This window comes from Sinorhizobium terangae, assembly GCF_029714365.1.
GTDB lineage: Bacteria > Pseudomonadota > Alphaproteobacteria > Rhizobiales > Rhizobiaceae > Sinorhizobium > Sinorhizobium terangae.
This window is the reverse complement of sequence record NZ_CP121660.1, coordinates 115344-230686: the sequence shown is the minus strand read 5'-3', so window position 1 is coordinate 230686 and position 115343 is coordinate 115344. Positions and strand designations below refer to the sequence as shown.

At 62.3% G+C, this 115343-nt stretch carries 102 protein-coding genes, 1 tRNA gene, 5 pseudogenes and 1 riboswitch (1 of these 109 only partly in view); of the genes and pseudogenes, 42 read left to right on the top strand and 66 right to left on the bottom strand.

Going from position 1 to position 115343, the window contains the following annotated elements; all coding sequences use genetic code 11:
• From QA637_RS19800 to pobA, 7 genes are all read right to left on the bottom strand, one after another.
• Nucleotides 1–104, bottom strand: partial view of a LacI family DNA-binding transcriptional regulator gene (locus QA637_RS19800; protein WP_283066411.1) — the start only. It extends 919 nt beyond the left edge of the window; the window shows 104 of its 1023 coding nt (coding positions 1–104); it begins with the start codon at nt 102–104; its stop codon lies beyond the left edge, outside the window.
• 179 nt (nt 105–283) lie between these two features.
• Nucleotides 284–1000 carry an ABC transporter ATP-binding protein gene (locus QA637_RS19795; protein WP_283066409.1) on the bottom strand — a complete coding sequence of 239 codons (717 nt, stop codon included), beginning with the start codon at nt 998–1000 and terminating at the stop codon, nt 284–286.
• Nucleotides 981–1745 carry an ABC transporter ATP-binding protein gene (locus tag QA637_RS19790; protein ID WP_283066407.1) on the bottom strand — a complete coding sequence of 255 codons (765 nt, stop codon included), beginning with the start codon at nt 1743–1745 and terminating at the stop codon, nt 981–983. Before QA637_RS19790 ends, QA637_RS19795 begins: the two co-directional genes overlap by 20 nt.
• Complete coding sequence (locus tag QA637_RS19785) at nt 1742–2743, bottom strand: branched-chain amino acid ABC transporter permease (RefSeq protein ID WP_283067274.1); 1002 nt, start codon at nt 2741–2743, stop codon at nt 1742–1744. Before QA637_RS19785 ends, QA637_RS19790 begins: the two co-directional genes overlap by 4 nt.
• Nucleotides 2744–2745: 2 nt before the next feature.
• A complete protein-coding gene (locus QA637_RS19780) occupies nt 2746–3612 on the bottom strand; it encodes a branched-chain amino acid ABC transporter permease (protein WP_283066406.1) in 867 nt (288 codons plus the stop codon).
• Nucleotides 3613–3679: 67 nt separating this feature from the next.
• Nucleotides 3680–4852 carry an ABC transporter substrate-binding protein gene (locus QA637_RS19775; RefSeq protein ID WP_283066404.1) on the bottom strand — a complete coding sequence of 391 codons (1173 nt, stop codon included), beginning with the start codon at nt 4850–4852 and terminating at the stop codon, nt 3680–3682.
• Between the two features lie 273 nt (nt 4853–5125).
• The gene (pobA, locus tag QA637_RS19770; protein ID WP_153441748.1) at nt 5126–6298 is read right to left on the bottom strand and encodes a 4-hydroxybenzoate 3-monooxygenase; all 1173 of its coding nucleotides are present in this window, start codon (nt 6296–6298) and stop codon (nt 5126–5128) included.
• 188 nt (nt 6299–6486) lie between these two features.
• Here pobA and QA637_RS19765 point away from each other — a divergent pair, with 188 nt between their 5' ends.
• Entirely contained in the window at nt 6487–7374 is an 888-nt protein-coding gene (locus QA637_RS19765; protein WP_283066402.1) for a helix-turn-helix domain-containing protein, read from the top strand.
• 40 nt (nt 7375–7414) lie between these two features.
• On the opposite strand, the gene QA637_RS19760 is transcribed toward QA637_RS19765, so the two are convergent.
• Nucleotides 7415–7798, bottom strand: coding sequence for a DUF427 domain-containing protein (locus tag QA637_RS19760; protein ID WP_153441746.1), 384 nt, complete (start codon nt 7796–7798; stop codon nt 7415–7417).
• Nucleotides 7799–7940: 142 nt separating this feature from the next.
• Nucleotides 7941–8052: riboswitch (TPP riboswitch) on the top strand.
• Nucleotides 8053–8150: 98 nt separating this feature from the next.
• Here QA637_RS19760 and thiC point away from each other — a divergent pair.
• The 5 genes from thiC to QA637_RS19735 are packed head-to-tail and all read left to right on the top strand — an operon-like array spanning nt 8151 to nt 12538.
• Nucleotides 8151–9992, top strand: coding sequence for a phosphomethylpyrimidine synthase ThiC (gene thiC, locus QA637_RS19755; protein WP_283066401.1), 1842 nt, complete (start codon nt 8151–8153; stop codon nt 9990–9992).
• Between the two features lie 2 nt (nt 9993–9994).
• Nucleotides 9995–10966, top strand: a complete 972-nt coding sequence (gene thiO / locus QA637_RS19750; RefSeq protein ID WP_283067391.1) for a glycine oxidase ThiO — start codon at nt 9995–9997, stop codon at nt 10964–10966.
• A complete protein-coding gene (thiS, locus tag QA637_RS19745; RefSeq protein ID WP_283066399.1) occupies nt 10963–11160 on the top strand; it encodes a sulfur carrier protein ThiS in 198 nt (65 codons plus the stop codon). Before thiO ends, thiS begins: the two co-directional genes overlap by 4 nt.
• A 2-nt stretch (nt 11161–11162) precedes the next feature.
• A complete protein-coding gene (locus QA637_RS19740; RefSeq protein WP_283066397.1) occupies nt 11163–11936 on the top strand; it encodes a thiazole synthase in 774 nt (257 codons plus the stop codon).
• The gene (locus QA637_RS19735; protein WP_283066396.1) at nt 11933–12538 is read left to right on the top strand and encodes a thiamine phosphate synthase; all 606 of its coding nucleotides are present in this window, start codon (nt 11933–11935) and stop codon (nt 12536–12538) included. The genes QA637_RS19740 and QA637_RS19735 overlap by 4 nt, the downstream gene beginning before the upstream one ends.
• 39 nt (nt 12539–12577) lie before the next feature.
• Here the strand turns inward: QA637_RS19735 and QA637_RS19730 are convergent, their stop codons facing one another.
• The 8 genes from QA637_RS19730 to melA (QA637_RS19695) form a co-directional block, all read right to left on the bottom strand.
• Entirely contained in the window at nt 12578–12886 is a 309-nt protein-coding gene (locus QA637_RS19730; protein ID WP_283066395.1) for a hypothetical protein, read from the bottom strand.
• A 373-nt stretch (nt 12887–13259) separates the two neighbouring features.
• A complete protein-coding gene (locus tag QA637_RS19725; protein ID WP_283066393.1) occupies nt 13260–14516 on the bottom strand; it encodes an adenylate/guanylate cyclase domain-containing protein in 1257 nt (418 codons plus the stop codon).
• Nucleotides 14517–14753: 237 nt separating this feature from the next.
• Entirely contained in the window at nt 14754–16127 is a 1374-nt protein-coding gene (melA, locus tag QA637_RS19720; RefSeq protein WP_283066390.1) for an alpha-glucosidase/alpha-galactosidase, read from the bottom strand.
• A gap of 20 nt (nt 16128–16147) precedes the next feature.
• On the bottom strand, nt 16148–17818 hold the full coding sequence (locus tag QA637_RS19715) for an ABC transporter ATP-binding protein (protein ID WP_283066389.1): 1671 nt from the start codon (nt 17816–17818) through the stop codon (nt 16148–16150).
• An 11-nt stretch (nt 17819–17829) separates the two neighbouring features.
• Complete coding sequence (locus tag QA637_RS19710; protein ID WP_283066388.1) at nt 17830–18969, bottom strand: ABC transporter permease; 1140 nt, start codon at nt 18967–18969, stop codon at nt 17830–17832.
• Nucleotides 18966–19979: an ABC transporter permease gene (locus QA637_RS19705; protein ID WP_283066387.1), complete on the bottom strand. Its 1014-nt coding sequence runs from the start codon at nt 19977–19979 to the stop codon at nt 18966–18968. The genes QA637_RS19710 and QA637_RS19705 overlap by 4 nt, the downstream gene beginning before the upstream one ends.
• Nucleotides 19980–20097: 118 nt before the next feature.
• Complete coding sequence (locus tag QA637_RS19700; protein ID WP_283066386.1) at nt 20098–22179, bottom strand: ABC transporter substrate-binding protein; 2082 nt, start codon at nt 22177–22179, stop codon at nt 20098–20100.
• 330 nt (nt 22180–22509) lie between these two features.
• Nucleotides 22510–23982 (bottom strand): alpha-glucosidase/alpha-galactosidase, encoded by a 1473-nt coding sequence (gene melA / locus QA637_RS19695; RefSeq protein WP_283066384.1) that lies wholly within the window; start codon nt 23980–23982, stop codon nt 22510–22512.
• A gap of 193 nt (nt 23983–24175) precedes the next feature.
• On the opposite strand from melA (QA637_RS19695), the gene QA637_RS19690 reads away from it, so the two are divergent.
• From QA637_RS19690 to QA637_RS19645, 10 genes are all read left to right on the top strand, one after another.
• On the top strand, nt 24176–25111 hold the full coding sequence (locus tag QA637_RS19690; protein WP_153441735.1) for an AraC family transcriptional regulator: 936 nt from the start codon (nt 24176–24178) through the stop codon (nt 25109–25111).
• A 148-nt stretch (nt 25112–25259) separates the two neighbouring features.
• Nucleotides 25260–26759 (top strand): FAD-dependent oxidoreductase, encoded by a 1500-nt coding sequence (locus QA637_RS19685; protein WP_283066382.1) that lies wholly within the window; start codon nt 25260–25262, stop codon nt 26757–26759.
• Nucleotides 26760–26973: 214 nt separating this feature from the next.
• The gene (locus tag QA637_RS19680) at nt 26974–28017 is read left to right on the top strand and encodes a LacI family DNA-binding transcriptional regulator (protein ID WP_283066381.1); all 1044 of its coding nucleotides are present in this window, start codon (nt 26974–26976) and stop codon (nt 28015–28017) included.
• 122 nt (nt 28018–28139) lie between these two features.
• Nucleotides 28140–28385: a type II toxin-antitoxin system VapB family antitoxin gene (locus QA637_RS19675; RefSeq protein ID WP_153441732.1), complete on the top strand. Its 246-nt coding sequence runs from the start codon at nt 28140–28142 to the stop codon at nt 28383–28385.
• A complete protein-coding gene (locus QA637_RS19670) occupies nt 28385–28822 on the top strand; it encodes a type II toxin-antitoxin system VapC family toxin (RefSeq protein WP_153441731.1) in 438 nt (145 codons plus the stop codon). The genes QA637_RS19675 and QA637_RS19670 overlap by 1 nt, the downstream gene beginning before the upstream one ends.
• A gap of 132 nt (nt 28823–28954) precedes the next feature.
• Nucleotides 28955–30226, top strand: coding sequence for an ABC transporter substrate-binding protein (locus QA637_RS19665; protein WP_153441730.1), 1272 nt, complete (start codon nt 28955–28957; stop codon nt 30224–30226).
• 93 nt (nt 30227–30319) lie between these two features.
• On the top strand, nt 30320–31219 hold the full coding sequence (locus QA637_RS19660) for a carbohydrate ABC transporter permease (RefSeq protein WP_153441729.1): 900 nt from the start codon (nt 30320–30322) through the stop codon (nt 31217–31219).
• The gene (locus QA637_RS19655; RefSeq protein WP_283066378.1) at nt 31216–32037 is read left to right on the top strand and encodes a carbohydrate ABC transporter permease; all 822 of its coding nucleotides are present in this window, start codon (nt 31216–31218) and stop codon (nt 32035–32037) included. The genes QA637_RS19660 and QA637_RS19655 overlap by 4 nt, the downstream gene beginning before the upstream one ends.
• Nucleotides 32038–32045: 8 nt before the next feature.
• Nucleotides 32046–34304, top strand: a complete 2259-nt coding sequence (locus QA637_RS19650) for a glycoside hydrolase family 2 protein (protein ID WP_283066376.1) — start codon at nt 32046–32048, stop codon at nt 34302–34304.
• Entirely contained in the window at nt 34301–35377 is a 1077-nt protein-coding gene (locus QA637_RS19645; RefSeq protein ID WP_153441726.1) for an ABC transporter ATP-binding protein, read from the top strand. Before QA637_RS19650 ends, QA637_RS19645 begins: the two co-directional genes overlap by 4 nt.
• A gap of 43 nt (nt 35378–35420) precedes the next feature.
• Here QA637_RS19645 and QA637_RS19640 read toward each other — a convergent pair whose 3' ends face one another.
• From QA637_RS19640 to QA637_RS19615, 6 genes are all read right to left on the bottom strand, one after another.
• On the bottom strand, nt 35421–36062 hold the full coding sequence (locus tag QA637_RS19640) for a dihydroxyacetone kinase family protein (protein ID WP_153441725.1): 642 nt from the start codon (nt 36060–36062) through the stop codon (nt 35421–35423).
• 14 nt (nt 36063–36076) lie between these two features.
• Nucleotides 36077–37072 (bottom strand): dihydroxyacetone kinase subunit DhaK, encoded by a 996-nt coding sequence (locus tag QA637_RS19635; RefSeq protein WP_153441724.1) that lies wholly within the window; start codon nt 37070–37072, stop codon nt 36077–36079.
• Between the two features lie 22 nt (nt 37073–37094).
• On the bottom strand, nt 37095–38129 hold the full coding sequence (locus QA637_RS19630; RefSeq protein WP_283066373.1) for an ABC transporter permease: 1035 nt from the start codon (nt 38127–38129) through the stop codon (nt 37095–37097).
• Nucleotides 38126–39679: a sugar ABC transporter ATP-binding protein gene (locus QA637_RS19625; protein ID WP_184108607.1), complete on the bottom strand. Its 1554-nt coding sequence runs from the start codon at nt 39677–39679 to the stop codon at nt 38126–38128. The genes QA637_RS19630 and QA637_RS19625 overlap by 4 nt, the downstream gene beginning before the upstream one ends.
• Nucleotides 39680–39774: 95 nt before the next feature.
• Nucleotides 39775–40785, bottom strand: a complete 1011-nt coding sequence (locus QA637_RS19620) for a substrate-binding domain-containing protein (RefSeq protein ID WP_283066371.1) — start codon at nt 40783–40785, stop codon at nt 39775–39777.
• 24 nt (nt 40786–40809) lie between these two features.
• Nucleotides 40810–41841 (bottom strand): ABC transporter permease, encoded by a 1032-nt coding sequence (locus tag QA637_RS19615; protein ID WP_283066369.1) that lies wholly within the window; start codon nt 41839–41841, stop codon nt 40810–40812.
• A gap of 202 nt (nt 41842–42043) precedes the next feature.
• Here QA637_RS19615 and QA637_RS19610 point away from each other — a divergent pair, with 202 nt between their 5' ends.
• Genes QA637_RS19610 through QA637_RS19600 form a run of 3 tightly spaced genes read left to right on the top strand, consistent with a single transcriptional unit; the run spans nt 42044 to nt 44946 of the window.
• Nucleotides 42044–43135 carry a LacI family DNA-binding transcriptional regulator gene (locus tag QA637_RS19610; protein WP_153441720.1) on the top strand — a complete coding sequence of 364 codons (1092 nt, stop codon included), beginning with the start codon at nt 42044–42046 and terminating at the stop codon, nt 43133–43135.
• A 43-nt stretch (nt 43136–43178) separates the two neighbouring features.
• On the top strand, nt 43179–43838 hold the full coding sequence (locus QA637_RS19605) for an aspartate/glutamate racemase family protein (RefSeq protein ID WP_283066366.1): 660 nt from the start codon (nt 43179–43181) through the stop codon (nt 43836–43838).
• 46 nt (nt 43839–43884) lie between these two features.
• The gene (locus QA637_RS19600; RefSeq protein WP_283066364.1) at nt 43885–44946 is read left to right on the top strand and encodes an aldo/keto reductase; all 1062 of its coding nucleotides are present in this window, start codon (nt 43885–43887) and stop codon (nt 44944–44946) included.
• Between the two features lie 32 nt (nt 44947–44978).
• On the opposite strand, the pseudogene QA637_RS19595 reads toward QA637_RS19600, so the two are convergent.
• Nucleotides 44979–45617 (bottom strand): annotated as a pseudogene (locus tag QA637_RS19595) (aldehyde dehydrogenase family protein); the annotation flags it as partial.
• On the opposite strand from QA637_RS19595, the pseudogene QA637_RS19590 reads away from it, so the two are divergent.
• Both QA637_RS19590 and QA637_RS19585 read left to right on the top strand, forming a co-directional pair.
• A pseudogene (locus QA637_RS19590) lies at nt 45618–45865 on the top strand (aldehyde dehydrogenase family protein); the annotation flags it as partial.
• A gap of 58 nt (nt 45866–45923) precedes the next feature.
• Nucleotides 45924–46100, top strand: a complete 177-nt coding sequence (locus QA637_RS19585) for an Ldh family oxidoreductase (protein WP_234887041.1) — start codon at nt 45924–45926, stop codon at nt 46098–46100.
• Nucleotides 46101–46105: 5 nt separating this feature from the next.
• Here the strand turns inward: QA637_RS19585 and QA637_RS19580 are convergent, their stop codons facing one another.
• The gene (locus tag QA637_RS19580; protein ID WP_153441761.1) at nt 46106–46399 is read right to left on the bottom strand and encodes a hypothetical protein; all 294 of its coding nucleotides are present in this window, start codon (nt 46397–46399) and stop codon (nt 46106–46108) included.
• A gap of 238 nt (nt 46400–46637) precedes the next feature.
• Between QA637_RS19580 and QA637_RS19575 the strand changes: the two genes are divergently transcribed.
• Entirely contained in the window at nt 46638–47783 is a 1146-nt protein-coding gene (locus tag QA637_RS19575) for a CBS domain-containing protein (protein WP_153441717.1), read from the top strand.
• Between the two features lie 147 nt (nt 47784–47930).
• Here QA637_RS19575 and QA637_RS19570 read toward each other — a convergent pair whose 3' ends face one another.
• The gene (locus QA637_RS19570; protein ID WP_283066362.1) at nt 47931–49655 is read right to left on the bottom strand and encodes an NADPH-dependent assimilatory sulfite reductase hemoprotein subunit; all 1725 of its coding nucleotides are present in this window, start codon (nt 49653–49655) and stop codon (nt 47931–47933) included.
• A gap of 6 nt (nt 49656–49661) precedes the next feature.
• On the bottom strand, nt 49662–51500 hold the full coding sequence (locus QA637_RS19565) for an assimilatory sulfite reductase (NADPH) flavoprotein subunit (protein ID WP_153441715.1): 1839 nt from the start codon (nt 51498–51500) through the stop codon (nt 49662–49664).
• 407 nt (nt 51501–51907) lie between these two features.
• Between QA637_RS19565 and QA637_RS19560 the strand changes: the two genes are divergently transcribed.
• Nucleotides 51908–52204, top strand: a complete 297-nt coding sequence (locus QA637_RS19560; protein WP_283066360.1) for a hypothetical protein — start codon at nt 51908–51910, stop codon at nt 52202–52204.
• A 31-nt stretch (nt 52205–52235) separates the two neighbouring features.
• Here QA637_RS19560 and QA637_RS19555 read toward each other — a convergent pair whose 3' ends face one another.
• Entirely contained in the window at nt 52236–53087 is an 852-nt protein-coding gene (locus tag QA637_RS19555) for a LysR family transcriptional regulator (RefSeq protein WP_153441713.1), read from the bottom strand.
• Nucleotides 53088–53248: 161 nt separating this feature from the next.
• Here QA637_RS19555 and QA637_RS19550 point away from each other — a divergent pair, with 161 nt between their 5' ends.
• From QA637_RS19550 to QA637_RS19530, 5 genes are all read left to right on the top strand, one after another.
• Entirely contained in the window at nt 53249–53884 is a 636-nt protein-coding gene (locus QA637_RS19550; protein ID WP_283066359.1) for a peroxiredoxin, read from the top strand.
• Between the two features lie 47 nt (nt 53885–53931).
• Nucleotides 53932–55098: a cystathionine gamma-synthase gene (metB, locus tag QA637_RS19545; RefSeq protein WP_283066357.1), complete on the top strand. Its 1167-nt coding sequence runs from the start codon at nt 53932–53934 to the stop codon at nt 55096–55098.
• Nucleotides 55099–55119: 21 nt separating this feature from the next.
• A complete protein-coding gene (locus QA637_RS19540) occupies nt 55120–55800 on the top strand; it encodes a 5-formyltetrahydrofolate cyclo-ligase (RefSeq protein ID WP_153441710.1) in 681 nt (226 codons plus the stop codon).
• A gap of 322 nt (nt 55801–56122) precedes the next feature.
• Nucleotides 56123–56377, top strand: coding sequence for a type II toxin-antitoxin system VapB family antitoxin (locus tag QA637_RS19535; protein ID WP_153441709.1), 255 nt, complete (start codon nt 56123–56125; stop codon nt 56375–56377).
• Complete coding sequence (locus QA637_RS19530; protein ID WP_153441708.1) at nt 56377–56763, top strand: type II toxin-antitoxin system VapC family toxin; 387 nt, start codon at nt 56377–56379, stop codon at nt 56761–56763. Before QA637_RS19535 ends, QA637_RS19530 begins: the two co-directional genes overlap by 1 nt.
• Nucleotides 56764–56929: 166 nt before the next feature.
• On the opposite strand, the gene QA637_RS19525 is transcribed toward QA637_RS19530, so the two are convergent.
• The gene (locus QA637_RS19525) at nt 56930–57220 is read right to left on the bottom strand and encodes a DUF2934 domain-containing protein (protein WP_153441707.1); all 291 of its coding nucleotides are present in this window, start codon (nt 57218–57220) and stop codon (nt 56930–56932) included.
• 393 nt (nt 57221–57613) lie between these two features.
• Here QA637_RS19525 and QA637_RS19520 point away from each other — a divergent pair, with 393 nt between their 5' ends.
• Nucleotides 57614–58081 carry a VOC family protein gene (locus QA637_RS19520; protein ID WP_283066354.1) on the top strand — a complete coding sequence of 156 codons (468 nt, stop codon included), beginning with the start codon at nt 57614–57616 and terminating at the stop codon, nt 58079–58081.
• A 108-nt stretch (nt 58082–58189) separates the two neighbouring features.
• Nucleotides 58190–58585 carry a GFA family protein gene (locus QA637_RS19515; RefSeq protein WP_283066352.1) on the top strand — a complete coding sequence of 132 codons (396 nt, stop codon included), beginning with the start codon at nt 58190–58192 and terminating at the stop codon, nt 58583–58585.
• A gap of 197 nt (nt 58586–58782) precedes the next feature.
• On the opposite strand, the gene QA637_RS19510 is transcribed toward QA637_RS19515, so the two are convergent.
• Nucleotides 58783–60300 (bottom strand): winged helix-turn-helix domain-containing tetratricopeptide repeat protein, encoded by a 1518-nt coding sequence (locus QA637_RS19510; protein WP_184108608.1) that lies wholly within the window; start codon nt 60298–60300, stop codon nt 58783–58785.
• 177 nt (nt 60301–60477) lie between these two features.
• Between QA637_RS19510 and QA637_RS19505 the strand changes: the two genes are divergently transcribed.
• The gene (locus QA637_RS19505) at nt 60478–60660 is read left to right on the top strand and encodes a DUF1127 domain-containing protein (RefSeq protein ID WP_428843182.1); all 183 of its coding nucleotides are present in this window, start codon (nt 60478–60480) and stop codon (nt 60658–60660) included.
• A 32-nt stretch (nt 60661–60692) separates the two neighbouring features.
• Here QA637_RS19505 and QA637_RS19500 read toward each other — a convergent pair whose 3' ends face one another.
• The 15 genes from QA637_RS19500 to uxaC form a co-directional block, all read right to left on the bottom strand.
• Entirely contained in the window at nt 60693–61304 is a 612-nt protein-coding gene (locus tag QA637_RS19500) for a hypothetical protein (protein ID WP_184108609.1), read from the bottom strand.
• Between the two features lie 157 nt (nt 61305–61461).
• Nucleotides 61462–62229, bottom strand: a complete 768-nt coding sequence (locus QA637_RS19495) for a 3-hydroxyacyl-CoA dehydrogenase (protein WP_283066348.1) — start codon at nt 62227–62229, stop codon at nt 61462–61464.
• 147 nt (nt 62230–62376) lie between these two features.
• On the bottom strand, nt 62377–63621 hold the full coding sequence (locus QA637_RS19490) for a Gfo/Idh/MocA family protein (RefSeq protein ID WP_283066347.1): 1245 nt from the start codon (nt 63619–63621) through the stop codon (nt 62377–62379).
• A 57-nt stretch (nt 63622–63678) separates the two neighbouring features.
• Entirely contained in the window at nt 63679–64683 is a 1005-nt protein-coding gene (locus QA637_RS19485; RefSeq protein WP_283066345.1) for a LacI family DNA-binding transcriptional regulator, read from the bottom strand.
• Nucleotides 64680–65636: an ABC transporter permease gene (locus QA637_RS19480; protein WP_153441699.1), complete on the bottom strand. Its 957-nt coding sequence runs from the start codon at nt 65634–65636 to the stop codon at nt 64680–64682. Before QA637_RS19480 ends, QA637_RS19485 begins: the two co-directional genes overlap by 4 nt.
• Nucleotides 65633–66622, bottom strand: coding sequence for an ABC transporter permease (locus tag QA637_RS19475; RefSeq protein WP_153441698.1), 990 nt, complete (start codon nt 66620–66622; stop codon nt 65633–65635). The genes QA637_RS19480 and QA637_RS19475 overlap by 4 nt, the downstream gene beginning before the upstream one ends.
• Nucleotides 66622–68127: a sugar ABC transporter ATP-binding protein gene (locus tag QA637_RS19470; protein ID WP_283066343.1), complete on the bottom strand. Its 1506-nt coding sequence runs from the start codon at nt 68125–68127 to the stop codon at nt 66622–66624. Before QA637_RS19470 ends, QA637_RS19475 begins: the two co-directional genes overlap by 1 nt.
• A gap of 70 nt (nt 68128–68197) precedes the next feature.
• On the bottom strand, nt 68198–69223 hold the full coding sequence (locus QA637_RS19465) for an ABC transporter substrate-binding protein (RefSeq protein ID WP_153441696.1): 1026 nt from the start codon (nt 69221–69223) through the stop codon (nt 68198–68200).
• Nucleotides 69224–69351: 128 nt separating this feature from the next.
• Entirely contained in the window at nt 69352–70599 is a 1248-nt protein-coding gene (locus QA637_RS19460) for a glycosyltransferase family 2 protein (protein ID WP_283066341.1), read from the bottom strand.
• Between the two features lie 397 nt (nt 70600–70996).
• Entirely contained in the window at nt 70997–72457 is a 1461-nt protein-coding gene (locus QA637_RS19455) for a mannitol dehydrogenase family protein (protein WP_283067390.1), read from the bottom strand.
• Nucleotides 72457–73299 carry an ABC transporter permease gene (locus tag QA637_RS19450; RefSeq protein ID WP_153442985.1) on the bottom strand — a complete coding sequence of 281 codons (843 nt, stop codon included), beginning with the start codon at nt 73297–73299 and terminating at the stop codon, nt 72457–72459. Before QA637_RS19450 ends, QA637_RS19455 begins: the two co-directional genes overlap by 1 nt.
• Nucleotides 73300–73356: 57 nt before the next feature.
• Complete coding sequence (locus QA637_RS19445) at nt 73357–74235, bottom strand: ABC transporter permease (RefSeq protein WP_283066339.1); 879 nt, start codon at nt 74233–74235, stop codon at nt 73357–73359.
• A complete protein-coding gene (locus QA637_RS19440; RefSeq protein ID WP_283067388.1) occupies nt 74232–75275 on the bottom strand; it encodes an ABC transporter ATP-binding protein in 1044 nt (347 codons plus the stop codon). The genes QA637_RS19445 and QA637_RS19440 overlap by 4 nt, the downstream gene beginning before the upstream one ends.
• Before the next feature lie 243 nt (nt 75276–75518).
• Nucleotides 75519–76694, bottom strand: coding sequence for an extracellular solute-binding protein (locus QA637_RS19435; RefSeq protein ID WP_283066337.1), 1176 nt, complete (start codon nt 76692–76694; stop codon nt 75519–75521).
• A 106-nt stretch (nt 76695–76800) separates the two neighbouring features.
• Nucleotides 76801–78201 (bottom strand): glucuronate isomerase, encoded by a 1401-nt coding sequence (uxaC, locus tag QA637_RS19430; protein WP_283066335.1) that lies wholly within the window; start codon nt 78199–78201, stop codon nt 76801–76803.
• A gap of 92 nt (nt 78202–78293) precedes the next feature.
• Here uxaC and QA637_RS19425 point away from each other — a divergent pair, with 92 nt between their 5' ends.
• Nucleotides 78294–79016: a GntR family transcriptional regulator gene (locus QA637_RS19425; protein ID WP_184108611.1), complete on the top strand. Its 723-nt coding sequence runs from the start codon at nt 78294–78296 to the stop codon at nt 79014–79016.
• A gap of 59 nt (nt 79017–79075) precedes the next feature.
• On the top strand, nt 79076–80263 hold the full coding sequence (uxuA, locus tag QA637_RS19420) for a mannonate dehydratase (RefSeq protein ID WP_283066333.1): 1188 nt from the start codon (nt 79076–79078) through the stop codon (nt 80261–80263).
• A gap of 104 nt (nt 80264–80367) precedes the next feature.
• On the opposite strand, the gene QA637_RS19415 is transcribed toward uxuA, so the two are convergent.
• The 8 genes and pseudogenes from QA637_RS19415 to fdnG all read right to left on the bottom strand — a co-directional run bounded on the left by QA637_RS19415 (nt 80368) and on the right by fdnG (nt 90439).
• Nucleotides 80368–80463, bottom strand: a tRNA-Sec gene (locus tag QA637_RS19415).
• 123 nt (nt 80464–80586) lie between these two features.
• Nucleotides 80587–82422: pseudogene (gene selB, locus QA637_RS19410) on the bottom strand (selenocysteine-specific translation elongation factor); the annotation flags it as partial.
• Nucleotides 82419–83183 (bottom strand): tetratricopeptide repeat protein, encoded by a 765-nt coding sequence (locus QA637_RS19405; RefSeq protein ID WP_283067387.1) that lies wholly within the window; start codon nt 83181–83183, stop codon nt 82419–82421. The gene QA637_RS19405 and the pseudogene selB, both read right to left, overlap by 4 nt.
• Nucleotides 83184–83242: 59 nt before the next feature.
• The gene (gene selA / locus QA637_RS19400; protein WP_283066331.1) at nt 83243–84655 is read right to left on the bottom strand and encodes an L-seryl-tRNA(Sec) selenium transferase; all 1413 of its coding nucleotides are present in this window, start codon (nt 84653–84655) and stop codon (nt 83243–83245) included.
• A gap of 20 nt (nt 84656–84675) precedes the next feature.
• Nucleotides 84676–85590, bottom strand: a complete 915-nt coding sequence (fdhE, locus tag QA637_RS19395) for a formate dehydrogenase accessory protein FdhE (RefSeq protein ID WP_283066330.1) — start codon at nt 85588–85590, stop codon at nt 84676–84678.
• Nucleotides 85591–85693: 103 nt separating this feature from the next.
• The gene (locus QA637_RS19390) at nt 85694–86401 is read right to left on the bottom strand and encodes a formate dehydrogenase subunit gamma (protein WP_283066329.1); all 708 of its coding nucleotides are present in this window, start codon (nt 86399–86401) and stop codon (nt 85694–85696) included.
• Nucleotides 86398–87339, bottom strand: a complete 942-nt coding sequence (gene fdxH, locus QA637_RS19385) for a formate dehydrogenase subunit beta (RefSeq protein ID WP_283066327.1) — start codon at nt 87337–87339, stop codon at nt 86398–86400. Before fdxH ends, QA637_RS19390 begins: the two co-directional genes overlap by 4 nt.
• A gap of 13 nt (nt 87340–87352) precedes the next feature.
• Nucleotides 87353–90439 carry a formate dehydrogenase-N subunit alpha gene (gene fdnG / locus QA637_RS19380; RefSeq protein ID WP_283066326.1) on the bottom strand — a complete coding sequence of 1029 codons (3087 nt, stop codon included), beginning with the start codon at nt 90437–90439 and terminating at the stop codon, nt 87353–87355.
• Nucleotides 90440–91051: 612 nt separating this feature from the next.
• On the opposite strand from fdnG, the gene selD reads away from it, so the two are divergent.
• On the top strand, nt 91052–92104 hold the full coding sequence (gene selD, locus QA637_RS19375; RefSeq protein WP_283066325.1) for a selenide, water dikinase SelD: 1053 nt from the start codon (nt 91052–91054) through the stop codon (nt 92102–92104).
• Nucleotides 92105–92144: 40 nt separating this feature from the next.
• Here the strand turns inward: selD and QA637_RS19370 are convergent, their stop codons facing one another.
• Together QA637_RS19370 and QA637_RS19365 are read right to left on the bottom strand one after the other, a co-directional pair.
• Nucleotides 92145–93092 carry a pyridoxamine 5'-phosphate oxidase family protein gene (locus QA637_RS19370; protein ID WP_283066323.1) on the bottom strand — a complete coding sequence of 316 codons (948 nt, stop codon included), beginning with the start codon at nt 93090–93092 and terminating at the stop codon, nt 92145–92147.
• 13 nt (nt 93093–93105) lie between these two features.
• Complete coding sequence (locus QA637_RS19365; RefSeq protein ID WP_153443006.1) at nt 93106–93720, bottom strand: glutathione S-transferase family protein; 615 nt, start codon at nt 93718–93720, stop codon at nt 93106–93108.
• A gap of 120 nt (nt 93721–93840) precedes the next feature.
• On the opposite strand from QA637_RS19365, the gene QA637_RS19360 reads away from it, so the two are divergent.
• On the top strand, nt 93841–94746 hold the full coding sequence (locus QA637_RS19360; protein ID WP_283066321.1) for a LysR family transcriptional regulator: 906 nt from the start codon (nt 93841–93843) through the stop codon (nt 94744–94746).
• Between the two features lie 29 nt (nt 94747–94775).
• On the opposite strand, the gene QA637_RS19355 is transcribed toward QA637_RS19360, so the two are convergent.
• The 5 genes from QA637_RS19355 to QA637_RS19335 all read right to left on the bottom strand — a co-directional run bounded on the left by QA637_RS19355 (nt 94776) and on the right by QA637_RS19335 (nt 101315).
• A complete protein-coding gene (locus QA637_RS19355) occupies nt 94776–98390 on the bottom strand; it encodes a hydantoinase B/oxoprolinase family protein (RefSeq protein WP_283066319.1) in 3615 nt (1204 codons plus the stop codon).
• A 461-nt stretch (nt 98391–98851) separates the two neighbouring features.
• Complete coding sequence (locus QA637_RS19350; RefSeq protein ID WP_153443012.1) at nt 98852–99259, bottom strand: hypothetical protein; 408 nt, start codon at nt 99257–99259, stop codon at nt 98852–98854.
• Between the two features lie 312 nt (nt 99260–99571).
• Nucleotides 99572–100234, bottom strand: a complete 663-nt coding sequence (locus QA637_RS19345) for an adenylate/guanylate cyclase domain-containing protein (RefSeq protein ID WP_153443014.1) — start codon at nt 100232–100234, stop codon at nt 99572–99574.
• Between the two features lie 197 nt (nt 100235–100431).
• Nucleotides 100432–100746, bottom strand: a complete 315-nt coding sequence (locus QA637_RS19340) for a tetratricopeptide repeat protein (protein WP_283066316.1) — start codon at nt 100744–100746, stop codon at nt 100432–100434.
• Nucleotides 100743–101315, bottom strand: a complete 573-nt coding sequence (locus QA637_RS19335) for a tetratricopeptide repeat protein (RefSeq protein ID WP_283066315.1) — start codon at nt 101313–101315, stop codon at nt 100743–100745. Before QA637_RS19335 ends, QA637_RS19340 begins: the two co-directional genes overlap by 4 nt.
• A gap of 480 nt (nt 101316–101795) precedes the next feature.
• Here QA637_RS19335 and QA637_RS19330 point away from each other — a divergent pair, with 480 nt between their 5' ends.
• Nucleotides 101796–102401, top strand: a complete 606-nt coding sequence (locus QA637_RS19330) for a hypothetical protein (RefSeq protein ID WP_283066313.1) — start codon at nt 101796–101798, stop codon at nt 102399–102401.
• Nucleotides 102402–102561: 160 nt separating this feature from the next.
• Here QA637_RS19330 and QA637_RS19325 read toward each other — a convergent pair whose 3' ends face one another.
• From QA637_RS19325 to QA637_RS19305, 5 genes are all read right to left on the bottom strand, one after another.
• Nucleotides 102562–102891: a type II toxin-antitoxin system RelE/ParE family toxin gene (locus tag QA637_RS19325; protein ID WP_283066312.1), complete on the bottom strand. Its 330-nt coding sequence runs from the start codon at nt 102889–102891 to the stop codon at nt 102562–102564.
• Nucleotides 102888–103163, bottom strand: coding sequence for a type II toxin-antitoxin system ParD family antitoxin (locus QA637_RS19320; RefSeq protein ID WP_283067385.1), 276 nt, complete (start codon nt 103161–103163; stop codon nt 102888–102890). The genes QA637_RS19325 and QA637_RS19320 overlap by 4 nt, the downstream gene beginning before the upstream one ends.
• A gap of 395 nt (nt 103164–103558) precedes the next feature.
• Nucleotides 103559–104041, bottom strand: a complete 483-nt coding sequence (locus QA637_RS19315) for a hypothetical protein (protein ID WP_283066310.1) — start codon at nt 104039–104041, stop codon at nt 103559–103561.
• 129 nt (nt 104042–104170) lie between these two features.
• Nucleotides 104171–105328 (bottom strand): adenylate/guanylate cyclase domain-containing protein, encoded by a 1158-nt coding sequence (locus QA637_RS19310; protein ID WP_283066309.1) that lies wholly within the window; start codon nt 105326–105328, stop codon nt 104171–104173.
• Between the two features lie 197 nt (nt 105329–105525).
• Nucleotides 105526–105681 (bottom strand): hypothetical protein, encoded by a 156-nt coding sequence (locus tag QA637_RS19305; protein ID WP_283066308.1) that lies wholly within the window; start codon nt 105679–105681, stop codon nt 105526–105528.
• 187 nt (nt 105682–105868) lie between these two features.
• On the opposite strand from QA637_RS19305, the gene QA637_RS19300 reads away from it, so the two are divergent.
• Complete coding sequence (locus QA637_RS19300) at nt 105869–106021, top strand: hypothetical protein (RefSeq protein WP_283066306.1); 153 nt, start codon at nt 105869–105871, stop codon at nt 106019–106021.
• A 244-nt stretch (nt 106022–106265) separates the two neighbouring features.
• Here QA637_RS19300 and QA637_RS19295 read toward each other — a convergent pair whose 3' ends face one another.
• Nucleotides 106266–107384 (bottom strand): IS110 family RNA-guided transposase, encoded by a 1119-nt coding sequence (locus QA637_RS19295; protein ID WP_283066304.1) that lies wholly within the window; start codon nt 107382–107384, stop codon nt 106266–106268.
• Between the two features lie 107 nt (nt 107385–107491).
• Between QA637_RS19295 and QA637_RS19290 the strand changes: the two are divergent.
• The 5 genes and pseudogenes from QA637_RS19290 to QA637_RS19270 all read left to right on the top strand — a co-directional run.
• Nucleotides 107492–108574, top strand: a pseudogene (locus QA637_RS19290) (IS110 family RNA-guided transposase); the annotation flags it as partial.
• A gap of 88 nt (nt 108575–108662) precedes the next feature.
• Nucleotides 108663–109049 (top strand): transposase, encoded by a 387-nt coding sequence (locus QA637_RS19285; protein ID WP_283066302.1) that lies wholly within the window; start codon nt 108663–108665, stop codon nt 109047–109049.
• Nucleotides 109046–109342 carry an IS66 family insertion sequence element accessory protein TnpB gene (tnpB, locus tag QA637_RS19280; RefSeq protein ID WP_283066300.1) on the top strand — a complete coding sequence of 99 codons (297 nt, stop codon included), beginning with the start codon at nt 109046–109048 and terminating at the stop codon, nt 109340–109342. The genes QA637_RS19285 and tnpB overlap by 4 nt, the downstream gene beginning before the upstream one ends.
• Before the next feature lie 120 nt (nt 109343–109462).
• A pseudogene (gene tnpC, locus QA637_RS19275) lies at nt 109463–111080 on the top strand (IS66 family transposase).
• 573 nt (nt 111081–111653) lie between these two features.
• The gene (locus QA637_RS19270; protein WP_283066299.1) at nt 111654–113288 is read left to right on the top strand and encodes an ATP-binding protein; all 1635 of its coding nucleotides are present in this window, start codon (nt 111654–111656) and stop codon (nt 113286–113288) included.
• Between the two features lie 546 nt (nt 113289–113834).
• Here QA637_RS19270 and QA637_RS19265 read toward each other — a convergent pair.
• The gene (locus QA637_RS19265; protein WP_283066298.1) at nt 113835–114872 is read right to left on the bottom strand and encodes an IS110 family RNA-guided transposase; all 1038 of its coding nucleotides are present in this window, start codon (nt 114870–114872) and stop codon (nt 113835–113837) included.
• Nucleotides 114873–115343: the final 471 nt, after the last annotated feature.

Sequence of the window (115343 nt, the reverse complement as noted above, 5' to 3'; positions counted from 1 at the left end):
GGGCTCTTGCGAAGAACTAGGGACGCGGTCGCGCGGGAGACGTTTGCATGTCGCGCGACATCGAGAAGCGTAACGCGGCTCTTTTTTCGTTCGTCAAAGGACATTGAATACCAACGGGAAAAGAATGGTGGTGGGGGAACTATAGTCAACAACGAGTGTCGGGCAAACGCTGCCGAGTCTCTGGCGCCGTCACCCGAAGGCCTCGTTCTGTTAGAGCATCCCGCTTAAACTTCTTAGAATCGATCACGTTCATGATCTTGGGCCGACCCAGAATCACCGTGATCTAATGCAGACTACCCACACCCAGCAGCCGTTCGACGGTCACATGATCCTGCGAAAGCTCCACCGGCGTCCCGGTCCAGGCGATCCGTCCCCGCTCCAGCACGATGACATGGTCGGCGAAATCCAGCGCACTCTGTATGCGCTGTTCGACGAGCACTATCGTCATGTCGCCGGTTCTGGCAAGCTCGGCAAAGACCTTCATGAGCTCTTCGCAGATGACCGGTGCCAGGCCTTCGAGCGGCTCATCCAGCAGCAACACTGATGGCCGTCCGAGGATCGAGCGCGCGGTCGACAGCATCTGTTGCTCTCCGCCGGAGAGTTGCGAGCCGAGATTCCTGCGCCGCTCATGGAGGCGCGGAAACATGTCATAGGCTTCCTGGAGTGCACTCTTCGGTCGGCCCTTGAGCCCAACGAAGAGGTTTTCCTCGACGGTCAGGGTTGGAAAGACGCAGCGCGCCTGCGGCACGAAGCCGAGACCACTCAGAGCCCGCGACGCGCTCGGCAGCGCCGTGACATCGGTTTCGCCGATGCGGATGCGCCCTTCGTAGCGCCGCGTCTGGCCGGCGAGCGTCGCAAGCAGCGTCGTCTTCCCCATGCCGTTGCGCCCGAGTACGGCGAGACGCGCGCCGGCCGGCACCAAAAAAGAAATGCCTTCAAGCACCCGCGTCGGTCCGTAGCCCGCGGAAAGGTTCTCGACCTCAAGCGGCGTGGCCGGCATTGGCATAACTCCCGAGATAGGCTTCGCGTACCCGCGGATCCTTGGTCACGCCCGACGGCGAACCGTCGAAGATGATCGTGCCGTTGGCCAGCACGATCACCCGCTTGGCGAAGCGGAAAACAAGGTCCATGTCATGCTCGATCATCAGTACGGCAAGGTCGGCCGGAAGGTCGGCCAGCGCCTGTTCGATACGGCCCGTGTCGCTTTGCGGCACGCCGGCGGCCGGTTCGTCGAGGAGCAGCACCCGCGGTCTTAGCGCCAGTGCCACGGCGATCTCCAAAAGCCGCTGCTGGCCATAGGCGATCTCGCTGACATGCCGGTGCATCTGGTCGCGCAGCCCGAGCTTGCCGATAAGATCGTCGACTTCCGTCATGACCTCGGGCATTGCGAGGTAATTCCCGAAAAAACGCCCTGCCCGGCCGTCGCGCTGCAGGACTGCAAGCGCCACGTGTTCCGCCGGAGTCATGTCCTGGAAGAGACGCGTGACCTGGAACGATCGCACGAGACCCCTCCGAACGCGTCCGATGGCATCCACTCGGGTGATATCTTCGCCGCCGATCCGGACCTCGCCGGAATCGGGCTTCAGGTTCCCGGTGACCAGGTTGACGAAGGTCGTCTTTCCCGCGCCGTTCGGGCCGATCAATGCCACACGATCGCCCGGCGCCATGGCAAGGCTGACATCGTTGGTGACGGCGAGGCCGCCGAACGATCGCTTCAGATTCCGAACCTCGAAGATGGCACTCATCGGCGCGCCTCCCTCCAACGGATCGCCACGGCGGCGATCGTGCCGTAGAGACCTTTGGGCGCAAAGAGCACGACGGCGATCAGCAGAGCACCGACCATCGTCAGCCAATGGAAGGGATTGGCCGCCGAAACGATATCCTCGAAGAACATGAACACGATCGTGCCGGTAAGTGCGCCAAAGAGCGAACCCGTGCCGCCGAGCACCAGCATGACCAGGCTCTCGGCTGAGAGCGTGAAGGAGAGGCTGTCGAGGCCGACCACCTGCGTCGAGATGGCGTTGAGCGCACCGCCGGCCCCGGCCACCGCACCGGAAATCATGTACATCTTGACCAAGGTGACCTTCGGCGAAGCGCCCATCGCACGAACGCGGACTTGATCCTCCTTGATGCCGCGGCAGAGCATGCCGAAGGGCGAGCGCACGACAAGGCGCAAGAGCGTGAACACGACCGCAAGCAGGACGATGCCGAAGACGTAAGCCGTGCGGCCCCAAAGGTCGAACGCGAAAAGCCCGAGCAGCGGATCGGGCGCGATGCCAGCGAGCCCATCGCTGCCGCCCGTCCAGGCCGAGGCCTTGTTGGCGAACTCGTGAAACAGATGGATGAGCGCGATCGACAATACGAGCTGCGGGAGACCGTGGGCCCTCAGGATCACCACGCCGCAAAGAAGCCCCGCAACAATGCCGCCGAGAATGCCGCAGGCGAGCATGAGCAGCGGATCCGTGATGCCGAAATGGACGGCGGCGATGCCGGCCGCATAGGCGCCGGTTCCGAACAGGGCCGCATGGCCGAGCGTCGCCACCCCGCAATAGCCCGTCACGAGGTCGAGGGATAGCACCAGGAGCGCGATCGCCGTCATGCGCGTCAGCAGCGCCAGATTGTTTGGAAACAAAAGGTAGCCGACGATGGCGAGTGCGAGGATCACGGCAAGGCCGGCGAGGTCGCGGCCGAGTTTTCGCCGGTTGCCGCGTGCAGCTGCCAGTGCGTCGTCCATCGTCGCCATGGTCACGATCTCGCCCTCCCGGCAAGGCCGCGCGGGAAGACGCAGACAATTGCGATGACGGCGAGATAGAAGAAGAACTCGCCGAATTCCGGCACGAGGTAGCGGCCCGCCGTATCGATGCCGCCCAGCAGAAGGCATGCAACAAGGGCGCCCGGTATCGAGCCCGCGCCGCCGACGGAAACGACGACCAGGAAGGTCACCATGTAGCGCAGCGCGTAGTAGGGTTCGACGGGGAGCAGTTCGGCGCCCACCACACCGCCCAGGGCAGCGAGACCGACGGCAACAGCAAAGCTCACCGCGTAGACGATTTTGGTACGCACCCCGAGGGCTGCCGCCATCGCCGCGTTGTCGACGGCCGCCCTGAGCTTCACGCCGAAAGCGGTTTTTTCGATCGCGTACCAGAGGGCGGCTGCGACGGCGAGCCCGCAAAGGATCGCGAACAGGCGGTGGGTGGCGATCGAGCGGAAGCCGAGATCGACGGACCCCCGGAGCTCCGTCGGCAAGGGGATCGTCTTCAGCGTCGGGCCAAAGACATAGTTGGCGATGCCGATGATGCAGAAGGTGATCCCGATCGTCATCAAGACCTGCGTCAATTCCGGTGCCCCGTAGATACGGCGATAAAGCAGCCGCTCGATCGGGATGGCGATGAGGATCGTGCCAAAGACCGCGATCATCAGGGCGATCCCATAGCCGAGCCCCATGTCGCGTGCCACATAGGAGGCGATGTAGCCGCCGATCATTGCGAAGGCGCCATGAGCGAGATTGACCACCCGCATGAGCCCCATAGTGACGGAAAGACCGATCGAGATCACGAACAGCACCATGCCGTAAGCGAGCGCGTCGACCGCTATGCTGAAGACGGTTTGCATGTGCCCATCCCGTTTCCCGATGATGCGGGGTCGAGCCGCCGCCCCGCATCCAAGTCGCTGGCCGTTGCTATTTCAGCGCCGCAAGGCCGGGATCGGCCTGCTTCTCGAAAGTCTGGATCTCCTTGTTGTAGTAGGATCCGTCCTCGGCCTTGGCGACCTCGCGCAGATAGATGTTCTGGGTGATGTGGCGCGATTCCGGGTCGATCGAAACAGGCCCGCGTGGGCTCGTCCACGAAAGCCCCTTGACCGCATCGACCGCCTTTTGCGCGTCCTGCTCGCCGCCGGTCGCCTCGATCATCTTGTAAATGACATGCATGCCGTCGTAGGCGCCTACGGCAGGGAAGGAAAGTTCAGCGGGATTGCCGATCGCCTTGCCGGCGGCCTCGACGAACGCCTTGTTTTCGGGAGAGTCGTGCGAGACGGCATAGTGGAACGTCGTCTGAAGTCCGAGCGCAGCTTCACCCAGCGCCGGAAGGTCGGACTCCTGCGTCAGGTCGCCCGGCGCAAAGAGCTTGATGCCCGCATCCTTGAGCCCGTTTTCGTTATAGGCCTTGACGAAGCCGAGCGTCGTCGGGCCGGACGGCAGGAAGGCGAAGACGCCCTGGGCGCCCGAATCCTTGACGCGCTGCATGATCGGCGAGAAATCGTTGGTGGCGAGCGGCATGCGGATCGCCTCGACGATCTCGCCGCCCGCCGCTTCGTACGCCTTCTTGAAGGCGTTCTCGGCATCGACGCCCGGGCCGTAATCGCTGACGACCGATATCACCTTCGAGACACCTGCATCCTTCGCGACCTTGGCGATCGGCGTCGAGGTCTGCCAGAGCGTGAACGAGGTGCGCACGACCAGCGGGCTCTTGGTGACGATCGCCGAGGTCGCGGCATTCATGATCACCAGCGGCACATTCCCCTGCTCGAGTAACGGCGTCACCGCCATCGCGTCGGGGGTGAAATAGAAGCCGGCGAGATACTGTACGCCCTCCTTGACGACGAGCTCCTGCGCCAACGCCTTGGACTGGGCCGGATCCGCCTGCGGCACGTCCCGGTAGATGACCTCGACGTCGTCGTCGCCGACCTTGCTGCCGTTCAGCGCCATATAGGCGTCGATGCCCGCCTTGAAATTCTTGCCCTGCAGCGCAAACGGGCCTGAAAAAGGTCCAATTACGCCAATCTTGATCGTGTCCGCTTCGGCTGCCCCGCTCATTGCCAATGCCGCCAGCGCGGCGAGAATGATCCGTTTCATTTTTCCTCCCTGCGACAGCCGGCTCACTCCGTCCGGCATCGTCTATTTATTAGTGTTCAGCCCCATCTTATTTGTGTTCAGCCCCATCCCGTCAGTCTGTCATGTCCAACCGCGATAAATAATGAAATGTCCGCGCTCGTTCCATAACTGCTGGGTTATGTTACCGCGACGAATGTTGAGCCTAGGTTCTCCCTGCCAAGATAACGCGTCGACGCTCAAAACACATGCTCCGCCACTGTCGAGGGCGGCGACGTGGCCATGTCGTAGTCGTCATCAAAACGGCAGGCCCACATAATTTTCCGCGAGCGCGGTGGCAGCCGCCCGCGAATGGGTGAGATAGTCGAGCTCGGCCTCCTGGATCTTCTGGTCGAAGTCGCTGGTGTCCGGGAAACGGTGCATCATCGTCGTCATCCACCAGGAAAAACGGACCGCCTTCCAGACGCGCGAAAGCGCTCGCGCCGAATAGGCATCCAGGCCGGCATTGGAGCGATCCTCGTAATGCTCAAGCAGGCCCTCGTAGAGATAATGCACGTCGCTTGCGGCGAGGTTCAGCCCCTTGGCGCCGGTCGGCGGCACGATATGGGCTGCATCTCCGACAAGAAACAACCGGTGAAAGCGCATCGGCTCAGCGACGAAGGATCGAAGCGGTGCGATCGATTTCTCGAAGGACGGTCCAGTCACCACCCGTTCGGCATGGTGAGCCGGCAGGCGGCGGCGCAGCTCGTCCCAGAAGCGCTGGTCGTCCCACTCCTCGAGCTTTTCGTCGCGCGAGCACTGGATGTAGTAGCGGCTGCGACTCATCGATCGCATCGAACAGAGGGCGAAACCGCGCGGATGGTTGGCGTAGACCAGTTCGGGGCTGACCGGCGGCACGTCGGCGAGGATGCCGAGCCAGCCGAACGGGTAGACCTTCTCGAAGGTGCGGATCGCCTTTTCCGGCACTGCCCTGCGGCTCACCCCGTGCGACCCGTCGCAGCCGGCAATGAAATCGCACTCAATGCGGTGCGTGCTGCCACCCTTCTCGTAGGTGACATAGGGCGCATCGCCGTCGAAATCATGCGGCGTAACGTTCACCGCCTCGTAAACCGTCGATGCACCGGTTGTTTCCCGACAGCCCATCAGATCGCGGGTGAGTTCCGTCTGACCGTAGATCAGCACGCGCTTGCCGTCGGTCAAGCCGAAAAGATCGATGCGATGATCGCGGCCGTCGAAGGCGAGCGAGACCCCATCATGCGGGAGCCCTTCGGCATACATACGCGCGCCGGACCGGGCCTCGTCCATGAGCCGCACGGTACCCTCCTCCAGCACCCCGGCGCGAACCCGGCCAAGGATATGATCCTTGCTGGCGCGGTCGAGGATAACGTTATCGATCCCGGCATGAGTCAGCAACTGCCCGAGCAGGAGACCGGACGGTCCCGAACCGATAATGACGACCTGCGTTCGCATGGACCTCCTCCCGTTGAGCACGTCGTTCGCGCGTTCGAACTTTTGGCCGCCCGCGAACCGGCTGCCCGACGTTGGCCCCGCACAAGAATTGTCTTTTGTCAGGAAGTTTGCGCGCCGCCCCGGCCTGTCTCAATGGACATTTCAGCCAAGAAATTGCACTTATCGAACATTGGCATTGGGTGAAAAAGATGAAGCGGGCGATCCCGACATATGAACTTTACGGTGAGGAGTCTGGAGAACGTCCGGATTTCTGGCTGCATTGCGAGACGATCCCTTCACGCAGCAGCCTGCACCATTGGGAAATCGGCCTTCACCGCCATGAGAGCTTTTTTCAGATCCTGTACATCGCCGGAGGGTCGGGCGACGCCGTATTCGGCCAGACGTCGCAGGCGATCTCTCCGCCGGCCGTGATCACCATTCCGCCCACGGTCAGCCATGGCTTCCGCTTTTCCCGTGACATCGACGGTTTCGTCTTCACGATCCTCGCATCGCACCTGCCGGCCGTCCCGGGCGGCCGCAGCAGACTGGGTACATGGCTGGCAAAACCTTGCCTGACGCCGCTCGGCGAAAGCGAGGACGGCCGCTACGTCGCCGAGACCTTGCAGCGCCTGGCGGAGGAATGGCAGGCGCGGCGCAGCCACCGCACGGGCCTGCTGGACGCCTATCTCTCGACGGTGCTGACGCTGACGGCGCGGCTCGCAGAAGCACCGCGCCAGGACGCAACTGTCGCGGAAAGCGAGAACGAGCGCCGGATGGAGCGCTTCGACGCGCTGCTTCGCCAGCACGTTCTTTCGCATCGACCGGCCGCGTTCTACGCGCGAGAACTCGGCCTGTCGCAGACGCATTTGAACCGCGTGGTCCGGTCGATGACGGGGCAGAGCGTGCACGAGGTCATCGCCGAAAGGCTCTTGAACGCGGCGCGGCGCGAGCTCGTCTTCACGCGTGCGAGCGTCCAGGAAATAAGCTTCCGCCTCGGCTTTTCAGACGCGGCCTATTTCTCACGCTTCTTCGTCCGTCACGTCGGGACCACACCGCGGGCCTGGCGCATGGCCGAGCGGCAAAAGCTTGGCGTGTGACGGTGCGCGCTGTCTCGTCGGGGGCGGTTGAACAGGCCGCCTAAGAAGCCTGCATTTCCTCGATGGAATCCACCCGATCCGGATAGAAGGCCATGTGGTCCTTGATTTCGCGCACCGCCGCATGCGGGTCTTCATAGGTCCAGATGGCGTTCTTCGAGCGGTCGCCGCCTGGTGTGATGCTGTAATAGGAAGCATCGCCCTTGTAGGGGCAATGTGTCGAGTGCTCGGTGCGTGCAAGCAGCGACATGTCGACGTCCTCGCGGGGAATATACTGCACTGGCGGATAGGACGCCTCGCGCAGGGTCAGTGCATCGCGCGTATCGGCAACAACGCGGCCGTCGAGCTTGACGACAACGCGCGCCGGATTGTGGTCGATGGTGATCGGATGATCGGGCCCGGGAATTTTGATCGGCTTGTCTAACATCAGCGAACGCCTCCGGATTTGATCCTTCTTACATAGGGTCAGGCCTCCCGCTTCCCAAGGGCGGCAACTCCGATCGGGCTGCACGCGACCGGACGTCGAAAAAACAGGGTTGACGCAGCGGCGATATCGGTGACTATTTGCATCCATTCACCAGGGGGGTCCCGGCAAGGGGCTGAGATACTGCTAAAGCGCGCAGTGACCCGTTGAACCTGATCCAGTTCATACTGGCGTAGGGACGGTGCGGACGTGCGAAGGCCAGGATTCCGTGTTCCCGTGATCCATCGGCGCAGCGTCTTTTCATCCTTCCGGCTTCAGAACTGGGTCTCCAACGCGAAAACTTTGGAGCCTCAAGATGAATGTTTTCAAGCCTCTCGCAGCGCCCTCGGTCACGCAGGGCCCTCTTCCGGCCTCGCAGAAAGTCTACAAGCCCGGCGAGATCCATCCCGATATCCGCGTGCCGATGCGCGAGATCGCCCTGCATCCGACCTCTGGCGAGCCGCCGGTCACCGTCTATGATTCCTCCGGCCCCTATACGGCCGAGGGCGCGGACATTCGCATCGAGGCCGGCCTGCCGCCACTTCGCCGCGACTGGATCCTTGGGCGCGCTGACGTCGAGGCCTATCAGGGCCGCAGCGTCAAGGCGGAGGACAACGGCTTTGCGACCGGCGAAAAACTGACGCCCGAATTTCCCGTTCGCCACCAACCGCTGCGTGCCAAGGGCGGGCAGGCCGTCACCCAGCTCGCCTATGCCCGTGCCGGCATTATCACGCCGGAAATGGAATTCATCGCCATCCGCGAAAATCTCGGCCGCAAGGCGGCAAAGGAGGCGCTTCAGCGCGATGGCGAAAGCTTCGGCGCATCGGTTCCCGATTTCGTCACCCCGGAATTCGTCCGCCGGGAAGTCGCCGCCGGCCGGGCGATCATTCCGGCCAACATCAACCATCCGGAATCGGAACCGATGATCATCGGCCGCAATTTCCTGGTCAAGATCAACGCCAATATCGGCAATTCCGCCGTCACCTCGTCGATGGCCGAAGAAGCCGAGAAGATGGTCTGGGCGACGCGCTGGGGCGCCGACACGGTCATGGACCTTTCGACCGGCCGCAACATCCACAACATCCGCGAATGGATCATCCGCAATTCGCCAGTGCCGATCGGCACGGTGCCGCTCTATCAGGCGCTGGAGAAGGTGAACGGCATCGCCGAGGACCTCACCTGGGAGGTCTATCGCGACACGCTGATCGAGCAGGCCGAGCAGGGTGTCGACTATTTCACCATTCATGCGGGCGTGCGGCTGCACTACATCCCGCTGACCGTCAACCGCGTTACCGGCATCGTCTCGCGCGGCGGTTCGATCATGGCGAAATGGTGCCTGCATCATCATCGCGAGAGCTTCCTCTATGAGCACTTCGAGGAGATCTGCGACATCTGCCGCGCCTATGACGTCTCCTTCTCGCTCGGCGACGGCCTCAGACCCGGCTCGATCGCCGACGCCAACGACGCCGCGCAGTTTGCGGAACTGGAAACTCTCGGGGAACTCACGAAAATCGCCTGGGCGAAAGATTGCCAAGTGATGATCGAAGGCCCCGGCCACGTGCCGATGCACAAGATCAAGGAGAACATGGACAAGCAGCTTGAAGTCTGCGGCGAAGCACCCTTCTACACGCTCGGGCCGCTGACGACCGATATCGCTCCCGGCTACGACCACATCACCTCAGGCATCGGCGCGGCGATGATCGGCTGGTTCGGCACGGCCATGCTCTGCTACGTGACGCCGAAGGAGCATCTGGGGCTGCCCGACCGCGATGACGTCAAGACGGGCGTCATCACCTACAAGATCGCGGCCCACGCCGCCGATCTCGCCAAGGGACATCCGGCCGCCCGCATCCGCGACGACGCGCTGTCGCGCGCCCGCTTCGAGTTCCGCTGGGAGGACCAGTTCAACCTCTCGCTCGATCCGGAAACCGCCCGCAATTTCCACGACGAGACGTTGCCGAAGGAAGCGCACAAGGTCGCCCATTTCTGCTCCATGTGCGGCCCGAAATTCTGTTCGATGCGGATCTCCCACGACATCCGTGCCGAAGCACAGAAGGAGGGGCTCGCGGCCATGGCCGAGAAGTATCGCGAGGGCGGCGACCTCTACATGCCGGTCGATGAGGCGGAGCGGCTGGCCAAGCGGACACCGGCCGAATGACCATGCGGGTCCTCGTCAAGGGAGCGGGCGTTGCCGGCCTCGCCGTCGCGCGCGAACTCGTCGCGCGTGGCGCTGACATCACGGTCGCGGAGCCAGAGCCGGGCTTCGCGGCCGCCGCATCCTGGTACGCCGGCGGCATGCTTGCGCCCTGGTGCGAGCGGGAAAGCGCCGACAAAACCGTGCTCACGCGCGGCCGCGGCGCCGCCGACTGGTGGGACCGCGCGCTTCCCGGAGAAGTCCGGCGCAACGGAACCCTGGTCGTCGCGCTACCGCGTGATGCCGGCGAACTAAAGCGCTTCGCGTCCAGGACCTCTGGTTACGAGTGGCTCGATGCCGACGGCATTGGCGCGCTGGAGCCGGCGCTCGCCGGGCGGTTCCGGCAGGCGCTGTTCTTCCCCGGGGAAGCGCATCTCGACCCGCGCCGGGCGCTTTCGTTACTCAGCAAAAAGCTGGCGGCGCGGGGCGTCGCTTTCGTTCGCGACGAAGACGACGGCCGCTTCGACCTCCTCGTCGATTGCACCGGTGCGTCGAAGATCGGCAGCCTCGAAGGCTTGCGCGGTGTTCGCGGCGAAATGCTCTATCTCGAGACTGAAGAGCTCGAACTGTCGCGGCCGGTGCGCCTGCTGCATCCGCGCATTCCGCTCTACATCGTGCCACGCGGCGATGGGCTCTTCATGTGCGGGGCGACGATGATCGAGCGCGACGATGCCGGCCCGATCACCGCCCGGTCGCTCATGGAGTTCCTGAACGCAGCCTACGCTCTCCATCCGGCCTTCGGCGAGGCGCGCGTCCTCGAGAGCGGAACCGGCGTGCGCCCCGCCTTTCCCGACAACCTGCCGCGCGTCCTCCGTGCGGGAAAAACCATCATCGTCAACGGCCTTTACCGCCACGGTTTCCTCCTTTCGCCGGCCCTGGCGAGCGAAGCGGCCGGACTGGTCCTTGGCGAGCAAGACCGAAGGGAGATTTCTCGATGAGACTGATCGTCAATGGCGAAGAACAGGACGTCTCCGCCGCCACGCTTTCCGAGCTTCTGACGCAGCTCGATTTCGAAGGGGACTGGCTCGCAACCGCCGTCAATGGCGAATTGGTTCACCGAACCGATCGGGCAAACCGCCGGCTCAATGATCGCGACCGGATCGAAATTCTCTCGCCGATGAAGGGAGGCTGAAGATGCTGACATTATACGGACAGGAGCTCAGCTCGCGCATGCTGCTTGGAACGGCGCGATACCCCTCCCCCGCCATCCTCGCCGATGCCGTTCGGCAGGCGGGCACCGAGGTCGTCACGGTATCGCTCCGCCGTGAAACGGCCGGCGGCCGACAGGGCGGCGCCTTCTTAGAACTCATCCGCGAACTCGGCGTGCGCGTCCTGCCGAACACCGCCGGCTGCCACACAGTGTCGGAAGCGGTGCTGACGGCGAAGATGGCGCGCGAGGTCTTTTCGACGAACTGGATCAAGCTCGAGGTCATCGGCCATCACGATACGCTTCAGCCGGACGTGTTCGGGCTCGTCGAGGCGGCGCGCATCCTTGCCGGCGAAGGGTTCGACGTCTTCCCCTATACAACCGATGATCTCGTGGTTGCCGAACGGCTGGTCGAGGCGGGCTGCAAGGTGCTGATGCCCTGGTGCGCGCCGATCGGCAGCGCCATGGGACCGCAGAACATCGCGGCGCTTCGAACCATGCGCGCGCATTTTCCCGATATGCCGCTGATCGTCGACGCGGGCATCGGCCGGCCCTCGCACGCGACGACCGTGATGGAGCTCGGCTATGACGCGGTGCTGCTCAACACCGCCGTTGCCGGTGCCGGCAATCCGGCGCTGATGGCCGCAGCCTTTGCCAAGGCGATCGACGCAGGGCGTGCCGCTTTCGAAGCGGGCATGCTCGAACCGCGCGACATGGCCGTCCCCTCGACCCCCGTCATCGGAAAGGCAGTCTTCTCGTGAAGCTCGACCCGTTCTATCTCATCGTCGACAGCGCCGACTGGATCGAGCGCCTTGTGCCGCTCGGCGTGAAACTGGTGCAGCTTCGGATCAAGGACCGGAGCGATGAAGACATCCGGGGCCAAATCCGGGACGCGAAGGCGGTCTGTGCCCTCCATGGCTGCCAATTGATCGTCAACGACTACTGGCAGATCGCAATCGAGGAAGGCTGCGACTTCGTCCACCTCGGCCAGGAGGACCTTGCCGAGGCCGACGTCGCGGCGATCCGCTCCGCTGGACTGAAGCTCGGCCTTAGCACCCATGACGGAACGGAGCTCGAAACGGCACTCGCCGCCAAGCCGGACTACGTGGCGCTTGGACCGATCTACCCGACGATCCTCAAGAAGATGAAATGGGAGCCGCAGGGGCTTGCCCGCATTTCCGCCTGGCGCGAGCGCGTGCGACCGCTGCCGCTGGTCGCGATCGGCGGATTGAACACCGACCGGCTCGAAGGCGTCTTCACCCACGGCGCAGACAGTGCGGCCGTGGTCACCGACATTACGCTGAATGCCGATCCGGAAGGGCGGACGCGGGAATGGATCGAAAGGACCGCGCGCTGGCGCTGAACCACACGCTTGCGAAGATGCGCGGCTGGATGACGGACGTCACGCCGCGCGATCTGCGCGCCGGTTGGAGGCGAGCGTCGGATCCTGGGCGTATACGAGCCCGGGCCGGACGATCCATTCCCCGGCCCGGAGCGACTGGACATCGAACCGGCCGCTCTCGTCGCGCGGCGCGACACCGACGAACCGATACTGAAGGCCGTTGTCGTCGATGACGATCTCGCGGATCGGACGACCGGCGAGATGTCCGATTACGCTTCCTTCGAATTGCACGTTCGCCAGGATGAAATACTCAACTGGCAGGTTCCGGCTGGTCTTCCAGGTAATCCTGAAGCCGTTCTTGATCTTCATCGTCTCTTACTCACTGCAAGCGGCGGTCACGCCGCCGATACTGATCTCCAGGCCGGGCCCGCTTGACGCGACAACTGTGGAATTCTGAAGGCATCGCCCGCCAAAAACGTTTCCCGTTCGGCGCCACCGTGACCCGAAGTCGCATGGCAAATCGATACCTCACTCACCTCAAAGACATGAGGAACGCATAAGTTCCGGCAGGCCGGCACGTTGCCTTCGCTTGCGTCTTCGGTAAGGCGACCGTCAGCCTGCAGCTTCGGTCCGCGACTCGTCGGTCGCGGTCACGGCAAAGCTTCTTGTCACGGGAATCCAGCCAGCCCAAGTCCTTGGGCTGAAGAACCTCTTCCGGGCCGCAGACGCAGCGCTGCCGAATTTAAGATCTTGCAGCCGACTCCGCCGACGCGGAATTGCCGGAGAAAGCAAAGACGTCGATCGGTTCGTCGAGCCCCCTTACCGGATAGGAGCCGAGATTTGCCAACTCGCCCTGGCATTTCGCCATCTCGACGAAGGCCCTGGAGAGCAGAATGGGCCGCTTGATCACCTTTGTCAGGCTTTCGAGGCGGGACGCGATGTTCACGGCCGGCCCGATCACCGTGAAGTCGAGGCGTTTGCTTGAGCCGATGTTGCCGTACATCACGTCGCCGACATGGACGCCGATGCCGTAGCCGAGCGGTTCATGGCCCTTTTTCAGGTTCTCTTCGTTCAACCTGGCAAGCGCCGCCTGCGCTTCGCTGATCGCGCTGAGAAGATTGCTGCAGGCCATCGGATCGCTCAGCGGGAAAATCGCCAGCAGGCCATCGCCCATGAACTTGAGTATCTCGCCGCCATGCCGCTCGATCGGCTCGCACATCGCATCGAAATAGCCGTTCAGCAGCTCGATCACGTCGTCGCGCGGCCAAAGATCGGACAGTTTCGTGAAGTCGCGAAGATCGCAGATCAGGATCGCGGCGCCGACTGTCACGCCGCTGCCGCGCGTCGTCGCGCCGGCCAGGATCTGTTCGCTCGCATGCGGTCCGACATAGGTTTCCAGCAGCGTCCGGGCAAAGCGGTTCTTCAACCTGATCTCGCTGACAAGCGCCAGCACTGGCAGGAGATCGGCGAAGACCGCCATGTCGTCGTCGCTGAAGCCGCCCGGCCTGTCGCTAGCGAAGGTCACCGCATGCCGCTTGCCGAGCGTATGCTCGAGCGGCCAGATGAAATAGTCGGTGAGACCGCTGGCGCGCAGCTCATCGTAAAGGGGGTATTGCGGGCCGCCGGCCGCGGGGTCATCAAGGTGCGCCCGCACCTCCGACGCGCCGTTATTGAACTCGTGCAACGGACTGTTCAGATATTGCTCCGTGTCCTCGATGCCGTATTCATAGGTCTGGAGCTCCGCCTCCGACAGCCCCTTTCGCCAGAGGATGCGCGCGCCGATCCATTGCGGATGGTGGATCCTGAAATGAAGCGTCGCCCGCGCGACCGGGACGCCGGCCGTCACCAGCCGCTCGCACATTTCCACGAAGATGTTATCGATGAAACGCTCGCCGCGCGTCTCGTTGATCAACCAGTCGACGATTTTCCGCCCTTGGATCGGCCGGTTTCCGTCGTCCTGGCGCGCCTCGGCAAGATCCGGATTCAATAGCGACTGCATTGCGACACTCCGTCATCGCCGACAGCACCGTTGTATCTTCTCGGATCCAAACAGGTCGCTGCGGCACTTCGAATCGCTGCACGTTCCTACTGCAACCGACACTGATTCGAGCAGACATGCAGGATATATACATTGGGGTAATGTGGCGCACCGCGGCGTGATTTTTAAGGGGTCGGTTGTGGAAAAGCCCCGGAACGACTGTCCCGGGGCTTTCTTGCCGTCTGACCGGGAGAAAAGTCAGGCGGCCTGAACCTTCTTGGAAACGCGTGCCCATTCGGGGATCCAGTCGCGATGCGCCGCAAGCAGATCGTCCACGAGCGACCAGATCTGGTCGAGGTCAAGCTCGGCCGCCGTATGCGGGTCCATCATCGCCGCGTGATAGAGGTGCTCACGGTTCTCGGTGACGAGCGCCTGAACCGTCAGTTCCTGGACGTTGATGTTGGTGCGGATCAGCGCGGTGAGCTGCGGCGGCAGCGCACCGATATAGGTCGGCTGGATGCCGGACGCATCGACCAGGCACGGCACTTCCGCAGCGCAGTTCTCCGGCAGCGAGGTGATGCAGCCCTTGTTCCTGAGGTTGCCGTAGATGACCGAAGGCTCGCCCGTCCAGACCGAGTTCATGATCGATGAGGCATATTCGTGGCTCTCCGCGACCTCGATCGTCTCTGCCTCCTTGTAGGCCGCCGCCTGACCCTTCCAGCGCTCGATCTGCTCGATGCAGCGCTTCGGATATTCGTCGAGCGGGATACCGAATTTCTCAATGAGGTCCGGGCGGCCGTCCTTGATGAAATAGGGCGTGTACTCGGCGAAATGCTCCGAACTCTCGGTAACGAAATAGCCAAGCCGCGTCAGCATCTCGTAGCGCACCTTGTTCGGGCAGCGCGGGTTCCAGTGGCTGGGCTTCGGGAACCGCCCTTCGCGATAGCCGCGGATCAAATCCGGGTAGAGATCGCGATAGCTGCCGTCCTTCTGGCGGTGCTCGAACTTCAAATAAAAGGCCATGTGGTTGATACCCGCCGCGCGATAACGGATTTCCTCGACCGGAATGTCGAGATCGCGGGCAAGCTCGAAGGCCGTGCCCTGCACCGAATGGCAGAGGCCCACCTGCCGGATCGTCGGGTATTTCTCAGCAATCGCCCAGGTGTTGATCGCCATCGGGTTTACATATTGCAGCAGGATCGCCTCGGGGCAGACCTCAAGCATATCCTCGCAGATCTTCCAGAGATGCGGCACGGTGCGTAGGCCCCGCATGATGCCGCCGACGCCGAGCGTGTCGGCGATTGTCTGGCGCAGACCGTATTTCTTCGGCACTTCGAAATCCGTTACGGTGCAGGGCTCGTAACCGCCGATCTGGAAGGCGACGACAACGAAATCGGCCCCTTCGAGCGCCTTCAGCTGGTTCGAATGGGTCTCGATCTTTGCCTTCACGCCGAGCGTGCGCACGAGCTTGCCGGCGACGATCTCGCTTTCGGCGAGACGTTCGGGGTTGACGTCCATCAGCGCGATGGTAGCGGCGCAAAGCGACGGGCGCTGCAAGACGTCGCCGATGATGTTCTTCATGAAGACGGTGGAGCCGGCGCCGATGAAGGTGATCTTGGGTTGCCTGGTCATTTGATACCTCTGTTTGAAGGTCATGCGGCTACATCGAAGGCGGCCCTGACGAGCCGTTCGGTGTAGGCGGTCTTGGGATTGGAAAGAATTTCGCTCACCGGTCCCTCTTCGACGATCTTGCCGTGCTGCATCACCACCACGCGGTGGCAGAGCGCACGCACGACCTTGAGGTCGTGGGAGATGAAAAGATAACTCAGGCCCCGCTCGTCCTGCAGCTTGCGCAACAAATCGATGATCTGGGCCTGTACCGAAAGGTCGAGCGCCGAGGTCGGCTCGTCGAGCAGGATGAACTCCGGCTCCAGCGCGATCGCCCGCGCAATGGCGATGCGCTGGCGCTGGCCGCCGGAAAACTCGTGCGGGAAGCGCGACAGGATGTTGGCCGGCATGCCGGCGCTGACGAGTGCGTCCTGGACACGCGCCAGCCGGTCCTGGCGATTCTCTCCGATGCCGTTGACGATCAGGCCTTCCTCGATGATCTGCCCGACCGACATGCGCGGATTGAGCGAAGCGAACGGATCTTGGAAGACGATCTGGATCCGCGAGCGCAATGGCCGCATCGCCTTGCGGTCCTTGCCGTGGATCGGCTGCCCGTCGAAGTAGATCTCGCCGCTGTCGGTGTTGATAAGCCGGATCAGCGCCTGGCCGAAAGTAGTCTTGCCCGAGCCGGACTCTCCGACGAGACCGAGTGTTTCGTGCCGTCGCAGGTGAAGGTTCAGACTGTCGACCGCGACGAGCTCCTTCAGCTCCGGCTTGAAGAAACCGCCCTTCTTCAGCATGAAGGAAACCCTGACATCCCGGCCGTCGAGCATGATCGGCGCATTGTCCGGCAGCGGATTGGCCGCGCCCGAGGGTTCGGACGCGAGCAGCCGGCGGGTGTAGGCGTGAAGCGGGTTGGCAAAGAGGGCGGCGGTGGTGTTGTGCTCCTTCACCTCGCCGTACTGCATCACATAGACATAGTCCGAGAACTGCCGGACGACGGTCAGGTCATGGGTGATCAGGATCACGGCCATGCCGAGTTCCTTCTGCAGCTTGCGGATCAGATTCAAAATCTGCGCCTGCACGGTAACGTCGAGCGCGGTCGTCGGCTCGTCGGCGATCAGCACGTCCGGGTCGTTGGCGAGCGCCATGGCGATCATCACCCGCTGGCGCTGGCCGCCGGAAAGCTGATGCGGATATTGGTTCAGCCGCGCCTCCGGGTCCGGGATCTGCACATGGCGCAGAAGCTCCAGTGCCCGCTCGCTCGCCGCGCGGCGGCTGACGCGACGGTGGGCGCGGATCGCCTCGATAATCTGGCTCCCGATCGTGTAGACGGGATTGAGCGAGCTCATCGGCTCCTGGAAGATCATCGAGATCCGATCACCGCGCAGCGCCCGGCGCTGCTTCTTCGAAAACTTCAGGACGTCGCGGCCGTCATATTCTATGCGCGCCTGCGGAGCGATCGTCGCACGCTTGGACAAAAGCCCCATGACAGTCCGTGCCGTCACCGACTTTCCGGAGCCGGACTCGCCGACAATCGCCACCGTCTCGCCGCGATAGAGCTGGAAGGAGACATCCTTCACCGCCTCGACGGTGCCATGCTCGACCTTGAAAGTGACCGCCACCTTGCGGGCGTCGATGACCGGTCGCGTATCCTTGGTGTGGCGGTCGCGCCTTTCTTCAGGAGCCGGGACAATGGTTTCTGTCGTCGCCATCGGCGTGCTCCTCAGTAGGGGTCGATTGCGTCGCGCAGGCCGTCACCAAGCGCGTTGAAGGCGAAGACGGTGACGAGCACGAAGGCGACGGGCGAGAGAATCCAGGGATAGGAACCGATCGCCGAGTAATTTGCCGTGTCCTGCAGCATCAGCCCCCAGGAAATGAGCGGCGGTTTCACCGCAAATCCGAGGAAGCCGAGGAAGGATTCGAGCAGCACCACCTGCGGGATCGACAGCGTCACCGCGACGATGACGTGGCTCATCACATTCGGGAAGATGTGCTGGAAGATGATGCGCCGGTCCGTCGCGCCGATCGCGATCGCCGCGCGGACGTAGTCGATCCGCGCGAGCGCCAGCGTCTTCCCACGGACCTCCCGCGACATCTGCGCCCAGCCGAGCGCCGACATCACGATGATGACGAAGGCGAGGAACACGCTTGTCGGCGCCGTCACCGGAATCAGCGAGGCGAGTGCCAGATAGAGAGGCAGTTGCGGAAAAGCGAGCACGAGTTCGACGAAACGCTGCACCCAGGCATCGAAGCGTCCGCCGAAATAGCCGGATACCATGCCGACGGTCGTGCCGACCACTGTGACGATGAAGACGACGACGAGTGCGATCATCAGCGAGATGCGCGAGCCGTGGAGAATGCGCGAGAGCACGTCACGGCCGAACTTGTCGGTGCCGAGGAAATGGACTGCCGTCCCGTCAACCGCGCCGAAGAGATGGCGCTCCGCCGGAATGAGGCCCAGAAGCCGGTAGGATGCTCCCTTGACGAAGAAGCCGAGGATCTGCGGGTTGTCGTAGTCCGGGCCAACCACCGGCTGGAAGGTGATCGGGTCGAGCTCCTCCGTCTCGCGCACCGGATAGCTGCGCGGAGGGAAGACGAAATTGCCGTCCTTGTCGTGGATGCTGATTGCCTGCGGCGGCGCAAAGCCGACGCCGGTTGCCTTCGGATCGACAGGCGACAGGAAATCGGCAAAGAGCGCCATGAGGATCAAAAGGCTGACGAGGATCAGGCCGAGGACGCCGGTCCAGGACCGCTTGAGTCGCCGCCAGACGAGAGCCGAATAGCTTTCGTTGTGGTGCTTTTCCTCCGGTTGCTCCTTCGGCTGCGTGGCAACCGGGATGGTGCTGTGTGTTTCGACGCTCATGCGTAGGCCCCTCCCCCCATACGAACCCGCGGATCGAGGGCAGCAAGCAGCAGGTCGGCGATGATGTTGCCGACGATCAGGGTTGCCGACAGAACGAGCATGAAGGTCGCGGTCACATAGACGTCGCCCACCCACATCGAACCGACGATCGCCGGACCGACGGTCGGAAGCGCGAAGATGATCGCCGTTTCGATCTCGCCGGTCAGCATGTAGGGAAGCACCACGCCCTGATACATGATCAGCGGATGCAGCGCGTTCGGAACGGCATGCCGCATGACGACGGCGCCTTCGCTGAGCCCCTTGGCGCGAGCGGTCTCGACATATTGCGCGTTCAAGGTGTCGAGCAGGTTGCCGCGCATGACCCGCATATTGTAGGCTAGGCCGCCGAAGGTCGCGATCGCGACGACCGGCCAGACATGCTTTACCAGATCGACGAACTTGTCCCACGACCAGGGCGCGCCGCCGTAACGGGCGGAATGGAAACTGTTGATCTCGCTGACATTGAAATGGAAGACGAGGACATAGACGATGATCAGCGCCATCAGGAAGCGCGGCACCGTCATGCCGAGAAACGAGACGGTCGAAAGCAGGCTGTCGACCCAGGAATATTGCCGTGTCGCTGCGATGATGCCGAAGGATATGCCGAGAAGCGACGCCAGAATGTGGCACACCAGCGCGAGTGCAAGCGTGCGCGGCAGGCGCTCGCCGACGACGTCGGCAACCGGCTTGTTGTAATAGAGGCTGTGGCCGAAATCTCCGCGCGTGAGAATCCCGGTCATCCAGTTGACGTATTGGATCGGCAGCGGTTGATCGAGGCCGTGCTCCTTGCGATAGGCCTGCGCCTGGGCGTCGGCTTCCTCGAAGGAGGCCCCGCCCTGATTGATGAGCTGCGAGCGGATGTAGTCGCTGTAGTCGCCGGGCGGCGCCTGGATGATGGCAAAGGTCGCCACGCTCAGGACAAGCAATACCGGAATGGCAGAGGCGAGGCGGACAAGCAGAAACCTGAACATGCCGTTTCCTTCTGTCGTTCGTCGCGCGGGACCCCGGTCTTTCCGGCCTCCCGGGCGCATTGAAAGGGCGCCCATCCTTCCGGCTCCACCACGGGAAGCCGGAAGGATGGTTCAAGGCTTAGTTGATCGGCCCGCTTTCACCCGGCTTGCCGGGAAGCTGCTGCGGATAGAGCTCGTAGTCGCCCTGCTTGTCGGCCGCGACGAAGACCCGCTCGCGGATGATCGTATCTTCGGCCCAGTTGAACATGAAAATCGGAGCACCGGTCGGAATGTTCGAGAAGCGCTTGTTGATGATCAGCGCGCCCGGATATTCCGTCAGGCCGACCGTATCGACATTGGTCGTCGAGATTTTCTGGAACTGCTTCATCAGCTCCGCCCGCTCGTCATTGTCGTTGCTGGCGATGAACTTGTTGACGAGATCGACGAGTTCCTGCTCGTAGGGCATCAGGTCGACGGTGCCGCTTTCAGGGGCACGGTGGTGCCAGCTGGTGCGGGGACCGGTCGGCGCTAGCTGCGTCGTGTTCTGCACCACCGACGTCAGCTCCTGCTCGTTGCGGCGGATGAGCCAGTCGAATTTGCCGGCATATTGCGTCGCGTCGCGCTTGGTGCCGTCGACGGCGTTGAGCACGACCTTGATACCCAATTGCTCCATCTGCCCGATCAGGCCCTCGGCGAGGTTGCGGTCGGTGCCGTAGTCGGAGTTGACGAGCAGCACGATCTGCACGTCCGCGCCGCCTGCGGTTCCTTCCGGAAAGTTGACGAAGCCGTTGCCGTCCGTGTCCTTGAGCCCGGCCTTTTCGAGCAGCGCCTTGGCGCCTTCGAGGTCGAAGGGATAGTAGACCGTCGACTGCCGGTCGTAGAAGCTCGTGCCGGAGGAGAGCCCGCCCGGATAGATCGCCGTGAACGGCCCCTTGACCAGCGCTTCGCCGAGCTTCTTGCGGTCGACCGCCATGGTGACTGCCTTGCGGAAGTCGAGATTGCGATTGAGCTCGCGCACCGCCTGGGCCCGGGCATCCGGCTCTCCCCAGCCATTGGCCGAGAAGTTCATGCGCAGATTGTAGCCGATCACGCGGGGACCGAAGGCAAGCCGCGCCGGCGCCGCCTCGTCGGCCGCGCGTTTCAGCGACTCGACGAAATTTTCCGGCTGCTCCAGGTTCGAGAAATCGCCGGAGCCGGCAATCGCCTGCACGTCACGATCGGCCCAGGTCGAAAGCTTGTAGTGCAATTCGTTGAGGTAAGGCAGCTGGTTGCCGGCTTCGTCCACCTTCCAGTAATAGGGATTGCGGCGCAGCACGATGATGTCGTCCGCCCGGTAGGCGACCGGCACCCAGGCGCCCATCACCGGAATGTTCAGGTATTCTGCCGGAAAGCCGTTCTTGTACTGGTCATAGGTCGTGCCGGCATATTTCGGATGCTTGGTCTTCAGGATATGCGACGGGCCGGGGCAAAAGGTGCCGTAGGCCATGGCGTAGAGGTGCTGGCGTGGAAAGGCCTCCTTGAAGGTCCATTCAACCGTGTATTTGTCGATCTGCTTCAGCGTGGTTCCGACCCCGAAGGTCTCGGGCGTCGCGCCGTTCAACGGCGAAACGTTCGGGTCGACGACATTGTCTTCCCAGTAGAACATCACGTCCTCGGCGTCGAAGGGATCGCCGTCCGACCATTTCGCGCCCTCGACGAGATGCATGGTAAGCTTGTGGCCGTCCTCGGACCACTCCCAGCTTTTCGCGAGGTTCGGCAGCGGCTCCACGTCGGCGGCCTCGACCTGGAAGAGCGGCGCGGTGCGCGTCAGGCATTCGGACATGCCTATGTCGATGCCGCCCCAGCCCTGGGTCTGGCCGGCGCTGTAGTTCCAGCCTTCCGGCCGGCCGCCGATGACATGGCGCAGCACGTCGCCATAGACGCCGACGCCGTCCGGCATGTTGCCGGTCTTGAAGACCATCGGCTCCTTCGGCAGCCGCTCGGCAACCGGCGGCAGCTTGCCGGTCTTGACGAATTTCTCCGTGACCCAGTCCGGCTCGTGATATTCCGGCAGCGCCTTGAACTCCAGCAGCGCGTCGCGCGGTACAAAGGTGATCTTGCCCTGGGCCGGGAATGGCGGTTGCTCGGGCACGACGGTCGGTTCGGACGCCCAGGCCTCGACGGCGAAGGCGGAAATACCGCCCAGCAGGGCGGCCATTATCTTCAATCGGTGCGTTTTCATTGCCTCAGGTTCTCCCTCCTGTCATCGCCATGCCGGGGCGGCTGGCGCTCCTCCTTGCGTCGCGGGCGCGGCGTGTCTCCTCACACGAATGCCCATCACGCGTAATTCAATGTGCGGGCGGTTTACCTGCACTGGTGATCCCCCTCCCGCCTCAAATGCCCCTCATCCGGCCTGCCGGCCACCTTCTCCCCGCAGGCGGGGCGAAGGGACTCGCGGCGGCCGCTCCGTCCCCTCTCCCCGCCTGCGGGGAGAGGGCTAGGGTGAGGGGCAATCCCGGGCCAGAGGGGGGTAGCTGGTGTCACCCATCATTCAAGTCCACCCCGCACGAACCTACCCCGCAACGCGCAGCTTTGCCGCTTCCTTCTCCTGACGGATTTCCTCGATCGAGCGCACCTCGCGGCGCGCAGCACCTTTCCAGTCGCGGGTCTTGACCGTCGCGCGGGCGAGCCGCTCCTTCGCAGCGTCGATCGCGTGGGCGTATTGCGGCAGCCATTCGACCTGGGCAACCACCATCTCGTCGACCATCTGCCACACCTCCTCCGGCGTGCAGATGGCGCCAACCAGCGGATCGTGGAGCACGGCGAGCTTCAGAAGCTCGATGTCGCCGGAAATCGCCGCATGAACCGACATGCGCTGGACGTTGATCGACGAGATGCAGGTGGCCGCGCAGGCCTCCGGCAGCGTGATTCCCGAAACCATGTTGATGCCGAAGCGATCGACGAAGCCGGGCGATTCGATGATCGCATCCGCCGGCAGGTTGGTGATGACGCCATTGTTCTTGACGTTGAAGTGGCCGCGATAAACCCGGCCCGTCTCCAGCGCTTCGAGGATATGGCTCGCATGTTCGTTCGAACGCTTCGCCGCATCGATCGGCTTGCCGGCGGAAGCGAGCAACTGCGGATATTCCGTTTCGAACCAGTTGCGGGTTTCGGTCGAATAACGCAGGTAGCCGCCGGTCTCGCCATGGATCCAGTCCGACATGTCGATCCATTTGGTAATCTCTTCCGGACGCTTGCGGTACCAGGGCAGATATTCCGAAAGGTGGCCGTTGCTTTCCGTCGAATAGACGCCGAAGCGCTTCAGGACATCGATCCTGAGCTTTTCCTGCTTCGAGAAGACCGGATGGGCCTCGAAGGCGGCGACGAGCTCGTCCTTGCCGATCTTGCGGCCATTGAGGCGCACGTCGATGAACCAGGTCTGGTGGTTGATGCCCGAGCAGATGTAGTCGAGCTCGCCATCCTTGGCGCCGAGGATTTCGGCGATCTGCTCGGCTCCGTGCTGGACGCCGTGGCAGAGACCGACGGTGTCGACCTTGCCGTATTCGATCGCGGCCCAGGTGTTCATCGCCATCGGGTTGGCGTAGTTCAGGAATTTGGCGCCGGGTTCGGCAACTTCGCGGATATCCTTGCAGAAGTCGAGGATGACCGGAATGTTGCGCTGGCCGTAGAGAATGCCGCCGGCGCAGATAGTATCGCCGACGCACTGGTCGACGCCGTATTTCAGCGGAATGCGGATGTCGTCGGCATAGGCGCCAAGCCCACCCACCCGAACGCAGCTGATGATGTAGCGCGCGCCTTCGAGCGCCCTGCGGCGATCGGTGGTGGCGGTCACCCGCGTCGGCAACCTGTTCGCCTCGACGATGCGGTCGAGGATCGTCTTGATCATGCCGAGGTTGTGCTCGCTCAAATCGGTGAGCGCGAATTCGACGTCCTGGAGCTCCGGCACGGAAAGAATGTCGGTGAAAAGCTTCTTGGTGAACCCGATGCTGCCGGCACCGATAATGGCGATCTTGAAGCGGCTCATGGTCGTCTCGTCCCTCCTCGTCCTGCGGAATTCGCGCAATAAGGGTAAAATCAATTCATCGAATTGACCTTGGTCGCAAAGCGCGATCTCTTCCTCCCAGGCCATATTCCCTTGCGGAAAAGCGGCCGTCTTGCGCGATCTGCCGCCATTATGTGTATAATCGACCGCACGACTAGAGAGGTATTGTGCTTTCATGGGTAATTCTGTGCTGCAGGATTTGATCGACCGCGGCCCGGTGATGAGGACGGTTTCGCTGCCGCGGGGAAGGCAGAGCCTGCACACCATGCCGACCAGCACCGGCTATGAGATCAGGACCGATGCGACCTATGACTGGGACGGACGCAAGCGAGGCCAGACGCCGTTCACCGTGCTGCAGCACACGATTGGCGGCGCCGGCAACCTGCGCTACGAGAACCGAACCTATCGTTTGCGCGAAAGCGATACGCTGCTTCTGCTCGTGCCGCACAATCATCGCTATTGGCTGGAGGACGGGGGCCGCTGGGAGTTCTTCTGGATATCGATGAACGGTGAGGAGGCGCTGCGCATCCATCGAGCGATCCTGGCTGTCACGGGGCCGGTCTTGAAGCTGCAGCCGGAAACGATCGAGCATCTCGCCGATTGCAGCCTGCGGCTCATCACCGGCGGCGAGACGCCGGGCCGTGCCTCGGCGATCGCCTACGAGGCGGCAATGACGCTCTATGACGACGTCTTCGGCTCGCACCCGGTCTTCAGCCAGGAATACCGGACTATGCAGCATGTCATCGATCACATCATGACGAACCTCGAAAAGCCGCTGCCGGTCGAGGAACTGGCAAAGGTCTCAGGTCTCAGCCGTGCGCATTTCTCGCGCGTGTTCGCGGCGAGCGAGGGCATGCCGCCGGCCGAGTTCGTCCTACAGAAGCGGCTGCAGCGGGCGGTGAAGCTGCTCACCAAGACCGCGGACCTGCCGGTCAAGGAGGTCGCGATCCTATCCGGCTTCGAGGACCCGAACTATTTCGCCAAGGTCTTCCGCCGCGTCTTCGGCGCCAGCCCCACCGAGTTCCGCACCACGGGCATGTATGCGAGCGTGCCCGCAAAAGCTCAGAAGGTAAGCGAGTCCGTGACCACGCTCGCTGCTGCTTGCGATTGAACGCGACGCGTGCGCTCACAAGCAAGCAAGCGGGGTCGCTCTCTCGCTGCGAGAAGGCGGGCCGTCTGAGGAACAAAGCATGGCGTTCCCTGTTGGATGCGAAGGTCCGGCCCACGGCACGGACTGATGACACCCGCGAGGAACAAACATGCCCGACGCACGGGATTCAAGCAGTTACTGGAACGCGACCTGCGACGCTCCGGGTTTTCCCCGTCTGGCGCAGGATACCACCACCGACGTCGTCATTATCGGCGGCGGCATCGTCGGCTGCACGACGGCACGCCTCCTCAAGGACAAGGGTCTGCGCGTCGTCCTGCTGGAGGCTCGCAGAGCGGGCCGGCAGGTGACGGGCAAGTCAACCGCCAAGATGACCTCCCAGCACGGGCTCATCTATCAGACACTGGAGCAGAAGTTCGATACAGACCACGCCCGTCTCTACGGCGAGGCGCAGCAAAGCGCCATCGAAAAGATCCGCAGTCTCGCCCGCGAGCATTCGATCGATTGCGACATCGAGGAGAAGTCGGCCTTCGTCTATACCCGCGAGGAAAAGTCGGTCGACCGTATAGAGACGGAAGCAGAAGTGGCGCGGCGCCTGGGCCTACCGGCCGTCCTCACCCGCGACACAGGACTGCCATTCGAAGTATCGAGCGCGATACGCTTCGATGGCCAGGCGCAATTCCATCCGACGAAATATGTAGCGGGTCTGGCGCAAACGATCCCAGGCGATGGCTGTCATGTCTTCGAAAACAGCCCGGTCACGGATTGGGAGCCGACGCGCGTGGTCACGCGAACGGGTAGCGTCGGCGCACGCCACGTCATCATGGCGACCCATCTCCCGCTCGGCCAGATCGGAGGCTTCTACACGGCGGCTCATCCCTATGCCGAGCCCGTTGCCGCCGCGCGTATCCAGAGCCCGCCGCCGGGCATGTATATCAGTGTCGATCAGCCCGGCCACTCGATCCGCACCCACAGGCGGGAAAACGGAGAGGTTTACGCGATCGTTGCCGGCGAAAGCTTCAAACCGGGTCATACCGACGATGAGCGTCGATACATGGCGGATCTGCAGCGGTGGCTGCTTGAAAACTTCGATTCGGGACCCATCGAGTACCAATGGATCAACGAGGATTACTCGTCTGTCGACAAGCTGCCTTTCGTCGGCTGGTCAGCAACCAAAGACGGCTACCTTGTCGCGACCGGGTTCGCCGCTTGGGGGATTTCAAACGGGACCGCTGCCGCGATGATCCTGGCGGAACTTGCGGCAGGCAACCACCACCCCTGGCTATCGCTGTTCGATGCCACACGGACGACAGTATTCGGCGGAGCCGCGCAGTATGTAAAGGAGAACGCGATCGTCGGCGCCCACCTGGTGGGCGGCTATCTGTCTCGCAAACTGCATTCCTTTGACGAGCTTCCGCCAGGGCAGGCCGCTATCATGCGGATCGACGGCAAACATGTTGCCGCCTACAGGGACGATGAGGGCCGCGTGCACAGCGTGTCGGCCGTATGCCCGCACATGGGCTGCATCGTCGGCTGGAATGAGACCGACCGAACCTGGGATTGTCCCTGCCACGGATCGCGTTTCGGTCTCGATGGAGAAGTCATGCACGGACCTGCCACCGCGCCCCTTGGCTCCGCCAGCACCGGATGAACGAGCGTCCGGTGGCCAAGGGCATTCCGCGTCGGATTTCAACGGTTTAAGCTTGTCTCGGCGCAAGTTTCCAAAACTGCCGCTTGCAAATGGCGCAGCGTCAGTAAAAATTTACTTGTGCGCTCGCGCCAAGATCGTGTTCCCACGTTTGCCGCGTGGCATCGACCGATGATCCCTGATAATCCTGGGCGGCTGAGACGAGGACAAGTGCAACATGGTTACGATAAAGGAAATCGCTTCGGCGGTCGGCGTATCATCGGCGACCGTTTCGCGGGTCTTGAACTACGATCCGACGCTGTCGATTTCCACCAGCAAGCGTCAGGCGATCATCGAGACCGCCGAGGCGCTCAATTATGCGACACCGCGCAACCGCATCCGCGCCGCGGCTCAGGGCGGCGGCGCCGGGCTGAAGATCGCGCTCGTCCATTTCCTCGATCCCGCCCAGGAACTTGCAGATCCCTATTATGTCGGCGTCAGGCTCGGCATCGAAAGCCGCTGCCAGGCGTTGAAAAGCGAGGTCGTCAAGGTTTTTCTGACCGGGAGCGCTCCCGAGGCGGCAATGCTGGAGGGAGCCTCGGGCGTGGTGGCCGTTGGCCACTACTATGGCGACGAGCTCGAATGGCTACGCCGCCATAGCCGGCACCTGGTGTTCGCCGATTATGCGCCTGCCGGAGACGTGGACGACGCGGTGCTGAGCGACGTTTCCCTCGCCATGAGCCGGCTCTTGGCAGCCATCCACGGCATGGGCTATCGCCGCATCGGTTTCATCGGCTGGATCGACGCCTTCTACGGCCCCGACAACATCCATGCGGAACGTCGCTGCCGCACCTACATCGACTGGATGACCAAGGCCGGCCTCTATGATCCGGAATTGTGCATGGTCGAGCGAATGACACCGGACAGCGGCTATACGCTCGCCAAGGCGATGCTGTCGAAGCCCAATCCGCCGACAATCCTGATCACCTGCAACGACAACATGGCGCTCGGCGCCTATCGCGCGATCCATGAAATGGGTTTCAAAATTCCTGACGACGTCGCCGTGGTTAGTTTCAACGACATTCCCGTCGCACAGTTTCTCGGGCCCCCGCTTTCGACGGTAAAAATTCCGGCGGAACTGATCGGGGAAACCGCGGTCGACCTGCTTCTCGAGCGCCTTTCGGGGCGCGAGATCGCCAAAAAGGTGGTGCTCGGGACGGAAATCATCTGGCGTGGCAGTACGCCCTTTCAGGATAGTGGTCGGCTTAGGCAATCGGTGTAAGTAGGCGAAGACTGGCTCCTCTGGCCGCACATTGTCGCCCTTGAGTGGTCCGGCTTGCATCGGCGTATATTCCGCTTAGAATATCCGTATATTCCGAATGAGATATACGCCGGAGAATGCCGATGTCCCTCTATATTCGCGACGATACCGTTGACGAGCTTGCAAAGCAGGTCCAGCAGGCAACCAAGGCCCCCAACAAGACCGAGGCGGTGCGCAGAGCGCTGCTCAACGAATTGGAGCGGGCCCGGAAAGCCATCCCGTTGAAGGACCGGATCAAAATACTTCAGGATGGGGTCCGCGCCATGGGCGAGGACGATCGGAATTTCGACATGAAGAAGTTCACTGACGAGCAGTGGGGCGGCATCTGATGTTCCTGGATGCCTCCGCAATAGTCGCGATCCTCGGTGACGAGGAAGATGCGGATACCCTGATCTCCAAGATCGAGCATTCGAACAAGCCAATCTACTATTCGTCGCTTTCCATATACGAGGCGGTCATTAGCCTCGCCCGCAAGAAACGGGACGGCGCCATTGGAATCCAAGCGCCAATTCCGCCCGACCTGATCGATCTTGCGCAGCGGCACGTTGACGCGTTCATAGAGACAATAGGCGCGAAAGAGATTGTCATCGATGGTGCAATGCATCGCACCGCGATCGAAGCCTGCCGGATCTATGGCAGCGTGGTCGCCCATCCCGCAAGGCTCAATTTTGGAGATTGCTTTTCCTACGCGTGCGCGAGGGTGCACGACCTTCCGCTTCTCTTCAAAGGAGATGATTTTTCACAGACCGATATTGAGCCCGCGTGAGCTCACTTGGCCCGGCCACGGACGTCGAAAGTAAAAATTTACTGAAAATATTGCGTCCTTCCAAATTTTGAGAAATACTCCGCCACCGAGACAGGGAGGACTGTCTCGGGGAACGAACTTTGGGAGGAAGCAATGGATAATTTGGCGCGTGCTTTGCCGCGTATCGCCGGCTTTGCGCTGGCGAGCGTGAGCTTTCTGGCGGTGACCGCCGCCGAGGCGAAGGAAATCACCATCTGGTGCTGGGATCCGAACTTCAACGTCGCGATCATGAAGGAGGCCGGCGCCCGCTACACGAAGACTCATCCGGACGTAACCTTCAACGTCGTCGATTTCGCCAAGACCGACGTCGAGCAGAAGCTTCAGACGGGTCTTGCCTCCGGCACCGCCGATGCGCTGCCCGACATTGTCCTGATCGAGGACTACGGCGCGCAGAAATATCTCCAATCCTTCCCCGGCGCCTTCGCGCCTCTCTCCGGCACGGTCGATTATTCCGGCTTCGCTCCCTACAAGGTCGAGGTGATGACTGTTGACGGCCAGGTCTATGGCATGCCGTTCGATTCCGGCGTCACCGGCCTTTATTACCGCAAGGATTATCTCGAACAGGCCGGAATCAAGCCGGAAGACATGCAGAACCTCACCTGGGATCGCTTCATCGAGATCGGCCAGCAGGTCGAGGAAAAGACGGGCAAGAAGATGATGGGGCTTGACCCCAATGATGCCGGTCTCGTCCGCATCATCATGCAGTCGGCGGGACAGTGGTATTTCGACAAGGATGGCAAGGCCAATGTCACCGGCAATCCCGCGCTGAAGGCTGCCCTCGAAACTGTCGGCAAGATCATGTCGGCCAATATCTACAAGCCGGCGGCCGGCTGGTCCGACTGGGTCGGAACCTTCACCTCCGGCGATGTCGCCGCGGTCGTCACCGGCGTCTGGATCACCGGCACCGTCAAGGCGCAGCCGGATCAGGCGGGCAAATGGGGAGTCGCGCCCATTCCGAAGCTTTCGATCGACGGCGCCACGCAAGCCTCGAACCTCGGCGGGTCGAGCTGGTATGTGCTTGAAAGCTCGGCCGAGAAGGCCGAGGCGATCGATTTCCTCAACGAGATCTACGGCAAGGACATCGATTTCTACCAGAAGATCCTGCAGGACCGCGGCGCCGTCGGCTCGCTGCTCGCCGCGCGCGGCGGAGCGGCTTACGAGCAGGCCGATCCCTTCTTCGGCGGCGAGAAGGTCTGGCAGAACTTCTCCGACTGGCTCGCCAAGGTGCCGTCGGTGAATTACGGCATCTTCACCAACGAGGCGGATACCGCCGTCACCGCGCAGCTACCGGCGCTGACGCAGGGAACGCCGGTCGACGACGTCCTCAAGGCGATCGATGCCGAGGTCAGCGCGCAGATCCAGTGACCGGATGACGAAGGCGGGCGGGTGACCGCCCGCCATCCGGCCGCGCCTCGACGTGCGGCCGACAGGTTTCCGTTCCTTCCCATGAGGATGACGATGGTTCACGCGCGCCGCGGCAGCATCGGCCGCTACTACGACGTCAATGGCTGGCTTTTCGTTGCCCCGGTGCTCGGGCTGATCGGCCTTTTCATGATCTACCCGATCGTCTGGTCGCTCTGGATGTCCTTCCAGTCCGGCCGCGGCATGATGATGAAGTTCGCCGGCTTCGCGAACATCGTCCGCCTCTGGAATGATCCGGTTTTCATCAAGGCGCTCACCAACACGATGACCTATTTCGTCGTCCAGGTGCCGATCATGATCGTTCTGGCGCTTATCCTGGCGTCGATCCTCAACAATCCACGGATCTTCGGGCGCGGGCTGTTCCGCACGGCGATCTTCCTGCCCTGCGTCACCTCGCTGGTCGCCTATTCGGTGCTGTTCAAGGGCATGTTCGCCCCCGACGGCGTGGTCAATTCGACGCTCGCAGCGCTCGGGGTGATTTCCTCGCCGATTCCGTGGCTGACCCATCCCTTCTGGGCGAAGGTGCTCGTCATCATCGCCATCACCTGGCGCTGGACCGGCTACAACATGATCTTCTATCTCGCCGCCCTGCAAAATATCGACAGGTCGATCTACGAGGTGGCCCGCATCGACGGCGTCCCCGCCTGGGCACGCTTCACCCACATCACCATCCCGCTTTTAAAACCGGTCATCCTCTTCACCACGGTGATCTCGACGATCGGCACGCTGCAGCTCTTCGACGAAGTCTACAATCTCACCGAAGGCCGGGGCGGACCGTCCAATGCGACGCTGACGCTGTCGCTCTACATCTACAATCTCACCTTCCGCTTCATGCCGAATTTCGGCTATGCGGCGACGGTCTCCTACGTCATCGTCGTGCTGGTCGCGCTTCTCGCCTTCTTTCAATTCTTTGCAGCCCGGGAGCGCGACAAATGACGAACGGCATCGGACGCGCCGCCGGCGCACTTCTCACCTACGGTTTCCTGGGGCTGATGGCCTTCCTCTCCGTCTTCCCATTCTTCTGGATGATCCTCGGCGCCACCAATTCGTCGATCGATATCATCAAGGGAAGGGTGCTGCCGGGTGCTGCCCTCGCAACCAATGTCAGCACCTTCTTCACCCAGGTGAACGCCCCGCTCGTCTTCTGGAATTCCGCAAAGATCGCAATCCTCTCGACCGTGCTGACGCTCGCCGTCTCGTCGCTCGCCGGCTACGGTTTCGAGATATTCCGCTCGCACCACCGCGAGCGTCTCTATCGCGCCATGCTCCTGACGCTGATGATCCCGTTCGCGGCGCTGATGATCCCGCTCTTCATCATGATGGGCAAGGCAGGCCTCATCAACACGCACATCGCGGTCGTGCTGCCAACGATCGCCTCGGCTTTCGTCGTCTTCTATTTCCGCCAGTGCACGAAGGCGTTTCCGTCGGAATTGCGCGACGCCGCGAAGGTCGATGGCCTGAAAGAATGGCAGATCTTCCTCTTTATCTACGTACCGGTGATGCGCTCAACTTATGCGGCGGCCTTCATCATCGTCTTCATGACGGCCTGGAACAACTATCTCTGGCCGCTGATCGTGCTGCAGTCGAACGAAACGAAGACGATCACGCTGGTGATCTCCTCGCTCGCCTCAGCCTATTACCCCGATTACGGCGTCGTCATGGTCGGAACCGTTCTCGCAACACTTCCGACCCTTGCCGTGTTCTTCTTCATGCAACGTCAGTTCGTCCAGGGCATGCTGGGCTCAGTCAAATAGGAATGATGATGCGCTCTGTTACTTCGTTCAACGATTCATGGATCTTTTCCGAGGGCTTCACGGCTGCCGAAGCCGGCAAACCATTGGCCGGGAGGACCGTCAGCCTGCCGCACAATGCCGTCGAGCTGCCGTTCAACTATTTCGACGAGACGTCCTACCAACGCGCCTTCACCTATCAGAAGGTGCTGCCCTGGCGCGCGGAATTTGCCGAGCGCGAAGTCTCGCTCGTCTTCGATGCGGCGATGGCGGATGCCGTCGTCTACCTCAACGGCGAGGAGATCATCGCCCACAAGGACGGCTACACGCCGTTCGAGGTGCGGCTGACGGGCAAGCTACGCCAAGACGACAACCTGATCACGGTCAAGATCGACGGCAGCGAGAATCCGGAGATCCCGCCGTTCGGCGGCCGGATTGACTATCTCACCTATGCCGGCATCTATCGTGACGTCTGGCTGAAGATCACCGACGCGGTCTCGATCGCCAATATCAAGATTGAGACACATGATGTTCTTGCCGAGACGAAGTCGGTCACCGTCCGCTGCGATCTCGCCAATCCGCAGGGTCTTACCTTCTCCGGAACGGTAACGGCGCTCTTGAGGGACGCGGAGGGCGAACTGCTCGCTGAGGCGGTCGGCGAGACCCGCGGAGAAAGCGTCACGCTCGAAATGAGCGGCCTCACTGGCCTCTCGCTCTGGGATATCGACAATCCGGTGCTTTACCAGGTCGAAGTTCAGCTCAGGACCGATCACGGCCGTGATCTTCTCTCCTCGCGTTTCGGCTTCCGCACGGCGGAGTTCACGACGGAAGGCTTCCGCCTCAACGGCCGGCCGCTCAAGATCCGCGGCCTCAACCGTCACCAGTCCTTCCCCTATGTCGGCTATGCCATGGGCCGGAGCGCCCAGGAGCGCGACGCGGAGATCCTCAAACACACGCTCCACTGCAACCTCGTGCGCACCTCGCATTATCCGCAGTCGAAGTGGTTCCTGGACCATTGCGACCGGCTCGGCCTGCTCGTCTTCGAGGAAATTCCGGGCTGGCAGCACATCGGCGGCGAGGCGTGGAAACAGGAGGCGATCCAGAACGTCCGCCGCATGATCGAGCGCGACTGGAACCATCCATCGATCGTCATCTGGGGCGTACGCATCAACGAGTCACAGGATTCGCACGACTTCTACGTCGAGACCAACCGGCTCGCCCGCGAACTCGACCCGACCCGGCAGACCGGCGGTGTGCGCTACATCACCGACAGCGAGTTCTTGGAAGACGTCTACACGATGAACGACTTCATCCTCGGCAACGAGGAACTGCCGGGCTCGAACCGGCCACGCACGGCGCTCCGGCCGCAACAGGAATGCACCGGCCTCGATCGCAAGGTGCCCTATCTCATCACCGAGTTCGGCGGCCACATGTTCCCGACGAAAATCTACGATCAGGAGCAGCGGCAGGCCGAGCATGTGCGCCGGCACCTCGAAGTGCTGAACGCCGCTTATAGCGACCCAAGTATTTCCGGCGCGATCGGCTGGTGCATGTTCGACTACAACACCCACAAGGATTTCGGCTCCGGCGACCGGATCTGCTATCACGGCGTCCTGGACATGTTCCGCGAGCCCAAATTCGCGGCTTACGTTTATGCCAGCCAGTGCGATCCGTCGGAGCAAGTGGTGATGAAGCCGGTCACCTTCTGGGCGCGCGGCGAGCGCAACATCGGCGGCGTGCTGCCCCTGATCGTGCTCACCAATTGCGACGAGATCGAACTGAGATACGGCTCGCTGACAAAACGCATCGGGCCCGACCGCCACAACTTCCCGCATCTGCCGCATGCCCCGGTCGTCATCGACCATCGCCACTTCACCAAGGACGAGCTCGGCGTCTGGGGCATGAAGTGGGAGGATGCAACCTTTATCGGCTTCATCGCCGGCAAGCCGGTGATCACTCTGCACATGGTCGCCGATCCCGTTCCGACGACCTTGGAGATCGCGGCCGACAGCAGGACGCTCCATGCCGAGGGGCGCGACAGCGTGCGGGTGATCGTCCGCGCGCTGGATCAGGTCGGCAACATCCTGCCCTTCCTGAACGACGCGGTAGACGTCACGGTTGAAGGGCCGGCGCGGCTCACCGGCCCGAGCCGGATTGTCTTCCAGGGTGGCTCGGCCGGCTTCTGGCTGGAATCGACAGGGGAAACGGGCGACGTCGTCGTCACCGTCACTTCGCCGCGGCTCGGCTCGGCGAAGGTGGAGCTCTCCGTCGAAGGAGCAGCGAGCGCATGAGCGACCTGCAACTCAGCGGCATCTGCAAATCCTATGGCAGTCTGGAGGTCATCAAGGGCGTCGATCTCGACATAAAATCCGGCGAGTTCGTCGTCTTCGTCGGTCCATCCGGCTGCGGCAAGTCGACCCTCTTGCGGATGATCGCCGGACTCGAGGAGATCACCTCCGGCGATCTTACGATCGACGGCGAGCGGATGAACGATGTCGATCCGTCGAAGCGCGGCATCGCCATGGTCTTCCAGTCATATGCGCTCTACCCGCATATGACCGTGCGGGAGAACATGGGCTTTGCCCTGCGCTTCGCCGGCGTCGCCAAGGCGGAAATCGAACGCCGCGTTGGCGAGGCTGCTAAAATCCTCGAACTGGACCCCTTGCTCGACCGGAAGCCGAAGCAACTTTCCGGCGGGCAGCGCCAGCGCGTGGCGATCGGCCGGGCGATCGTGAGGCACCCAAAAATCTTCCTTTTCGACGAACCGTTGTCCAATCTCGACGCGGAGCTGCGCGTGCACATGCGCATCGAGATCGCGCGGCTCCACAAGACGCTCGCCACCACGATCGTCTACGTTACCCACGATCAGGTCGAAGCGATGACGCTTGCCGACAAGATCGTGGTCATGCGCGGCGGCGTGGTCGAGCAGGTCGGCTCGCCGCTCGAACTTTACGACGATCCGGCCAATCTTTTCGTCGCCGGCTTTATCGGTTCGCCGAAGATGAATTTCCTCAAGGGTGTGGCAGAGCGTGGCGACGGCGGAGAGCTCTGTGTGCGCCTGCCGGACTACCGAGACGCAAAGATCCCGGTGCAACTCGATGCGGCGGCGCCGGGAACCCCGGTAACCGTCGGTATCCGCCCGGAGCACTTCAAGGAAAGCGGGGCCGCGGCCCTCGATCTCACGATCGACATGCTCGAACATCTCGGCGGCGAAACCTTCGCCTATGCCCGCCACGGCAAGGGCGATCTCGTCGTCATCGAAACGAAAAACGGCCGCGGACTGAAGTCGGGCGACCGCATCGCCGCCCGCTTCGACCCCGCCTCCGCGCTCGTTTTCGATGTCAATGGCAGGCGCCTGCGGTAGCGCGGCGCTGTAGAGGCAGCGGCCGCGTCACGTAATCGAGGAGTTATGCTTTCGCAACAAACTCCGCCATGCGCCTGATCAGGAAATAGCCAACGGTTGCACCTGCATCCTGCAGGCCGATGGTCTTCTCCTGAAAGGCAGCCGCCTTGCCGTGTTGCGCGAGCATGGACTTGGTTGCCTCAAGCGCCTGCTCTGCCGCGGCCGAGGTCGCAGCCAGCGCCTCGGCGAGCGACGCGCCGCTTTCGGCCTGCGCCTCGAGCGTCACGACAATCGGGTCCAGCACGTCGAGCAGCGTTTTATCGCCGAGCTTGGCCTTGCCTCGCTCCGCAACGCCGTCGCGGAACGCCCGCCAGAAACCGGCGACCTCGGCCGTCCCCAACGCGTCCGCGCCTTCGGTCGCTTTGCTCGCGCGCAGGAAACCGGTCGCAGTCAGTGTTCCCATTGTGGAGGGCGCGGTGCGGGCCATCGTCGCCCCGGCTGTGCGCAACAGCTTGGAAATTCCCGCCGCCTCGCCCTCGGCCGCAACCGTCTCGGCGGCGGCGGCGAACGACTTGCTCATGGTGATGCCGAGGTCGCTGTCGCCCACCTTGCCATCGAGCGAGATGAGGAAGTCACGCTGTTCTGCGAAAAGCGCCTTCCAGGTTTCGAAAAGCCGAATCAGGTCGGAAGCCTTTATCGCGTCCATTTGTGACCTCAGGATCAAACGTGCTTGAAGAACGGGGTGTTGGCGGGCGCCGCGACGAGGCGGTCGAGCTCTTCGTCGAGATGCAGCACCGAAACCGAGGCGCCCGCCATCTCCATGGACGTGGCAAACTCGCCGACCCAGACATGCTTTGGCTTGACCCCACGCTCGCCGAGAAGCTGTGAAACGCGGCGGAACAGGATATAGAGTTCCTCCATCGGCGTGCCGCCGAGGCCGTTGACAAGTACGGCGACGTCGTCGCCCCGCTTGTAGTCCTGTTCGGCGAATATGCGCTCCATCATCTCGTCGATGACGCGGTCGGCGGGCGCCAGCTTCTTGCGGCTGATACCGGGCTCGCCATGGATGCCCATGCCGATTTCCATCTCGTCCTCGCCGATCGAGAAGGTGGCATGCCCGATCTCCGGCACGACGCAGCTCGAAAGCGCAACGCCCATGGTCCGGGTCCGCGACCGCGCCTTGTCGGCAATTCGGGTGACCTCTTCGAGCGACAGGCCTTCGGCCGCGGCCGCGCCGGCCGCCTTGTAGACCAAGAAGATGCCGGCGACGCCGCGGCGCTTGTGCTCCTCGCCAACGACCGAAGAGGCCACGTCGTCATTGCCGACCACCTGCTTCACCTGAATGCCGTCGAGATCGGCAAGCTCGGCGGCCATGTCGAAATTGATGATGTCGCCGCTGTAATTGCCGTAGATGTAAAGCACGCCGGCGCCCTGGTCGATGTGCTTGGTGACCTGGTACATCTGTTCGGCGCTCGGCGACTGGAAGACGCCGCCGACCGCAGCACCATCGAGCATGCCATCGCCCACATAGCCGAGGAAGAGCGGAAGATGGCCGGAGCCGCCGCCGGTCGCGATCCCGACCTTGCCGGCCTTCGGCTTCGCCGTCACCATGCAGCGCTTGTCATCGGCGACATAGGTCAGCTCCTTGTGCGCGCCGTAGATGCCCTCCAGCATCTCGTCGACGAAATTGACCGGGTCGTTCAGAAACTTCTTCATGGATTCCTCTCTGGGTAGGGGCTTATTTCTTGCGCTGGCGGGTGACGAAGAAGGCCGCGGCGAGCAGGATAAAAATGCCCACGACGAGCCGCTGCCACGTGCTCGGAATTCCAACCATCACGAGCACGCTGTTGATGACGACGATCAGAAGCACGCCGAGAAGCGTGCCGAGCACGGTGCCCGTGCCGCCGGTGATCCGCGCACCGCCAAGGACTACAGCTGCGATGACGTTGATTTCGGTGCCAACCAGATCGAACGGATTGGCCTGCCGGTTGGCACAGACATGGACGATGCCCGCGAGCCCCGCCAGCGCTCCGGCATAACCGAACAGGAAGATCTGGACGGTGCGCAGGTTGTAGCCGAGACGGCTGGCGATGTTGGCGTTTCCGCCGACGGCGAAGATCGCGCGTCCCATCAGGGTCCGGTTCAGGATCCACCACGTTAACAAGGCCGCAATCGGAAGGACCAGGAAGTAGAGGGGGAGCGTGACCACTGCGCCATTCGCGGATTCGAACTGGAAGAGCGGCATGCGACCGAACGCGCCCATCTGCGGCGGCAGCGACATGATCCATACCGTGCCGATGAAGGAGAGCAGGAAACCGCGAAAGAGATATTGCGTGCCGATCGTCACGATCAGCGATGGCACCTTCAGATGGTGCACCAGCAGGCCGTTGATCACACCGAGAAGCGTGCCCCCCAGGATTGGGACGAGCAGGATGACGACGATCGGCGTAGCGGGAAAGTGGTTCAGCACCAGCACCGTCAGCGAGTACATGGTGAAGGCTGCGATGGCTGTGAACGATACGTCGATGCCGCCTGCCGCCAGGATGATGAAGACGCCGAGGGCGAAGAGACCCATCACCACGCTTGCGCGGCCGATGTCGATCAGCGTCGAAGGCTGAAGGAAAGCGGGATTGATTGCCGCAACGATCACGCAGATCGCTACCAGAAGCGCAAAGGTGATCGATTCCGGCCGCCTGCGGATCAGGTCTCCCAGGCTGAAGGACCGGGTCTCAGAGGCGCTCTCCTGAAGCTCCTCGATCCGTGAAGCACTCATTGAACGGTCTCCATCTTCGAAGTCAGCATTGCCCTGTAGAGCTGGTCCTCGCTCGCCTGCTCCGCGTCGAACTCGGCAACGACGCGTCCGTTGTTCATGACCAGGATGCGGTCCGCGTTCTGGATGAGCTCCGGCAGGTCATCGCTGACGATGATCAGGCCCATGCCGGCTTCGGCGAGCGACTGGATGGCGCGATAGATCGTGTCCTTCGACCCGACATCGACGCCGACCGTCGGGCCATGGAGGACGAGCAGCTTCGGTGCGATGCTGAGCCAGCGGCCGATCAGGACGCGCTGCTGGTTGCCGCCGGAAAGCGCACCGACCGCAAGGTCGAGGTTTTTGGTGTTGAGGCGCATTTCCTCCGAAAGACGGGCAGCGATCGCGCGGCCCTCTTCCTTGTCGACAACGCCGAGCGCATTGCTGAGCCTTGTGATAATCAAGGCGATCTCGTTCTCGAAGATCGACTTGTCGAGAAACAGGCCTTCGGCGAGGCGATCCTCGGGGACATAGCCGATGCCATGCCGAATGGCATCGGCAGGACGGCGGATGGAGACGTCGCGTCCGTCAAGCATGATCGTGCCCGCCGCCGCCGATTCAACGCCGGCGATCGCCATGGCCAGTTCATTGCGGCCCGAGTCCGCCAGTCCTGTGATCCCGAGAATTTCGCCCTGCCGGACGGCGAAGCTGACCTCCTCGACGCCGGGGGCGGTCAGTCGGCTTACCTTCAGAAGCTCGGTGGCCGCGGATTTGCCCGTCCGGTAGCGCTCGGAGTCGATGACGCGTCCCGTCATCAGTTCGGCCAGCTGCTTTTTGCTGTAATCTTCGATCGGACCCTGCGCAACGCATTGGCCGTCGCGGAACACGATCGCATGGCCGCCGATGCGGTAGCACTCGTCGAGCTTGTGGGTGACAAACAGCACCGCGACGTTCTCGGAACGCAGCCGTTCGACGACGCGGATCAGGTTGTCGACCTCGCGCCGCGTGAGCGAGGTGGTCGGCTCGTCCATGATCACCAGCTTGGCGCGGGTGGCGATAGCGCGGGCGATCGCCACGAGCTGACGCGCTGCCAGCGGCAGATCGGAAACGGTGGTGTTGAGAAACGTGCGGTCCGTCGGCAAGCCGACGGTGGCAAGCGCCTTTTCGGCAGTCTGCCTGAGGCGCGAGCGGTCGAAAAGGCGCGCCAGGCGGCCATTGGCGCCGACGAGTTGCTCGTTCAGGGCCACATTCTCCGCGACGGTCAGGTTCGGCAGAAGCGAAAGATCCTGGTAGACGGTCTCGATCCCCGCGGCCAGCGACTGGATCGGCGTGAGAGCAGCGTAGGTCTGGCCGTCCAGCACGATCTCGCCCGCGCTCGGCTCAAGCGCCCCGGACATGATCTTGATGACCGTGCTCTTGCCGCAGCCGTTCTCGCCCAAGAGGTGATAGGCCTCGCCAAGCTGAAGCGTGAGGTCGATGCCGCGCAGGGCATGCACGCCGCCAAACCACTTCTGGATGTTCCGGAGTTCTAGAAACCGGCCTGAGCCTTGCTCGCTCGTTGCTCTTGCCAACACGTCGCGATCCTTCGTGAATTGCCAACGGCCGCGCCGGGCGCGGCGGTTAACGGCCGGGGAACCACTTGGAGCCCCCGGCCGGCTTGGGAGAGCGATTAGAAAAGGTGTTCCTTGTAGGTGGCCTTGTCGGCGAGAACCATGCCGTTGCCGACGATCAGCAAGCCCTCGCCCGCTCCCTTCTTCACGGTCACCTTGTTGTAACCCTCGACGCCGAGATCCATGCCGTTCGTGACTTCCTTCTTCTCGAGAAGAAGCTTGGCGACAGCGTTCATCGCCATGCCGGCCTTTTGCGGATCCCAGAAGCCGATGGCGGTGATCGCGCCAGACTCGAGCAGGTCAGCGGAAGGATTGGGCAGACCGGTACCGACCAGGCACACCTTGCCGGTCAGCCCGGCTTCGTCGATCGCGCGGCCGACCCCGAGCACGTCATTGCCGGCCGACGTCTGGAAGCCTTTGATATCCGGGTGCTTGCGCAGGATCTCCTTGGCCTTTTCATAGGTGCCGTTCGCATCGTCGAAGGACTCGTTGTTGGGATCGACGAGTTCCATGCCCGGATACTTCTTGGCGTTCTCCTCGCCGGCGCCAACCCACTGCATGTGGGTGCGGCTGCCGAGCGAACCGACGAAGGTGGTCCACTTGCCTTCCTTGCCCATGCACTCGGCCAAACGCTCGTTCAGCGCGGCGCCATAGTCGGAATTGTCGAACGCCTCGACATCCGCGTTGGTGTTCGTCTGGTTGTCGGCTTCATGGGTCACGACGACGATGCCGCGCTCCATCGCGCGCTTGAAGGTGCCTTCGAGGACGGCCGGATCCATCGGAACGACGGCAAGCGCATTGACGCCCTTGGCGACGAGGTCCTGGATGATCTGGAGCTGCTGGGCGGAATCGGCGGTGGCCGGGCCGCTCTGGCTGGCATCCACATCCGGATTGGCCTCGGCGAAGGCATCGACGCCCGTGTTCATCCGGTCGAACCACGGAATGCCGCTGATCTTCACGACGGTCGCGATGACCGGCTTTTCCTGCGCGACGAGGGCGCCTGCGGAACCGGCGAACATCGCGGCGGCGACAGCCGTGCCGGCCAGCATCTTCTTCGAAAGTGACTTCATGTTTTCCTCCACGACAAGTTTCCCTCAGTTATCTTGCTTCGGCGCGTGAGGGCGCGGCGCCAAAGAAACCGCTTGGCGATTGCCAGGGAACAGGAAGCCAGTCAGGTCATAACGACCGACGGCAAGGAAGGTGAGCAGCAGCAGCCCCCAGGCGAAATCGCGCACGAAGTTGGACAAACCGCCGAAGTTCAGAAGGCTCGACATAAGCTGCAGCGCCACGGCGCTCAGCACCACGCAGATCACACGACCGTAGCCGCCTTCGGGCTTCACGCCGGCCATGACGGCGATCAGGATCGCGATCAACAGGTAGGAGCTGCCGTAGTCGAACTTAACGTTGACGTTGCGCGCGGCGATGATGGCACCCGCCAGCCCCGAGAGTGTGCCGCTGATCGCGTAGGTCGCTACCAACACGCCATTCTTCGGAAAGCCGGCATAGACTGCTGCCTTTGGATTGGTGCCCATCAGCATCAGCCAGAGCCCATAGGGCGTGAACTTCAAGGCGGCCGCGATCAACCCTGCTACGACGACGAAGATCAGGAAGCTGATCGGCACTTCCAGCAACATGTCGTTGCCGATGCTCGAAAGAAGTGCCGGGCTGCCGACCATCACGGCCTTGCCGCCGGAGACGACAACCGCGAGCCCCATGAACGCCATCTGCGTGCCGAGCGTGCAAAGGATCGGCGTGATGTTGAGTTTCGAGATCAGCAGCCCGTTGATCACGCCACCAAAAAGCCCAATCGACACCGCCCCGCCGACAAAGGCCAGGCTGAAAGCCAATTCGCTTTCCCCGCTCGACAGGAACGAGGACACAATCACCGCGGAGAGCACGCCGGAGAGGTTCGCAAGTGCAATGCCGGAGAGGTCGATGCCGCCATTGCCGGCGCACATGGCGAGCATGACGCCAATGGCCAGAAGGCCGATTTCCGGCAACTGGCTCGCCATCGACTGGAGATTGAACAGCGACAGGAAGGTGCCGCCCGATATGACAGCCCCAAGGACCAGCAGCAGGCAATTGATGGCAACGAGCATGACCAGCTGCCCACCAGTCTTTTGCATGGTCTCCTCCCATGTTTAGTAAACGACGGCTAGCTTTACTAAACTGGTTATCAAAGCCGATTACCTTCTGCAAGCTGATTTTCAACGAAATTCGGTTGCGGAGGCCCGAGTTTTGTCCTACGCCTCCAAATCAGGTGAGAGATCTGTTTACTAAACGCCTTCGCCTCTGCAGCACATAAACAGGGAATCCGGACAGGCGCGCATGAAGGAAAAGAAGACTCTGACGATCCGGGATATCGCCGACGCGGCGGGCGTTTCGCCTGCCACGGTTTCCCTCGTGCTGAATGGAAAGGGGGACATTTCCGGCGTCACGCGAGCGCGCGTGCTCGAGGCGGTCGCCAACCTGAACTACGTACCGCGCGCCACCAAAAGCAGCTCCGAGCCCGGGGAAACTTTACGGTTCCTGAAGATTGCGAAACACGGCCATACGGTTAATCGCGATCACAGCGTCTTCATCTCCGACTACATCGACGGCATGTCGGCGGAGGCCACGCGCCGGAACTACACGCTGGAGGTCGTCAGTTTCGAGGGCCAGCCGATCAGCTCCGTCGCGGAATCCTTGGCCGGAGCCCCGATCAGCGGCGTCATTGCGCTCGGCACCGAGTTGACCGAGGCCGACATACGCCTGATACAGGGCCTGGGGCTGCCGACGGTCTTCATCGATACCTTCTACGACGTGATCGACGCCAATTTCGTCGACATGAACAATGAGGACGCCGTTTACAAGGTGCTGTCGCGTTTCCAGCGGCAGGGTTTCAAGCGCATTGGCTTCGTGGCGAGCCATGTCGATACCACGAACTTCCGGCTGCGGCGGGACGCCTTCTTCAAGAACATGGCGCGCCTCGGCCTGAAGCCGCGCGAGGAGGATGTCATCTCCGTGGAGTCGACCTATGACGGCGCCTATGCCGATACGCGCGCGCTGCTACGCTCCGGTATCGAGCTCGCAGAATGCTATTTCTGCACCAACGACATCATCGCCTATGGCTTCATCCGAGCGCTCAAGGAGTTCGGCGTCCGCATTCCCGACGATGTCTCCGTCATCGGCTTCGACAATCTGCCGCAGAGCGCAACCATGGAACCGTCGTTGACAACCATCGAAGTTTCCAAGCGCAAGATCGGCTACCTGGCAGTGACCGTTCTGGACGACCTGATCAATGCTTCCGAGCCTCAACCGTCGGTGAAAATCCTGGTGGGCGCAGACCTTGTCGTGCGCGCCAGCGACTCGCGCGCAGAAACCCAGCCGACAGGCCGGCGGTCGGGCAAGACCGCGACCGCGAAGCTGCCTGCAGATTAAGACGCCAAGCTAGCTTTTCAGCCTGCCATGGGAGGAACTCGCGATGCCGTCGCTGGCCCTGATACACACGGTGCCCGATCTCGTGGCCAGGTTTCGGCCGCTTGTTACGCGGTCCCTACCCGACTGGACGAGCTACAACATCGTCGATGAGAGCCTGCTCGCCAACACTGTGCGTGAGGGCGTGCTTTCGCAGAAGACGATGCAGCGGCTCGGCAGTTACGTCTTCTCCGCTGCCGACGCCGGTGCGGACGCAATCGTCGTCACATGCTCGACGCTTGGCGGCGCGGTCGACCTTATTCAGTCGCTCTCGTCCGTGCCGCTCTTCCGCATCGACCGGGGGATGGCCGAGGCGGCGGTGGAACGCGCCCGGCGGATCGGCGTGCTGGCGACGCTGTCGACAACTCTCGCCCCGACAAGTGCGCTATTGCAGCACTGCGCCGACGCCGCCGGGAAGGACTGCACGGTCGTGCCGATGCTGTGCGACGGCGCCTTCGAGCGGCTCGCCGCCGGCGATCGCGAGGCGCACGACCAGCGGGTGATGGAGGGCTACCGGTCGCTGGTGGAATCCGTCGATCTTGTCGTGCTTGCCCAGGCATCGATGGCCGCGGCACTTGCCGACCGCGGCGATGAAACACCCGTACCGTTCCTGACCAGCCCGGAACTCGGCATGGCCCATATCGCCAGACAATTGAAATCGTTCTGAGGACGCGCGGCGTCCTCGCCCTTGCGTTCATTGATGGGAGTGAACAATGGAATACAGGACACTCGGCCGGTCCGGCCTCAAGGTCTCGGCCATCACCATGGGAACCTTCTCCTTCGGCGGCGTCGGCGCCTTCGCGAAGGTCGCAAACCAGGACGTGAAGGACGCCCGGCGGCTCATTGACGTCTGCATCGATGGCGGCGTGAACCTCTTCGACACCGCCAACATGTATTCACTCGGTCGCTCGGAGGAAATCCTTGGCGAGGCACTCGAGGGCAAACGAGACCGCGTGCTGATCTCCTCAAAGGCACGCATGCGGATCGGCGATGGTCCGAACGACGAGGGCGTTTCCCGCTATCACCTCATCCGCGAATGCGAGAAGAGCCTCAAGCGCCTCAGGACCGATCATATCGACGTCTACTTCATGCACGAATGGGATGGCCTGACGCCGGTCGAGGAGATGCTCTCCGCCCTCGATATGCTGATGCGGCAGGGCAAGATCCGATACATCGGCTGCTCCAACTATTCGGGCTGGCACATCATGAAAGCGCTCGGCGTCGCGGACTCGAAAAATCTGCCGCGCTTCGTCACGCAGCAGATCCATTACACGCTCGAGGCGCGCGAAGCGGAATACGAACTGTTGCCGATCTCCGTCGATCAAGGCCTCGGTGTGATGGTCTGGAGCCCGCTCGCCGCCGGCCTGCTCTCCGGCGCCTTCGGCCGCGACAAGACGCCGGCGGATTCGCGGCAGGCGGCCGGCTGGACGGAACCGCCGATCCGCGATCAGGAGCGCCTGTGGAACATCGTCGATGTCCTCGAGGAGATTGCCAGGGAGCGCGGCGGGAGCGTCGCGCAAGTCAATCTTGCTTGGACACTTTCCCGGCCGGGCATCGCAACCCTCGTCGTCGGCGGACTGAGTGAGCAGCAGTTCAAGGACAATATCGCCGCGGCCGATCTCAAGCTTTCGAAAGAAGAGCTGGAGCGGCTGAACCAGGTCAGCCGCCCGCCCTATATCTATCCCTATTGGCACCAGCACAATTTCGCCAAGGACCGCTTCTGCCCCGCCGACTGGGCCTTGCATTCGAGCTTCGAGGATCTCGGGCTGATCTGATCAACGCCTCGCAAGCGAGGGTGGTCCGTTCGTCATCCAAGACCGCCGATGCAAACGTACTTCGTGTCGAGATAGTCTTCGATGCCCTGATGCCCGCCTTCGCGACCGAGGCCGGACTCCTTGACGCCACCGAAGGGAGCCTCCGGCGTGGTGATGAGCCCCTCATTGACGCCCAACATGCCGTATTTCAGGCCTTCCGACACCCGGAACGCACGGGCGAGGTCGCTGGTGTAGAAATAGCAGGCGAGCCCGTATTCGGTATCGTTGGCGAGCGCGACGGCCTCTTCCTCCGTCTCGAAGCGGAAGACGGGGGCGACCGGGCCGAAGATCTCTTCCCTCATGAAGCGCATGTCGGTCGTCGCTTCCGAGATGACGGTCGGCCGGAAAAAGGTGCCGCCGAGTTCGTGCCGCCCGCCGCCGGCGACGATCTTTCCGCCCTTCGCAGTGGCATCCCCAATCAATTCCTCGACCTTCTCGACGGCCTTTTCGTCGATCAGCGGGCCCTGCTGCACGCCTTCCTCGAGACCGGATCCGACCTTCAGCTTGTCGCAGGCCTCAGCGAGCTTCTCCACGAAGCGATCGTAGACGCCGCTCTGCACGAAGAAACGGTTGATGCACACGCAGGTCTGCCCGGAGTTGCGATATTTTGCGATCATCGCGCCCTCGACGGCGATCGCCGCATTCTCGTGATGAAGGAGCCGGTGGGTGTGGTCGCGGCAATCACACCATGGACCTTTCCGTCGTCCATGCTGGCACGCACGATCGGCCCGGCAATCGCCGTGGGCTGCACCGCCGTGGTCAAACCGCCTCCCAGACGCCCTAGTCGGGCCTGGGGCGTTCTCTGCGAGGAAGTCGGATACAGCCCGGCGTGGTCAATGTCGTCACGGGCTCGGCGTCGGAGATCGGCGACGAACTCTGTCTTCGACGACAAGGGCGCGCCTCCCGGGGTCGGCCAGTTGATTGTCTGCATCGATCCCATGGCTTTCGGCAGCGGCACCCTCGAACGATTCGCGGCCATGGCCGACATGGTCTCGGATGCGCCGGGTGCCCGGCTTCCCGGCCGCCGTCGCCAGCCGCTCAGGCAGTCGCTCCTCAAGCAGGGAATTCCCGTCGACGAACCGTTGATGGCGGAAATTGAAGCAATCGGCCGCTGACGGTTCTACACATAGAAACCCAGGCAGAGGATCGAGACGGCTAACATCGGCAAGCGCTGACTCTTCCCGCGAAACATAACGGCGAACGCGAGTGCCGCGAGAGCGGCAATCGCGGCAGCAAGAATGGCGCCGGCAGAGAGATACAGGCCCAAGGCTCCGACAAAAACCGTGGTTCCGACAGTCGTTTCGACGGCGGATTTCCAGTTATGGGGCCGGTCGACAAAAGCTGTCAGAAACGCGGGGCCGCTCAATCCCAGAGCAAGCCAAATCAGCGCGGAGGAGAAGTCGAAGAAGTCCAAGTTTGCACCCATACCGACTGTTGTCGGTTTAAGGGGAGCAAATTGCGTGCCAGCCGCCACCCGACCGCGCTGAATGGCGAAAGCGAACATAACGACGCGATGCGTCGCACCCTCTCATTGCTGGCCGAATTTCCGAAATGGCGTCGGAACCACAAAGAATTCCGTTCGTGCTATTGCCTCGCCCTTTTTATAGGCACATAAGCCTCGAAAAATAAGCAACTGCATCTGACGCCCCCGCATGATTGTCCCGCCTCCGCCTCACCAGAAATCGGGCTTTTTGCCCAGGTTTAAGCTGTTCTCGCCGATCCTGGCGGGTGCAACCCTGAAAGAGCGCTTGATCGGCTGCCTTGGGGCGTTGATCGGCATCTGCCTCACCGGCCTGGTCTGCGGTTTTGTGTTCGGCGACGATCCCCAATTGCCGTTGATCGTTGCACCCATCGGCGCCTCGGCGGTCTTGCTCTTTGCCGTCCCGGCCAGTCCGCTCGCGCAGCCCTGGTCAATCGTTGGCGGGAACACGATTTCCGCCCTGATCGGCGTCACGGTGAGCTACCTGGTGAAGGACCAAATGCTTGCCATCGGCCTTGCGGTTGCCCTGGCGATCCTTGCCATGTCGCTCACGCGGTCGCTTCATCCGCCGGGGGGCGCCTCCGCACTGACGGCCGTAATCGGGGGAGCCGCCGTTGCACGCGCAGGTTATTGGTTCCCATTCATACCGGTGGCGATCAACTCCTTGATCCTCGTCGCCCTCGGCATCGTGTTTCACCGGCTGGCTCGCCGCCAATATCCGCATCGACCGGCAGTCGCGCCGGTAAATACCCATCAGACCGCGGACCCGCCACCCGCGCTTCGCGTCGGCTTCACTTCCGAGGACATCGACGAGGCAATCGCACGGTTGAATGAAACACTTGATATCAGCCGGGAGGACATCGACGCCCTCCTGAGGGAAGTCGAGCTGCAGGCCCTTGTCCGGCAAAGGGGAGAGCTGACCTGCGCCGATATCATGTCCCGCGACGTTGTAACCGTCCCGAACGACGCGACGCCGGATCAGGCACGATCCCTGCTGCTGAAGCACGACATTCGTACGCTTCCAGTGCTTGACGAGAATGAGAAGCTGCAGGGCACGGTGGGCCTGCGAGAGCTCGCCGGCAAGGAACTCGACGGCAAACTGCCGATAACCGTGGCAGCGACCGCCAAGCCATCCGACCCTGCGATTGGCCTGCTTCCCCGCCTGACGGATGGCAAGATACATGCGGTGGTCGTACTTGACGGCGACGGAAAGGTCGCGGGCATCATATCCCAGACTGACCTGCTCGCGACTTTGGCCAAGAGTCTCTCGCAAAACGGTCCGTCCGAAATCATGCACGGCAACGGGCAAGGCATCTGAAGCCAGGCCTAGCGTGGACGAAACCGCGCCGCGCATGTTAGATCACGATGACTTTGGGTCGAATCGACCCAAAGTCATCGTGATCGATTCTAATGAGTTAGAGCGGGATGCGGGCGGAAAACCGCGCACACTTCTGCTCATCCCGCTCTAGTCGTTGAAGTGTCGGCCCTCCTTGACCTCGGCGGCGTAGCGCACGCGGATCGCAAAGTCGCCGAACCGCTCGTCCGGAAGGCGGGAGCGCGCGAAATCGGCGATGACTTTGCCGAGCAGACCGAGAATGGCCTGCTCGCCTGCGTTTTCGAGCACCATCTTGTTCAGCCGCTGGCCATGGAACCCGCCACCGAGATAAAGATTATATTTTCCAGGCGCACGGCCGGTCAGTCCAATCTCGGCTATGTAGGGGCGTGCACATCCATTGGGACAACCGGTCATGCGAATCGTGATGGCTTCTTCCGATAGTCCGTGATCGGCGAGGATCGTCTCGATTTTTCCGACAAGCGTCGGCAAATAGCGTTCACTCTCCGCCATGGCCAGGCCGCAGGTCGGCAGCGCCACGCAGGCCATCGCGTTGAGACGAAGTCCGCTTCCCTCGTTGAGCCTGTCCAGCCGATACTCCTTCAGCAGCTTTTCAATCACTGGCCGCTCGTGCGGCTCGATATCGGCGATGATGAGGTTCTGGTTGGGCGTCACCCGGAACATCCCACTGTGCGCCCTTGCAATGGCGCGCAAGCCGTCGAGCAGAGCGACGTGCTCGAAATTGCTGACACGGCCGTTCTCCACGCGCAACGTGAAATGCTCGCGCCCGTTCTCGCCGCGCGCCCAACCGATCCTGTCGCCGTTCGAGACGAAGTGATAGGGCCGCGCCGGCTCCAGGGGAAAGCTGAGCCGTTCCTCGATCGTGGCCTTTATCCAGTCTAACCCCTTGTCGTCGATGGTGTACTTGAAGCGGGCGTGACTGCGGTCGACGCGGTCGCCATAGTCGCGCTGGACCGACATCACTGCGTCGCAGGCCTCCAGGACCTTGTCCTTGGGGATAAACCCTATGACGCTGGCGAGCCTCGGATAGGTGTCGGGAGCCTGGTCCGTCCGGCCCATGCCGCCGCCGATCGCGACGTTGAAGCCCTCGAGCCCATCTTTCGTCGCGATGGCAATGAAGCCCAGATCCTGCGCATAGACGTCGATGTCGTTGATCGGCGGAATGACGAAGCCGATCTTGAACTTGCGCGGCATGTAAGTGCGCCCGTAAAACGGCTCCTCCGGTCCCGCGGACGGCTCTGTCCGTTCCTCGCCGTACCAGATCTCGCGATAGGCTCCAGACTTCGGGATTGCGTGGTCGCTGGCCTGTTTGGCGAGTGCATACACTTCCGCATGCAGCGCCGAAAGTTCGGGGTTTATCGAGGCCATTACGCCGCGCGAGTCGTCGCCACACGCAGCCTTCGTGTCGAGCAGCACGTCACGCAGGCCCTGGATGACGGCGCGGAGGTTGCGCTTGTGAATGCGGTGAAACTGAAAGGTTTGCCTTGTGGTGAGCCGCAGTGTCTCGCCGGCATAGGCGCGGGCGAGTTCGTCGAGCTTCAGCCATTGGCCAGGCGACAGCACCCCGCCCGGCAGGCGGACTCGCGCCATGAACCGGTATGCCGGTTCCAGCTTCCGGCGGCGGCGTTCATCCCGGATGTCGCGGTCATCCTGCTGATAAAGCCCGTGGAACTTCATCAGCTTCACGTCGTCGCCGGGTACAGCCGCCGTGAGTTCCGCCTCCAGGCCTGCAGCGATCGTGCCGCGAAGCTGATCGCTGCGGTCCTTCAGCGTCTCGTCGGGGCCGAGCCGGTCGAGCGGCTGCGAAATATCATGGCGGCGATCCAGTGGCATCATCGCACCTCAATAGACATCGATCTGGTAGCGGCGGGCTGCCTGCATGGCGCCGATATATTCCTTCGACGCCGCGTGGCTGATCCCGCCCTGTTGTTGGACGATAGTAACCAGTGTCGCGTGAACATCGGGAGCGAGCTTCGCGCCGTCGCCGCAGACGTAGACGTGGGCGCCCTCTTCCAGCCAGGCATAGATGTCGCGTGCCTGTTCCATCATCCGGTGCTGCACATAGGTCTTCGCCTCGCCGTCACGCGAGAAGGCGACATTCATGCGCGTCAGGACGCCGTCCTTCAGAAAACCCTGCCACTCCGTCTGATAGAGGAAATCGCTGTCGAAGTTGCGCTCGCCGAAGAACAGCCATGCCCTTCCGCCGGCGCCACGCGTCTCCCTCTCCTGCATGAAGGCGCGGTATGGAGCGACGCCGGTGCCGGCCCCGATCATGATGATTGGTGTGTCATCGCCGGGGAGCCGAAAACGCGGATTGGCCTGCACATAGACCGGAACGACCGTGTCGGGTTCGGCGCGCTGCGAGAAATGACCGGAGGCGACGCCGTAGCGCTCTTCGCCATTGAGCTCATAGCGAACCGTGGCCACCGTCAGATGAACCTCGTCGGGAATCGCGGATGCCGAGGACGCGATGGAATAGAGCCTCGGCTGCAGCGGCCTCAAGCCCGCGACGAAGCTCTGCGCGTCGATGCCGGTAGCCGGAAATTGCCGTATGATGTCGACGACATGGTTCGTCCGCAGGAACGTCGTGCGCGCATCGGTGTTTTCCTCCCCGCGCAATCCCTGCAGTGCCTTCGCGTCGGTGATCTCGGCCCAGTGATCGAGGAAGCGCGGCGTGGCCGCCGTCACTTCAAGCGTCCCGGCGAGGGCCTCGCCAAGCGTGGTCTCACGCTCCTTGATGCGGAGAGGCTCCTCCCCCGAAAGCTGAAGTGCCGAGAGCAACGCCTCGACGACAGCCGGGTCGTTCCGGGCCACGACGCCAAGCGCGTCGCCAGGCTCGAAGGCAAGGCCCGATCCATCAAGCGACAGTTCGACATGGCGCGTCTCCTTGCTCGATCCGCGGCCGGTCAGCACCAGATTGTCGATGACAAGTCCGGAAAACGGATTGCTTTTGTCATGAGCTGCCGCGATCGGCGTTGAGGCTGGCGCGGCTGATGGCAAGGTCGCCGCTTCGCCGAACGGCCGCGAGGAAAGCGTGAGCGCGGCGACGGATTTTTCGATCCAGTCGGCGGCGAGATCCTCGTAGTCGACGTCGCAGTCGACCCGTTCGCGAAGCCGCGTGGCACCCAGTTCGGCGAACCGCGCATCGAGCCGCTTGCCCGCACCGCAGAAGAATTCATAGGTGGAGTCGCCGAGCGCCAGCACGGCATAGCGCAGGTCATCGAGCCGCGGCGCCTTGCGGCCCTCCAGGAACTCGAAGAAGCCGGCCGCCGAATGAGGCGGCTCTCCCTCGCCTTGCGTGGACGTGATAACAAGGAGATCCTGCTCTTCCTTCAACTTGCGCGGCTTGTAGTCAGCCATGTCGATCAGCGCCGGCTCAACCCCCTTCCCCCGCGCCGTATCGGCGAGCTTTTTTGCGAGGGCCGCACTGTTGCCGGTTTCGCTGCCGAAGAGGATGGTAAGGGAACGAGTGTTGGCGACGAGAACATCAACTGTTTCAGCTTTGGCGAGATGCGGCGTCAGGGGAATCGCGCCGTGAAGGGCGCGTGCGCCATGATCGAGCCCGGCGAAATATCCACTGATCCAAAGGGCCTGCCCGGGCCGGAGCGATGTCGCGAGTGCCGAGATCTGGCTCCATTGGTCGGCCGTCAGCCCCGGGCCGGGAAACTCCAGTGCGGTCATGTGCATGCCTCCAGCTTGAGTAAGGCGACGGTCAGGAAGCCATTTCCCAGATGCGCAGAAGTGTTTGGTTGCTGCGCGGATGATTGCCACGCTGTCCCGGACCTGACAAACGAAGGATATTGCAGCATAAACGCAAATAAATTGCTGGAAATTAGATTTTAGATGACGTTTCTAGCGGACAATTGCCACCCGACAAATTCGTTCCCGGATTCGGGCTTCGGGCAAATCGAACATTGCGCGAGAAAAAGTGACGCCGCCGGCGCGCAAGCTCCTTTCCTCGGGGGCAGCGGCGCGCAAACACCGCACTTCCCGCCGCCATGTCCGTCCTGTAAGACGCCAATGGAAACGCGGGAAGCCCGGCCGCGCACTGGCCAAGAGAAGGCGACGCGACATGGCGGCGATAGAGTATGAGGCGGAAAACGAGAGTCGATCGTGGGCCGAAGGGGTGCGAGGAAGCGCCTGCGCCGCTTGCTAGCCCGATAAGCTGGGACGATCTTTCGAGCGAGGAACAGACAGCACTGAAGCGGATGAACCGCGGCCCCGGCCACGTCATCTCCCAGCCGGTCGGCGAGCGGTTGGTTGCGCTGGGACTGGCGGTCGAACGACACAACGGAATCGGCATAAGCAGGCAGGGTCGCGAGCTCGTGATCACTGTCTTGCTGAGTGCGCGAGAAGGCACCAGGACGGAGCACGACGCCCCGTAGCCAGAGTTGCCAGAATAAATTTCGCCCCGCTTCAGTGGCCGGCCATGGATGCGGCGGCCCTCAGTCCCGCCCGAATGCGATCCAGCATCGACTGGTCTGCCTTTGCTGACGAAACAAGATAGGCCGGATAGGCAAATTCCGGACTGTTTGGAATGATCTCAAGGCGGCCTTCTTCGAGATAGGGCTGAATAAAGCCCCGCCGAAAATATCCGGATCCGCCGACCGCCAGAATGTATTCGAGAGCCAGCGGACCATAGCTGATCGACACCACCGGATTCGGACAGCCGGGAAAAGCCGCCCGATAGCTCCCGGCAAAGTCCTCTCCCCAATCGATGCCGACGAGGTCTTCCGGGCCGAGCGGTTGCGACAAAGGTGTCGTGCGCACCAGAACGAGCTTTTCTTCAAAGAGCAGTTCGGCAAGCGTGCCTGGACGGCTGGGCGCCCCATATAGGACGGCAGCGTCAAGCGAACCATCCTGCACAAGTTCCATGAGCCGCTCCGACCTGTCGATCGTCGTCCGGATTGCAACGCTGGGGGATTCACGGCGCATCCACAAAAGCCAATGCTTCAACAGTGGATTCCAGAGGCTGAGCTCGGCACCGATGGTCACCATGGCCTCACGGCCCGGGGGCAAGGCGACCGTGGTCCGCGCCGCCTCCCAGACTTGTACGAGGCTCGTCGCAAAGCGGAAAAACTGCTCTCCGGCGGGTGTCAGCCTGGCACCGGCCTTGTTGCGAACGAACATGGGACGATCGAGTTGTTCCTCGAGCACGCGGATGCGGGCGCTGACTGCGGTCTGCGAGATGTTCAGATTGGTAGCAGCATTCACGAAGCTGCCGGTCTTGACCACTTCGAGGAACGTACGCGCTATGCTGATATCCATCGTCGCCCTCTATCTAACGTCAGCCCTTTCGACAGCCTGCCTCCGTCGGCACGCCTCCTCCAAAATAAGCGCAGAATATTTGCGCTTAACCCACAATTCAATTCGTTTGCCAGCGGAAACCGACGTTGCCATTTTGCGACCGAGCAACGAGAGGAATTCCCATGTCCCTTCAGATCGGCCAGACCGCACCGGATTTCGAACAGGAAAGCACCCACGGCAACATTCGCTTTCACGCGTGGCTGGGAGAAAGTTGGGGTGTGTTGTTCAGTCACCCGCGCAACTTCACGCCGGTCTGCACCACGGAGTTGGGCGAGGTCGCGCGGCTGGGTCCGGAATGGGACAAGCGCAACGTGAAGGTCATCGGGCTTTCCGTCGATCCGGTCGAATCCCACCGCAAATGGGAAGAGGACATCGCCGAAACGCAAGGCCATTCGCCGGATTTCCCGATGATCGCGGATCCCGACGCAAAGGTGGCGGCCCTCTACGGCATGATACATCCGGAAAGTGATCCCAATCTCACCGTCAGAGCTGTCTTCGTCATCGACCCCGCGCGAAAGATCCGGCTGATACTGACCTATCCTCCAAGCACCGGCCGAAACTTCCAGGAAATCCTGCGCGCGATCGACAGTCTGCAATTGACGGCAAGCCGTGGCGTTTCGACGCCGGTAAACTGGAATCCGGGTGGGGAGGTGGTGATCTCTCCCAAGCTTTCCGACGAGGAGGCGGCTCGCCTGTTTCCCCAGGGTTTCCGGAAGTTAAAACCGTATCTGAGACTGACGTCCCTTGGCCAGTCCTGACCAGCCATCGAACTTTGATGCCATCTGAATGAAAGGCCCTACGGCTGATGCTCGAGCGAAAAACCAGATCTCCTAGAGCCGAGACCACGGCGGCAGCCCACGGGGTTGCGACCGACACGGCATTTGGCTCCGTGGTGCCACCCTTGTATCTCTCCAGCACCTACGAGTTCGCTGGCTTCGAGACGCCGCGCGCCTATGACTACGGCCGCTGTGGAAATCCTACGCGTGACCTGCTGGCGCAAGCGCTTGCAAAGCTCGAGGGAGGCGCAGGCGCGGTTGTTACGCCGAGCGGCATGGCCGCGCTCGATCTCTTGATAGGACGTTTGACGCGAAACGATCTCGTACTGGCGCCGCACGATTGCTATGGCGGCACGTTACGTCTTCTAAAAGCGCGTGCAGATCTGGGGCACCTCACGCTCCGGCTCGTCGATCAGACAGATCTCGGCGGATTTCAGGCCGCGCTGTCTGACGTTCCGGCGCTCGTCCTGATCGAGAGCCCCAGCAATCCCCTGATGCGCGTCGTCGACATTGCCCGATTGTCCGACGTCGCCAAGGCAGCCGGCGCTGCCGTGGCTGTCGACAACACGTTTCTCTCTCCCGCCCTCCAGCGGCCCCTCTCTCTCGGGGCCGATTACGTCATTCACTCGGCGACCAAATTCCTGAACGGACATTCGGATGTCATTGCCGGGGCGGTAATCGCTGCCGACCCTCGGGAAGCCCAGGATCTCAAGCGCTGGGCCAATATCACCGGGGCCATCGCGGCACCCTATGATGCCTGGCTTACCTTGCGCGGGCTCAGAACGTTGTTTGCGCGCATGTCGATGCAAGAGCGCAATGCCATGAAAATCGCCGAGTATCTCGACGCACATCCCGCGGTTCGCCACGTCCACTATCCGGGGCTTGCCGGTCATCGCGATCACGAGCTCGCAAAACGGCAGCAGGGCGGCTTTGGCGCGATGATGAGCTTCGAACTTGCAGGAGGCGTACCAGCCGTTCGGGAGTTCCTGGCCCACGTTAGCTGCTTCACCTTGGCCGAATCGCTCGGAGGGGTCGAAAGTCTTGTGGCTCATCCGGCCACCATGACCCATGTCGACATGGGTGCCGAAGCCAGGGCGCGCGCGGGTATTCGCGACGAGCTCTTGAGACTTTCGGTCGGACTGGAACACATTGACGATCTTATAGACGGTCTCGAAGCCGGCCTGAACGCCTGTTGAGGCAATCAAGGAGGGACGGGAATGGACATCGACGATGATATTCCGGCGACTTTTGCCTCGCCTCCCTGCTTGATGCACGAACTCGATCCGGCCTATGCGGGCCTGTCGTCCGATCCTGGAACCTGTGCCGATGTGAAGCGGTGGCGAAAAAGCGAACGTGCCCGCCTCATCGCCCAGCGCTTGGCAATGTCTCCCGGTGTCAGGGCCGCTTGTGAAACACAAATCGTTAGCCGCGTGCTCGCCGAAATCGGAGATGTGCGCGGCCTCGTGGTCAGCGTCTACTGGCCGTTTCGCGGTGAGCCCGATCTCAGGCCGCTGATGCGGCAAATAGCCGATGACGGCGGCCAATGTGCGCTTCCCGTGGTGGTCGAAAAGGGACAGCCCCTGGAGTTTCACCTCTGGCGACCGGGCGACAAGCTTGTCCGCGGCATCTGGAACATACCCGTTCCGGCCGAGCATGTTTCATTGACCCCCGACATAGTTGTTGCCCCAGTGGTCGGCTTTGATCCGTCGTGCTATCGGCTGGGTTATGGCGGAGGTTACTACGACCGGACATTAGCCAGAATGGCGGCGAAGCGGCGCGTACTGGGCGTTGGTTTCGCGCAGTCGAGAATAAGGACCATCTACCCGCAGCTCCATGACATCCGGATGGACGTCGTGGTGACCGAATCGAGCACTGACCGTTACAGACGGGTATATTGAAATCCCAACGACCGTTTGCAGTCGTTGGGATCCGCAGGATGGCCGCAGCGCTCGCAGCGCCAGGCAAGCGTGACCGCCGCGAACACGCCATTCGGCAGCCTCATCGGCATAGGCACCGACCAGCGGTCGGGTTGCGGATCGTTGCCGGCGTCTTCGAAAGACGCACCGGGGGTGCTACGACCTTCACCGTACCCGCCCGCGGATGCTCGTAGCTCGTTACCAGCTCCATGTGGCGCACCTGGGTACGGGTTTGGCCCGAGCGGCCTTGCGTCCCGTCGCCCAATAGGTAGAATATAGACAGATAGGAACCAAGGAACCCAGAATGCCACTGAGCATCAAAGATCCCGAGACGGAACGCCTTGCAAAGGCACTGGCCGAGAAGACCGGTGAGACCATCACCATGGCGACCCGGCGTGCACTGGAAGAGCGGCTGCGACGTCTCGCAAACGCAGCAAATCGGGATGTTCTTCTCGAGGAGCTTGCCGCCAGCCGTAGACGCTGGAGCAAGCTGCCGGTGCTGGACAACCGCTCTGCTGACGAAATCCTGGGGTATGACGAAAACGGGACTCCCAACTGATGGTCATCGATACGTCGGCCATTGTCGCCGTCGCATTCAATGAGCCAGAAGCGGAAACCTACGAACGGAAAGTCATCGATGCTCCGCGGCGCTTCATCTCCGCCGCGACGGTTCTCGAACTCGCCATCGTAATCGAAGCCCGCCTCGGCGAAGCAGGTGCCGCAGAGCTCGACCTATGGCTCTACAAGGCGGGTGTTGAAATCGTCGCTGTCGACGCAGAACAGATTGCCGTGGCTAGGCGAGCCTGGCGAAGCTACGGCAAAGGCCGACATCCGGCAGGTCTGAACTACGGTGACTGTTTCTCCTATGCGCTGGCCAAAACGCGCAATGAACCGCTGCTCTTCAAAGGCGATGATTTTTCGCGTACTGACATAGAGGCCGCATGACGAGCGCAAGCAGAATGAGCAGCAAGGCTGCTCATCTAACTGTTCTAATGCATGCCGCCCAAGTTGTGCAGCGGTTTTGGGACAACGACATGCATAAAAAGCAATGACCTAAAGCGCGTTGTATGAGTGCGATTGAACGCGACGCGCTTTGGCGGCCGTCAGCCTGTTAGCTCTTCTTGGTGCGAGCTTTGGAAGCCGTGCTTCTCTTCGGCTTTGCATCGTCTTGCTGCTTCGCTGCAGACCTTCTCGGTTTTTTCCCTTCAGAAGTTTCCGCGGATACAATTGCGCCTGCAGAAGGAACGTCGTTCTCCGACTCACCGCCCCTATTGATCCCCTCGGACTGAATCTCTTCCGCCGCCTCGAGCCAGTGCTTCAGACCGTCGCCCTCGGGCCGTCCCGCTTTCTCCCACAGTTCATAGGCCCGCTTCCTGATCAGTTCTTCGCCGTCCGTCTTCATGGCAAACGCTCCTTGTCAGCTGAGGTGGAAAATGGCCGGTGGGTGGCCGTGAAGCCTGATGATGTCGTATCGAAGCAGAGTTTAGGCAGAATGCTGCATGCTCGCAATCGCGACACGTTTGCACTTGGTCACTTGTTGCAACTCATGAGACGAGTGCAGACCAGGCGGGAGTTCGCCGCCCGCCGCGGGCTACCGCGACGACGGTGCCGTTTGTTGCAAACATTCCGTGCGTTTGATCTGAGAGACCGCTTCAAAACGGCGTAGCGGTTTGAGGCGGTCCGTGATTCAAGATTATGATGTGGACAACAGCGAATCGGGCTCGAATGGCCGCCGGTGTTGGGGGCGCTTCAAGCGTCCGTTGTTAGACTAGGCGACACCTTGGAGATTGGAACCATGGCGCTCAAGCGGATGGACAACGTAGGAATCGTCGTCGAAGACCTTGGAGGCACGATTGATTTCTTTCGCGAACTCGGCCTCGAGCTCGAAGGGCGGACCACGGTCGAAGGAGAATGGGCCGGACGCGTCACTGGACTGGGCGATCAGCGTGTCGAGATTGCCATGATGCGCACCCCGGACGGCCACAGCCGGCTCGAGCTCTCCCGCTTCCTCACGCCGCCTGTCGTCGCAGATCACCGGAACGCCCCGGTCAACGCCCTAGGCTACCTCCGCGTCATGTTCGCCGTGGACGACATCGACGAGACGCTTGAAAGGCTCCGCACGCGCGGCGCTCAGGTCGTAGGCGAAGTAGTCCAATATAAAGACGCGTATCGGCTCTGCTACATCCGCGGGCCTGAAGGGCTTCTCATCGGGCTCGCCCAAGAACTCGGCAGTACGAAAACGAAAACAAATGGCGAAGAGTGACCAATATCAGCGAGTGCGTCCGACCCGCCTGTAGCATTTTGAATTGCCGCATGTTTCTATTCTTAAACCGGCTACGAATTAAGAGACCTGCAGTAGAGGAGACGCAGCATGGAGCGATTCACGGGCGGTTGCCTGTGCGGCAACGTCCGAATTGTGGCGTCGGGACGACCCTACCGGGTCGGCCTTTGTCACTGCCTCGACTGCCGCAAGCATCATGGAGCGCTTTTTCACGCTTCCGCGATATTCCCTCAGGACGCGGTGACGGTTGATGGCGAAACCCGCGGTTACGCCGGGCGGTTTTTCTGTCCCCGCTGCGGCTCGTCCGTTTTCGGGCGCACCGCAGACGAAATCGAAGTGAGCCTGGGTTCCCTCGACGCCCCTGACCAACTGATGCCAACCTATGAACTCTGGACTGTCCGTCGCGAGTCCTGGTTGCCGCCGTTTCCGCTTGCGAGACGGTACGAGCGCGATCGTGATGACCCCACGAGTCGCTTTGAGGAGTAGGTCGCACGAGCAGTCCGAAGGCGGTTTGAGTGCGTCGCGTTCAATCGGACTCATTGCGGTGCACATTTTTGGGCGACATGCATTACAGCGCCGCGCGTCCAATTGGACGCGCCAAGGCCGCTGTAGCACTTTGATTTTCTGCATGATTTTATCCTTAAATCGATTCCGACTTAAGGAATCATGCAGTAGAAGTCTCGTTACTCCGGAAGGCCGGCCTTGCGGAAGCCATCGACGAAATGCTCAAGCGTCGCCGCGTCGCGGAATGGCTCCGTCGCCGCCCAGCGGCGGGTTGAGAAATGCGGGTTGGCGACGAGGAACAGTTCGACCTCCGCGCGCGCCTCTTCAAGCCGGCCCAGTTTAGCAAGGCTTGCCGCCAGGAAACGGCGTGAGCTTGTGCGATAAGTCTCGTCCCTGCGCAGTGTCTCGACAGCGGCTTCGTATTCGCGGGCCGCATATTGCGCCTGGCCGAGCGTCAGATAGTACCAGCTTGCCGGAAACGGGTTCAGCCGGAGCGCCTTGCGAATGTGTTCAAGGCCTTCCTCAACCCGCCCGGCCAGGACTGCGATGTCGGATAACGTCGCCCAGGTGTCGGCCTCGTTGGGGTCGAGTTCGATCGCCTTGGCGAATTCCGCATCCGCCTCGGCGAAGCTGCGCTCATAGGCAAGCAGGTTGGCAAGGACCCAGCGGCAGCCTGCATCGTTGGGATCGATCGCTACGGCTTTGCGCGCCAGTTCCAAGGCAATGCTGCGGTGCGTTTCAATCGGTTCGCCCCAATGCACCCATCTCATCCAGTGGTTCATGGCAAGCCAGCGATAGGCCTCGGCGTATTCCGGATCGAGCGAAACCGCGCGCGTCAGCATCAGATGCGCTTCCCGCGCCGTCTGGGGCGAATCGTCGATCAGCTTGCGCGCCCGCACGCAGAGATCGTAGGCCTCGAGATTTTTGGGCCGATTGCGCGGCGGCGGTGCGCGCAATCGGCCGAGCAATGCCTCCACGATCTTGCCGGTGACTTCGTCCTGGACGGCAAAAATATCTTCCAGGTCGCGATCGAAGCGGTCCGCCCATAGGTGTTCGCCGCTGACTGCGTCGACGAGCTGGGCGTTGATGCGCACGCGCCCCGCGGCGCGCCGTGCGCTGCCCTCCATCAGGTAGCGGACGCCAAGGTCCTCAGCGATCGCGCGCACGTCCATCGCCTTTCCTTTGTAGGCAAAGGCCGAGTTGCGCGCGATGACGAACAGGCCGGAGTTCCTGGACAGATCGGTGATCAGGTCCTCGGTCAGGCCATCCGCGAAGGATTCCTCATCAGGATCGTTGCTGACATTCACGAAGGGCAGCACGGCTATCGATGGTTTGCTCGGCAGCGGCAAAGGTTTTCGCTTCGCAGCACCGAGCTTTTCGATGGCCCCCGTGAAGCGGTAGCCGACGCGCGGGACCGTCGTGATCCATTCACCGCCGTCGGCCGCGGGACCAAGCAGCTTGCGCAATTGCGCGATCTGGACGGTGAGATTGCCTTCCTCGACGGCCATGCCCGGCCACGCCGCGTCCATCAACTCGGCCTTGCCCAGGATTTCGCCGGGCCGTCCAACGAGCGCCGCAAGCAGCTTCAGCCCGCGGTAGCCAACGGCAACGGGATCATCGTTCCGAAGGAGCGTTCCCGCACCCGGATCAAGCACGAACGGACCAAAGGCAACGCGCGATCCCTGCATGCGGCGCATCTATAGTCCGTTTGGAAGTTTTTGAGAACTATTTGGAAGGGTTTAAGTACGACGCTGTTCGCATTCTGCAGAATCCAACCTCCAAACCAAATGGAGGTTGCCATGAAGTATACCCTCACTCTTGCGTCCGGGCCGCACCAGGCAGCGCGACCGGGAAGACCTGCGGCGCTGGCAGACATGTCCCGTCGCCACTACAGCTTGGCGACCCTGCGACGCATTTTCGCGACCTGGGACCAGCGGATACGCTTCCGCTGGGACCTTGCGCAAAAGGCGAAGGACAATCCCCATTTGATCGACGATATCGGTCTGACGAGACATGAGGTCGAGGCAGAGATCGCCAAGCCCTTCTGGCGACGGTAAGGCGAATGCTGCACAGAGCATGCGCCCCCGCTTCACCCTTTCGGCAAACTCGCGACGAAACGATCGAACAAGTCCACATCATAGCGGTGGGCCTTCGTTCCAATGCAGCGCCCTGCCGGTAAACCGCACGGCAACGCCCATTCGACCTTGGCGGGTACGCAGCCGGCGATCGCCTCATACCAAGCGTGCAATGAAGCCTGCAGCCGCGCATGGAGGTCGAAGTTCGACCGATCACGCTCTGTGTCTCCGTCTCTTTGCCGGCGGGCGGTCGCCGGATCGATCCTCTTGACCAGGTAGATATCGGCAAAGCCGAGGACTTTCCGCCGAAACGCTTCCCGCGTCTCCTCCAACTGGTAGAGCCAATGTTCTTTGGGTGCCTCGCCGATCCGCCAGAGCCCCCAGATGAAGTGCAGCTTCAGAGGGTCGGTATCACAAACGGCAACGCCCCGCTCCTCCTCGGTCGCCAGCGCATCGGCCCAGCGCCTTGCATTCCAATCGGTCCACGCCTGCGCCGCCTTCATTGCATCGGCATTTCGGTCCGGTCGCGGCGATGGATAGCTTTCTCGCACGAGAAGCCGTTCGGCATGATTTCGGCACCAGGTCGTCTTTCCCGCAGCGCTGATACCTTCCACGACAACGATCACGAAACCCTCCCCTCCTGAATGCCGTTGGCTCTCGGCGGGCCATTCGCATCGGTCCAGGCGGCGACGCACTGCCCTGCACCCCGTCAGATCGCGAAGCGTCGAGAACGCCCGCGGGCCGACCAGGATGGGACCGGATCAGCCAAACGCCAAGGTTTGCCTATCGCGCGCCCATCCGCAACGCGCCGTCAAGGCGGATGACCTCGCCGTTCAGCATGTCGTTCTCGCAGATATGCCGGACAAGCGCCGCATATTCGTCCGGCCGGCCGAGGCGCGGCGGGAAGGGCACGCTCTTGCCGAGCGAATCCTGCACCTCCTGCGGCATGCCGGCCATCATCGGTGTCTCGAAGATGCCCGGTGCGATCGAGACAACGCGGATGCCGAAGCGTGCGAGTTCGCGCGCGATCGGCAGCGTCATCGCCACGACCCCGCCCTTCGAGGCCGAATAGGCCGCCTGGCCGATCTGCCCGTCAAAGGCGGCAACCGAGGCCGTGTTGATGATGACGCCGCGGGCGCCGCCGTCATCCGGCTCTTCCTTCGCGATCGCCGCGGCGGCAAGGCGGATCATGTTGAAGGTGCCGACGAGATTGATGCCGATCGCGCGCGCGAAGCTGTCGAGGCGATGCGGTCCGTCGCGACCGAGCACTTTTTCGCCTGGCGCAATGCCGGCGCAGTTCACCAGCCCATGGAGGTGTCCGAAGCTCTCAAGCGCCATCGCAACCGCCACCTCGCCCTCCGCCTCGCTCGTCACGTCGGTAGGCGCGAAACGCGTTTTCGCGCCAAGCTCGGCGGCAATCGCCGAGCCGGCGTCGGAATTGATATCGGCGATCACGACGGAGGCGCCGTCGGCGACGAGTGCGCGTGCGACGGCGGCTCCGAGCCCCGACCCGCCGCCGGTGACCAGAAAGACCTTGTCCCGGATCAGCATGGGCATGCTCCCGGGGCCCGGTTGGCTGTGTTCCTCTGCATCAGATTTTCCTCCCGTCCGTATCCCGGATCACGCATTCTCAACTCCGCGGCGCGGACTATAGCCAGACGTGCCGTCCGAGGCGATACCGAAAGGACATTGGCTCGGTCACGCGCCCATGCGCGCGACGACCGGGACATAGTCTTCGAGCTCCGGCGCAGGAAAAGCAAGCGTCGCGCCGATCTCGGCCGATCGATAAAGGCCCATCAGGATCTCGACCACCGCGAGGCCGTTCTCGAAGGTTTCGAGCGGCTTCACGCCCTTGCGGAAACACTCGACCATGTGCCGGTTTTCGTCCGTGTAGCCATAGACGCCTGCCTCATCCTCCAGAATAGGCATCAGCCCCTGCTCGGCATTCTGCTTTTCGACGAGATCCTCGCCCTCGGACCCTTTGACCTCGCGCGACAGAAAGATCTTCAGGCCCGTCCCCAGCGAATTGTATTCCAGCGCATATTCGGGTCCCAGGAGTTCGAGCTGGATGCGTAAGCCCGCGCCGACATAGGCCCAGGAGGTCGTCGCCTCGATCATCAGCTCGTTGCCATCCTCGTCCTCGAGCATAACGGTCGCGCGGGCGAAATCCTCCGCCGGGCGCCTGCGGTAATCGACCGCCTTTCCGAAACGCTTGCTGAGCTCATCGGCATAGCCCGGACGGGTCCACTTGAGGTTCGCAACCGTGCCATTGACCGCCTTTACCTTCAGCGAGTTGCGCGGTGCGCCCGGCGCCGTCAGAAGGTGACGCGCCACCTCGACGCTGTGGCACATCATGTCCGAGAGCACCCCGCCGCCCTGTTTGTCGCCTTGCCAGAACCAGGGCTCGTGCGGACCGGAATGCTCTTCCGCCGCGCGTGCGAGATAGGGCCGGCCGGTGGCGGACGCCGCACGGCGCCAGATGATCTCCTTGCCGCGCTGGACCGGCGTCGAGAAGACCTGGTTTTCCAGATAACCGTGATTGAGGCCGGCATCCTCGGCAAGCCGCAGCATTTCGCGGGCTTCGGCGACAGTGCGCGCGAGCGGCTTTTCACAGGCAACGGCGAAGACCCTGCTGCGTCCCGTCTTGATCGCCGCGGTGAGCGTCCGCATCACCTCGATCCGCGTATAATTCGGCGAGAGAATCCAGATCGCGTCGACATCGTCGGCGGTAACGAGCGATTCGAGGCTGTCATGCGCCCGGCAGGTCCCGAGGTCGAGCGCCTCGACCTCGCTTGCAAACCGCGCGCGGTGTTCGGCCGTGGGGCTGAAGGCGCCCGTTACCTCGACATTGCGCACGCCGACCAGCGATTTCAGGTGGAAGTGCGCAATGAAGCCGGTTCCGACGAATCCGACGCGCAATGTCTGCCTTGGCAGTTCAGTCATTCTCTCCTCCCGAACTTGTGTGCGGAATGGGCGCACCACGGTCCTCCCGCACGTTTGTCATTGCCGCGGCGGAGCCGTACTTCCCCGGATGTGCAAGACCGTCGGCAGGACGATCGGCTCGTCGCAATCGATCTCGGCGCCGGACAGGATCTTAAGAAGCAGTTCCATGGCAACATGTCCGATCTCGGCGCGCGGCTGGCTGACGGTGGTCAGCGGAGGGTAGAAGGCCTTGCTCAGGTAAAGATCGTCGAAACCGACCACCGACACGTCGCCAGGCACATCGTGCCCCATGCGGCGCAGTTCGTATGCGGCGCCATAGGCCATTTCGTCGTTGGCAACGAAAAGCGCGGTCGGCGGCTCCGGCAGGGTGAAGAGCTTGCGGCAGCACTCCTGCCCGCTTTCGAGTAGATAGTTGCCGCGAACTTCGTAGGATTCCGGCACGTCGAGCCCGGCATTGCGCATCGCCTCGCGATAGCCTTCGCGCCGATGAAGGCTCATCAGTTCCGGCAATGGTCCGCTGATATGGGCGATGCGTCGATGTCCTATCGAGATGAGGTGCTCCACCGCTTCCCGCGCGGCGCCGATATTGTCCACCTGCACATGCGGCAGGCCTGCGCCCTCGATCATCTCGAGCGCTACCACCACCGGCAGGTGGCTCCAGCCGCCGGCCGGCGGCAACTTGCCGGTCATCAGGATCATGCCGTCGGCATGGCCGTCGCGCAGCATGTTGAAATACTCGGTTTCGCGGGCCGGATCGCTCTCGGTGTTGCCCATGAGCACCGAATAGCCGGCTTCGCGGGCCGTCGCCTCAACGCCTTTGAGGATGTCGAGATAGAAGGGGTTGCCGACGTCGCGCACGACGAGCAGCACCGACATGGACCTGCGGGTGCGCAAGCTGCGTGCGCTGACATTGGGGCGGTAGTTGAGCTCGCGCGCCAGATCAAGGATGCGCTGGCGCGTCTCGGCCGTCACCAGCGCCGAGTCGCTGAGCGCGCGCGAGACGGTCGCAACCGACACGCCCGCCCGCTCGGCGATATCCTTGATCTTCGGCCGCTCTCTCATGCGCGCATCGCCCGACCCCGACCATAGAACATCATGAGCAGGAGCAGCGTCGCCCCGAACACCATCTGCCGCCCGGATTCATCGATGTTCACCGTGGTCAGGATGCTCTGGAGAATGACGAGCAGGATCGCTCCTGCCATGGTGCCGGTATAGCCGCCCTTGCCGCCGGCAAGCGACGTGCCGCCGAAGACCACGGCGATGATCGACGGGAGCGTGTACTGCTCGCCGACATTGGCGAAGGACGAGCCGGAATAGCCGAGCAAACAAAGGCCGGCGATCGCGGCAAACATGCCGGAAATCATGAAGAGGGCGATACGCATCAGCCTGACCGGAACGCCGGCCATGTAGGCCGCATGTTCGTTCGAGCCGATGGCGTAGATGCGGTGGCCAAAAACCGTGCGGTGGAGCATGAAGGCCATCAGCAAGCCGACCATGATCCACAGCCAGATGATGCCGGGAATGCCGGCGGCGAGCGGCTGCGTCACGAAGCCCGAAAGGCCCGGCGCGGCGCGGCCCGAAGGGATGCCCATGCGGATGACGACGAGCAGGCCCTGGAGGACGCCGAGCATGCCCAACGTCATGACGAGCGGCGGGATGCGCAACAGCGTCACGCCCAATCCGTTGAGCAGGCCGAAGAAGGCGCCGGCGGCGAGGCAGGCGAGGATCGCCGGCACAATACCGCTGTCTGCACCGTTCATGACATTGCCTGCGATGATCGCCGAAAGCGAAACGACGCCGCCGACCGAAAGGTCGATGCCCTCGCGCCCGCCGAGGATGACGACGTTCTGGCCCGCGGCGACAATGCCGAGCAGCGAGGCGACGATCAGCAGTCTCAGGATCTGTCCGCTGGAGGCAAAGCCGGGCGACAGCGCCTGGCCAAGATAAAGCAACAGCACGATCAGCACGAGCGCGACGACGAGCGGCTCACGCACGAAGGAGAGGATCCGGCTCATGCGCGCGCCCTCCTGCCTGCCAGCACGCCTGCCATCAACACGACGAGAATGGCGAAGCCCTGGACGAAATTCTGCCATTCCGACGGTGTGCCCATGAAGAAGACGACCGAGTTGATGAGACCGATCGTCAGCGCGCCCAGAGCCGAGCCGACCACCGTTCCCCAGCCGCCGGAAAGCGCGCTGCCGCCGAGCACCACGGCGGCGACGCTGTAGAGCGTCATCTTGCCGCCGACCAAGGGGTCGCCGCTCGCCGTGTCGCCGGTGATGCAGAAGGCGGCGAGCGCGGAGAAAAGCCCGCAGAGAAGATAGCCCCGGATCCGTATGGGCACGACCGGGAGCCCGGTCTGGTAGGCCGCCTGCTGATCGTCGCCGACGGCGAGCAACTGCGTGACGAGGCGCGTGCGGCTGATGACCAGGAGCACGATGGCCAGCACCGCCAGGATATAGAAGATGAAGGGCACACCGAGCAGCCGGCCACCATAGGTCCGCCAGAAGATCGCCGGCGCCGGCGTGCCGGCAACGGGAAGGATGTGGAGGGCGAAGCCGGTGAAGAATATGCTCGTCGCGAAGGTTGCAACGATCGCCTGCAGCCGCAGCGCGGCGACGACGATGCCGTTCAAGAGCCCGCAGGCAAGCCCCAGCAGGAGGCCGAGGGCGAGCGCGAGCAGCACGGCGCCGGCATCCCCACCCCATCGCTCCATCAGGACGACGATCGCGACATTGACGAGCGACAGGATCGATCCGGCGGACAGATCGATGTCGCCGGCATAGACGACATAGGTCTGGGCGATTGCGAGCAGGATCAGCGCCATGTATGTGCTGAAGAGCCCCGTCAGCGACCGGTAGCTGAGGCTGTTCGGCGAAAAGACGCCGTTGAGCAACAGGAGGGCGGCGACGATCACAAGCGCCGGCAGAAAGGGATAACGCTCCAGAAGCTTGCGGATGCGACCCGCGCGCGCCCTCGGAGTGATTGTGATCTCCGCCATTACGCGGCCTCGTAAGCGGCTTGATAAAGATTGTAGCGCGTGCGGTCGGCGCCCGTCAGTTCACGGCTGACGGAGCCACCGTTGAAGACGAGGATGCGGTTGGCGTTCCCGAGCAATTCGGCGTCCTCGGATGAATAGAGCAGGATGCCGAGGCCCTCGGCCGCCAGCTGGCGGATCAGCGCGAAGAGGTCAGCCTTCGCCGAAAGGTCGATGCCCTTGGTTGGGTCGTCAAGCAGCAGCACATCGGGGCGGTCGATCAGCCAGCGGGCAATGATCACCTTCTGCTGGTTGCCGCCGGAAAGCGAATTGATCGGATCGAACAGGCTCTGAAACTTGGTGTGCATGCTTTGAAGCGCCGGCACGACCTTGTCGCGTAGCTTGGAAGGCCTCGCGATCATCAGGCGATCGCGGAGATAATGGATCGGCGCGACGTTTTCGATGATCGGCCTGCCGCTGATGACGCCGTCGCGGCCGCGATCGCCGGACACGTAGGCGCAGCCGCGCCGAATGGCGTCGCGCGGGCTTGAGGCGTCAAAGCGGGCTTCGCCGATCAACACTTCGCCGGACGAGATGGAGCCGGCGCCGAAGATCGCCCGCAGCAGCGCCGACTGGCCTTGGCCGTGGAGCCCGCCGAAGCCTAGGATTTCGCCCCTGGCGACTTCGAAACTGACATTGCGGAAACCGCGCCCGGAGAGATTGCGGACGGTCATCGCCGCGCCGTCCTTGCCGTTGACGACGGCGGGGGCCGATGATTGCGATGCCGGCATGTCGCCGGACCCGCCGACCATCAGCCGGATAACCGAGGCTGCATCCGTCTCGGCGAGATTGAGCGTCGTGATCGTCTCTCCGTCGCGAATGATCGTCACCCGATCGCCGATCGCCTTGATCTCGTCCATGCGGTGGGAAATGAAGATGATGCCCCGGTCCTGCCATGTCAGATCGCGCAGGATCTCGAAGAAACAATCGACCTGCGCCCGGTCGAGCGCCGAGGTCGGCTCGTCGAAGATCAGAATCGGCGCCTCGCTTGCCAGCGCCTTCATGATTTCCACGAGCTGCCGTTGATCGGGACGCAGGTTGCCGACGAGAGCGTCGGCGGAAAATCCTTCTCCGGCTACCTCCTCGAAAAGGCCGATATAACGCGCCGCGCGCCGCTTGAGCAAAGCCCTGTCGACGAACAGGTGGGATTTGATCGGCAAGGCGCCAAGGCAGATGTTTTCCTCGACCGAGCGATGAGCGGCAAGGCTGAGCTCCTGATAGAAGATGCCGATCCCCTCAGCGCGTGCCGAGCGCGGTCCGGTGATCGTGACCGGCCTGTTGTCGATGAGAATTTTTCCGCCGTCCGGCCGCACGCTGCCGGCGATGATCTTGCAAAGCGTGCTCTTGCCCGATCCGTTCGAGCCCATGAGCACATGGACTTCGCCGGCCAGCACCTCCAGATCGCCGCGACGTAATGCCAATGTGGCGCCGTAAGCCTTGCTTACGCCGCTCAGTTTCAATTTCGACATCGAACTTCGTCCGTTGCAGTTCGAGGGGAAGCGCTAGCCGAGACTCGGCCCGCGCTTCCGTTGGAAACACTCACTTGAAGAGGGCTTCCGCGTCTTCGATCGAAAGCGAGCTGGTATAGGAATAGTAGCCGGGCTTGCCTTCGAGCTGCTTTGCCGCATCCCCGACGTTCTTGCTGTCGATGAACGGGATCGGCAGGTAGAGGGCGTTACCGTACTGGCCGGCCTTGGCGGGCTCCTTCAGCTCCTTGCCCTGCAGCATCAGCACCGCGACATTGAGCGCGCTCGCCATCACGCCCGGCGGGTTGACGGTCGCGCCGGAGTTCAGCTTGTCCTTGATCCAGAGGTCGATGAAGTCCTTGCGGATCTCGCCCGTTGCGGCGATCTGGTCCGTCTTGCCGGCGTCCATGATCGATTTCCAGGCGCCGGCGGCCATGCCGTCCTGCACAACGACGCCGTTTACGTCCGGATAGGTGGCAAGGATGTTCTGCATCGCCTGCTGGCCCTGCGCCTGATCCCAGTTGGCGTTGACTTCGTTGACGATCTGGATGTCCGGATAGTCCTTGAAGACCTGCTTGTAGCCCGCCACGCGCATCTCGTTGGCCGGGTGGCCGGCAACGCCGTTGATCGCGACCACCTTGCCCTTGCCGCCGAGCGTCTCGGCAAGCCATTTCGCACCGGCCGCACCCCAGGCGGTCTGGTCGATGCCGACATAGAGCGCATCCGGAGACGAGACCTCCGCGTCCGTCGCGATCACCAGGATGCCGGCTTCCTTCGCCTGGGCGAAGATCGGGTCGAAGGCGGTCGGGCTGTTCGGATTGACGATGATGGCGTTCACGCCTTCGGCGATAAAGTTGCGGATATGGGCGATCTGCCCGGGAACGTCGACATTCGCGCTCTGGACCGAGACTTCGACGTCGACGCCCTTGTCCTTCCACGCGGCGGCGGCCGCCTTGGCCTCGTCGATCATCTGGGTGCGCCACTCGCTGCCGACCCAGCCGTTCGAGAGACCGATCTTGAAGGTCTCCGCGTTGACTGCCGATGCCGAGATGACGATGGACGCAACTGTGCTGAGCGCTACTGCGATAAGCTTTTTCATAAGATCCTCCCAAATCTTAAGGAGGACATGAAGCCAGAAAATGTAATCGATTTCAATGACGTTCTGGCAGCCGCGCCTTTGCGGTCGGGCCTACGAAAGGTCGGTCCGAGCTAAAATGATGTGCGTGATCAAACCACGACATTGCCGACGATGTCGCTTTCGCAGAGAACGAGGTTCGGCGAATAACCTTGCGCGAGGAACTGCTGGCGATCGCTTTCGGCAACGACGAAGACCGCCGTGCGCGCGATCTCCTTCGGCTCGAGCTCCAGCGCGGGGGCGACGACGGCGATGTCCGAGCGCAAGCCCAGTTCGCGCAGCAGACCTTCAAGTGACGACGGACTGTCGACGCCATGCAGGATCACGCAGTTGACCTCCGCAGCCGCATTGACCTGCCAGGCAAGCGTTTGCACGGCCACCATCAGCGGCAGGGAATCTTTCAGTTGCCGCGCCGTCGGATGGTGCTCGAATCCGGCGAGCGCCATGCGCGTATAGATTTCATAGGCCTTGACGTAGTCCTTCTTGGCCGCCCACATGCGCATGGCGACGGCCATGCGGATGGAGATGAAGTGCCTGATCTGCGTGTCCCGCGCGGTGCGACGGTCGGGTGTCATACGCAAGGCCCCACGCTTGGCTCCGACATGGAGGAAATATTCGAGGCCGCCCCGATATCGGTCCCAGGCGGTCAGGAGTTCGTCGTGGCCGGCCTGGGGGCGATCCCGTCCCAGTTTCGATTGGATGACCTGCCTGTAAAAGGGCTTCTTCAGAAACGCGACGCCGCCGCTTTCGAGAAAATGCGCGAGATTGGAAAACGCCCAGTAGGCAAAATGGCGCGGCAGCCACGAGGTGCGCAGCGCCGCGGTCCGATAGATTCCAATCTCGGGAAAGATGTGCCGCTCGACGATGAAAGCGAAAAGCCGCTCGAACTCATCCTTGTCGAATTTGGTGTCGACGTCGATCTTGTAGAAAAGTTCGGTGTCCCGGCCTTCGACCTCGTTGTGGACGTGCCACGGCGCATAACAGGCGGAGAGCGCCGGGTTCCTGTCGAGGTAGGCAACGGCCTCGACAAGACCGTCGACCGCCAGCATGTCGTCGTCTGCGAGATAAATCGCATACGCGCCCGCCGCATGGCGGAAGGCACTGCCGAGATTTGCGTCGACGCCGCGATTTTCCGGCTGGCGGAAATAGCGGATCGGCAATCCTTTGCCGGCGAACGTCTCGACAACTTCCCGCGTGTCGTCCGTGGACGCGTTATCGGAGATGACGATCTCGAAGCTGAACGGGATCTGGTAGCTTTCGACAAAGCGGCCGAGAGCATTCTCCAGGAACCGCGCTCGGTTATAGGTCGGGATGCAGATGCTGAGCTTGACGGAATCCACCCAAGTGTTCCTGCTAGAGCAATTCCAGGAAAAATGTATTCGTCCGGAATTGCGTAGTTTCAAAGAGTTAATTCATCTCGAATGGCGCTTGCTCGCCACCGAGAGGCCGCTCTCCCAAAGCCTACGCAGCCTGCGCAAGGCAGAGAACCGATGAGAACACTTATTCCGGTGCGATCTTGTGTGAGGCTTGCTGGTGCATGGTTCCCTGCAGCGCCGCGCGTCTAGCGCATCGGCCCGAAAATCGGACCCGATTTTCGGAAAGCACGATGCATGGAATCAAAGAGTTACAGCGTCCTTTGTGCGTCCTAAAGGACGCACGGCGCTGTAATGAGACGCGCAAAGGACGCTGTAGCACTTTGAATTCTCGTCGCCGATTTGAGAAATCATGCAGCCGGCTTCATGCGTGGGATTTCACGACCGCTGCAGCGCCGTCCGACATCAACCTGGCGAGCGTGCGGACGAGCGTGTCGCGGAACGCTTCATCCACCGACAGGTCATCGCCGAATACCTCCGTGATGCGCAGAAGCGCAGCCACGATCTCCTCGGGCCGTTGCAGCGGTTGCGCCACGCCGGCGATCCGGCCGGCAAGCGGGTCGCGGACATCGATGCCGTTACCCTTTTCGTCGATGCCGCGCGCGTATCGCATCCAGGCGGCGACGCCGAGCGCCAGGCGGTCATAGGAGGATTTCGCGGCGATGCGGTCGCGGATGGTTCCGAGCAGCCGCTGCGGCAGCTTCTGCGATCCGTCCATGGCGATCTGCCATGTCCGGTGACGCAGCGCCGGATTGCGGAACCGCTGCAGCAGTGCCCGGCGATATTCTGCGAGATCGAAGCCCGGCAGCGCCGGCAAGGTGGGCGACACTTCCTCGACCATCAATCCTTCGATCAGCGCCTCCATACCCGGCAGCGCCATGGCTTCGGCAACCGTCTCCGCACCGGCGAGATAGCCGAGATAGGCAAGCGTCGAATGGCTGCCGTTGAGCAAGCGCAGTTTCATCATCTCGAAGACGGCGACGTCGTCCACGAAAACGACCCCTGCCTTCTCCCAGGCCGGACGGCCGAGCGGAAAATCGTCTTCCACCACCCACTGTCGGAACGGTTCGGTCACGATCGGCCAGGCATCGACGACGTCGATCGCCACGGAAATCTCCGACCGGTCCTTTTCCGTCGTCGCCGGGACGATCCGGTCAACCATGGTCGACGGCGAGGCAAGCTCCCGGATAACGTTGGCGAGGCCCGGATCGCGCAGCTCCGCGAAGCGCGTGACGACGTTTTTCAGCACGTGCCCGTTGGACGGAAGATTGTCGCAGGAGAGCAGCGTGAACGCAGGCACGCCTGCGCTCGCCCGCCGCGCAAGCGCTTCCACGATGAAGCCGACCGCCGACTTCGGCCGCGCCGGGTTCTGAAGATCATGGACGACGTCGGGATGAGCTTCATCGAGTTGCCCGGTCGCCGGGTTGTGGCAATAACCCTTCTCGGTGATCGTCAGCGACACGATCCGCGTCGCCGGGTCGGCCATGCGGGCAAGAACGGCTTCCGGGTCCTCCGGCGCGCAGAGAAGTTCGGCGACGCTGCCGATCACCTGCAGTTCCTCGCCCTCGCCATCCTGGACCTTGAGCGTATAGAGCCCATCCTGCGGCGCGAGCGCATCGCGCGTTTCGGGGCTGCGCAGCGAGACACCGCAGATACCCCAGGAAGGATCCTCTGCGAGCACCGCATCGGTAAAGACGGCCTGGTGCGCCCGGTGGAACGCGCCGATGCCGAGGTGGACGATGCCGACGGCAAGCCGGGCGGGGTCGTATTCCGGCCGTTTGACGGTAGCCGGCAGCCGGTCGAGTATCTGTCGTGAGAGCCGCATCATGAAGCCTGCTGTTGTTTGGCGCGCGCGACGATCTGCGTCGGGCTGACGAATTGGAGCGCGAGGACCAGCCAGAAGAGCGTCGTCACCATATAGACGACGGCCATCGCGTCAATCGACTGGCTGGCACGAACGCCCGAGGCAAAGACCGCATAGTACAGTGCGACAACCAGCGTCTGGCTCGTCGGCCCGGCGATCAGGAAGGTGAGCTCGAACATGGCGATGGTTCGCACGAGGACGAGAAGCAGCGCCGCCAGCATGCCCGGCAACAGGAGCGGCAGCAGGATGCGCAGGAAGAGGCTGCCGGTCCCCGCGCCGAAGACGCGCGCGGCGGCTTCGATACGCGGATCGATCTGCTCGATGAACGGGATCATCACCAGGATGACGAAGGGCAGCGACGGCACCAGGTTGATCAGCACCACGCCCCAGAACGAGCCGCCGAGACCGATCTGGTAAAGGACCGTCGCCAGCGGAATGCCGTAGGTGAGCGGCGGGATGAGGAGCGGCAGCAGGAAGAGCAGGATGATCGCACGCTTGCCGGGAAAGTCGCGCCGCGCCAGCGCATAGGCGGTGACGACGCCGATCATCCCGGAAATGAGGACGACGGCGAAGACGACCTGGAAGGTAACGAGAACGACGCTCGAAAGCTGGAACTCGCTCCAGGCGTCGAAATACCAGCGCGTCGTCCAGCCGGACGGCAGCCAGGTGCCGAGCCAGCGCCTGGCGAAGGAGTTCATCACCACGGCGGCGATAACCCCGATCAAGTTGAGGACGAAGAGGCCGGCGAGTGCCCATACGGAGAAGCGCCACAGCTTGGAGGCAATGCCCTGGTCACGGATCATGGCGTCAGCCTTTCTGGTCCAAGGTAGAATGTCATTGAAACGTCGAAGTGCATTGCGTCACCCTTTCGTGCCGCCGGCGGGTCCGCGATAGAAGAGCGACCGCAGGCCGAGCACCGCCACGACCACGACGAGTTCGACGAGGCCCATGATGATCGCGATCGCCGAGCCCATCGAGTGATCGTACTGCTCGAACGCAGCCTGGTAGGCGGCAATCGAAATCACCCGTGTCGGCCCGGCGGGCGCACCGAGCAGCACGGCCGATGGAAACACCGCGAAGGCCTGGACGAACGCGAGGCAGAAGGTGACGGCGAGGCCCGGCACGAGCAACGGCAGGAAGACCCGGAAGAAGCGCTGCCGCGGTCCGGCCCCGAGCGTCGCGGCCGCCTGCTCGATCGCCGGATCGATGCCGGTCACGTAGGAGAGCGTCAGGAGGAAGGCGAAGGGGAACCCGGTGATCAGCAGCGAGGCGAAGACGCCCCAATAGTTGTTGGTGAGCTTCACCGGCGCTTCGAGCAGGCCGACGAGGATCAGCGCGCGGTTGAACCAGCCCTGAGGACCGAGGAAGGTCAGCAGGCCATCGGCGACGAATACCGTGCCGAGCGTGATCGGCAGCACGAGGATCGTCGTCAACAGCCGCTGCCGGCGCATCAGCCGCACGCGAAAGGCAATCGGCAGCGCCAGCGCCATATTGACGATCGTCACCGGCAAAGCGAGCCAGAGCGTCGCGCCGATCGTTGCGAACTGGAAGCGGTCAGTGAAGAAGCGGGTATAGTTCGAATACCAGACGCCCTCACGTGGCATCAGCGAATCGATGATCCCGTAAATGAACGGATAGACGAACAGCGCGAGCATCACCGCCAGTCCGGGCAGGACGAGCAGCGTCGTCGCGTCGAAACCGCGGGCGGCGAGCCGCAACCGGAGGGAGGGCCTGTTCATGCTGCCTGCCCCTTGAAGAGCAGCGCCCGGCCGGCGACCGGCTGCAGTCTTGCGGCCGCACCGCGCGGCAGGGCATGGTCGGCGCGGAAATAGAGTTCGGAGCCGTCAGTGGCATGCGCCATGCCGAAGAAGGCACGGCCGCGATATTCCATGCTGTTCACCGTGACCTGGATTCCGTCGCCGCCCTCGACGGCCACGAGGTCTTCCGGGCGCACGGAAAGGATTGCGGCGTCCCCCGGCTTCAGCGGCTCGCGCACCGTGCCCGTAAGCCTGGCACCGGCCGCCTCGATTTCCGCCTCGCTGCCGGAGACCGACAGGACCCGCCCGGCAAGTCGGGTGCGGAAGCCCATGAAATCCGCCACCTCGACATGGACGGGGCGCTGGTAGAGATCTTCGGGCGTGCCGATCTGCATGATGCGGCCCTGGCTCATCACGACGATGCGGTCGGCAAGCGAAAGCGCCTCGTCCTGATCGTGCGTCACGTAGATGGTGGTCGAGCCGATCTGGTCGTGGATGCCGCGGATTTCGGCGCGCATCTCGAGTCTGAGCTTGGCGTCGAGGTTGGAGAGCGGCTCGTCCATGAGCACGACCGGAGGCCTGATGACGACGGCGCGGGCGATGGCGACGCGCTGCTGCTGGCCGCCGGACAGTTGCCCCGGCAGCTTGTCGGCCTGCGAACCGAGGCGCACGAGATTGAGCGCGTCGGTGATCCGCTTGTCCGCCTCGGCGCCGCCGATACCCTGCATGGCAAGGCCGAAACCGACATTGCGACGCACGCTCATATGCGGAAAGAGCGCATAGCTCTGGAACACCATGCCGAATCCGCGCTTTTCCGGCTCCAGCTGATCGATGCGCTGGCCGCCGAGGCGGATTTCGCCGCCCGTCAGCGGCAGGAGGCCTGCGACGCAGTTGAGCGCCGTCGACTTGCCGCAGCCCGAGGGTCCGAGAAGCGCGATGAATTCGCCCGGCTCGATCGCGAGATCGATGCCGTCAAGCGCGTTGTACGCGCCGAACGAGCGGCGCAGGCCATCAAGCTCCAGACGAGCGCCCTGTCTCGACTCGCCCTTTTTTAACTGGCCCTGTTGCTGCGGGGGCGCCTGTCTTGGGTTTTGAACCGGCAGGGTCAAGGTATTCTCCTATTCATGATGCGCTTTCCGGTTGCCGAGCTGTTAGCGGATGGGAACGACACCCATTCGTCGAGCGCGCTGCGTCTGCCCGGCCGATAGCGTTCGGATGCGGCGCCGACAGTTCGCCGGCGTCGCATCCGGTTGATCGAAGCTTGTTCAGCCCTTGGACGCGCCGATCTGTTCGTCCCAGATGCGGAAGGCATCGACGAGCTTGGCCGGCTCAAGCGGAACCTCGAGCGGGTTGTTGGCGATCCAGTCTTCGTATTCCGGCCGTCCGAACTCGGCGATGGCGTCCTGGCTTTCCTGCGGCGCCATGTCGAGCGTCACGCCCTTCGCCGCCGGGCCTGGGTAGAAATAGCCCTCGTCGAAGGCGATCGCCTGCTGCTGCGGCTGCAGGATGAAGTTGACGACATCGAGAAGCACGCCAACTTTTTCCTCGGACACGCCCTTCGGAATGACCGCATAATGCGCATCGGTCACCCAATGGAAGCCTTCGAGGGTACCGACCTTCGCCTCGGCCGGAACGATGCCGAGCACGCGCGGATTGATATCCCAGCCGGTGGTCGTGACGACGATGTCGCGGGTGCCCTCGCCGAGCTCCTTCATCACCTGCGTCGTTCCGGTGCCATAATATTCGATGTTTTCGCCGAGCGCCTTCAAATATTCCCAGGTCTTGCTCCAGCCATTGACCGGATCGTGCGGATCGCTGTCGCCGAGGAGATACGGAAGCCCCATCAGGAAGGTGCGGCCGGGACCGGAATTGGCCGGACGCGCATACATGAAGCGCTTCGGATTGGCCTTGGTCCATTCGAGCAGTTCGGCGGCCGTCTTCGGCGGTGTCGCGACGCGCTCAGGAATATATTCGATCAGCGGACCGGAGGGATAATAGGTGATGACGACACCTTGGTCCTTCGCGAGAGCCTGCATCTTGAAGGCCTGCGGCAAGAGGATGCTTTCAAGATTCGGGAGGCTTGCCTTGTGCGCGGAGAGATCCACCCAGAGCCCCTGATCGAGCCCGGCGGAAAGCGCGTCGGTGCCGGTGAGCACGAGGTCGATATCAACCTTGCCGGCGGCCTGCTGCGCCTTGATCTTCGACGGCAATTCGGGGGCCGGGGCCTTGGTGAAGGCGAAGCTCGACACCCATTCCGGCTTTGCCGCAGCGTAGTTCTCGAACATGCCCTGCGTCAGCGCCAGGTTACCGGCAACGTCGACGACGGTGATCGTGACGGGTGCCGACGGCGCCTTGGCCTGCGCAAAGCCGCGGGTGGGGATAAGGCTTAACCCCGCCATGCCGGCAACGCCGCCGACAAAATTTCTGCGTGTGATCTTCATTCTCATTCTCCTCCATCGTTATGCCGGACGTCTCCCGAGCGGCCGGCCCCTGCAACGCCGCGCGTCTCATCGGCGCGCCAAGGTCGCTGCAGCACCTTGAATTGACTCACAAGCGATACGCCCGCTTGGCGAGCCCGTAAGCAAGTTCGCGCGCAAGGTCGTGCGCCTCCTCCTCGTCGAGGCGGTGGTCGGCGACGAGGCGAGCGAGATAGGCACAATCCACCCGGCGTGCCATGTCATGCCGCGCCGGAATCGACAGATAGGCGCGGGTATCGTCGTTGAAACCGACGGTGTTGTAGAAGCCGCAGGTCTCCGTGGTGGTCTCGCGGAAACGGCGCATGCCTTCCGGGCTGTCGAAGAACCACCAGGCGGGACCGAGCCGCAGTGCCGGATAGTGGCCGGCGAGCGGTGCGAGCTCGCGCGAATAGGCGGTCTCGTCGAGCGTGAAGAGGATGACCGTCAGCGAAGGGTCGTTCCCGACCGCGTCGAGCAGCGGCTTCAACGCATGCACATAGTCGGTCGCCTTCGGGATATCGGCGCCCTTGTCCGGTCCGAAGTTCGCAAACAGCGACGGATTGTGGTTGCGGTAAGAGCCGGGATGGATCTGCATGACGAGACCGTCTTCCTGGCTCATCCGCGCCATTTCCGTCAGCATCTGGCCGCGGAAGGCTTCGGCCTCCGCTGGGCCCGCCTTGCCGGACAGGACCTTCTCGAACAGGCTTGCAGCGTCGGCGGGCGAAAGGTTCTCCGTCCGGGCGGTTGCGTGGCCGTGATCGGTTGCCGTCGCGCCGCGCGCCCTGAAGAAGGCGCGGCGGGCGCGATGCGCGTTAAGGTAACCGCTCCAGGTCGCGCGTTCGCCGGTCAGTGCGAGGAGCTTCCCGACATTATCGGCAAAACCCGGCGCCTCGGCATCCACCACCGCGTCCGGCCGATAGGTCGGCACGACGCGGCCATGCCATCCCGAACTGCGGACTGCATCGTGATAGGCGAGGTCGTCGAGCGCGCCATCGGTTGTCGCGATCACCTCGATGCCGAATTTGTCATAGAGGGCGCGCGGCCGCAGTTGAGGTGTCGCAATTGCCTCGGCGATGCGATCGTAAAGGGCGTCGGCATTCGCCGGCCCCAGCCGCTCCGTAATGCCGAAGACAGCTTCCAGCGAATGTTCGAACCAGAGCCGCGTCGGCGTGCCGGCAAAGAGATGGAAATGCTTGGCGAAAAGCCGCCAGATCGCGCGCCCGTCGGGAGCGGTACCGGAACCATCGCGCTTCCTGACCCCGAGATCCTCCAGCCTGACGCCCTGCGAATAGAGCATGCGCGTCGCATAGTGGTCCGGCGTGATAAAGAGCGCCGCCGGATCGGGAAAAGCGCGGTCTTCGGCATACCAGGCGGGTTCCGTATGGCCGTGCGGGGAGATGATCTTCAGACCCGCGACAGCATCGTAAAGGCGCCGGGCGATGGCCCGCGCCTCCGGCTCCACCGGAAACAACCTATCGGGATGCAATGCCATTTCCGGGCCTCCCTTCCCTCATCCATATTGGCAACGTGAATGAATTGATATACTAGTATCCAAAACCGAGTCAACTGATGGAATTCGCCTCCATGTCGAAACACCAACGCCCGGACATGTCGTCGCCGACTTTCGCAGTCTCAGGCGGCGCCAAGATTCGCCGGGTGACGACGGCATCGGCGATCTATGAGCAGCTCCATGCGGCGATCCTTTCACTGCAGATGAAGCCGGGCGTCGCCCTGCAGGAGAAGCGCATTTCCGAGGAATTCGGCGTCAGCCGCACGCCGGTGCGCGAGGCGCTTCTGCGGCTCGCGGAAGCCGGGCTCGTCGAAATCTTCCCGCAATCGGGGACCTTCGTGTCTCGCATTCCGGTCTCTGCCATTCCCGAAGCCGTCGTCATCCGCAAATCGCTGGAGCGCACGACGGTCGAACACGCCGCCGAGATCGCGACCGCCGACGATATCGCCAGGATCGATGCGATCATCGCCCGCCAGCGCGTCCACGCCGCGCACAACGAGCCATCGCAGTTCCACGAGCAGGACGAGGCCTTCCACGAGGCCATCTCGGCGATCGCCGGCTATCCGGGCATCTGGAACATCCTGAAAACCGTGAAGCTGCAGATCGACCGCGCCCGCCGCCTCACCCTGCCGGTGCTCGGCCGCATGGACAGCGTCATCGAGGAGCATATGACGATCCGCGACGCCATCGCGGCGCATGATGTGGACCGTGCGCGCGCCGCGATGATGCATCACCTGAGCGCCGTCATTCCCGACATCGATGAACTTCGGCTTCTCTATCCGGGCTATTTCAACTGAACGGCGAACGCCCCGGACGATCTCAAGAAAGAATCAGGACTCACAGGAGGAATACCAATATGCGGCAAGGCTGGAGATGGTTTGGGCCGGATGCGCCGGTCACGCTGGACGATGTGCGTCAGGCGGGCGCGACCAATGTCGTCTCGGCGCTGCATCAGGTGCCGATCGGCGAGGCCTGGACCGAAGAGGCCGTGCGCGAGCGCCAGTCGCTCATCGAGAGCACACCCGCCGGCCGCACGCCGCTCAAGTGGTCGGTCGTCGAGAGCATACCGATTCCCGATCTGGTCAAGCGCAAGGGCGGTAAGGCAAAGGCCGAGATCGAAGCCTGGATCGCCAGTCTCGAGGCTGTCGCCGCCTGCGGCATCAAGATCATCTGCTACAACTTCATGCCGGTCGTCGACTGGACCCGCACCGAGCTCGACTTCATCACGCCGACGGGTGCGACGGCGATGCGCTTCGACCACGAACGGTTCGCGGCCTTCGAGCTTTTCGTCCTGAAACGTCCCGGCGCGGAAAAAGAATACTCGCAGGCGGATCGCGAACGGGCAGAGGCCGTCTTCCGCACGACGCCGGAGGAGGAGATCACCGAAATCACCCGCATCATCACCTCCGCGCTCCCCGGCTCCACCACGGAACCGCTGACGATTCCCGCATTTCGCGAGCGGCTGGCGGCCTATCAGGAAGTCGACGCGGCACGCCTGCGCCAGCACCTGATCGAATTCCTCGAGGCCGTAACACCGGCGGCGGAAGCACGGGGGGTCAAGCTGACGCTCCACCCGGACGATCCGCCGCGACCCCTCTTCGGCCTGCCGCGCATCGCCTCGACCGAGGCCGACTACGCCGCGCTGTTTGAGGCCGTGCCTTCCGAGGCGAACGGCATGTGCTACTGCACCGGAAGCCTCGGCGTCAGGGCCGACAACGACTTGCCGAAGATCGCCCGGCGCTTTGCTTCGCGCATTCATTTCGCCCATCTTCGCGCCACCACCCGCGAAGGCGACGGCCGGAGCTTCCACGAGAGCGCGCATCTAGAAGGCGACGTCTCGATGGTCGATGTGCTGAAGGAGCTCGTTGCCGAGGACCAGCGCCGGGGAGCGGAAGACACCATCGTGTTCCGTTCGGACCATGGCCACCGGATGCTTGATGATCTGCAGAAGACGGTCACGCCCGGCTATCCGGCGATCGGCCGCCTGCGCGGCCTCGCGGAACTGCGCGGCATCCTTCACGCGCTCGGCGCGCCGCCGACCTGATCGGCCGTCGAACGCCTCGCCTGGCCGCTGCATGCTTCCTTAAATCGCAGCCGATTTAAGGAAGCATGCAGCAGTCAGCGGGAGCTTCCCGCCGATCCGGATGATGGCGGAAGAGAGTGGGAGTCGAACCCACAAAAGGCCGTCTCTCGACCCCTCCCGGATTTGAAGTCCGGACGCCCCACCGGGGACGAATCTCCTCCTGAAACATCTGCCTTATCACTGACACCATTCGACAAATTGCCGAAAAGGTCCAGACGGTTGCGATTGAGGCGGCGCATGTCGCCGCGCCTTAGCGTCACGCTGTGACGATCGAAGAAGTCGAGGATCTGGATCGCAACCTTGCGGCCGTTTTCGAGACGGTCGCGGAACTGCATTGCGGTGAACCAGCCCTTATCGGCCGCCTCGCTGATCTCGGCGATCACCGCCACCATCTCCGCCACCACTTCGCGCAGGAAGAAATGATCGTGCGCCACCTCGTGCACCTTGCCCATGCGGCTGCCGAGCTTCATGAGGCGGCGGACTTGCGCCTCGGGCACCGCCAGCAACCCGGCGATGTCGCGCACGCGCGGCGGGCGGAACCGCTCGGCTCCATCGAGCAGGGGCTCGATATCATGCCAGAGCCGCTCGTCAGCCAGGGTCATCGTCACCCGATGGTCGGCAAGCCGGACCCATGCTCCGTCGAGTGCGATCTCTCCCGGTCGCGCGAGTGCCTGGAGGGCCGCCCGAAAAGCCGGTACCGGCAAGCGAAGTTCCGCCTGCGTGCGCAGCCGCTCTACCCCAATGCCCAACAGGTCCGGGTTGTCGGCATGGAAGGCCTTGAGCCGGGCAAGGATACCGTTGCGGAAATTATCCCAACTCGTCTGAGACATGGCGAGCGTCGTCGCCTCCAGCGGCAGTTGCACGACGCTTAGCGCTTGCGCCAACGCGACGGCTTCCGTTGCAGCGATCGCCCGGTCGCGGGCAAAGGCGCTCATGTCGAGATAAAACGGCGGCGCGGCAAGCAGCGCCTCGATCGCCTGCTTCGGCTCGATGAGCGCGTGGGCTTCGAGCTGGGCCATGCGCTCCGGAGTACGGCGCTTGCGTGCCGGCGCGCGCAGATCGAGGAACCGACCGCCGCCGATCGTGCGCCGGGCAGAGGTATCGCGAACGACGTACCGGTCTCCGGCCGCCGCGGCGATCGGACGCTCCAGCACGAGCTGGACCAGCGTGCGCGCTCCGGGCGCGACGGGCTCATCGGCCAAAAGGACGATCCGGGCTCCGACTTCCGCTGAGGCATGATGAAGCCGCACGGGGAACCAATGGCCGATCGGCTTGGGTTCCGAACCGAGCACGCGCAGCGTCGCGTCGATCCGGCTCGTCGGCGCATGCAGGCTCGGGTCGCAGACCATGTCGCCGCGAGTGACCGCGGTTTTCGTGATGCCGGGACCGGCGAGGTTCAACGCGCAACGGTCGCCGGCGCGGCCGATTTCGCTCGGCCTGTTCTGCGCATGGATCGATCGTATCCGGGCGCTAAGGCCGGACGGGCTGGTGGTGACATGGTCCTCCACCGAGGCCTGTCCTGAAAGCACGGTCCCGGTGACGACCGTGCCGACGCCTTGAATGGTGAAGGAGCGATCGACCGCCAGCCGGAAGCGCCCGCTTGCCTGTCGCCGCGCGAAGCGGCGTGCCGCATCGACGATTTCGTCACGAAGCAACGCCACGCCCCTGCCCGACACCGTCGAAACCGGGATCATCGAAATGTCGGCAAGCGCCGTGCCGCCAAGCTCGTCGCGCATCTGCCGTTCGACTTCCTGAAGGCGATCCTCCGCCACGAGATCGGCCTTGGTGATGGCGACAATGCCCTGTTCGATGCCGAGAAGATCGACGATCGCCAGATGCTCGCGCGTCTGGGGCATGACGCCGTCGTCGGCCGCCACCACCAGAAGCACGAAGTCGATACCGCCGGCGCCCGCCAGCATGGTGTGGATGAATTTCTCGTGGCCCGGAACGTCGACAAAGCCGAGGGTCTCCGCGCCCTCGACCGGCATGTAGGCAAAGCCGAGGTCGATCGAAATACCGCGGTCCTTTTCCTCCTTCAGCCGGTCGGTATCGACACCGGTCAGCGCGCCGATGAGCGACGTCTTGCCATGATCGATATGACCGGCCGTTCCGACGATCACGTCTCTGTCCTCGCGCTTGCCGGCTGGGAAGGATCCGCCGTCTCGGACAGCGGCATTGCGGCGCGGCGCTCGGCCTCCGCCAACTGCTCTGCGTCGAGCGCGTCACGCACGACGTCGAAGAATGGCGTCGCCAGCGCGCTGCCGCCATCACGCGCCCTCAACAGCCAAGCGAAGGCTTCGATGGGATCGTGGGCGATGCCGTTTCCCAGATGATAGGCCGCGCCAAGCATCGCCTGCCCGTCGGCGTCGCCGGCGCGCGCGCCAAGTCCCCACCAGTGGACCGCCTCGATCGGATCGCGCGCGACGCCGATGGCATTGTGGTAGAGCATCCCGAGCCGCGTCATCGACGGAGCTGATCCGTTCTTCGCCGCAGCGAGCGCCCAGCGGTGCGCTTCCGCGAAGTCGGGCTCGATGAGATCGCCCTCCAGAAGCATCCAGCTCAGCATGTCCTGAGCCTCGGCGTCATCCTGTTCGGCAGCCTTGCGGTAGAGCGCCGCCGCCCTTTGATAATCCGCTGCTATCCCCTCGCCCTTGAAGAGCAGCGAGGCGAGGTTGCGCTGGCCGACCGGGTCGCCGGCCTCGGCGGCGAGATTGAGCCAGCGATAGGCGAGATCGACATCCCGGGCGACGCCCAGTCCACCGGCAAAACACGCGCCGATATTGTTCTGCGCCCGCGGATTTCCCGCCTGCGCCAAAGGCACCCAGATCGCATGTGCAGTCTCGTAATCACCACTGCGGGCGGCGGCGAGCGCCTTCTCCATCGACGCCTCGCCGGAGGTGCCGCCCACGGTCGGTCTTCGCAAGAGGCGGCTGAACAGGCTCACGACGACGGTCCTTCGCTGGGCGGATCGAGATGCGCGAGGTTGGCGACGAACCCATCCTCGTCCTCAAGGCAGCGCAGATCGAGGATCAGCGATCCGCGTTCGATGCGGCCTATGACCGGCATCGGAAGATGCCTCATGGCCGCGGCCAGTTCGGCGAGCGTGCGGCCGCTGCCCGACCGCGGCGTCAGGGCGAGCCCCGCGCTTGGGACCGTGGAAAGCGGCAGGGCGCCGGAGCCGATCTGGCTTTCGCAATCCACGACCGAAACGCGGAATGCGCCCTTCACCGCGCGCTCCACCAAGGGTGCCAGTCGTGCCGCCTGATCGCCGATGTCCGTCTTCGGGCGGGAAAGCAGCCGCATCGTCGGAAGCCGCTCGCCGAGCCGATCCGGGTCGCGATAGAGCCTGAGCGTCGCCTCCAGTGCCGCAAGACGGATCTTGTCGACCCTGAGCGCGCGTTTCATCGGGTTGTAGTTGATCCTTTCGATGAAGGCGCTGCGCCCGACGATGAAGCCGGCCTGCGGTCCGCCGAGCAGCTTGTCGCCGGAAAAGGTGACGATGTCGGCGCCGTCGGCGATCGCTTCGCCGACGGTCGGCTCGTGCGCCAGCCCGAAGCGCTCGAGATCGGCAAGCGTGCCCGAACCGAGGTCGTTGACGAGCGGCAGACCGCGTTCGTGGGCGATGCCGGCAAGCTCGCGAGCCCCGACCTCCTTGGTAAAACCTTCGATGCGATAGTTGGAGGTGTGGACCTTCATGATGAGACCGGTCTCGGGTCCTATGGCATCGCGGTAGTCCCTCGCATGCGTGCGGTTCGTGGTGCCGACCTCGACAAGACGGGTGCCGGAACGCAACATGATATCCGGCATGCGGAACGCGCCGCCGATCTCGATCAGCTCGCCGCGCGAGACGATCGCCTCCCTGCCGGCAGCAAGACTGTTCAGCACCAGAAGCACGGCCGCCGCATTATTGTTGACGACGGTCGCGTCCTCCGCGCCGGTCAGCTCGCAAATAAGCGCGCGCAGGTGATCATCTCTTTCGCCGCGTTTGCCGCTCTCAAGGTCGAATTCGAGCGCCACCGCCTCGCGCATCGCCGCCGTCGCGGCATCGATCGCCGCCTCGGCCAGCAAGGCGCGGCCGAGATTGGTGTGAAGCACCGTTCCCGTCAGATTGAACAGGGGGCGCAGCGTCGATCGATCGTTCTCCTCGAGCGCCGCGACCGCGGTCGCGATGATAGCATCCGGCGGAGGAACCTCTCCACCTTTCAGCACCTCGTCCCGGGTCGTGGCGAGCACGTTGCGCAAGGCTTCGGTAACGGCCAATCGCCCGAAGCATTCGACCGCTTCCACGAGGATGGCCGATCTCAGAAGCTCGTCCACCGACGGGATGTCACGCAGCCTGACATTGACATCCATTCCGGTCCCTCCCCGGTACATCAGAATCCGGCCAGAAGCGGCGCGAAGCCGCCGCGACGATAGGGGGCCTCGCGCATCAGGAGATCGAGGCCGAGGCTTGCAACATCGTCGGCAACGGGATCTGTCGCCGGCGCCTTGTCCTGGTAGAAAATCTTCGTCCAGCCGTGGCATTCGTCGCAGGTCTCGGCCTTGACCGTGCCGCCCTCGTCCTCGATCTCGCGATAGGAAATCCCCTTGGTGGAACCGCAAAGCACGCATTTGATCCGGACATAGTGCCAATAGGTGCAGCACAGCGAGCAGGAACAGAACCGCGCTCCGTGCGAGCCCGGCCAGCCGACGACCATGGACGACACCGGTTTGCCGCCGCATGACGGGCAAACGCCGTCGGCGACGGGCGTGAGCTTCTTCGCCTCGAGAAGCGACGCGAGGCGGGCGAAATGCACCTGAAGCGCGGCCCAGACGAAAATGTGCTCGCCGATCGCGTCCGCAGGCAACGAGCCGGACAGTACGTTGTCGGCCAAAATAAGACGCGCTTGCCGATCGGCGGCAGCGACACGTGCCAGCGCGGCGGCGGCCGGCGCCGGTTTCTCGATTGCGTCAGCGGCTGCAAACAGACGGTCGAATATCGTGTTGAGCGCCTTGCCTTCCATCCCATGGCGATGGAGCGGCGGCATTTCGAACTCGCGTGCGCGCGTGAGCGCCGCGGCGTTGGGGCCTTCGGCAGGCGGAAGGCCGGCCTGGATATCGTGCTGAGCCGCCGAAAGTCCGGCTACGAAGTTGAGATAGGGCGCAAGGTCGCTCGCTTCGGCCAGTTGACGAAGGCGCTGCGATCGGGCGGAGAAAAGCGAAGCGGGATCAGGCAGGCGCGCAAACGGCGGCGACGAGACATCTCCAATGGCGGTGGGATCTGGCGCTGCAGCGTCTTTGCGTTTCATCACACTCCCTCACGAACCCCACGGGCCACGTGATATAACCCTGAACCTCTAGTTTCGACCGGGATGCGGGCGGAAAACCGCCCACACTTTTCCTCATCCCGGCCTATTCGGCTGCAGTGTGCTTCTCGTCTTTCACAGCCGGTTTGGCGACCAGTTCGCGCAACCATTTGCGGTGATACCGCCATGCCCAGCCGCCGGTGACGGAACCGCGCACCATCCCGCGTATCGTACCCTTTACCCAGATCGCTGCATAGACATGGGTGATCCAGACGCTGATCGCGAGGATGGCGGCGATCGAGTGCACGAGAACAGCCCATCGCTTCTGCTCGATGGTGGTGTAAGCCGCGAAATACTCATCCCATATGACGATACCGGACGTGATCAGGATGATGATCAAGACCGACATCGACCAGAAGACGAGCTTCTGCCCGGCATTGTACTTGCCGAGCTCGGGCAGGCGTTCGTCGTGCGCGGTCAGCACGTCGCGCGCCCGCGCAAGCCAGGTGCCGTCCTCGCGCTTCCAGAGATTGAGCTTCCAGAAACGCAGGAACAGGCCGAGGAAGCTGAAGAACAGCACGACGCCGATCCACGGATGGATGGCGCGTACGAGCTGGCCACCGCCGAACAGCGCCGACAGGAAGAAGAGCCGCGGATGGAACAGAGAGAGGCCCGAAAGCGCGAGCAGCACCAGGCTGGTGGCGGTGATCCAGTGATTGATCCGCGCCCCACCGGTGTAACGATCGACCGTGACAGGCTTGCCGGGATGCACGCTGCCGCTCTTGCCGGCGTCATTTTCCGTGTTGGTACTCATGAGGAACGATCTCCGGTGAGCCGCTCAGCGGCCTCCTCGTCCTCTTCGGTAACGCGGTTGGGGCCGTTGACCATGTAATGCAGGAAGCCGGTGACCGCCGCGACGCCCATGACGGCGAGGCCGGCATATTTGGTCATCCCCTTCCAGGCCTCGACGATCGGGCTGATCGTCGGGTTTTTGGGAAGACCGGCATAAATCTCCGGCTTGTCGGCATGGTGCAGCACATACATGACATGCGTGCCGCCGACGCCCGGCGGGTCGTAAAGACCGGCATTGGCAAAGCCGCGGGACTTCAGGTCGGTAATGCGCCCCTCCGCATGCTTCTTCATCTCCTCCTTGGTACCATAGACGATCGCCTGCGTCGGGCAGGCCTTGGCGCAGGCCGGTCCCTGGCCGACCGCGATGCGGTCGGAGCAGAGCGTGCATTTGTAGGCGGTGTGATCGACCTTGGAGATCCGCGGAATGTTGAACGGGCATCCCTTGATGCAATAGCCGCAGCCGATGCAGTTCTCATGGACGAAGTCGACGATGCCGTTAGAATATTGCACGATGGCGCCGGGGGCGGGGCACGCCTTGAGACAGCCCGGATCCTCGCAATGCATGCAGCCGTCCTTGCGGATCAGCCATTCGAGATTGTTTGTCTCCGGGTTCTCCCATTCGGTGAACCGCATCAGCGTGAACATGTCAGGCGTCAGATCGTGCGGATTTTCGAAGACACCCACATTCTCTTCCATCTCGGGATGGGTGTCGTTCCACTGGATACAGGCCGACTGGCAGGCCTTGCAGCCGATGCATTTCGAGACGTCGATCAGCTTGGCGACTTCGGTCTGGCGCTCAGCGGGCGGCGTCACGTTCGACGCCGAGCGCCGCATCAGGTCCTGTTCGCCGAACTTCGGGCCTTGAGGTTCGGTGCTGGGATTTGGGACGGGCGGGAACATGGCTCTAGCCTCCTCACGCCACCGGCCCGGCAGTGGGCTCGATATTGACCAGGAACGCCTTGTATTCCGGCGTCTCGATGTTGGCGTCGCCGACGAACGGCGTCAGCGAGTTCGGGCCGAAGCCCTTCCTGGCCACGCCGGTGAAGCCCCAGTGCAGCGGTATGCCCACCACGTGGACGGCTTTGCCGTCGCACATCAGCGGCTTGATCCGCTTGGTGACGAGCGCCTTGGCCCGGACCTCTCCACGCTTGGACCAGACGCGCACCCAGCCTCCCCTCTCTATGCCTTTCTCCGCGGCGAGTTCCTCGGAAATCTCGACGAAGAATTCCGGCTGCAGCACCGCATTCGTCCGAGAGTGCTTGGTCCAATAATGGAAGTGCTCCGTCAGACGATAGGACGTTGCCGCATAGGGGAATTCCGCCGAGGCGGTCTCGGCAAATTGCTCGAGATCGCCCTTGAATACCCGCGCCGCGGGATTGCCGCGCACTTTCGGAGCGACGAGATTTTCAAGCGGGGATTCAAACGGCTCGTAGTGGGCCGGGAACGGACCATCGCGCATCATGCCCCTGGTGAAAAGGCGCGAGACGCCTTCCGGGTTCATTATGAACGGCCCGACCTCGTCAGGCTTCGCCGTCGGCAGGATATCGGGCACGTCGTAGCCAGACCACTTCGCGCCGTCCCATTCGATGATCTTGCGGCTCGGATCCCATGGCTTGCCGTTAAGGTCCGCCGAGGCCCTGTTGTAGAGGATTCGACGGTTCGCCGGCCACGAGAACGCCCACTTGGAATAGGCGCCGGTCTCATCCGGGTCCGAGGTGTCACGACGGGCCATGTTGTTGCCGTTCTCGTTGAAGCAGCCGGAAAAGATCCAGCAGCCGCACGTCGTCGAGCCATCATCGCGCAGCGCCGCGAAGCCAGGCAGCTGCTTGCCGGCCTCCGCCAGGACCTTTGTCGGATCGGCGGTATCGTAGACCGTGGAAAGCGCCTTGCCGTTGAGCTCCTTGGCAAGCTCCTCGGCGGTCGGCTCGTTCGGATCGGCATAGGCCCAGTCGAGATTGACGATCGGGTCGGGGAACTTGCCGCCCTCCTTGCGATAGAGCTCCTTCAGCCGCACATGGATCTGCGCCATGATCCAGTTGTCGTTCTTCGCCTCGCCGGGAGGCGTGCCGCCCGGCCAGTGCCATTGCAGCCAGCGGCTGGAATTGGTGAGCGAGCCCTCGTCCTCGGCAAAGCAGGTGGAGGGCAACTGGATGACCTCCGTCTGGATCTGCGAAGGATCGACGTCGTTGAACTCGCCGTGGTTCTCCCAGAAACGCGATGTCTCTGTATCGAGCGGATCCATGGTGACGAGGAATTTGAGCTTCGACAGGGAATCCGTGAGCTTCTTGCGGTTCGGGGCCGCAAGCAGCGGATTGAAGCCCTGGCAGAAATAGCCCGTCATCTTGCCCTGGTTCATGAGCTCGAAGGCGCGCAACATGTCGTAGCCGGGCACGTCGAGCTTCGGCAGCCAGTCATAGGCGAAATTGTTTGCCGGCGTCGCCGCCGTGCCCCACATCGCCTTCTGGAAGCTGACGAAGAACTTCCGGTAGTTCTGCCAATAGCTCATCTGGTTCGGCCGGAGCGGCTTGAAGCCGCGCGTCTTCATATAGGTCTCGAGATCGACCTCCTTCTCGTTCGGTATCGTCAGATAGCCGGGTAAGAGGTTCGACATCAGCCCGACATCGGTGAGCCCCTGGATGTTCGAGTGGCCGCGCAGGGCATTCATGCCGCCGCCGCGCACGCCGATATTGCCGAGGATCAACTGCAGCATCGCCATTGCGCGGATGTTCTGCGAGCCCTTCGAGTGCTGCGTCCAGCCGAGCGCATACATCGAGGTCATCGCCTTGGTCGGCGACGAGGATTCGGAGACCATTTCGGCCACCTTCAGGAACTTGTCCTTCGGCGTGCCGCATATGCGCTCGACCATTTCGGGCGTGTAGACGGAAACGTGCTGCTTCAAGAGGTTCCATACGCAGCGCGGATTCGTCAGCGTGTCGTCCACCGTCGCATAGCCATCGGGGCCGATCTCATATTCCCAGGTCGATTTGTCGTAATCGCGCTTGGCCTCGTCATAGCCGGTGAACAGCCCGTCCTTGAAGGCGAAGCCGTCCTTGACGATGTAGCTGGCGTTGGTGAACGCCTTGACATAGTCCCACTGCACCTTGTCGTTCTGCATGCAGTAGTTGATCACGCCAAGCAGGAAGGCGATGTCCGTGCCCTGGCGGATCGGCGCGTAGAAATCCGCGACCGACGCGGAGCGGGTGAAGCGCGGATCGACGACGATCAGCTTCGCGCCGCGGTTAGCCTTCGCCTCGGTGACCCATTTGAAGCCGCACGGATGCGCTTCTGCGGCGTTGCCGCCCATGATGATCACGAGGTCGGTGTTCTTGATGTCCGTCCAGGAGTTGGTCATTGCGCCGCGGCCGAATGTTGGAGCCAAACTGGCTACCGTGGGGCCGTGTCAGACACGCGCTTGGTTGTCGAAGACCAGCATCCCGGCGCTGCGGACGACCTTGTAGGTCTCCCATGCCGTTTCGTTCGTTGTCGCCGAGGCCGCAAGGAAGCCGGTCGTTATCCACCGGTTCACCGGTACGCCCGCCTCGTTCCTCTCGATGAAATTGGCGTCGCGGTCGTCCTTCATCAGCCGGACGATTCGATCAAGGGCTTCATCCCAGCTAACCCGTTCGAACTTGTCCGACCCCGGTTTCCGGATCATCGGATATTTCAGCCGCGTTTCGGACTTGACGAAATCGAGCAGTGCCGCGCCCTTCGGACAGAGCGTGCCGCGATTGGTCGGGTGATCGGTGTCACCCTCGATATGGATGATTTCCGCCTTCTCGCCCTTCGTCCGGTCGCCCCTCGAATACATGATCACGCCGCAAGCGACGGAACAGTAGGGACAGGTATTGCGGGTTTCGGTCGTGCTCACGAGCTTGAAGGCGCGGATCGCTTCGGCATGCGCAGCTTCGATTTCACCGAAGCCCAGAGATCCGAGCGCCGTAGCCGCCGCTCCGGCACCGACGGCACCCAGGAATTGGCGCCGCGAGAGTTCCACGTTCATTGCATGCCACCTCCCTGAAACCGGCGTTGCCGACGGGGGCGTGCCGGAGAATTTGGGTCCCGTCTTTGGCAGGAAAGACGTAAAATCGGCCTTGCAAGTCTAGATTCTAATCCACCCTATCCCATTGTCAAATCGATAAGAACTATAAATTACGAACATGATATTCCACTTACAGCTAAATTGCAGCGCGCGTGTATTAAGTGCGGCGAACACAATTGCGCAGCGCTGAAGGTTTGGCGTTTTCTCTCACATCTCCGTGAACCGCACTTGATCGTTGCTGGTGACTGTTTCCCGGCAAATTGACGGTCTCACCCGGATCAACCATAATAAGACTATGGGCTTGCAAGCCGCTCCCGAGGCTCGGGGCATTGCGCACTGTCTGTCACCGTGGGGCGCCGCCGAAGCGGTGGGCCATTCCGGCCCGCGCCCGGCCCATTTCCCGTTTTTCGCGAAATTTTCATCCGGCCTGCTGGGCCGCACGTCTGTTCAGACGCGCATGGTTCGCTGTAACGCTTTGAATTATCCCATGAATTTTCCCCTGTGCGGCTCCGGTTCAATTCACGCAATCGTGCCGCGTCACGCGCGGTCCATACGAAACATTGGGAGGCAACCATGGATATCGCGACATCGCCCCGCCTGACGGCCCTTGCCCATGGCGGCGGCTGCGGCTGCAAGCTGGCGCCATCCGTCCTGCAGCAACTGCTTGCCGATCAACCGGCGGCCCGCCCTTTTGCCCGGCTCATCGTCGGCACGGAAACGGGGGACGACGCCGCCGTCTGGCAGCTCGACGACGAGACTTGCGTGATCGCCACCACCGACTTCTTCATGCCGATGATCGACGATCCCTTCGATTTCGGACGGATCGCCGCGACCAACGCCATCTCCGACGTCTACGCCATGGGCGGAAAGCCGATCATGGCGCTCGCCATCGTCGGCATGCCGATCGACAAGATGCCGCCCGAAATAGTGCGGGAGATCCTGAAGGGCGGCAGCGCGATCTGCGCCGAGGCCGGCATTCCGGTCGCCGGCGGCCACTCGATCGATTCGCCAGAGCCGATCTACGGCCTGGCGGTGATCGGCACAGGCTCGACCGCCAATATCCGGCGCAACAGCGGCGCGCGCGCCGGGGACGCGCTGATCCTGACAAAGGCCTTGGGTGTGGGGATCTATTCGGCCGCCTTCAAGAAGGGCGCACTGCCGGCAGACGCCTATGCCGAGCTCATCCAGTCGACGACGCTCCTGAACCGTATCGGTGCCGAGCTCGCCAAACATTCTCACGTGCATGCCGTCACCGATGTCACCGGCTTCGGCATTCTTGGCCACGCGCTCGAGATGGCGCGCGGATCGCACAAGCGGATAGCGATCGACGCGAACGTAATTGCGTTCTTTGCCCGTTGCACCGAACTCGCGGAGCAAGGCTTCGTCACCGGCGCATCGCACCGGAACTGGGCAAGCTACGGTATGGACGTGGTGCTGCCGGACGATCTTCCGGCATGGCGGCGCCACATCCTCACCGATCCCCAGACTTCCGGCGGCCTTCTCGTATCATGCCGCGCCGATCAGGCGGACGCCTTGCTCGAGGAGATCGTGGCCGCCGGCTATGCCGCAGCCCGGATCATCGGGGCCGTCGAGGAAGGCGAGCCTGGCTTGCGCGTCACGGCCTGACCGCGACGCTGCCGAGGAGCCGCGCTGGCGAAGGCGCAGGCTACCAGGTGCCGGTGGCGAGCGCGAAGGGTGACCATTCGGCAAAATCGTAGCGGATCGGTAGCGCCTCCGGCCGCCAGACGATGCGGCGCGGACGGAAACGCCAGTAGCGCTCCGCGCCTTCGAGAGGCTTACGGTCAGGGTCATCGAACAGGAGCTCGGCCGCGCCGGTCATCTGCAGCAGGCCGCCCGTCGAAAAATCCGGGAAGACGAGCCCGGCGCGCGGATTAAGCGCGATATTGCCGAGGGTGTTGAAGAAGCGGTTGCCGATAAAATCCGGGATCGTCAGCCAGCCGTCTTCGCCGACATCGACGAATCCCGCGCGGCCACCGCGATGGGAAACGTCCACCTGCCGGCTGCCGGGAAGGTCCGCATAGGTGGCGACGAAGAAGGTGTCCGCTTGCCGGATCAGGGTACGAGCGGGTGCGTCGAGCTCCGAGCTCCAGGCGGGCGGCACCATCGGCGGCTCCGACGGATCGCGGAAGAACTGCACCTTACGCAGCTGGATGTATTTCGGGCAGTTGCCGAAGCTCTGGCCGACGCTCAGATCGAACCCTCGCGGATGCCGGCTGAGGGTGCCGTTCAGCCGGTTGCGGCGGCGCGTCGCGAGATCGACGCCGAGGAGGGCGAGCGAGGCGCCATCCTCCATGCCCGCCTCGGCCGGATCCGCCGGCTCTCTGGCGAGCTCGACGGTCAGCCGGTGAGCGTCCGGTGCATGGAGGAAGCCGGGGCGCCCCGCGCGGAGCGTTGCCCACACGTCACCGTCCCGGTCGACCGCGCCCAGCACCACCATCGGCAGGAGGGGATAGAATTCGCGGTGCTGGTCGATCAGATAATCGCGCAAAACCCGGCGACCAATCTCGTCCATGCGCGCTTCCACACCGGACCGCGTCTGCAGCGCCAACTCGCCCGCATGCCAGGGCGAAGGACCGAGGAGACGGCTATCCATGATTTGCGCCTCCTCAGGCTGCTGCCAGACCGACGGGCGTCTTCTGGAAATCGACAAAGCCCGGCAGCGCCTCGATGCGGCCGAGCCAGGCGCGAATGTTGGCATAGGGCTGAAGATCCACGTCGCCTTCCGGCGCGCTAGCCACGTAGCTGTAAAGCGCGACATCGGCGATGGTCGGCCGCTCGGCGGCAATCCAGCTCCGGCCCACAAGCGCCGCCTCGATCAGCGTCAGGATCGCATGGGCGCGGGGAATGACCTCTTCCGGCCGATAGGGCGCCTTGAATACGGTGATGAGGCGCGCCTGCGCAGGGCCATGGGCGATCTGGCCGGCAGCTACCGAAAGCCAGCGCTGAACGGCGGCCGCTCCTTCGGGATCTTCCGGCAGCCAGTCCGTGCGTCCGGTCTTCTTCGCGAGATAGACGAGGATGGCGTTGGAATCCGAGATTATCGTACCGCCGTCATCGAGCACCGGAACCTGGCCAAAGGGGTTGAGCGCGAGGAACTGCGGCTCCTTGTGTTCCTTCTTGGCGAGATCGACGAGCACGAGTTCGTGCTCGATTCCGATCAGCGAGAGGAAAAGCCGGGCACGATGTGCATGGCCGGACAGCGGGTGATGGTAGAGCTTCATGTCTGCCTCCTGGGGAATGGAACGGCAGCAAGATGATTGTTAAACGCGACGTTGATAAGCGCCTCAAAAGACACTAGACCATTTCACTGAACGCAATAATGGGCGCGAAGCGGGAAGGCGATGGATCGCTGGCAGGCAATGCGGATCTTCGTGCAGGTGGTGGAATGCGGCGGGTTTGCGCCTGCCGCCAAGATGCTGCACATGAGCCCGCCATCGGTGACGCGGGCGATTGCGAGGCTGGAGCAGATAATCGGCACGCGGCTGCTCGTCCGCACGACCCGCTCGCTGAAACTGACTGCGGCCGGCGAAGGCTACGCGGCCGATTGCCGGCGCATTCTGGCGGAGATTGCCGAGGCGGAGGCCAATGCGGCGGGTAGCTTCACGCACCCGGCAGGGCTGCTCACGGTGACGGCGCCCGCCCTTTTCGGGCGCATCCACGTGCTCCCCGTCGTTCTCGATTTTCTCGATCGCTACCCGGCCATGCAGGTGAAGACCATCTTTGTCGACCGGGTAACGAACCTGGTCGAGGAAGGGCTGGATGTCGCCGTGCGCATTGCGGCGCTTCCCGCCTCGGGCCTCATCGCTCGCCGCGTCGGTTCGGTCAGGCAGGTGCTCTGCGGCTCGCCGGATTATTTCGCCCGCTTCGGCGAGCCGTTGGCACCGCGGGATCTTGCTCATCACCGCATCATCGGCCGGGAGGGTCTTTTCGGCCATTCGGAATGGCTATTCGGCCGTGACAACAGCATTCGGGTTCCGATCAGCCCGCGCCTTATCGTCAACACCAATGACACGGCTATCTCTGCCGCGGTCGCCGGCTGGGGACTGTCACGCTTTCAGTCCTACCAGGTGGCGCCGGAGATAGAGGCCGGCCGGCTCAAGGTGGTGCTTGCCGACTACGAGCGCGCACCGGTGCCCATCCACATCGTGCACGCGGAGGGGCGCATGGTTTCCGCCCGGGTGCGTGCCTTCGTAGACTTCGCGGCCGAGCGCCTTCGGCGCCGTGCGGGCGTGAATGCCGAGGCTTGAAGAGCTGCGCCTCTGGTCGGTACTCCGCCTCAGGCCTTTCCATATCCGCCGCCGGTCGGCGTCTCGACGGTGAAGGCCTCGCCGGCTTCGAGAACCGTGTGGGCGCAGCCCGGCAGTTCCTCGATACGGCCGTCATTGCGCCGAACGCTGTTGCGGCCGAGCTCGCCCGGCTCTCCGCCCTTCAACCCGAAGGGCGCAACACGGCGGTGGCCGGAGAGGATGGCGAAATCCAGCCGCTCACGGGCGCGGATAGTGCGCTTGGTGCCATTGCCGGCCGTCCATTTTCCGCGGCCGCCCGAATCCTTGCGAATGTGAAAATCCTCCAGCACCACCGGGAACCGCGTTTCGAGAATTTCGGGATCGGTGAGCCGCGAATTGGTCATGTGGGTGTGGACCGCGTCGGCGCCGTTATAGCCGGGACCCGCCGGGGCGCCCGAGCAGATCGTCTCGTAATACTGATAGTTCGCATTGCCGAAGGTCAGGTTGTTCATCGTCCCTTGGGCGGCGGCCTGCGCCTCGACGGCGCCGAAGAGGCAATTGGTCACCGCCTGGCTGACCTCGACATTGCCGGCGACGACCGCCGCCGGATAGTGCGGCGTCAGCATCGTGCCTTCAGGGATAATGATGCGGATCGGGCGCAAGCAGCCGGCATTCATCGGAATGTCGGCTTCGACCAGCACCCGGAAGACATAAAGCACCGCGGCGCGCGTCACCGGCGCCGGGGCGTTGAAATTGTCCGAACGCTGCTCGGAGGTGCCGGTAAAATCGACCGTCGCCTCGCGCCTTTCGCGATCGACGGAGATCTTCACGACGATCCGGCAGCCCTGGTCCATCTCGTAGGAGAATTCGCCGTCGCGCAGCTGGTCGAGTACCCGGCGCACGCTTTCCGCCGCATTGTCCTGGACGTGGCCCATATAGGCTTCGACCACCTCCTCGCCGAACTGGGCGATCATCTTCTTGAGTTCCGCCACACCCTTCTCGTTAGCAGCGACCTGCGCCTTGAGGTCGTTGATGTTCTGCAGAATGTTGCGCACCGGATAGCGCGCGCCGCCCAGAAGCTTCTCCAGTTCCTCCTCTGAGAAGCGGCCGCGATCGATGAGCTTGAAGTTGTCGATGTAGACGCCTTCCTCCTCGATATTGGTCGCAAGCGGCGACATCGATCCCGGCGAGATGCCGCCGATATCTGCGTGGTGGCCACGGCTTGCCACCCAGAAGCGGATTTCACGACCGGCGTCGTCGAAGACCGGCGTGCAGACCGTCAGGTCCGGGAGATGCGTGCCGCCATTATAGGGCGCATTGATCAGGAACACGTCGCCCGGATGGATGACTGGGTTTTCGCGGATCGCGGTCGCGACGGACGCATCCATCGATCCGAGATGCACCGGCATATGCGGCGCATTGGCGACGAGATTGCCGTTGTTGTCGAAGACCGCGCAGGAAAAATCGAGCCGTTCCTTGATGTTGACCGAATAGGCGGTGTTCTGCAGCGTGACGCCCATCTGTTCGGCGATCGACATGAAGAGGTTGTTGAAGATCTCCAGCATCACCGGATCGGCCTTGGTGCCGATGGCCGTGCGTTCCGGCAGCGGCTTGATCCGTGTCAGCACGATATGGTCCTTTGCCGTGAGCTCCGCCTGCCAGCCGTCCTCCACGACGATCGTCTGGTTCGGTTCGATGACGATCGCCGGCCCCGCAAGCCTCTGCCCGGGCTTGATCTCGGAGCGCAGCGCCACCGCCACGTCGTGGAACTGGCCCTGCGAATAGAAGCGGGTTCGCCGCGAGAGATCGGGTGTGCCCGAGGCGACGGCAAGGCCGTCCGCCTCCATCTGCGCCGCTCCGCCGCCGACCGTTTCGACCTCGACCGCGTCGATCACCAGCGCTTTGTTCTCGGCGATGAAGCCGAAGCGGCGCCTGTGCATGCGTTCGAATTCCTGGCGCAATCGCGCGGCATCGTCGCGTTCCGGAAAACGCGCCTCGGCGGCGAGCGCCGTGTCCGTGCCGGCATAGCGAATATGCGCGCGCAGATGGGTGCGGACGAGATGCGGTGCAGTGCCCTGCGCCTTAAGCTCCGCCAGGCACTCGCCCTGCAGTTCATCGCCAAGAGCTGCGAGCGCCGGCGGCGCGTCCGCATCGAGCCCGACGCCAAGCGCCTTCTGGCGGGTGGCGCGGATATCCGCTAGCCCCATGCCATAGGCCGAGAGCAGGCCCGACATCGGGTGGACGAGAATGTTCTTCATGCCGAGCGCATCCGCGACCAGGCAGGCGTGCTGGCCCCCGGCACCGCCGAAGCAGCTCAATGCATAGCGCGTCACGTCGTAGCCGCGCTGGACGGAAATCTTCTTGATCGCCTCGACCATGTTGGCGACTGCAATGCGGATGAAGCCGTCGGCAACCTCTTCCGCGCTCCGCCCGTCGCCAATCTCCTGCGCCAGCGCCGCGAAGCGCGACCGCACGGTCTCGACATCGAGGCGCTCGTTCTGCTGAGGCCCGAACAGCGCCGGAAAGAATTCGGGCATCAGCTTGCCGAGCATGACATTGGCGTCGGTCACGGCAAGCGGGCCGCCATTGCGGTAGCAGGCCGGTCCCGGATTGGCACCGGCGGAATCCGGCCCGACGCGAAAACGCTCGCCGTCGAAATGCAGGATCGAGCCGCCGCCGGCGGCGACCGTATGGATCAGCATCATCGGCGTGCGCACGCGCACGCCGGCGACCTCGGTCTCGAAGGCGCGCTCGTACTCGCCATCGAAATGGGCGACGTCGGTCGAGGTTCCGCCCATGTCGAAACCGATGATGCGATCGAATCCTGCCGCCTCTCCGGTCTTCGCAAGGCCGACGACGCCGCCGGCCGGTCCGGAAAGGATCGCATCCTTGCCCTGGAACATATCCGCCGCCGTCAGACCGCCGGACGACATCATGAACATGATGCGCGCCCCGGAACGCGTGACATCGAGTTCGCTGGAGACCTGCGCCACGTAGCGGCCGAGCACCGGCGAAAGATAGGCGTCGATGACGGTGGTATCGCCGCGGCCGACATATTTGACGAGGGGCGAGACCTCATGGCTGACCGAGACCTGCTCGAAACCCATCGCGCGAGCGAGCCGCGCCACCAGCGCCTCGTGGTCGGGATATTTGTAGGCGTGCATGAAGACGATGGCGATCGCCCCATAGCCTTTCGCTTTCAGCTCTTCGAGCGCACGCCGCGCTTCATCCTCGCTTAAGGGTCGTTCGATCGTGCCGTCCGCCAGCACGCGCTCGTCGAGTTCGACGATATCTTGGTAGAGCGCTTCCGGCTTGATGACTTCGGTCGCAAAAATCTTCTTGCGCTCCTGATAGCCGATCCTGAGCGCATCGCGGAAACCGCCCGTGGTTATCAGCGCCAGCCGTTCGCCCTTGCGCTCGAGCAGCGCGTTGGTGGCGACGGTGGTTCCCATCCGCACCTCGCCGATCAGGCCGGCCGGCATCGCTTCGCCCACTGGAAGCCGGAGAAGCTGCCGGATCCCGTGCACCGCCGCATCGCGGTATGCCTCGGGATTTTCGGAGAGAACCTTCAGCGCATGAAGCGCGCCCTCGGGGTCGCGGCCGATGACGTCGGTGAAGGTGCCGCCGCGATCCACCCAGAAATCCCAGGTCCCGATTCCGCTCATCGTCATCCCCTTTCACTTGCCGTATCCGCTTCTACAGCGCCGCGCGTCTTATCAGACGCGCAAAGCACCCTGTAGCACTTTGAATAGCTGCACGTTTCCCTGAGGCGGCCACGATTTAGGGAAACATGCACTAGCTCACTGAAAGCGGATAAGATGCGCAAGATCAATCCGAAATCGTCGCAGGCACCTCGCGACGCAGCGACGCGCACCCGTCATTAGGCGGCGACGAAGGTGCAAGCACTTGCCGGACACGCTGATGGTACGTGTCAAGGAAATCAACCTCGGATTGGCTATCCGATAGATTGGCGGCGTTGAGATTCATCGGCGCGACGTAAGCAAGGCAAAGCGGCAGAAGCCGTCCGCGAAAGGCATGACTTCAACCTGGTTCTCTATCCGCGCTTTCCCAAACACGCGATGTTTGCGGCCACGGTCGCTGTGATCGCCGAGACCTGCCCGCGGGGCTACCAGGGTCGCCACCTGCTCGACCAGTATTGCTCCCTGAGATCACTCAGCCGATCTTCGAGGTCGGCGAACATGTCTTCGATGCGCGACGATCGCCGCATGTACCGGTTCGGCCCGGCCGTGCTCGCAACGATCAGACCAATGAGACCGAGGAGAACGAGGGTCGTCCACGCGGGATGTTGCCTTGCCATGTCGCCAGCTCTGCGGCCGGTGTCCCGGGCCGTGCTTGCAATGACCCTGCCCGAGGAAATACCCAGTTCGGAAATCGCTGCGCTGAGTGCATTGACCTGCTCGCGTAGCGATCTGACCTGCTCTTCGACCGACTGTTCTGCAACGCCGACTGTACCTTTGTTCGTATCGACGACCCCGCGTGGTACGGCGGAACCGAGCGGCCTTTCCCGTGCCATGTCCTGATCCTCTTTGTCGTTTCCAATTCTCACACCATGGAAACGGCGGTCGGGAGCCCGAGTTCCTTGTGCGTGGTTTGTCCAACAATCAATAACGCTTCGAGCCGCACTTCGAAATTGCGTAACCATTTTAATTGGCCGGGGGTTAAAAGCGTGTCCGCCCTGTATGCCGGTGTCATTTTGCCATGGCGAAAGCCAGTCATTGTATGTCGCATCGGAGACTGAGTAACTGCTGCAATGGCTGCGTAACTGCTGCAATGGCTGCAGTGCGCCAGCGCCAGCTTTCGGGCAGGGGGGTCTAAGTGGCAGCCGTCATCCTGGCAACATATAGGTTTGTGGCGACTTCCGATACGCCTCTTCGCAACCCGGCGAACAGAACCACGGCCCCTGCGGGGCCGCCCGCCGATAGGACGCGTACGGTGCATGCATCTTGCACACCGGATCAATCCAAGCCGGGTCAACCGACGGGGCAAGCTCTATCTCATAAAGGGGAACTTCGCCGGCTACCGATCGAAGTGCCACCGTCCCGAGATCTCGCACCAGAATGCCGTGGACGATGGCCGCCTCAGCAATGGGTCGAGTGGCAAGCAATTGACCGGGGGATGCGAGCGCCGCGATGCGTGCTGCGATGTTGACCGTCGATCCGAATAGATCGCCTGCTCTGCGGATAACTGGCCCATGGTTCAGCCCCGCCCGAGTGAGCGGTAGCCTCGCTTCTTTCTGGCATGCCTGTAACAGCCTTCCAAGTGCCTGGATTGCTGTTTCCGGATCAGGAAACGAGAGCATTGCCTCATCACCAATCCATTTGATCGGGGGCTCATAGCCGCGAAGGGCCTCGCGAACCATGTTCTCGAAAATCTCCAACACGGCAATTGCGGATGCGTCTCCATGAACGTCTGCAATAGCGCTGAATCCCGCAAGATCTATGAATGCAACGGTGGCCGATGCATTTGCGGAACTCTGGATCTGATTCATTTTGTTGTCCATTGCCATATATTTTAACGCTATCGCACAGTTTCGCGAATCTCAAATTTGACCGTGGCGTGGGATGGGAGGCAGGCGGGGCGTGCAGCAACCCCGGCCAGCCCCGATCAGTCTTATTTCTGGCCGAAAAGACAACACTTCGATCCCGTAGCCTTGAAAGGACGCGAGCTGTCGACTGGCAGGCGACATTAGTGCCTATTCCGGCTGTTAAGCTTTCTGTCGTCCGCGACGGCTATAGACCAAGTCAGATGGAGACCCCGGCCTCGCGGAGTCCATCCACCAACCAGGTCGGGGTCCCGGTAGGGTAAAGCCCGCTTGAGGTGATCGACAGAAAAGCTCGGGTTAACCTCCATTGTCTCATGCCAATGGCGTTGGGCTTGTTCGTGGCGCCCGATTCGACCATAGAGACAGGCGAGATAAAACCGTGTCATGTCCGATCGCGGCGCAAGCGATAGCCGACGCTTGAAGGCGATCTCGGCTTCGTCAAACCGCCCGAGGCTCAATAGCGCCCGCCCCAAGAAATGCAGCGACAGGTCGAATTGCGTTCAAGCCGGTTCGCCCGTGTATACAGCGCAACGGCGTCTTCGTGCCGGCCCTGGAAATCCCTTATGTTACCAAGCCCCGTATAGGCGTCGGCGAGGTTGGGATCGAGCGCGACGGCCCGCTCGGCGGAGGCTTCCGCCTCGTCTAGGCGCCGCATCCAGGCAAGCACGAGCCCTAGGGAGACATGGGCCTGTGGCTCGGTGTCGTCCGCGTCGATCGCCTGCTGTGCCAGTTGCAGCGCCCGCCCTAGATCTTCCGTCGTCGCGCCGTTCCACTGGTTGACGTATTCGGCGAAGGAAATGATCGACAGCCGGGCATAGGCGGCCGCCAGGCCCGGATCGATCTCGATGACGCGCTCCAGCATGGCGCGCGCTTCCGTCGACGATACGGCGCTCAGCTGCAGCATGGTTTGGCGAGAGCGGACGAGCAGGTCGTAGGCTTCCGGATCCACCTTGGCGCGGTTCCCGCGCCGCTCCTCTTCGCTGGCAGTCAGCTTCACCTTGAGCGCGTTGACGATGGTGCGGATCACTTCGTCCTGAACTGCGAAGATATCCTCAAGCCCGCGGTCGTACAGGGCGGGCACGCAAAGAAAGGAAAAGGCGCCCGCCTAGAGCATTCCGTTTTGGTTCAGAAACTCCGCCGCACCACGGCTCAAGGCCTTCACCATCAGCAGGCGTCATCGAAATTGACATTTCTCGCGTAGAACTGTTGCGTACGGTCCCTGCAATGCGGATCACCGCGCATCCAGAGCACTCTCCCTCCGTCTTGATCCGCGCCATCAGCTTGCGGCTGGTGCCCTGACTGCGCGGGGCGCCATCCGCCACCACATGGCCCGCCTCGACATACTTGCCCCACCACAACTGGACGTCGGGGGCGCTTTGCGCTTGGTAATCGGCTGGACGAGTCCTGCGTCCAATCACCTCCGCAGTTTGGCTGCGGGGCTAGAGAACGTGCTTGACGATTTAGGGCAGGTTGAGACTAGCCTGGGGCAGAAGATTCTGAACTCAAGATGGTGGCGTCTGTGGTCAGTGCGATACAGAGCGATATCGGTGGAGCGTTCATTCCGGTCAGCGATATTGAAGCGGCGAGAGATTGGTATTGCCGCTCTTGGACGGATCGACCGAGGGAGACATTCTCTTCGGGCATCGACAGCAAATCGTTTGTCGGACCGCACGTCAACAAACCAGTCTTTCATTTCAATGCCCATGATCTGGACGCTGCGCGCACGCATGTGATGGCAATCGGGGCTGGGGACGTTTCTCCCTTAGTGACGGTGTTTTCTTCACATTCAACGTTTGCGGAAGCCCGGCTGTCGTCGCTGCGAAAAGATCCGGCACTTAACTGCTTCGGTGTCGACGCCAGCCAACCGCTCAGCGTCTGGCGAGCCAAGGGATGGATACATCCCGACGATCCGCGTGGCTGGTTCCAGTGGTACTGCCGCTACCACCAAGGTCGCCGTATGCCCGGTGAGGACGAGCGACAGGTCGCCCGTTGGAAAGCTATTCGCCGCCATATCGCTCAGCTTCGCCGGGCCTGCGAGCCTGGAGACTGCTGGTGCCGGCCGCGTCAACGCCAGGCCCTGCTGCGTTGGGCATATGACAGCCGTTCGATTTAACTATTATGCCGATGCTGTGCTGCAAAACGTCCGGTATCTCTCTTGCGAGGCTAGAAGCTGCCGGGCAGCACACGGCCCCAGAGCCGACTTTCATCCCTCGCTTTGAGTGGATACGAACCGCCGGCCCACCCCAATGGCTTCGGCGGGAATGTCCGAGCGCTCAGTGATTGTTCGGCTCCTGCATCCATTGCGGAATGTCTCGCTTCGCATGTAGCACGCGCCAAACATCGACATGATCTGGCTGGTCGCGATAGAAAATGAGATAGGGATATCGCTTCAGAGAGACACTCCGTAAGTCAGGCAATCCCAACTCGTATGCGTGCCGCAACGATCCGGCCTCCGGATGGCCTGCGATCAAAGCGTATGCCGCTTGAAGTGCGTCGATAAATCCGAGGGCGACCTCGGTTCCTGCTTCGCGTGCATAATAGTCAATGGCCGCCTCGACGTCGCTGCGCGCCAACTGCCGCGGGATAATAGTCTTATTATTCACTTGCTGTGCTGACCACGAACTCGATCGCGCAGACTGGTGAAATATTCCGCCTCGACCGGTGCAGTCGGTGCGGACGAGGCTCCGTCAAGCAACAGCCGGCGTAACGCAAGACGATCCTGATCTCGACGTATCAACTCCCGAATATACTCACTGCTTGTCCCATAACCCCGTCCGGCGACTTGCTCATCGACGAAGCTCTTAAGATGGTCCGGCAGGGAAATGTTCATAGTGCCCATGGAAGTGACCATACCGACTTTGGCAAAAATTGGCAAGAGCGCTCGCTTCCCTTCAACCACGAGACATCGCAATGCCGAATCTGCGGGCATGGCAGTGACGCAGGTTCCAGTCGATACATTATGCAATCTATTTGGCCCAGAACGTGAACATCTTCGCAACAAGCCGTGCACAGGGCTCGAGAAGAACGGCTCCCTTCGACCCATTGCAACTATCCGAACCTGCTCGCGCTACGGCACAAATTGGCCCGTTGCCGTCATTCAGCATTGCCCTTGGCGACAATATTTCGCCACTACCTCTCCGGTAACCCGGCCTTAATCAGATCGCTTGCCTGTCGATCCAGCACCTTGTCCTCGACGAAGGTAACAGCCCTCCACTTTTCGGCAGTCCAGCTCGGATCAAGTTCGAGAGCCGTGGTTATATTGTTTTGGCTTCATAAAGGTTTCCGAGATTTACGGCGTTGATCGTCTTGACGAGCGGGATGGCGGCGAATGTATCGCCCAGTTGCTTCATCACCTCGAGCAATTCTAGATACCGTTCCCCTGACATTAAAGCCCATCCCTGCAGATACGAATAGAACTCTTTGTTGGCGGGGTCCGGTGTCGCCCGCTCCAATCGCCGCGTCGGACAGCACCGCTCGCATGAAGGCGTCGTTCGGTGCCAAAGCGATCGCCGCTTCCGCTTCTCTCATGGCGCTCTTGAAATCACGCTCCACAAGATTGGCGTACGCGAGCAGCCAGCGTCCCAATTTCCGCTCCAGCGGCGAGAGGTTGTCGCTAGCCATTCCTTGCCGCGCCAGTTTCACCACCTTCCGCAGGTCATCCTGCGGGTCCTGTGACCAACCGTTGACGGCGCGGACGTAATAAATGAAACCCATATTGAATTTCAGGAGCGCAGAGTCCGAGAATTTTGCCATTCCCTCGGCCGTCGTCCGAGAGGCTTCCTCCGTACTTTCGGGCGTGTACTGCAGGAGCTTGTCATGCCCCCTGAGGTAATAGTAATACTCCTCAAGCCTGGCCGCGTTCTTGCTCCATGCCTCGCGGTATCATGACCGCTTTATCTGCCCGGTTTCGCTGGCGAGCGCTCCCACGATCTTTTCCGTCACCGCGTCCTGAAGTGCCATCGGGTTGTTACCGGACTGGTCGAACCGTTCCGCCCAGACATGAACGCCGGTTCTGGTGTTGATCAACTGCGCCACGATGCGAACGCGGTCGGCCTCCTTCCGCACGCTTCCCTCAAGAACGTAGGAAACGTTGAGGTCCTTGCCGATCTGGCGGACGTCGGTGGGCTTTCCCTTGTAAGTGAACGAAGAGTTCCTGGCGATGACGGACAAATCAGGCGAGCGCGCGAGCCCAGCGATGATGTCCTCGCTGACGCCGTCGCTGAAATAGCCGAGGTTCGGATCGTCGCTTATGTTGTCGAAGGCCAGAACGGCGATTGAGGGAACGCCCCTGGACGCTGGAGTGGCAAAAAGGTCGAAATAGAGCCCTGCCCCTCCCGCGGCGGCGATGAGGGCGGCCGACAACGCCGCGGCCCACAGCCTGTATGATTTGCCGCGGCGGCGATGCGTCCGAACCTTGGGAGCGCCCAGTAGCTTGATCCGAAAGACGGGCACGGGCTCGTCCATGTTTTTCAAGTGGCACTCGCCCATAGACTCGAAGCTGAAGGAGAGCTTCTTCTCCACTTCCTTGGCAACTTTGCCCGAGACATATACGCCGCCGGGTTCAGCCATTTGCTCGAGACGGGCGGCGATGTTGACGCCTTCGCCGAAGAAATCATCGCCTTCGACGATCACCTCGCCGAGATTGACGCCGATGCGGACGTTAATGCGCTCGTCCTCGGGGCACGACGCATTACGTTCGGGAAGGCGGCGCTGCAGGGCAACCGCGCATTCAACCGCGTCCACAACGCTGGAGAACTCGGCTAGCAATCCGTCGCCCATCAGCTTGAAGATGCGCCCGTGGTGGCGGGCGATTTCGGGTTCGAACAGTTCCTTGCGTCCCGCTCGCAGGCGCTCGAAAGTGCCCTGTTCGTCCTGCTCCATGAGTGTGGAGTAGCCAACAACATCGGCGGCGAGAATAGCGGCAAGCTTACGATCCATGGCTTCCCCCAATGGGATCGCTATTTGATAAGTTTCTAAATTATCACAACCCCTTACTAGGATCAGTAAAATTGGCGATGATCGTAGTGGCGGCTGCTGCAAACACCTTTATCCCCAACTCGGCGCGAACCTCGATAGTACGGCGCTGGAGAACGCATGGAACAAGGTGGTCGATCGCCATTTGAAAATGGTGAATGCCGTAGCTGAAGGGTCAAGAAAGGGCGTTTAGCGGCGCGGCGAACTCCCGATTACGTCGGCCCCCCCGCGCCCCGGGCCGCGCAGGTAGAGATCAGCTCGCGTCAGGCCGAAATGATCGCCCACAACTGCGTCACCCCCATTGCAAGGACGAGGATGATGCTCGCTCCGGTGAACAGCGCCACAGGTATCTGCTTCAGGCGCGCGCCGAAACTGCTGCCGGAGAAGTCATCGACTGCATCGTCCAGAGAATGGCGCAACTTGCTCGTTCAGATGAGCAGGACGAAGGGCCGTCCTCCACCCGACTGAGACGATCGGAAGCCCGGAAACATGCCGCCCAGTCCGGGATGTCGACTCCTATCCCTCGCCTTGAGATCCCATCAGGGGTGGATAGCGGCCTGCACGGTGGCAGCGTGAGGTCGCTAGAAATCTCTCTGGAGGCCGATCATGCCGATGAAAGCCGATCAACCGCAGGCACATGCCGCTACCCCCGTCGATCTTGGCGCAATTTTCGTATCGTTGGAACTCTTATGTTCATTTGCAAGTGGCGTGGCCACGATTGTTCATCCAGCCAATAATGGCTGGTCCTGCATGGTGTAGCTAATGCGCAATGTTGGAGACAGGGCCTCAAGACGACGGTTTGCAAACTCTTATACGCGGATTGGATACCGCATTTCCGTGTGTACGCCTGGGGCTACTTCTATCTAAGCACGGGCGTCGACGTAGTCGGCCACTCAATTCCATCGAAGACTCCCCGACCGGGGCCCTGTCTCCAACATTGGGCATCAGCAGATGATCGATCTTGTCTCCTCCTTCCAACTACTCGCGAGATGCGGACGCTAGGTTAAGCTGGATGAACTGGCTGCACTTCCTGGCCGATAGCCCATAAGAAGGCTCCCATTTCTCTAGCGATCGCGGTAATCGCTATGGCCTTGTGCTTCCCCGCGAGGATCATTTTTCGATAGCGAGAGCAGAGGCGGAGCTGACCTTTCCACGCTATTTCGCGAACGGTTCTCGGTAGGCCTTCCAACTGCGCTTGCTTGGTTCGACTAACACGCGCGGGGAAGCGGTAAGCCCATGCGCCTTCGACCAGCATGCGACGGGCCCGAGAGTTCCCGGCTTTGGTGATCCCACCACGTTTGACATGTTCACCTGTCGAACTCTCTGACGGAACGAGGCCGAGAAAGGCCATCAGCTGGCGGGGGTTTTCGAAGCGGCGGATGTCGCCAATTTCGGCAACGAAGACGACGGCGGCAATCAACGACACGCCTCGCAACGCCTGATAGGCTTCGACAACAGGAGCCATCGTCCAGGATTTGACAGTCTCCGAGATCAGATCGGTCAGACGCTTCAAGCGCACTTCGGCATCCTCGATCGCCTGACAGTATTCCTTCAGCACAACAAAGTGGGCTGGATGCTCGAACTTCAGGGTCGATATCCACCGCATATGCGCCAGCGACCAGGACGAGCGGCCCGAATAGATGCGGCCATGTCGAAGCAGGAACGACTGAAGCTGCTGACGTGCCCGCTTCTGAGCCTCTTGTGCTGCTTCTCGAGCCCGCACGAGATCGCGCATAGCCTCATGCCCGCGGTCAGGCACCCAGATTGCTGTCAGTTCACCAGCACGATGTAGGCGTGCCAGACTGACCGCGTCGCGCCGGTTTGTCTTCACCCGATCCCCAGGGCGCTTTGGTATCAGGGACGGCGCGACTATCACGCAGTCGTGACCCATGCTGGTAAGCTGACGGTAAAGCTCGTACCCTGTCGGTCCGGCCTCATAGCAGAAGTGGAGGACAGCTCCTCGCTTCGCCAATTTTTCCACGATGTTCGCCACCGAGGTCGGATCCGAGGCTACGTCCCCATAAAACCTAACTTCCCCGCCCCGCTCACCGTCAGCGACGGCCACAGAAATCTTCAATTTCGAAACGTCCAAACCGACAAAAAGCCTGTTATGCTGGTTCATGGTTCACCCTCGCCAAAGCTATGGGGCTCGGCTTCGGCGACTCCGAAGCAACCCCCGATTTCAGCTTATCGCGGGGGTGAGCCACCTTCACTCCGAGAACATACGGTCTGAGCAAATCGACATGGCTCGTGACCGCGCTCTCGCCGGGAAGCGAAAAGATGTCTCGCCATACTGTATCTGGTGGTGACATCGCCGGCTTGCTCTCGTGTTTTGCCGCCCTTCGCCAGAAAGCGCAGCGGCGTGTGGATAAGCTTTATCCACTGGTGGTGATCCAGGAGGCCGGGCTGGATGGCTTCTGGTTGGGGCGAGTGCTTAGCAAGGAAGCCTGGATCGAGAGCCATATTGTGGAGGCCGCGTCCATTGCCATGCCGCGCCGTCATCGCCGCGCAAAGACGGATGGCATCGACGGCGAAACATTAATACGCGCTTTGATGGCCTGGAAACGCGGTGAACCGCGTGCTTGCTCGATGGTCAAACTCCTCACGCCCGAAGAGGAAGACAACCGCCGGCTAGGGCGGAAAACCCTGATGGCGGAACGTGTTTTTCACGTCAATCGCATAAAGGGGCTGCTCTTCTCCCAAGGAATACGAGATTACGAGCCTTTGCGGCGCGATCGCGGTCAGCGTCTGGATGAGCTTCGAACCGGAGATGGCCGGATGCTAGCGAAGCACCTGAGAGCCGAGATCTGCCGAGAACTCGATCGCCTCGAATTGCTGCTGACACAGATCAAAGCCGTGGAAGCAGACCGAGATGCGTTGATGTCCCGCGAGTCCACCAGCGCACCGACAAGAGCCGCCGCGCTTCTAAGGATCAGGGGAATTGGTCCCGAGTTCGCGACGATCCTTCACACGGAAGGCTTGTTCAGACACTTCGACAACCGGCGGCAAGTCGCTGCCTACGCAGGACTCGCTCCTTCGCCCTGGCAAAGCGGCAACGTCAATCGTGAGCAGGGTGTCTCGAAGGCGGGAAATCCGCGCTTGCGAGCGACGATGGTCGAGCTCGCCTGGTTATGGCTGCGCCATCAACCGAACTCGGCGCTGACGTTCTGGTTCAAGGAGCGCATCGCACGCAACAGCGGTCGTCTCAAACAACCGATGATTGTCGCTTTGGCTCGCAAGTTGCTGGTTGCACTCTGGAAGTACGTGACCTCTGGCGTCGTCATCGAGGGTGCGGCCATGAAAACCACCTGAAGCACAGAAGCGTAAGCGCGTAGGTTACCCCACGTATCTTTGAGGCTGCTGAACGCGCATTCTCTGCATGAGTCATGCGGAGAAACCTATGAGCGACAGTGTGAATCATCATCGAACATTCGAGGTCCTGACGGCGGAGCCGGTGCAGTCTCGACGCAAGCCGCGTCATTGGACGGATGAAGAGAAGGCACAGCTTGTCGCCGACGCGCTCTCGCCGGGAGCCAATGTGTCGGCGATTGCGCGGTCTCGGGGACTGGATCCGTCGCAGCTCTATGCGTGGCGTCGCAAGGCGCTTTCGTCGGGAATGGTTGCGCCATTGACGGAGGGATCAAGCGCGCCAGTCAAGTTCACGCGCTTTGATGCGGTGGGCAGCTCGATGGTGGAAATCGTCGTGGGCGATGTCGTGGTGCGCGCCGGCGTCGATGTCGATCCCGATCCCCTGGCCAAGATTCTCCGGGTGGTCCGCAAGGCATGATCGCTTCCGGAGTTGTGGTTTACGTGTCGTGCCAGCCGGGCGACTTCCGCAAGGGAGCCGCGTCTTTGATGGCGCTGGTGCGGGACGGCGGCCTCGACCCGTTCAATGGTTCGCTTTACGTGTTCCGATCGAAGCGGGCGGACCGTGTTCGGATCGTTTGGTGGGACGGCAGCGGGGTCTGCCTCTATTCGAAAACTCTGGAAGAGCAAAGCTTCTGCTGGCCGGGCATATCGGCGGCGCGGATGCGTCTGGACCATTCGCAGTTGATGGCGCTTCTGGCCGGGCTCGATTAAAGATCCGCCCGGCCAAGGTCAGGCGGCCGTTGCTAACGGGCTGAAACCGGCCTGCGACATGATGAATCATGTGGCTGTAGCGGTTGGGAAAGCGGCTGTTTTTGTGCTCTATTGCCTCCCATGGTTTTGCCTGTTCCCGATCTTCCCGACGACGTCGATGCGCTGAAAGCGATGATCCTCGCAATGGCCGAGGAGCGAGCTGCGAATGAGGCTCGACTTGCAGCCGCGGCGGCAGAGGTCGCCCGGCTGAAGGCCGTCGAGAAAAGCGCCAACGAGCGGATCGCCAACCTCACGTCGATCCTGAAAGTTTTGCAGCGCACGCAACATGGCACGCGGTCCGAGCGGCTGCGCCTGGCTGTCAACGACGAACAGGTGTCCTTTGCGTTCGAGGAGGTCGAAACCGGCCTTTCGGAAATCCAGAGCGAACTCGACCGCGCGGCCGGGGACAAGCCGAAGCGTGCGCCGCGTCCGCGCAAGGGCTTTGCCGCTCACCTTGAACGCATCGAGGAGGTTATCGAGCCGGAAGTCCCGGCCGACTGCGCGGGGCTGGAAAAGGTTCTGATCGGCGAGGACCGCTCCGAGCGGCTGGACGTCGTGCCGCCGAAGTTCCGGGTCATCGTGACGCGCCGCCCCAAATACGCTTTCCGGGGCCGCGACGGCGTGGTTCAGGCACTGGCGCCGGCACACCTCATCGAAAGCGGCCTGCCGACGGAGCGGCTGCTCGCCTATATCGCCGTGTCAAAATACGCCGACGGCCTTCCGCTTTACCGGCAGGAGGCGATCTATCTGCGCGATGGTGTCGAGGTCAGCGATCACTGATGGCGCAGTGGATGGGGCATCTGGGCTTCGAGTTGCAGATGCTCGCCGATTATATCCTGGAGCGCGTCAAGGCGGGCGAAAGGGTCTTCGCCGACGAGACGACCTTGCCCACCCTTGCCCCCGGTTCCGGGAAAACCACCAAGGCCTGGCTGTGGGCTTACGCACGCGATGATCGGCCCTATGGCGGAACCAGTCCGCCGATGGTGGCCTACCGTTTTGAAGACGGCAGGGGCGCCGATTGTGTGGCGCGTCATCTCGCCGGATTCAGCGGTATCCTGCAGGTGGATGGCTACTCGGCTTATACCAACCTGGCCAAGGCGCGGGCCAAAACCGGCAGCAATGAAACGATCCAGCTCGCAGGGTGCTGGGCGCACCTGCGCCGCAAGTTTTACGACCTGCACATCAGCGGGGTCTCGCAAGCCGCAACGGATACGATCATCGCCATGACTGAGTTGTGGAGGCTCGAGGATGAAGTGCGCGGCAAGGATGCCGCAAGCCGCGCTGAACTCCGCCAGGAAAAGTCCTCGGCCATCGTCGCCAGCCTCTTCGAGCTGTGGGAAAAGGAGCTGGCTAAGGTCTCGGGAAAATCCAAAACCGCCGAGGCGATCCGCTACGCGCTCACCCGGCGCGAGGCGCTGGAGCGCTTTCTGACGGACGGCCGTATCGAGATCGACTCCAAATCGTCGAACGGGCGATCAGGCCCCAAACAATTACGAGAAAGAACAGTCTATTCGCCGGCAGCGAGGGCGGTGGACGAACCTGGGCGACGGTGGCCACCTTGCTGCAAACCTGCAAAATAAATGGCGTCGATCCGCTCGACTGGCTCTCCCAAACCTTGACCCGCATTGCTCAAGGCTGGTCCGCATCTGAAATCGAAGCGCTCATGCCCTGGAACTTCAAGCCTGACGCTATCGGCTGACCGCTTACACAGAAGCAGCCATCGAACGTACAGTACTCATCCTCAGGGCCTGATCAGTCCTGACGGATCCAGGTGAACGGACCGGGAATCCTTTTGGCCTTAACCGCCGATCTTGAGTTTGGCCCCGTTCTCCTGAGCCCGTGCCCGTCGAAAGCGGGATAATGGTGCAGCCGCTGAAAGCGGCGACCGGATGTGAGGTTGTATAGGCCCGAGGACGGGCCGGTAATTGCTATGGGCTCAGACCGTGGATCCGGCTACGAAGGAGAACTCGATGCCACCTGAATGAACCATTGACAAAAATCCTGATGTGAACGGATTCGAACCGAAGGCCCATCCCGATGGAGCACGCCCGGTCTCCTTCGTTCTGCGTATGAGTGGGCCTGTGAACCTTTGCTCTGCACGCCAGGACGCGCCAGGATAATGCGTAATATGGTAGATGATGATAACGCCACAGTCGCCCAGTGCCACCAGAACTGCTAAGAGCAGCCGGAAGAGTACATCGGCATTATGCGCCGCCGTCATCGCCCAAGAGGCGCGGGAGCACACAAGAGAAACAGAGGGAAGCAAAAGGCTTTGAGTTTAGAAGGTCACCTCCACGACCAAAAATCTATCCGGTCGGTGACCGGGAAAACTGCTGATTGGAGCGAACTGGCCAAGGACTGCGTGGCATTTGCTAATGCAGCGGGCGGTACACTAAGTATCGGCATTGAGGATGGCCAGAAGCTGCCGTCACCAGAACAGCGAATTCCACCCGACCTGCCCGATCTGCTGCGACGCAAGCTTGCTGAGAGAACGGTCAATGTAACCGCGTTGCCGATTGTCGCAACCGCAGCTAACGGCGGACAATACATCGAACTTACTGTTCCGCGGTCAACTGCCGTCGCCTCTACTACTGACGGACGCTATTACCTTCGCGTGGCGGACCAAAGCAAACCAGTAACCGGCGATGACGTCATGCGCTTGGCGTCCGAACGCGCCGCGTTGCCGTGGGAAACCCAGACGTCGTTGGGTGTGCCTCGATCCGACATCGAGCCCTCGAAGATCCAGGCGGTGGTAGAGGCGCTGCGCGCCTCAGACCGAGTCAAGTCCTCGGTGAAGGAGAAAACTTCTGACGAGTTGCTCGATCATTACCAGATGGCTCACGGGCCGTACCTTACGAATCTCGGCGTCCTTTGTGTCGGTCAGCAGTTTCGGCGAGCGCAGTTGACAACCGCGCCGGTGGTTCAGTTCATCAAATATGACGAGCATGGGCAAAAGGTGAACAAGCTGGTCTGGGATGACCACATTCTGAACCCTATGGAACTCATTGAGGCGGTTTGGCAGGAGGTGCCTGACTTCAAGGAGTCCTACGAATTGCCTGACGGACTCTTCCGCCAGAATGTGCCGGCGTTTGACGAAGTGGTTGTACGCGAACTGTTAGTCAACGCCCTAGTTCACCGGCCCTATACGCAAAGAGGCGACATCTTCCTGAACTTGCATCCGGACCGTCTGGAGGTCGTGAATCCAGGGCTGCTCCCTCTCGGCGTCACGCCCCAGAATGTGCTGCACACGACCGTACGCCGCAATGAACATTTGGCCCGACTTTTTCATGATCTGAGGCTGATGGAGCGCGAGGGCAGCGGTTACGACAAGGTTTTCGAGGTGCTGCTGTCCCAAGGTCGCCCGGCGCCGGAATTGATCGAGATGCACGATCGCGTGCAAGTCACCATACGCCGGCGTATCCTAAAGCCTGAGATTATCGACTTTATCGCTAAAGCAGACGAAACGTTTCAACTCACCCAGCGCGAACGCATCGCCCTCGGCCTCCTTGCCCAACACGATGCACTGACGGCGCGCGAGCTTGCCGCGCAACTTGAGCTTCCTTCAATTGAGGCGCTGCAGCCTTGGATTAAGCGCCTGTTGGAATGGCAACTGGTGCAAAGCGCTGGGCGGACACAGGCCACACGGTACTTTGTGGATCCAGCTCTGTTGCGCAGTCATGATTTCATCGGCGGAACGACCCTGAAACGTATCGAACCACACAGGTTATTCGCTCTTATCATTGAAGATGTCGGCCGGTATCCACGATCAAAGATCGGAGACATTCATAAACGAGTTGGCCTAGAAATCCCGCGGTCCCGGATTCGAAGAAGTGTCGAACAGTTGGTGAGGGACGGCAGATTGAAGTTGGAGGGTGTACGGAGTGGTACACGCTACAGTCTTCCTTAGATTTGGCGCAAACTGAGGCCTATCGAGCAATGTTGAGCCAAGATCTTGCGTCAAACTAGTAGATCAATCACTTCAACTCATTGTAATTACAATGTTTTATGGTTTGGTTCGTTCACATCTCGTGAACCAAGAGCTGAGCCAAACGGTGCCAAATCGGCAAAATCTCTGCGACCCGGATAGAACGAACAAGAAAGACAAAAACGGCTGGGCGACTTAGACGCGAGCGTTCGCCGTTCCAGTCGATACATTATGCGATCTTCTGTAACGGGCGTTGCGTCAATCCCTTGTGCGCTTCTGTAACGGGCGTTGCGTCAATCCCTTGTGCGCTTGATCCCTCGCCGAGTGCTTGCTTCTGTCCGCAGTCGGAGCTTTGCCGCTGCTCTATGGGGTCTGCTGAGGACCGGTTGGCCAATCTTAGAAGCGCAGTCAACCTTGTGCTGCTGATCGCATAGCGGCCTAACCCATCCATCGTCCCGGCGAAGGGACCTTGCTGCGGCGGGCTGATGGCTGTGGCCGTCCGAAAGCCTGTCTTGTCGTCTCCTCCGATCAAGCCGCCACGGCTGGCGCTCCCTTATGAGCAATGAAGTTGGTTCTGTCCCTGAGCAGGCAATGCAACACCACCGCGAGCTTGCGGGCCAGCGCCACGCGCGCCTTTCTGGGACCGGCCCGTTTGGCGACCGCCAACGCCCAGCGCTTCAGATCGGAACCTTTGACCGGTCGCGTCAGGATGACGTTGGCCGCCTCGTAGAGCGCGGTGCGCACGCTCCCATCGCCGATCTTCGAGATGCGACCGCTATGATCGGTCTCGCCCGATTGATATTTCTTCGGCGTCAATCCGAAGTGCGGCCCCACCGCGCGGGAGGAGCGGAAGCGCTCCGGCGCATCGACGGCCGCCACAAACGTCAGCGCCACCAGGACACCAACGCCTGGCGTCGTCATCAACCGCTGTGCGTTGTTATCCTGGCGGGCGATGGCGCGCAGCTGGCGCTCAAGCCCTGCAAACTCATGCACAAGCGCGTCGCGCACCTTCAGCAGCGAAGCGGCGATCGCTTCCAAGGTCGAATGGCCTGCAATCAGCGCGCGGATGCGCCCCGCGTAAGTGCGCCGCGTCGTCGGCCCGACCTTGAGGCCGAAGCCGCGCAGGATGCCCCGGATGCTCATCTCGATGTCGTGAAGCTTGCCTTGAATGAGCTTGCGGGCGGTCAGCAGCGCACGCACCTCCTGGGCCGCAAGAGATTTGCAGTGGACCGGCCTGAACCAGCCAAGCCGCATCAGCTGCGCAATGCCCCGAACGTCCTTCTTGTCGGTCTTTACCGGCATTGTCTTGAAGGCTGCACGCACGTGGCGCGTCTCGATCAGCTCGACCGAGAGACCGGCTTTCACCATCCCGGCATGGAGCCACTGCGACAAGGGCCCGGCCTCCAGACCAATTCGCTCCATCGCAACGCCGTGCGCGCCGAACCAGGCGATCAGCGCAGCGGGCTCGCTGAGGATCTTTGCTTCCCGCACAATGCGGCCATCCGCATCCACCACGCACACACTTGAGTATTCCAGGGATACGTCTATGCCGGCATACTCTTTCATGGTCGTCTCTCCGTGCTGCTATGGAGCAGGCCACTCCTGACTCCGCGACACCATCATTGTGAGGGACGACCACCGGCCCTTCAAACCTGCCGGGCCGGGTCGGCCCGTTACACCATCTTTTTAGCCCGGAACTTGAACATCCTCGCAACAAGGCGCGCACAGAGCTCGTGAGATCTTAGCCAGCAGAGTGGTCGTTGAGCCGCGATCAGGCTGCTGATCGCCGGTGCGATCGGCTACCGGGTACGCACGGTCAATTTTCGAGCGGGTCAGCGAGAGCGCCCAGAAGGTCCCGACACCAAGCTTGAGGCCAATACCCTGAAGGTGACCAGCTACATGGCGCCGAGCCTGGCGTTGTTCCATTCGTCGTCCGGCGCCAACTGGCATGGGCTCTGATCCCCCAGCAAAGGGTCAACCCCGTGAATCTCCAGCAACTTTAGGACTTAACCGCGCAGCGTTGTTTGCTCTCACGAG

What these genes read in the sequence shown, in the direction of transcription:
- QA637_RS19795 (WP_283066409.1), bottom strand. Translation starts at nt 1,000, where the DNA reads ATGCCGGCCACGCCGCTTGAGGTCGAGAACCTTTCCGCGGGCTACGGA.
- QA637_RS19790 (WP_283066407.1), bottom strand. Translation starts at nt 1,745, where the DNA reads ATGAGTGCCATCTTCGAGGTTCGGAATCTGAAGCGATCGTTCGGCGGC.
- QA637_RS19785 (WP_283067274.1), bottom strand. Translation starts at nt 2,743, where the DNA reads ATGGCGACGATGGACGACGCACTGGCAGCTGCACGCGGCAACCGGCGA.
- QA637_RS19780 (WP_283066406.1), bottom strand. Translation starts at nt 3,612, where the DNA reads ATGCAAACCGTCTTCAGCATAGCGGTCGACGCGCTCGCTTACGGCATG.
- QA637_RS19775 (WP_283066404.1), bottom strand. Translation starts at nt 4,852, where the DNA reads ATGAAACGGATCATTCTCGCCGCGCTGGCGGCATTGGCAATGAGCGGG.
- pobA (WP_153441748.1), bottom strand. Translation starts at nt 6,298, where the DNA reads ATGCGAACGCAGGTCGTCATTATCGGTTCGGGACCGTCCGGTCTCCTG.
- QA637_RS19765 (WP_283066402.1), top strand. Translation starts at nt 6,487, where the DNA reads ATGAAGCGGGCGATCCCGACATATGAACTTTACGGTGAGGAGTCTGGA.
- QA637_RS19760 (WP_153441746.1), bottom strand. Translation starts at nt 7,798, where the DNA reads ATGTTAGACAAGCCGATCAAAATTCCCGGGCCCGATCATCCGATCACC.
- thiC (WP_283066401.1), top strand. Translation starts at nt 8,151, where the DNA reads ATGAATGTTTTCAAGCCTCTCGCAGCGCCCTCGGTCACGCAGGGCCCT.
- thiO (WP_283067391.1), top strand. Translation starts at nt 9,995, where the DNA reads ATGCGGGTCCTCGTCAAGGGAGCGGGCGTTGCCGGCCTCGCCGTCGCG.
- thiS (WP_283066399.1), top strand. Translation starts at nt 10,963, where the DNA reads ATGAGACTGATCGTCAATGGCGAAGAACAGGACGTCTCCGCCGCCACG.
- QA637_RS19740 (WP_283066397.1), top strand. Translation starts at nt 11,163, where the DNA reads ATGCTGACATTATACGGACAGGAGCTCAGCTCGCGCATGCTGCTTGGA.
- QA637_RS19730 (WP_283066395.1), bottom strand. Translation starts at nt 12,886, where the DNA reads ATGAAGATCAAGAACGGCTTCAGGATTACCTGGAAGACCAGCCGGAAC.
- QA637_RS19725 (WP_283066393.1), bottom strand. Translation starts at nt 14,516, where the DNA reads ATGCAGTCGCTATTGAATCCGGATCTTGCCGAGGCGCGCCAGGACGAC.
- melA (WP_283066390.1), bottom strand. Translation starts at nt 16,127, where the DNA reads ATGACCAGGCAACCCAAGATCACCTTCATCGGCGCCGGCTCCACCGTC.
- QA637_RS19715 (WP_283066389.1), bottom strand. Translation starts at nt 17,818, where the DNA reads ATGGCGACGACAGAAACCATTGTCCCGGCTCCTGAAGAAAGGCGCGAC.
- QA637_RS19710 (WP_283066388.1), bottom strand. Translation starts at nt 18,969, where the DNA reads ATGAGCGTCGAAACACACAGCACCATCCCGGTTGCCACGCAGCCGAAG.
- QA637_RS19705 (WP_283066387.1), bottom strand. Translation starts at nt 19,979, where the DNA reads ATGTTCAGGTTTCTGCTTGTCCGCCTCGCCTCTGCCATTCCGGTATTG.
- QA637_RS19700 (WP_283066386.1), bottom strand. Translation starts at nt 22,179, where the DNA reads ATGAAAACGCACCGATTGAAGATAATGGCCGCCCTGCTGGGCGGTATT.
- melA (WP_283066384.1), bottom strand. Translation starts at nt 23,982, where the DNA reads ATGAGCCGCTTCAAGATCGCCATTATCGGTGCCGGCAGCATCGGGTTC.
- QA637_RS19690 (WP_153441735.1), top strand. Translation starts at nt 24,176, where the DNA reads ATGGGTAATTCTGTGCTGCAGGATTTGATCGACCGCGGCCCGGTGATG.
- QA637_RS19685 (WP_283066382.1), top strand. Translation starts at nt 25,260, where the DNA reads ATGCCCGACGCACGGGATTCAAGCAGTTACTGGAACGCGACCTGCGAC.
- QA637_RS19680 (WP_283066381.1), top strand. Translation starts at nt 26,974, where the DNA reads ATGGTTACGATAAAGGAAATCGCTTCGGCGGTCGGCGTATCATCGGCG.
- QA637_RS19675 (WP_153441732.1), top strand. Translation starts at nt 28,140, where the DNA reads ATGTCCCTCTATATTCGCGACGATACCGTTGACGAGCTTGCAAAGCAG.
- QA637_RS19670 (WP_153441731.1), top strand. Translation starts at nt 28,385, where the DNA reads ATGTTCCTGGATGCCTCCGCAATAGTCGCGATCCTCGGTGACGAGGAA.
- QA637_RS19665 (WP_153441730.1), top strand. Translation starts at nt 28,955, where the DNA reads ATGGATAATTTGGCGCGTGCTTTGCCGCGTATCGCCGGCTTTGCGCTG.
- QA637_RS19660 (WP_153441729.1), top strand. Translation starts at nt 30,320, where the DNA reads ATGGTTCACGCGCGCCGCGGCAGCATCGGCCGCTACTACGACGTCAAT.
- QA637_RS19655 (WP_283066378.1), top strand. Translation starts at nt 31,216, where the DNA reads ATGACGAACGGCATCGGACGCGCCGCCGGCGCACTTCTCACCTACGGT.
- QA637_RS19650 (WP_283066376.1), top strand. Translation starts at nt 32,046, where the DNA reads ATGCGCTCTGTTACTTCGTTCAACGATTCATGGATCTTTTCCGAGGGC.
- QA637_RS19645 (WP_153441726.1), top strand. Translation starts at nt 34,301, where the DNA reads ATGAGCGACCTGCAACTCAGCGGCATCTGCAAATCCTATGGCAGTCTG.
- QA637_RS19640 (WP_153441725.1), bottom strand. Translation starts at nt 36,062, where the DNA reads ATGGACGCGATAAAGGCTTCCGACCTGATTCGGCTTTTCGAAACCTGG.
- QA637_RS19635 (WP_153441724.1), bottom strand. Translation starts at nt 37,072, where the DNA reads ATGAAGAAGTTTCTGAACGACCCGGTCAATTTCGTCGACGAGATGCTG.
- QA637_RS19630 (WP_283066373.1), bottom strand. Translation starts at nt 38,129, where the DNA reads ATGAGTGCTTCACGGATCGAGGAGCTTCAGGAGAGCGCCTCTGAGACC.
- QA637_RS19620 (WP_283066371.1), bottom strand. Translation starts at nt 40,785, where the DNA reads ATGAAGTCACTTTCGAAGAAGATGCTGGCCGGCACGGCTGTCGCCGCC.
- QA637_RS19615 (WP_283066369.1), bottom strand. Translation starts at nt 41,841, where the DNA reads ATGCAAAAGACTGGTGGGCAGCTGGTCATGCTCGTTGCCATCAATTGC.
- QA637_RS19610 (WP_153441720.1), top strand. Translation starts at nt 42,044, where the DNA reads ATGAAGGAAAAGAAGACTCTGACGATCCGGGATATCGCCGACGCGGCG.
- QA637_RS19605 (WP_283066366.1), top strand. Translation starts at nt 43,179, where the DNA reads ATGCCGTCGCTGGCCCTGATACACACGGTGCCCGATCTCGTGGCCAGG.
- QA637_RS19600 (WP_283066364.1), top strand. Translation starts at nt 43,885, where the DNA reads ATGGAATACAGGACACTCGGCCGGTCCGGCCTCAAGGTCTCGGCCATC.
- QA637_RS19585 (WP_234887041.1), top strand. Translation starts at nt 45,924, where the DNA reads ATGGCTTTCGGCAGCGGCACCCTCGAACGATTCGCGGCCATGGCCGAC.
- QA637_RS19575 (WP_153441717.1), top strand. Translation starts at nt 46,638, where the DNA reads ATGATTGTCCCGCCTCCGCCTCACCAGAAATCGGGCTTTTTGCCCAGG.
- QA637_RS19570 (WP_283066362.1), bottom strand. Translation starts at nt 49,655, where the DNA reads ATGATGCCACTGGATCGCCGCCATGATATTTCGCAGCCGCTCGACCGG.
- QA637_RS19565 (WP_153441715.1), bottom strand. Translation starts at nt 51,500, where the DNA reads ATGACCGCACTGGAGTTTCCCGGCCCGGGGCTGACGGCCGACCAATGG.
- QA637_RS19560 (WP_283066360.1), top strand. Translation starts at nt 51,908, where the DNA reads ATGAGGCGGAAAACGAGAGTCGATCGTGGGCCGAAGGGGTGCGAGGAA.
- QA637_RS19555 (WP_153441713.1), bottom strand. Translation starts at nt 53,087, where the DNA reads ATGGATATCAGCATAGCGCGTACGTTCCTCGAAGTGGTCAAGACCGGC.
- QA637_RS19550 (WP_283066359.1), top strand. Translation starts at nt 53,249, where the DNA reads ATGTCCCTTCAGATCGGCCAGACCGCACCGGATTTCGAACAGGAAAGC.
- metB (WP_283066357.1), top strand. Translation starts at nt 53,932, where the DNA reads ATGCTCGAGCGAAAAACCAGATCTCCTAGAGCCGAGACCACGGCGGCA.
- QA637_RS19540 (WP_153441710.1), top strand. Translation starts at nt 55,120, where the DNA reads ATGGACATCGACGATGATATTCCGGCGACTTTTGCCTCGCCTCCCTGC.
- QA637_RS19535 (WP_153441709.1), top strand. Translation starts at nt 56,123, where the DNA reads ATGCCACTGAGCATCAAAGATCCCGAGACGGAACGCCTTGCAAAGGCA.
- QA637_RS19530 (WP_153441708.1), top strand. Translation starts at nt 56,377, where the DNA reads ATGGTCATCGATACGTCGGCCATTGTCGCCGTCGCATTCAATGAGCCA.
- QA637_RS19525 (WP_153441707.1), bottom strand. Translation starts at nt 57,220, where the DNA reads ATGAAGACGGACGGCGAAGAACTGATCAGGAAGCGGGCCTATGAACTG.
- QA637_RS19520 (WP_283066354.1), top strand. Translation starts at nt 57,614, where the DNA reads ATGGCGCTCAAGCGGATGGACAACGTAGGAATCGTCGTCGAAGACCTT.
- QA637_RS19515 (WP_283066352.1), top strand. Translation starts at nt 58,190, where the DNA reads ATGGAGCGATTCACGGGCGGTTGCCTGTGCGGCAACGTCCGAATTGTG.
- QA637_RS19510 (WP_184108608.1), bottom strand. Translation starts at nt 60,300, where the DNA reads ATGCGCCGCATGCAGGGATCGCGCGTTGCCTTTGGTCCGTTCGTGCTT.
- QA637_RS19505 (WP_428843182.1), top strand. Translation starts at nt 60,478, where the DNA reads ATGTCCCGTCGCCACTACAGCTTGGCGACCCTGCGACGCATTTTCGCG.
- QA637_RS19495 (WP_283066348.1), bottom strand. Translation starts at nt 62,229, where the DNA reads ATGCTGATCCGGGACAAGGTCTTTCTGGTCACCGGCGGCGGGTCGGGG.
- QA637_RS19490 (WP_283066347.1), bottom strand. Translation starts at nt 63,621, where the DNA reads ATGACTGAACTGCCAAGGCAGACATTGCGCGTCGGATTCGTCGGAACC.
- QA637_RS19485 (WP_283066345.1), bottom strand. Translation starts at nt 64,683, where the DNA reads ATGAGAGAGCGGCCGAAGATCAAGGATATCGCCGAGCGGGCGGGCGTG.
- QA637_RS19480 (WP_153441699.1), bottom strand. Translation starts at nt 65,636, where the DNA reads ATGAGCCGGATCCTCTCCTTCGTGCGTGAGCCGCTCGTCGTCGCGCTC.
- QA637_RS19475 (WP_153441698.1), bottom strand. Translation starts at nt 66,622, where the DNA reads ATGGCGGAGATCACAATCACTCCGAGGGCGCGCGCGGGTCGCATCCGC.
- QA637_RS19470 (WP_283066343.1), bottom strand. Translation starts at nt 68,127, where the DNA reads ATGTCGAAATTGAAACTGAGCGGCGTAAGCAAGGCTTACGGCGCCACA.
- QA637_RS19465 (WP_153441696.1), bottom strand. Translation starts at nt 69,223, where the DNA reads ATGAAAAAGCTTATCGCAGTAGCGCTCAGCACAGTTGCGTCCATCGTC.
- QA637_RS19455 (WP_283067390.1), bottom strand. Translation starts at nt 72,457, where the DNA reads ATGCGGCTCTCACGACAGATACTCGACCGGCTGCCGGCTACCGTCAAA.
- QA637_RS19450 (WP_153442985.1), bottom strand. Translation starts at nt 73,299, where the DNA reads ATGATCCGTGACCAGGGCATTGCCTCCAAGCTGTGGCGCTTCTCCGTA.
- QA637_RS19445 (WP_283066339.1), bottom strand. Translation starts at nt 74,235, where the DNA reads ATGAACAGGCCCTCCCTCCGGTTGCGGCTCGCCGCCCGCGGTTTCGAC.
- QA637_RS19435 (WP_283066337.1), bottom strand. Translation starts at nt 76,694, where the DNA reads ATGAAGATCACACGCAGAAATTTTGTCGGCGGCGTTGCCGGCATGGCG.
- uxaC (WP_283066335.1), bottom strand. Translation starts at nt 78,201, where the DNA reads ATGGCATTGCATCCCGATAGGTTGTTTCCGGTGGAGCCGGAGGCGCGG.
- QA637_RS19425 (WP_184108611.1), top strand. Translation starts at nt 78,294, where the DNA reads ATGTCGAAACACCAACGCCCGGACATGTCGTCGCCGACTTTCGCAGTC.
- uxuA (WP_283066333.1), top strand. Translation starts at nt 79,076, where the DNA reads ATGCGGCAAGGCTGGAGATGGTTTGGGCCGGATGCGCCGGTCACGCTG.
- QA637_RS19405 (WP_283067387.1), bottom strand. Translation starts at nt 83,183, where the DNA reads ATGGAGAAGGCGCTCGCCGCCGCCCGCAGTGGTGATTACGAGACTGCA.
- selA (WP_283066331.1), bottom strand. Translation starts at nt 84,655, where the DNA reads ATGGATGTCAATGTCAGGCTGCGTGACATCCCGTCGGTGGACGAGCTT.
- fdhE (WP_283066330.1), bottom strand. Translation starts at nt 85,590, where the DNA reads ATGAAACGCAAAGACGCTGCAGCGCCAGATCCCACCGCCATTGGAGAT.
- QA637_RS19390 (WP_283066329.1), bottom strand. Translation starts at nt 86,401, where the DNA reads ATGAGTACCAACACGGAAAATGACGCCGGCAAGAGCGGCAGCGTGCAT.
- fdxH (WP_283066327.1), bottom strand. Translation starts at nt 87,339, where the DNA reads ATGTTCCCGCCCGTCCCAAATCCCAGCACCGAACCTCAAGGCCCGAAG.
- selD (WP_283066325.1), top strand. Translation starts at nt 91,052, where the DNA reads ATGGATATCGCGACATCGCCCCGCCTGACGGCCCTTGCCCATGGCGGC.
- QA637_RS19370 (WP_283066323.1), bottom strand. Translation starts at nt 93,092, where the DNA reads ATGGATAGCCGTCTCCTCGGTCCTTCGCCCTGGCATGCGGGCGAGTTG.
- QA637_RS19365 (WP_153443006.1), bottom strand. Translation starts at nt 93,720, where the DNA reads ATGAAGCTCTACCATCACCCGCTGTCCGGCCATGCACATCGTGCCCGG.
- QA637_RS19360 (WP_283066321.1), top strand. Translation starts at nt 93,841, where the DNA reads ATGGATCGCTGGCAGGCAATGCGGATCTTCGTGCAGGTGGTGGAATGC.
- QA637_RS19355 (WP_283066319.1), bottom strand. Translation starts at nt 98,390, where the DNA reads ATGAGCGGAATCGGGACCTGGGATTTCTGGGTGGATCGCGGCGGCACC.
- QA637_RS19350 (WP_153443012.1), bottom strand. Translation starts at nt 99,259, where the DNA reads ATGGCACGGGAAAGGCCGCTCGGTTCCGCCGTACCACGCGGGGTCGTC.
- QA637_RS19345 (WP_153443014.1), bottom strand. Translation starts at nt 100,234, where the DNA reads ATGAATCAGATCCAGAGTTCCGCAAATGCATCGGCCACCGTTGCATTC.
- QA637_RS19330 (WP_283066313.1), top strand. Translation starts at nt 101,796, where the DNA reads ATGGTGGCGTCTGTGGTCAGTGCGATACAGAGCGATATCGGTGGAGCG.
- QA637_RS19315 (WP_283066310.1), bottom strand. Translation starts at nt 104,041, where the DNA reads ATGGCAAAATTCTCGGACTCTGCGCTCCTGAAATTCAATATGGGTTTC.
- QA637_RS19300 (WP_283066306.1), top strand. Translation starts at nt 105,869, where the DNA reads ATGCCGATGAAAGCCGATCAACCGCAGGCACATGCCGCTACCCCCGTC.
- QA637_RS19295 (WP_283066304.1), bottom strand. Translation starts at nt 107,384, where the DNA reads ATGAACCAGCATAACAGGCTTTTTGTCGGTTTGGACGTTTCGAAATTG.
- QA637_RS19285 (WP_283066302.1), top strand. Translation starts at nt 108,663, where the DNA reads ATGAGCGACAGTGTGAATCATCATCGAACATTCGAGGTCCTGACGGCG.
- tnpB (WP_283066300.1), top strand. Translation starts at nt 109,046, where the DNA reads ATGATCGCTTCCGGAGTTGTGGTTTACGTGTCGTGCCAGCCGGGCGAC.
- QA637_RS19265 (WP_283066298.1), bottom strand. Translation starts at nt 114,872, where the DNA reads ATGAAAGAGTATGCCGGCATAGACGTATCCCTGGAATACTCAAGTGTG.